This is a genomic window from Nocardia sp. BMG51109, from assembly GCF_000526215.1.
In the GTDB taxonomy this organism is placed as follows: domain Bacteria; phylum Actinomycetota; class Actinomycetes; order Mycobacteriales; family Mycobacteriaceae; genus Nocardia.
This window is the reverse complement of the sequence record NZ_JAFQ01000004.1, coordinates 4,591,867-4,706,422: the sequence shown is the minus strand read 5'-3', so window position 1 is coordinate 4,706,422 and position 114,556 is coordinate 4,591,867. Positions and strand designations below refer to the sequence as shown.

Annotated in this window: 119 protein-coding genes, 1 tRNA gene and 1 pseudogene (1 of these 121 cut by a window edge); 36 read left to right on the top strand and 85 right to left on the bottom strand. The window is 69.4% G+C overall.

The genetic code is table 11. The features are described from left to right. Both D892_RS0122600 and D892_RS0122595 read right to left on the bottom strand, forming a co-directional pair. Positions 1–499, bottom strand: the 5' portion of a protein-coding gene (locus D892_RS0122600; RefSeq protein ID WP_024803419.1) for a thioesterase II family protein. 251 nt of this gene lie to the left of the window's left edge; only the first 499 of its 750 coding nucleotides appear in the window; its start codon is at positions 497–499; its stop codon lies off the left edge, out of view. An 83-nt stretch (positions 500–582) separates the two neighbouring features. Further along, the gene (locus tag D892_RS0122595) at positions 583–1,221 is read right to left on the bottom strand and encodes a TetR/AcrR family transcriptional regulator (RefSeq protein WP_024803418.1); all 639 of its coding nucleotides are present in this window, start codon (positions 1,219–1,221) and stop codon (positions 583–585) included. A gap of 109 nt (positions 1,222–1,330) precedes the next feature. Here D892_RS0122595 and D892_RS0122590 point away from each other — a divergent pair, with 109 nt between their 5' ends. Continuing rightward, the gene (locus D892_RS0122590; protein WP_024803417.1) at positions 1,331–2,176 is read left to right on the top strand and encodes an SDR family NAD(P)-dependent oxidoreductase; all 846 of its coding nucleotides are present in this window, start codon (positions 1,331–1,333) and stop codon (positions 2,174–2,176) included. Between the two features lie 127 nt (positions 2,177–2,303). Here the strand turns inward: D892_RS0122590 and D892_RS0122585 are convergent, their stop codons facing one another. Next, a complete protein-coding gene (locus D892_RS0122585) occupies positions 2,304–2,852 on the bottom strand; it encodes a hypothetical protein (protein ID WP_024803416.1) in 549 nt (182 codons plus the stop codon). 261 nt (positions 2,853–3,113) lie between these two features. On the opposite strand from D892_RS0122585, the gene D892_RS0122575 reads away from it, so the two are divergent. Both D892_RS0122575 and D892_RS0122570 read left to right on the top strand, forming a co-directional pair. Then, entirely contained in the window at positions 3,114–3,518 is a 405-nt protein-coding gene (locus D892_RS0122575) for an FAD-dependent monooxygenase (RefSeq protein ID WP_156959635.1), read from the top strand. Positions 3,519–3,631: 113 nt separating this feature from the next. After that, a complete protein-coding gene (locus D892_RS0122570; protein WP_024803414.1) occupies positions 3,632–4,027 on the top strand; it encodes a hemophore-related protein in 396 nt (131 codons plus the stop codon). A 179-nt stretch (positions 4,028–4,206) separates the two neighbouring features. Here the strand turns inward: D892_RS0122570 and D892_RS0122565 are convergent, their stop codons facing one another. Together D892_RS0122565 and D892_RS0122560 are read right to left on the bottom strand one after the other, a co-directional pair. Beyond that, the gene (locus tag D892_RS0122565) at positions 4,207–5,409 is read right to left on the bottom strand and encodes a HAMP domain-containing sensor histidine kinase (protein WP_024803413.1); all 1,203 of its coding nucleotides are present in this window, start codon (positions 5,407–5,409) and stop codon (positions 4,207–4,209) included. A gap of 8 nt (positions 5,410–5,417) precedes the next feature. Next, positions 5,418–6,074 carry a response regulator transcription factor gene (locus D892_RS0122560; protein WP_024803412.1) on the bottom strand — a complete coding sequence of 219 codons (657 nt, stop codon included), beginning with the start codon at positions 6,072–6,074 and terminating at the stop codon, positions 5,418–5,420. A gap of 182 nt (positions 6,075–6,256) precedes the next feature. Between D892_RS0122560 and D892_RS0122555 the strand changes: the two genes are divergently transcribed. Further along, positions 6,257–6,329 (top strand) — tRNA-Asn (locus D892_RS0122555). Between the two features lie 261 nt (positions 6,330–6,590). Here D892_RS0122555 and D892_RS0122550 read toward each other — a convergent pair. Continuing rightward, entirely contained in the window at positions 6,591–6,827 is a 237-nt protein-coding gene (locus D892_RS0122550) for a hypothetical protein (RefSeq protein ID WP_024803411.1), read from the bottom strand. A gap of 67 nt (positions 6,828–6,894) precedes the next feature. Here D892_RS0122550 and iolC point away from each other — a divergent pair, with 67 nt between their 5' ends. The 3 genes from iolC to iolB are packed head-to-tail and all read left to right on the top strand — an operon-like array spanning position 6,895 to position 9,664. After that, positions 6,895–7,860 carry a 5-dehydro-2-deoxygluconokinase gene (iolC, locus tag D892_RS0122545; protein ID WP_369801767.1) on the top strand — a complete coding sequence of 322 codons (966 nt, stop codon included), beginning with the start codon at positions 6,895–6,897 and terminating at the stop codon, positions 7,858–7,860. After that, positions 7,857–8,780: a hypothetical protein gene (locus D892_RS0122540; protein ID WP_024803409.1), complete on the top strand. Its 924-nt coding sequence runs from the start codon at positions 7,857–7,859 to the stop codon at positions 8,778–8,780. The genes iolC and D892_RS0122540 overlap by 4 nt, the downstream gene beginning before the upstream one ends. A gap of 5 nt (positions 8,781–8,785) precedes the next feature. Further along, positions 8,786–9,664, top strand: a complete 879-nt coding sequence (iolB, locus tag D892_RS0122535) for a 5-deoxy-glucuronate isomerase (RefSeq protein WP_024803408.1) — start codon at positions 8,786–8,788, stop codon at positions 9,662–9,664. Positions 9,665–9,922: 258 nt separating this feature from the next. Here iolB and D892_RS0122530 read toward each other — a convergent pair whose 3' ends face one another. Next, a complete protein-coding gene (locus tag D892_RS0122530; RefSeq protein ID WP_036567394.1) occupies positions 9,923–10,516 on the bottom strand; it encodes a TetR/AcrR family transcriptional regulator C-terminal domain-containing protein in 594 nt (197 codons plus the stop codon). Positions 10,517–10,568: 52 nt separating this feature from the next. Here D892_RS0122530 and D892_RS41935 point away from each other — a divergent pair, with 52 nt between their 5' ends. Both D892_RS41935 and D892_RS47865 read left to right on the top strand, forming a co-directional pair. Further along, a complete protein-coding gene (locus tag D892_RS41935) occupies positions 10,569–11,819 on the top strand; it encodes an FAD-dependent monooxygenase (protein WP_036567393.1) in 1,251 nt (416 codons plus the stop codon). Positions 11,820–12,144: 325 nt separating this feature from the next. Further along, positions 12,145–12,327, top strand: coding sequence for a hypothetical protein (locus D892_RS47865; RefSeq protein ID WP_036567391.1), 183 nt, complete (start codon positions 12,145–12,147; stop codon positions 12,325–12,327). A 102-nt stretch (positions 12,328–12,429) separates the two neighbouring features. Here the strand turns inward: D892_RS47865 and D892_RS43935 are convergent, their stop codons facing one another. The 4 genes from D892_RS43935 to D892_RS45525 all read right to left on the bottom strand — a co-directional run bounded on the left by D892_RS43935 (position 12,430) and on the right by D892_RS45525 (position 15,496). After that, positions 12,430–12,882, bottom strand: a complete 453-nt coding sequence (locus D892_RS43935; protein ID WP_024803406.1) for a hypothetical protein — start codon at positions 12,880–12,882, stop codon at positions 12,430–12,432. Then, the gene (locus tag D892_RS0122515) at positions 12,879–14,093 is read right to left on the bottom strand and encodes a hypothetical protein (protein ID WP_156959633.1); all 1,215 of its coding nucleotides are present in this window, start codon (positions 14,091–14,093) and stop codon (positions 12,879–12,881) included. The genes D892_RS43935 and D892_RS0122515 overlap by 4 nt, the downstream gene beginning before the upstream one ends. 24 nt (positions 14,094–14,117) lie before the next feature. Continuing rightward, entirely contained in the window at positions 14,118–14,876 is a 759-nt protein-coding gene (locus tag D892_RS46935) for a hypothetical protein (protein ID WP_156959632.1), read from the bottom strand. Positions 14,877–14,953: 77 nt separating this feature from the next. Then, the gene (locus D892_RS45525; protein WP_198036968.1) at positions 14,954–15,496 is read right to left on the bottom strand and encodes a DUF3558 family protein; all 543 of its coding nucleotides are present in this window, start codon (positions 15,494–15,496) and stop codon (positions 14,954–14,956) included. Between the two features lie 385 nt (positions 15,497–15,881). Here D892_RS45525 and D892_RS46930 point away from each other — a divergent pair, with 385 nt between their 5' ends. Next, the gene (locus D892_RS46930; protein ID WP_156959631.1) at positions 15,882–16,025 is read left to right on the top strand and encodes a hypothetical protein; all 144 of its coding nucleotides are present in this window, start codon (positions 15,882–15,884) and stop codon (positions 16,023–16,025) included. 107 nt (positions 16,026–16,132) lie between these two features. Here the strand turns inward: D892_RS46930 and D892_RS41920 are convergent, their stop codons facing one another. The 4 genes from D892_RS41920 to D892_RS0122485 form a co-directional block, all read right to left on the bottom strand. Beyond that, complete coding sequence (locus tag D892_RS41920; RefSeq protein WP_156959630.1) at positions 16,133–16,657, bottom strand: hypothetical protein; 525 nt, start codon at positions 16,655–16,657, stop codon at positions 16,133–16,135. A gap of 540 nt (positions 16,658–17,197) precedes the next feature. Next, positions 17,198–17,890 (bottom strand): endonuclease V, encoded by a 693-nt coding sequence (locus D892_RS0122495; protein WP_024803402.1) that lies wholly within the window; start codon positions 17,888–17,890, stop codon positions 17,198–17,200. A 22-nt stretch (positions 17,891–17,912) separates the two neighbouring features. Next, complete coding sequence (locus D892_RS0122490) at positions 17,913–18,410, bottom strand: hypothetical protein (RefSeq protein WP_024803401.1); 498 nt, start codon at positions 18,408–18,410, stop codon at positions 17,913–17,915. 146 nt (positions 18,411–18,556) lie between these two features. Then, positions 18,557–20,101 (bottom strand): acyl-CoA carboxylase subunit beta, encoded by a 1,545-nt coding sequence (locus D892_RS0122485; protein ID WP_024803400.1) that lies wholly within the window; start codon positions 20,099–20,101, stop codon positions 18,557–18,559. A 98-nt stretch (positions 20,102–20,199) separates the two neighbouring features. On the opposite strand from D892_RS0122485, the gene D892_RS0122480 reads away from it, so the two are divergent. Beyond that, positions 20,200–21,867: a hypothetical protein gene (locus D892_RS0122480; RefSeq protein ID WP_156959629.1), complete on the top strand. Its 1,668-nt coding sequence runs from the start codon at positions 20,200–20,202 to the stop codon at positions 21,865–21,867. Positions 21,868–21,878: 11 nt separating this feature from the next. Here D892_RS0122480 and D892_RS0122475 read toward each other — a convergent pair whose 3' ends face one another. Then, on the bottom strand, positions 21,879–22,460 hold the full coding sequence (locus D892_RS0122475; protein WP_024803398.1) for a TetR/AcrR family transcriptional regulator: 582 nt from the start codon (positions 22,458–22,460) through the stop codon (positions 21,879–21,881). An 89-nt stretch (positions 22,461–22,549) separates the two neighbouring features. Between D892_RS0122475 and D892_RS0122470 the strand changes: the two genes are divergently transcribed. Continuing rightward, positions 22,550–23,587 carry a beta-ketoacyl-ACP synthase III gene (locus tag D892_RS0122470; protein ID WP_024803397.1) on the top strand — a complete coding sequence of 346 codons (1,038 nt, stop codon included), beginning with the start codon at positions 22,550–22,552 and terminating at the stop codon, positions 23,585–23,587. A 21-nt stretch (positions 23,588–23,608) separates the two neighbouring features. Here the strand turns inward: D892_RS0122470 and D892_RS0122465 are convergent, their stop codons facing one another. Together D892_RS0122465 and D892_RS0122460 are read right to left on the bottom strand one after the other, a co-directional pair. Next, complete coding sequence (locus tag D892_RS0122465) at positions 23,609–24,304, bottom strand: L,D-transpeptidase (protein ID WP_036567387.1); 696 nt, start codon at positions 24,302–24,304, stop codon at positions 23,609–23,611. Further along, positions 24,301–25,068, bottom strand: a complete 768-nt coding sequence (locus tag D892_RS0122460; RefSeq protein WP_024803395.1) for a class I SAM-dependent methyltransferase — start codon at positions 25,066–25,068, stop codon at positions 24,301–24,303. Before D892_RS0122460 ends, D892_RS0122465 begins: the two co-directional genes overlap by 4 nt. Positions 25,069–25,255: 187 nt before the next feature. Between D892_RS0122460 and D892_RS0122455 the strand changes: the two genes are divergently transcribed. Beyond that, a complete protein-coding gene (locus tag D892_RS0122455) occupies positions 25,256–25,501 on the top strand; it encodes a hypothetical protein (RefSeq protein ID WP_024803394.1) in 246 nt (81 codons plus the stop codon). Positions 25,502–25,613: 112 nt separating this feature from the next. Here D892_RS0122455 and dnaG read toward each other — a convergent pair whose 3' ends face one another. The 6 genes from dnaG to D892_RS0122425 all read right to left on the bottom strand — a co-directional run bounded on the left by dnaG (position 25,614) and on the right by D892_RS0122425 (position 32,969). Beyond that, complete coding sequence (gene dnaG / locus D892_RS0122450; RefSeq protein WP_024803393.1) at positions 25,614–27,524, bottom strand: DNA primase; 1,911 nt, start codon at positions 27,522–27,524, stop codon at positions 25,614–25,616. A 71-nt stretch (positions 27,525–27,595) separates the two neighbouring features. Next, a complete protein-coding gene (locus D892_RS0122445; RefSeq protein WP_024803392.1) occupies positions 27,596–28,855 on the bottom strand; it encodes a deoxyguanosinetriphosphate triphosphohydrolase in 1,260 nt (419 codons plus the stop codon). 37 nt (positions 28,856–28,892) lie between these two features. Continuing rightward, positions 28,893–29,585 carry a YdcF family protein gene (locus D892_RS0122440; RefSeq protein WP_024803391.1) on the bottom strand — a complete coding sequence of 231 codons (693 nt, stop codon included), beginning with the start codon at positions 29,583–29,585 and terminating at the stop codon, positions 28,893–28,895. Positions 29,586–29,653: 68 nt separating this feature from the next. Further along, on the bottom strand, positions 29,654–30,331 hold the full coding sequence (locus D892_RS0122435) for an MBL fold metallo-hydrolase (RefSeq protein ID WP_024803390.1): 678 nt from the start codon (positions 30,329–30,331) through the stop codon (positions 29,654–29,656). 234 nt (positions 30,332–30,565) lie between these two features. Next, entirely contained in the window at positions 30,566–31,486 is a 921-nt protein-coding gene (locus D892_RS0122430) for an NADP-dependent oxidoreductase (RefSeq protein ID WP_024803389.1), read from the bottom strand. A gap of 91 nt (positions 31,487–31,577) precedes the next feature. Next, complete coding sequence (locus D892_RS0122425; RefSeq protein ID WP_024803388.1) at positions 31,578–32,969, bottom strand: glycine--tRNA ligase; 1,392 nt, start codon at positions 32,967–32,969, stop codon at positions 31,578–31,580. Between the two features lie 178 nt (positions 32,970–33,147). Between D892_RS0122425 and D892_RS0122420 the strand changes: the two genes are divergently transcribed. Together D892_RS0122420 and D892_RS0122415 are read left to right on the top strand one after the other, a co-directional pair. After that, a complete protein-coding gene (locus D892_RS0122420; protein WP_024803387.1) occupies positions 33,148–33,543 on the top strand; it encodes a helix-turn-helix transcriptional regulator in 396 nt (131 codons plus the stop codon). A 3-nt stretch (positions 33,544–33,546) separates the two neighbouring features. After that, positions 33,547–33,990 (top strand): Fur family transcriptional regulator, encoded by a 444-nt coding sequence (locus tag D892_RS0122415; protein WP_024803386.1) that lies wholly within the window; start codon positions 33,547–33,549, stop codon positions 33,988–33,990. 87 nt (positions 33,991–34,077) lie between these two features. Here the strand turns inward: D892_RS0122415 and D892_RS41915 are convergent, their stop codons facing one another. Continuing rightward, on the bottom strand, positions 34,078–35,037 hold the full coding sequence (locus D892_RS41915; RefSeq protein WP_036567383.1) for a hypothetical protein: 960 nt from the start codon (positions 35,035–35,037) through the stop codon (positions 34,078–34,080). A gap of 103 nt (positions 35,038–35,140) precedes the next feature. Between D892_RS41915 and D892_RS0122405 the strand changes: the two genes are divergently transcribed. Next, positions 35,141–35,758: a TetR/AcrR family transcriptional regulator gene (locus D892_RS0122405; protein ID WP_024803385.1), complete on the top strand. Its 618-nt coding sequence runs from the start codon at positions 35,141–35,143 to the stop codon at positions 35,756–35,758. A 14-nt stretch (positions 35,759–35,772) separates the two neighbouring features. On the opposite strand, the gene D892_RS0122400 is transcribed toward D892_RS0122405, so the two are convergent. The 3 genes from D892_RS0122400 to D892_RS0122390 all read right to left on the bottom strand — a co-directional run bounded on the left by D892_RS0122400 (position 35,773) and on the right by D892_RS0122390 (position 37,702). Continuing rightward, on the bottom strand, positions 35,773–36,177 hold the full coding sequence (locus D892_RS0122400) for a hypothetical protein (protein WP_024803384.1): 405 nt from the start codon (positions 36,175–36,177) through the stop codon (positions 35,773–35,775). Beyond that, positions 36,174–36,974, bottom strand: a complete 801-nt coding sequence (locus D892_RS0122395; protein ID WP_084161640.1) for an isoprenyl transferase — start codon at positions 36,972–36,974, stop codon at positions 36,174–36,176. Before D892_RS0122395 ends, D892_RS0122400 begins: the two co-directional genes overlap by 4 nt. 77 nt (positions 36,975–37,051) lie before the next feature. Next, entirely contained in the window at positions 37,052–37,702 is a 651-nt protein-coding gene (locus D892_RS0122390) for a hypothetical protein (RefSeq protein ID WP_024803382.1), read from the bottom strand. 99 nt (positions 37,703–37,801) lie between these two features. On the opposite strand from D892_RS0122390, the gene D892_RS0122385 reads away from it, so the two are divergent. Further along, the gene (locus D892_RS0122385; RefSeq protein WP_024803381.1) at positions 37,802–38,458 is read left to right on the top strand and encodes a TetR/AcrR family transcriptional regulator; all 657 of its coding nucleotides are present in this window, start codon (positions 37,802–37,804) and stop codon (positions 38,456–38,458) included. Positions 38,459–38,541: 83 nt separating this feature from the next. Next, positions 38,542–39,294 carry an NYN domain-containing protein gene (locus tag D892_RS0122380; protein WP_024803380.1) on the top strand — a complete coding sequence of 251 codons (753 nt, stop codon included), beginning with the start codon at positions 38,542–38,544 and terminating at the stop codon, positions 39,292–39,294. A 115-nt stretch (positions 39,295–39,409) separates the two neighbouring features. On the opposite strand, the gene recO is transcribed toward D892_RS0122380, so the two are convergent. Further along, positions 39,410–40,177, bottom strand: a complete 768-nt coding sequence (recO, locus tag D892_RS0122375) for a DNA repair protein RecO (protein ID WP_024803379.1) — start codon at positions 40,175–40,177, stop codon at positions 39,410–39,412. Between the two features lie 56 nt (positions 40,178–40,233). Continuing rightward, a complete protein-coding gene (locus D892_RS0122370) occupies positions 40,234–40,647 on the bottom strand; it encodes a hypothetical protein (RefSeq protein ID WP_156959626.1) in 414 nt (137 codons plus the stop codon). A 151-nt stretch (positions 40,648–40,798) separates the two neighbouring features. Here D892_RS0122370 and D892_RS0122365 point away from each other — a divergent pair, with 151 nt between their 5' ends. Beyond that, on the top strand, positions 40,799–42,214 hold the full coding sequence (locus D892_RS0122365; protein ID WP_036567378.1) for an amidase: 1,416 nt from the start codon (positions 40,799–40,801) through the stop codon (positions 42,212–42,214). A gap of 190 nt (positions 42,215–42,404) precedes the next feature. Here D892_RS0122365 and era read toward each other — a convergent pair whose 3' ends face one another. The 15 genes and pseudogenes from era to D892_RS0122285 all read right to left on the bottom strand — a co-directional run bounded on the left by era (position 42,405) and on the right by D892_RS0122285 (position 55,309). Continuing rightward, positions 42,405–43,322 carry a GTPase Era gene (era, locus tag D892_RS0122360; RefSeq protein ID WP_036567375.1) on the bottom strand — a complete coding sequence of 306 codons (918 nt, stop codon included), beginning with the start codon at positions 43,320–43,322 and terminating at the stop codon, positions 42,405–42,407. A gap of 152 nt (positions 43,323–43,474) precedes the next feature. Beyond that, positions 43,475–43,801 (bottom strand): annotated as a pseudogene (locus D892_RS41910) (cytidine deaminase); the annotation flags it as partial. Beyond that, complete coding sequence (locus D892_RS0122350) at positions 43,794–45,128, bottom strand: hemolysin family protein (RefSeq protein WP_024803374.1); 1,335 nt, start codon at positions 45,126–45,128, stop codon at positions 43,794–43,796. The pseudogene D892_RS41910 and the gene D892_RS0122350, both read right to left, overlap by 8 nt. 143 nt (positions 45,129–45,271) lie before the next feature. Beyond that, positions 45,272–45,826, bottom strand: coding sequence for an rRNA maturation RNase YbeY (gene ybeY / locus D892_RS0122345; RefSeq protein WP_024803373.1), 555 nt, complete (start codon positions 45,824–45,826; stop codon positions 45,272–45,274). Between the two features lie 43 nt (positions 45,827–45,869). Continuing rightward, the gene (locus D892_RS0122340) at positions 45,870–46,928 is read right to left on the bottom strand and encodes a PhoH family protein (protein ID WP_036569522.1); all 1,059 of its coding nucleotides are present in this window, start codon (positions 46,926–46,928) and stop codon (positions 45,870–45,872) included. Between the two features lie 187 nt (positions 46,929–47,115). Then, the gene (locus tag D892_RS0122335) at positions 47,116–47,553 is read right to left on the bottom strand and encodes a type II toxin-antitoxin system VapC family toxin (RefSeq protein WP_024803371.1); all 438 of its coding nucleotides are present in this window, start codon (positions 47,551–47,553) and stop codon (positions 47,116–47,118) included. Continuing rightward, on the bottom strand, positions 47,550–47,774 hold the full coding sequence (locus D892_RS0122330) for a ribbon-helix-helix protein, CopG family (protein ID WP_024803370.1): 225 nt from the start codon (positions 47,772–47,774) through the stop codon (positions 47,550–47,552). Before D892_RS0122330 ends, D892_RS0122335 begins: the two co-directional genes overlap by 4 nt. A gap of 72 nt (positions 47,775–47,846) precedes the next feature. Next, positions 47,847–48,587, bottom strand: a complete 741-nt coding sequence (locus tag D892_RS0122325) for a 16S rRNA (uracil(1498)-N(3))-methyltransferase (RefSeq protein WP_024803369.1) — start codon at positions 48,585–48,587, stop codon at positions 47,847–47,849. Between the two features lie 9 nt (positions 48,588–48,596). Next, a complete protein-coding gene (gene dnaJ, locus D892_RS0122320) occupies positions 48,597–49,745 on the bottom strand; it encodes a molecular chaperone DnaJ (protein ID WP_024803368.1) in 1,149 nt (382 codons plus the stop codon). A gap of 115 nt (positions 49,746–49,860) precedes the next feature. Then, positions 49,861–50,892, bottom strand: coding sequence for a heat-inducible transcriptional repressor HrcA (gene hrcA / locus D892_RS0122310; protein ID WP_024803367.1), 1,032 nt, complete (start codon positions 50,890–50,892; stop codon positions 49,861–49,863). Positions 50,893–51,210: 318 nt separating this feature from the next. Beyond that, positions 51,211–51,417, bottom strand: coding sequence for a hypothetical protein (locus D892_RS0122305; protein WP_024803366.1), 207 nt, complete (start codon positions 51,415–51,417; stop codon positions 51,211–51,213). A gap of 246 nt (positions 51,418–51,663) precedes the next feature. After that, on the bottom strand, positions 51,664–52,875 hold the full coding sequence (gene hemW, locus D892_RS0122300) for a radical SAM family heme chaperone HemW (RefSeq protein WP_036567369.1): 1,212 nt from the start codon (positions 52,873–52,875) through the stop codon (positions 51,664–51,666). Between the two features lie 280 nt (positions 52,876–53,155). After that, on the bottom strand, positions 53,156–53,971 hold the full coding sequence (locus D892_RS0122295; protein WP_024803364.1) for a hypothetical protein: 816 nt from the start codon (positions 53,969–53,971) through the stop codon (positions 53,156–53,158). Positions 53,972–54,017: 46 nt separating this feature from the next. Next, entirely contained in the window at positions 54,018–54,779 is a 762-nt protein-coding gene (locus D892_RS0122290; protein ID WP_024803363.1) for a DUF4239 domain-containing protein, read from the bottom strand. Positions 54,780–54,916: 137 nt separating this feature from the next. Further along, a complete protein-coding gene (locus D892_RS0122285) occupies positions 54,917–55,309 on the bottom strand; it encodes an antibiotic biosynthesis monooxygenase (protein ID WP_198036967.1) in 393 nt (130 codons plus the stop codon). A gap of 213 nt (positions 55,310–55,522) precedes the next feature. Between D892_RS0122285 and D892_RS0122280 the strand changes: the two genes are divergently transcribed. From D892_RS0122280 to D892_RS41905, 7 genes are all read left to right on the top strand, one after another. Beyond that, entirely contained in the window at positions 55,523–55,768 is a 246-nt protein-coding gene (locus D892_RS0122280; protein ID WP_024803361.1) for a hypothetical protein, read from the top strand. 225 nt (positions 55,769–55,993) lie between these two features. Beyond that, the gene (locus D892_RS49680; RefSeq protein ID WP_369801766.1) at positions 55,994–56,086 is read left to right on the top strand and encodes an Ms4527A family Cys-rich leader peptide; all 93 of its coding nucleotides are present in this window, start codon (positions 55,994–55,996) and stop codon (positions 56,084–56,086) included. Positions 56,087–56,213: 127 nt separating this feature from the next. Beyond that, positions 56,214–58,019, top strand: coding sequence for a nitrite/sulfite reductase (locus D892_RS0122275; RefSeq protein WP_024803360.1), 1,806 nt, complete (start codon positions 56,214–56,216; stop codon positions 58,017–58,019). Positions 58,020–58,034: 15 nt separating this feature from the next. Then, positions 58,035–58,826 carry a phosphoadenylyl-sulfate reductase gene (locus tag D892_RS0122270; protein WP_024803359.1) on the top strand — a complete coding sequence of 264 codons (792 nt, stop codon included), beginning with the start codon at positions 58,035–58,037 and terminating at the stop codon, positions 58,824–58,826. Then, complete coding sequence (gene cysD, locus D892_RS0122265; protein ID WP_036567366.1) at positions 58,823–59,764, top strand: sulfate adenylyltransferase subunit CysD; 942 nt, start codon at positions 58,823–58,825, stop codon at positions 59,762–59,764. Before D892_RS0122270 ends, cysD begins: the two co-directional genes overlap by 4 nt. Before the next feature lie 231 nt (positions 59,765–59,995). Continuing rightward, positions 59,996–61,297 carry a sulfate adenylyltransferase subunit 1 gene (locus D892_RS0122260; RefSeq protein ID WP_024803357.1) on the top strand — a complete coding sequence of 434 codons (1,302 nt, stop codon included), beginning with the start codon at positions 59,996–59,998 and terminating at the stop codon, positions 61,295–61,297. A 202-nt stretch (positions 61,298–61,499) separates the two neighbouring features. Further along, positions 61,500–62,219 (top strand): sirohydrochlorin chelatase, encoded by a 720-nt coding sequence (locus D892_RS41905; RefSeq protein WP_036569515.1) that lies wholly within the window; start codon positions 61,500–61,502, stop codon positions 62,217–62,219. A gap of 295 nt (positions 62,220–62,514) precedes the next feature. Here the strand turns inward: D892_RS41905 and D892_RS0122250 are convergent, their stop codons facing one another. The 17 genes from D892_RS0122250 to D892_RS0122170 all read right to left on the bottom strand — a co-directional run bounded on the left by D892_RS0122250 (position 62,515) and on the right by D892_RS0122170 (position 78,429). After that, positions 62,515–62,793 (bottom strand): hypothetical protein, encoded by a 279-nt coding sequence (locus D892_RS0122250; protein WP_024803355.1) that lies wholly within the window; start codon positions 62,791–62,793, stop codon positions 62,515–62,517. 109 nt (positions 62,794–62,902) lie between these two features. Further along, positions 62,903–63,793: a helix-turn-helix transcriptional regulator gene (locus D892_RS0122245; RefSeq protein WP_024803354.1), complete on the bottom strand. Its 891-nt coding sequence runs from the start codon at positions 63,791–63,793 to the stop codon at positions 62,903–62,905. A 122-nt stretch (positions 63,794–63,915) separates the two neighbouring features. Further along, positions 63,916–64,713 carry an HAD family hydrolase gene (locus D892_RS0122240; RefSeq protein WP_024803353.1) on the bottom strand — a complete coding sequence of 266 codons (798 nt, stop codon included), beginning with the start codon at positions 64,711–64,713 and terminating at the stop codon, positions 63,916–63,918. A 43-nt stretch (positions 64,714–64,756) separates the two neighbouring features. Continuing rightward, positions 64,757–65,476, bottom strand: coding sequence for a TIGR00266 family protein (locus D892_RS0122235; protein ID WP_024803352.1), 720 nt, complete (start codon positions 65,474–65,476; stop codon positions 64,757–64,759). A gap of 228 nt (positions 65,477–65,704) precedes the next feature. Then, positions 65,705–67,729 carry an Hsp70 family protein gene (locus D892_RS43930; protein ID WP_051499142.1) on the bottom strand — a complete coding sequence of 675 codons (2,025 nt, stop codon included), beginning with the start codon at positions 67,727–67,729 and terminating at the stop codon, positions 65,705–65,707. 503 nt (positions 67,730–68,232) lie between these two features. After that, positions 68,233–69,819: an FAD-dependent oxidoreductase gene (locus D892_RS0122220; RefSeq protein WP_024803351.1), complete on the bottom strand. Its 1,587-nt coding sequence runs from the start codon at positions 69,817–69,819 to the stop codon at positions 68,233–68,235. A 12-nt stretch (positions 69,820–69,831) separates the two neighbouring features. Next, a complete protein-coding gene (locus tag D892_RS0122215) occupies positions 69,832–70,836 on the bottom strand; it encodes a diiron oxygenase (RefSeq protein ID WP_036569507.1) in 1,005 nt (334 codons plus the stop codon). Positions 70,837–71,378: 542 nt separating this feature from the next. Further along, complete coding sequence (locus D892_RS0122210) at positions 71,379–72,536, bottom strand: Hsp70 family protein (protein ID WP_156959624.1); 1,158 nt, start codon at positions 72,534–72,536, stop codon at positions 71,379–71,381. A gap of 239 nt (positions 72,537–72,775) precedes the next feature. After that, positions 72,776–73,375 carry a class I SAM-dependent methyltransferase gene (locus tag D892_RS0122205; RefSeq protein ID WP_024803348.1) on the bottom strand — a complete coding sequence of 200 codons (600 nt, stop codon included), beginning with the start codon at positions 73,373–73,375 and terminating at the stop codon, positions 72,776–72,778. 95 nt (positions 73,376–73,470) lie between these two features. Then, the gene (locus D892_RS0122200) at positions 73,471–74,466 is read right to left on the bottom strand and encodes a sulfate/molybdate ABC transporter ATP-binding protein (RefSeq protein WP_024803347.1); all 996 of its coding nucleotides are present in this window, start codon (positions 74,464–74,466) and stop codon (positions 73,471–73,473) included. A 22-nt stretch (positions 74,467–74,488) separates the two neighbouring features. Continuing rightward, positions 74,489–75,298, bottom strand: coding sequence for a sulfate ABC transporter permease subunit CysW (gene cysW / locus D892_RS0122195; RefSeq protein WP_024803346.1), 810 nt, complete (start codon positions 75,296–75,298; stop codon positions 74,489–74,491). After that, a complete protein-coding gene (cysT, locus tag D892_RS0122190; protein ID WP_024803345.1) occupies positions 75,295–76,155 on the bottom strand; it encodes a sulfate ABC transporter permease subunit CysT in 861 nt (286 codons plus the stop codon). The genes cysW and cysT overlap by 4 nt, the downstream gene beginning before the upstream one ends. Beyond that, complete coding sequence (locus D892_RS0122185; RefSeq protein ID WP_024803344.1) at positions 76,152–77,192, bottom strand: sulfate ABC transporter substrate-binding protein; 1,041 nt, start codon at positions 77,190–77,192, stop codon at positions 76,152–76,154. Before D892_RS0122185 ends, cysT begins: the two co-directional genes overlap by 4 nt. Positions 77,193–77,391: 199 nt before the next feature. Further along, positions 77,392–77,481 carry an Ms4533A family Cys-rich leader peptide gene (locus tag D892_RS49675; RefSeq protein ID WP_369801765.1) on the bottom strand — a complete coding sequence of 30 codons (90 nt, stop codon included), beginning with the start codon at positions 77,479–77,481 and terminating at the stop codon, positions 77,392–77,394. A gap of 298 nt (positions 77,482–77,779) precedes the next feature. Beyond that, entirely contained in the window at positions 77,780–78,043 is a 264-nt protein-coding gene (locus D892_RS0122180; protein ID WP_156959623.1) for a hypothetical protein, read from the bottom strand. 15 nt (positions 78,044–78,058) lie between these two features. Continuing rightward, positions 78,059–78,199, bottom strand: coding sequence for a hypothetical protein (locus D892_RS46925; RefSeq protein WP_156959622.1), 141 nt, complete (start codon positions 78,197–78,199; stop codon positions 78,059–78,061). Beyond that, the gene (locus D892_RS0122170) at positions 78,196–78,429 is read right to left on the bottom strand and encodes a hypothetical protein (RefSeq protein WP_024803342.1); all 234 of its coding nucleotides are present in this window, start codon (positions 78,427–78,429) and stop codon (positions 78,196–78,198) included. Before D892_RS0122170 ends, D892_RS46925 begins: the two co-directional genes overlap by 4 nt. 90 nt (positions 78,430–78,519) lie before the next feature. Between D892_RS0122170 and D892_RS0122165 the strand changes: the two genes are divergently transcribed. Continuing rightward, entirely contained in the window at positions 78,520–80,559 is a 2,040-nt protein-coding gene (locus D892_RS0122165) for a glycoside hydrolase family 15 protein (RefSeq protein ID WP_024803341.1), read from the top strand. Between the two features lie 200 nt (positions 80,560–80,759). On the opposite strand, the gene D892_RS0122160 is transcribed toward D892_RS0122165, so the two are convergent. The 4 genes from D892_RS0122160 to lepA all read right to left on the bottom strand — a co-directional run bounded on the left by D892_RS0122160 (position 80,760) and on the right by lepA (position 87,640). Continuing rightward, positions 80,760–81,029: a hypothetical protein gene (locus D892_RS0122160; protein WP_024803340.1), complete on the bottom strand. Its 270-nt coding sequence runs from the start codon at positions 81,027–81,029 to the stop codon at positions 80,760–80,762. Between the two features lie 104 nt (positions 81,030–81,133). Continuing rightward, on the bottom strand, positions 81,134–82,927 hold the full coding sequence (locus D892_RS0122155) for a hypothetical protein (protein WP_024803339.1): 1,794 nt from the start codon (positions 82,925–82,927) through the stop codon (positions 81,134–81,136). After that, the gene (locus tag D892_RS43925; protein ID WP_051499141.1) at positions 82,924–85,506 is read right to left on the bottom strand and encodes a hypothetical protein; all 2,583 of its coding nucleotides are present in this window, start codon (positions 85,504–85,506) and stop codon (positions 82,924–82,926) included. Before D892_RS43925 ends, D892_RS0122155 begins: the two co-directional genes overlap by 4 nt. A gap of 277 nt (positions 85,507–85,783) precedes the next feature. Continuing rightward, complete coding sequence (gene lepA, locus D892_RS0122145; RefSeq protein WP_024803337.1) at positions 85,784–87,640, bottom strand: translation elongation factor 4; 1,857 nt, start codon at positions 87,638–87,640, stop codon at positions 85,784–85,786. Between the two features lie 392 nt (positions 87,641–88,032). On the opposite strand from lepA, the gene D892_RS0122140 reads away from it, so the two are divergent. From D892_RS0122140 to D892_RS0122125, 4 genes are all read left to right on the top strand, one after another. Next, positions 88,033–89,010, top strand: coding sequence for an Rpn family recombination-promoting nuclease/putative transposase (locus D892_RS0122140; protein WP_024803336.1), 978 nt, complete (start codon positions 88,033–88,035; stop codon positions 89,008–89,010). 24 nt (positions 89,011–89,034) lie between these two features. Continuing rightward, positions 89,035–89,292 carry a hypothetical protein gene (locus D892_RS0122135; protein ID WP_198036966.1) on the top strand — a complete coding sequence of 86 codons (258 nt, stop codon included), beginning with the start codon at positions 89,035–89,037 and terminating at the stop codon, positions 89,290–89,292. Positions 89,293–89,406: 114 nt separating this feature from the next. Continuing rightward, on the top strand, positions 89,407–89,724 hold the full coding sequence (locus D892_RS47860) for a hypothetical protein (RefSeq protein WP_024803334.1): 318 nt from the start codon (positions 89,407–89,409) through the stop codon (positions 89,722–89,724). A 32-nt stretch (positions 89,725–89,756) separates the two neighbouring features. Further along, complete coding sequence (locus tag D892_RS0122125) at positions 89,757–90,323, top strand: type II toxin-antitoxin system PemK/MazF family toxin (RefSeq protein WP_024803333.1); 567 nt, start codon at positions 89,757–89,759, stop codon at positions 90,321–90,323. Between the two features lie 38 nt (positions 90,324–90,361). On the opposite strand, the gene D892_RS0122120 is transcribed toward D892_RS0122125, so the two are convergent. Beyond that, positions 90,362–91,153, bottom strand: coding sequence for an aquaporin (locus D892_RS0122120; RefSeq protein WP_024803332.1), 792 nt, complete (start codon positions 91,151–91,153; stop codon positions 90,362–90,364). A 340-nt stretch (positions 91,154–91,493) separates the two neighbouring features. Here D892_RS0122120 and D892_RS46920 point away from each other — a divergent pair, with 340 nt between their 5' ends. The 3 genes from D892_RS46920 (at position 91,494) to D892_RS41860 (ending at position 93,287) form a co-directional block, all read left to right on the top strand. Further along, a complete protein-coding gene (locus tag D892_RS46920; RefSeq protein ID WP_156959621.1) occupies positions 91,494–91,658 on the top strand; it encodes a hypothetical protein in 165 nt (54 codons plus the stop codon). Positions 91,659–91,794: 136 nt separating this feature from the next. Beyond that, on the top strand, positions 91,795–92,058 hold the full coding sequence (gene rpsT, locus D892_RS0122110; RefSeq protein ID WP_024803331.1) for a 30S ribosomal protein S20: 264 nt from the start codon (positions 91,795–91,797) through the stop codon (positions 92,056–92,058). 191 nt (positions 92,059–92,249) lie between these two features. Further along, the gene (locus D892_RS41860; RefSeq protein WP_084161174.1) at positions 92,250–93,287 is read left to right on the top strand and encodes a phosphatidylinositol-specific phospholipase C; all 1,038 of its coding nucleotides are present in this window, start codon (positions 92,250–92,252) and stop codon (positions 93,285–93,287) included. Between the two features lie 10 nt (positions 93,288–93,297). On the opposite strand, the gene holA is transcribed toward D892_RS41860, so the two are convergent. The 16 genes from holA to D892_RS0122025 form a co-directional block, all read right to left on the bottom strand. After that, positions 93,298–94,266, bottom strand: a complete 969-nt coding sequence (holA, locus tag D892_RS0122100) for a DNA polymerase III subunit delta (RefSeq protein ID WP_024806613.1) — start codon at positions 94,264–94,266, stop codon at positions 93,298–93,300. Positions 94,267–94,361: 95 nt separating this feature from the next. Then, positions 94,362–95,975 (bottom strand): ComEC/Rec2 family competence protein, encoded by a 1,614-nt coding sequence (locus D892_RS41855; RefSeq protein WP_232236139.1) that lies wholly within the window; start codon positions 95,973–95,975, stop codon positions 94,362–94,364. 305 nt (positions 95,976–96,280) lie between these two features. Then, complete coding sequence (locus D892_RS41850; RefSeq protein ID WP_024803329.1) at positions 96,281–97,264, bottom strand: helix-hairpin-helix domain-containing protein; 984 nt, start codon at positions 97,262–97,264, stop codon at positions 96,281–96,283. Between the two features lie 384 nt (positions 97,265–97,648). Next, the gene (locus tag D892_RS0122085) at positions 97,649–98,491 is read right to left on the bottom strand and encodes a class I SAM-dependent methyltransferase (protein WP_024803328.1); all 843 of its coding nucleotides are present in this window, start codon (positions 98,489–98,491) and stop codon (positions 97,649–97,651) included. A gap of 204 nt (positions 98,492–98,695) precedes the next feature. Next, complete coding sequence (locus D892_RS0122080) at positions 98,696–99,538, bottom strand: DegV family protein (protein ID WP_024803327.1); 843 nt, start codon at positions 99,536–99,538, stop codon at positions 98,696–98,698. Between the two features lie 59 nt (positions 99,539–99,597). After that, complete coding sequence (gene octT / locus D892_RS41845; RefSeq protein ID WP_036569500.1) at positions 99,598–100,311, bottom strand: diglucosylglycerate octanoyltransferase; 714 nt, start codon at positions 100,309–100,311, stop codon at positions 99,598–99,600. 272 nt (positions 100,312–100,583) lie between these two features. Continuing rightward, entirely contained in the window at positions 100,584–102,017 is a 1,434-nt protein-coding gene (locus tag D892_RS47855) for a hypothetical protein (RefSeq protein ID WP_024803325.1), read from the bottom strand. Then, positions 102,007–102,696 carry a histidine phosphatase family protein gene (locus tag D892_RS0122065; RefSeq protein WP_051499844.1) on the bottom strand — a complete coding sequence of 230 codons (690 nt, stop codon included), beginning with the start codon at positions 102,694–102,696 and terminating at the stop codon, positions 102,007–102,009. The genes D892_RS47855 and D892_RS0122065 overlap by 11 nt, the downstream gene beginning before the upstream one ends. Positions 102,697–102,710: 14 nt before the next feature. Beyond that, entirely contained in the window at positions 102,711–103,106 is a 396-nt protein-coding gene (gene rsfS / locus D892_RS0122060) for a ribosome silencing factor (RefSeq protein WP_024803323.1), read from the bottom strand. A 297-nt stretch (positions 103,107–103,403) separates the two neighbouring features. Further along, positions 103,404–104,048 carry a nicotinate-nucleotide adenylyltransferase gene (nadD, locus tag D892_RS0122055; RefSeq protein ID WP_084161173.1) on the bottom strand — a complete coding sequence of 215 codons (645 nt, stop codon included), beginning with the start codon at positions 104,046–104,048 and terminating at the stop codon, positions 103,404–103,406. A gap of 151 nt (positions 104,049–104,199) precedes the next feature. Next, positions 104,200–104,979: a DJ-1/PfpI family protein gene (locus tag D892_RS0122050; protein ID WP_051499140.1), complete on the bottom strand. Its 780-nt coding sequence runs from the start codon at positions 104,977–104,979 to the stop codon at positions 104,200–104,202. Next, positions 104,976–105,974 (bottom strand): GlxA family transcriptional regulator, encoded by a 999-nt coding sequence (locus tag D892_RS0122045; protein ID WP_232236138.1) that lies wholly within the window; start codon positions 105,972–105,974, stop codon positions 104,976–104,978. The genes D892_RS0122050 and D892_RS0122045 overlap by 4 nt, the downstream gene beginning before the upstream one ends. Positions 105,975–106,095: 121 nt before the next feature. After that, on the bottom strand, positions 106,096–106,830 hold the full coding sequence (locus D892_RS0122040; RefSeq protein WP_024803319.1) for a hypothetical protein: 735 nt from the start codon (positions 106,828–106,830) through the stop codon (positions 106,096–106,098). A 109-nt stretch (positions 106,831–106,939) separates the two neighbouring features. After that, positions 106,940–108,415, bottom strand: a complete 1,476-nt coding sequence (locus D892_RS0122035) for a VWA domain-containing protein (protein ID WP_024803318.1) — start codon at positions 108,413–108,415, stop codon at positions 106,940–106,942. Between the two features lie 2 nt (positions 108,416–108,417). After that, a complete protein-coding gene (locus D892_RS0122030; RefSeq protein WP_024803317.1) occupies positions 108,418–109,293 on the bottom strand; it encodes a MoxR family ATPase in 876 nt (291 codons plus the stop codon). Positions 109,294–109,443: 150 nt separating this feature from the next. Then, a complete protein-coding gene (locus D892_RS0122025; protein WP_024803316.1) occupies positions 109,444–110,712 on the bottom strand; it encodes a glutamate-5-semialdehyde dehydrogenase in 1,269 nt (422 codons plus the stop codon). A 367-nt stretch (positions 110,713–111,079) separates the two neighbouring features. Here D892_RS0122025 and D892_RS0122015 point away from each other — a divergent pair, with 367 nt between their 5' ends. Next, positions 111,080–111,949 (top strand): ribokinase, encoded by an 870-nt coding sequence (locus D892_RS0122015; protein WP_036569495.1) that lies wholly within the window; start codon positions 111,080–111,082, stop codon positions 111,947–111,949. Between the two features lie 45 nt (positions 111,950–111,994). Here D892_RS0122015 and D892_RS0122010 read toward each other — a convergent pair whose 3' ends face one another. Beyond that, a complete protein-coding gene (locus D892_RS0122010) occupies positions 111,995–112,798 on the bottom strand; it encodes an NAD(P)H-binding protein (protein WP_024803314.1) in 804 nt (267 codons plus the stop codon). A 10-nt stretch (positions 112,799–112,808) separates the two neighbouring features. Beyond that, complete coding sequence (locus tag D892_RS0122005; protein WP_024803313.1) at positions 112,809–113,759, bottom strand: AraC family transcriptional regulator; 951 nt, start codon at positions 113,757–113,759, stop codon at positions 112,809–112,811. A 74-nt stretch (positions 113,760–113,833) separates the two neighbouring features. Here D892_RS0122005 and D892_RS0122000 point away from each other — a divergent pair, with 74 nt between their 5' ends. Continuing rightward, on the top strand, positions 113,834–114,511 hold the full coding sequence (locus tag D892_RS0122000) for a class I SAM-dependent methyltransferase (RefSeq protein ID WP_024803312.1): 678 nt from the start codon (positions 113,834–113,836) through the stop codon (positions 114,509–114,511). Positions 114,512–114,556 lie beyond the last annotated feature (45 nt).

Genomic DNA, 114,556 nt, shown 5'->3' with positions numbered 1-114,556 from the left:
TGACGCGCAGCATCTCGTCGTCGTCGAGGATCCGCGAGTCGGATCCGTTGAGCCGCCGCATCTCCGCGAGCACGCCGTCGTCGTCGAGCTGGTGCACGGTCTCGGTGCGCACCTGCGACGGTGCCCGGCGGCCGGAGACGAACAGCCCGGCCGGCCCGGCGCCCCGCGCCTCCAGCCGGCACGCCACCTCGAACGCCACCGAGGCACCCAGGCTGTGCCCGAACAGGTACAGCGGCCGATCCAGCCACGGAACGAGTTCGGCCGCAATGATGTCCGCCAGCTCCGGCACACTCTCGACGCAGGGCTCGTGGCGGCGGTCCTGCCGCCCCGGATACTGGACGGCCAGCACCTCACGCGCGGGCGCGACCATGCGGGACACCGGATGGAAGTAGCTCGCCGACCCGCCCGCGTGCGCCAGGCACACCAGCCGCGCCTGCGGATCGGTGCGCGGATGGAAGCGCCGCACCCAGGTGCTGCTCGTCTGTTCCGTACTGCTCATGGACATGCCCCTCCCGTTGGCGTTCTCCCGACATTGTTCCGGCGATTACGAGTTTCGGCCACCGCTGGACGGTACGCGGCAGTTCAGCGGCCGTATGCCGCGAGGAACGTGGTCACCGCCGCATCGCTGACGGTACGCAGGTCGGCCTCCGGCACCGCGCGGGTTCCCAGCCGGGAGCGCGCCTCCACCGGACCGGTGAGCAGGGCGGCGAACTGCGCGGCCGCCATATCCGGATCGTCGATGCGCAGGGCGCCGGCCAGCGCCAGCCGGGCGAGCCGGTCGGCCAGCATCCGCACGACCCGGGACGAGACCTCGTCGACGAGATCCAGCAGGTCGGGGAACTGCACGGACTCGGCGCAGATCAGGCGCCGCAGGACCCGGGAGTCCTCGGCGCAGTAGCAGGCCGTCAGGTGCGCTCCGACGTCGCGCAGTGTCCCGGCGACATCTTCCCCGTCGGACAACCGTTCCACCGCAGCGAGATTGGCCGCAAGCGCGCGGTCGGCCAGCGACCGCACGGCCTCGCGGAACAAGGTCTCCTTGTCGCCGAAGTGGTTGTAGACGGTGGCCTTGGCAACCCCGGCGTCGGCCGCGATCTCGTCCACCCGGGCCTGCGCGTATCCGACCCGGGCGAACACGGTGAACGCGGACGCCAGCACCGCCTGCTGCTTATCGATGCGGCCGCGGGCCGGCCGTGCGCGAGAGGTGTCGGTTGCCGCGTTCATGCACCGATCATAGCCAACTTGGACCACCGGGTCTGGTCAGCTGGTCTTGCCGGTTTAGACTCATGAGTCTACTATTTTGTTCCATCAGACCAATAGCAGGGAGAACACTGTGAAGACCGTGGTCATCAGCGGCGGAACCGACGGCATGGGAAGGGCTTTGGCGCTGACCTACCTGCGGCGCGGCGATCGGGTGGTCGCCGTGGGCACCGACGCCGGCAAGGGACGGTCGCTGCGCGAGACGGCCCGCGAACTCGGCGCCGAATCGCGCATCGAATTCATCCGGGCGGATCTGAGCCTGATCGCCGAGAACCGGCGGGTGCTCGACCGGATCATCGAGAGTTATCCGGTGGTGGATGTGCTCGTCCTGGCCGCGCGGTACTACCGCGCCCGGCGATACGTGACGGCCGAGGGCTTGGAGGCCACCTTCGCGCTGTTCTATCTGAGCCGGTACCTGCTCGGGCACGGCCTCGCCGATCTGCTCGACCGCGCCGAGTCACCCGTGCTGCTCGACCTGGCCGGGCCCGGCGGCGAGTTGTCCCGGATTCGCTGGGACGATCTGCAGTTCGCGCGGGCCTACCACCCCGACGAGGTGATGGCGCAGTGCGGGAAGCTCAGCGATCTGCTCGGGGCCGGCTTCGCGCGGCACCATCCCGGCAGCCGAGTGCGCTACGTACTGCTCCATCCGGGCCTGACCGCGACGGGCTTCACCGGCGAATACGACGCCGCCAGTGCGGAAGTCGTGGCCGGCATGCGCGCACGGGCGCAGCCGATCGACGCCGCCCTCCCGCGGCTGCTGCGCCACCTCGACCATCCGCCCGCGGCACCGCTGTCTGCCTTCATGCAGGACACGCCCGTCGACGTGCACGGCGAACCGTTCGATCCCGAGGCGGCCGATCGGCTCTCGGCGATCACCGCCGAACTGTTGCGACAAGCTGACGGGCACAAGACATCCTGACCTCGCCACCCTGGCGACGAGGCCGAATTCGCTACCTACTACGCCGGACTCGCGGCCGTGATCACCGAAGACACGATCCCCCAGGGCGATCGGGCCGCCGGCGCACGGCCGCTGCCGGGCATCGTCGCTACGGCGTGGAGTAGCCGATCAGCGCGCCGATTCCGGCGCCGACCGGCACGGTGATCAACGCGCCGACGCCGCCGAGGAAGAAGCCGATCACGGCGCCGATTCCGCCGCCGATCAGCGCGCCGACCACGGCGTTCTGCTGCTTGCGGGCAATGGTGTCTTCCGCCTCGCCGATGTTCTGCGCCACCTGCGTGCCGTCGGACTGCGGCGTCAGCGTCAGGGCACGGCCGTCGGCACCGATCTGCGGCGTGAGGGCGACCGTCGCGCCCGCGGCCTGCACCGCCAGCGGCACCGTCACGACCTCGCGGCCGGCGACATCGGTGAGGGTGACCGCCTGCCCGTCGTGCGTGAGCGCGAAGCTGCCGGCTGCCACGGTCGTGGTCACGCCCGTGTGGTCCGCGGTCGGGGCGGCGATGTATTCGATGCCGTGATCGACCCCGCTGATGCCGGCCTCGGCGGCCGGTGCGGGCGCCGCCTGGACGACACCCGCCGTCAGTCCGGTGGCACCGACCGCCAACAGCGCGGTAGCGGCGAAACGCTTGGCTCTCATGATCTTTCCCCACATTCCCTCGGCCGGTGACAGCCGATAATCCCCTCGTGGCCGGATCTCGGCCGCCCCCATTGTCCCCCGAAAAACCGTGCGCAGCGGTTCGTTTCCCAGATCTTTGTGATCAACACAGGATCACCCGGTCGGTTTTCGGGTGCGGACCACGAACCCCGTCCGATCTACACCGCGAGCCCGACTCGTCGGACCCCTGCTGTATACAGAGGGTGCCGCGGGATCGGTGACCGGGATCGGTGAGATCGTCGAATCGAGCGGCAGTTCCAGCGATCGTCCGTCGAACGTCAGAACGTCAGGAGCCGCAGCACCGCCGCGTCCTGGGCCGGCGCGATCCGGCAGGCCGCCCCGGCGATCACGGACCTCGCCGACACCATGCTGTCGAACACCGAGACCGTGCGGGTGATCAACGCCCGCAACGTCCCCCTCACCACCGCGCGCCCGCCGAGCCTGCCGGTCCTGCTCTGCGGCGATGCCGACCACGCCCTCACCCCGGCCGCCGGCGTCGGTGCCCGCGACGCGATCGAGGATGCCGCCGCCCTCGTCACCGCCATTACCACCGGCACGGACCCGGCCGTCGCGATGGCCGACCGCCGCCGGCAGATCACCGAGGAACGCGACCGCATCGCCCAGCTGTACCAGCGGTCGCGGAAATAGCCCGAAAGACGCAGGCCCGCAACGACCTAACGCCCGGCAAACGGGGCCGCTGGTGGACTGATCGCCGTGGCCACCGATCGGAGTGGCCGAACAGCCCAGCGAAAGGGAGCAAGATGGCGGTAACGAGATTCGTGCGCGGGTCCGTGGTTGTGGCGGCCGTGCTGGCCGGTGTGGCGGCCGCGGCGGGCGTGGCCTCCGCGCAGCCGGGTGAGCGGCAGCATCCGCTGGCGGATTCGACGTGTTCGGCCGAGCAGGTGGAGTCTGCGATGCGGGATCACGCACCGGAGTTCGCCACCTACCTGGACGAGCATCCCGACCACCGGGCGAAGTTCGACACGATGTTCTCCGTACCGCCGGAGCAGCGCAAGATGATCATCCGCGAACGTCATGACAACGGGCCGCAGCCGCCGCACGACGGACGGGACCGGATCATCCTGCGCGACGACCCGCGTTTCGCCGAACTGCCGCAGAAGATGCGGATCGTCGCCGACACCTGCCACGGCTACTGACCGGATCGATCGGAGCATCGTGCCCGGCCTTCGGGTGGGCACGATGCCCGGGCGTTCTATCGCGAACCGCCGGAACGATTTTCGTGCGGTACTCGCGGCGGCCGCCTTCGTCGTCCCGGTGCGATCGGACCCTGTCCACGGCGACCATATACACGGCGACCATGCCACGGCGACCTTTCTCACCGCCGCTGTGCCGAGGCGCCAACGGCGTCCCGGGACCCGGCAGCGGGAAGCACGACGGTGACCCGCAGGCCGCCGGACGATCGCGCTGCCGCGGTGACCGAACCGCCGTGAGCCTGGACGACCGAGCGCACGATCGACAGTCCCAGGCCCGCACCGCGCGTCGATGTCGGCTCGGCCCGGCGGGTGGTTCCGGTCAGCCGCCGGAACGGTTCGAACAGCCCGTCGATGTCGTAGTCGGGCACCTCCGGACCGGTGTTGTCGACGACGATCCGGGACTGCCGGCCGGCCTTCTCGGTGCGCACGTCGACCCAGCCACCGGAGTGGTTGTAGCGGATCGCGTTGTCGATCAGGTTGTGCACCAACCGTTCCAGCAGCACCGGGTCCCCGGCGACGGGGGCCGAGCCCAGTACGGTGCGCACCTCGACATCGGCCTCCTGCGCCTGCCGCTCCGCGAGACCGGCGACGTGCCGGGCGATCTCGGCGAGGTCGGCGTACCGCCGCTCGATCAGCCGCTGTTCGCTGCCGGCCAGCACCAGCAACCCGTCGATGAGCCGCTCGTGCCGGCCGTTCACCGCCAGCAGGGTGGTGCCGAGCTGCCGCAGCGACTCCGGGGCGCCGGGCTGGTCCAGAGCGACCTCGATCAGGGTGCGATTGATCGCCAGCGGCGTGCGCAGTTCGTGCGAGGCGTTGGCGACGAAGCGCCGCTGGCTGTCGAAGGACCGGTCGAGCCGCTCCAGCATGGCGTCGAAAGTGTCGGCGAGATCGGTGATCTCGTCGCGCGGGCCGCCGAGGGCGATGCGCTCGTGCAGGCTGTGGTCGGCCACCCGCCGGACGGTCGCGGTGATCTGCTGCAACGGCGCCAGGACCCGCCCGGCCAGCAGCCACCCGAACCCCGTCGCCGCGACGCCGACCGCGCCCAAGGCGGCCAGCGACCACCCGAGCATCGCGTGCAGGGTGGCCTGCCGCTCGGCCTCGGCCTGCGCGCCGACGGCGGAGGCCAGCCGGTCGACGGCGTTCATCCGGCCCCGCAGCTGCGGCTCGGCCAGATACTCCCGCACGATCACCTGCGCACCGCCGTGCGGACGCCGCCCCAGCCAGTGCTCCAGCGAGAAGTACATGACCGCGATCAGCACGGCACCGGCGAGGAAGAACGCCGCCGCGTACAGCAGCGTCAGCCGCAGCCGGATGGTCGGCCGCATCGTGCGGATCACCGAACGCGATAGCCCACGCCCGGTTCGGTGAGGATCAGCTCGGGGCGGTCCAGCTTCCGCCGCAGCATCATGATCGTGTACCGGACCACTCCGGTGAACGGATCGATGTTCTCGTCCCATGCCTTCTCCAGCAACTGCTCCGCCGACACCACACCCCCATCCGCCCGCAGCAACTCGGCCAGGACGGCAAATTCCTTGCGCGACAGGGACACCGGTTCGCCGTCGCGGGTAACGGTGCGCTGGTACACGTCCACCCGGAGACCCGACCGCTGCAATACCGGCGGCGTCGCCGGCCGGGCCCGGCGCCCGAGCGCCTGAATGCGCGCCACCAGTTCGGCGAACGCGAACGGCTTCGTCAGATAGTCGTCGGCACCCAGCCCGAGCCCCGCCACCCGGTCCGGCACCGTCGTCGCGGCCGTCAGCATCAGAATCCGCGCCTCGCCCCCGGTATCGACCACCCGCGTGCACACCGCGTCGCCGTCCATCACGGGCAGATCCCGATCCAGCACCACGACGTCGTAGTCGTTCACCCCCACCCGCTCCAGCGCGGCGCCCCCGTCATAGACGACATCGACGGCCATCGCATACCGCCGCAGCCCCGTGGCGATCGCATCCGCCAGCAACCGCTCGTCCTCGACCACCAGCACCCGCACCCACCCATCCTGCCCGCCCGACCTGTTGGGTGGCTGTGAGGAAACCACGAATCCCCGCCCCGCACCACCTCCGCCCACCCGGACAAATCACCCCTGCCAGCAGCAACGACCCCGATTTGGGAGCCCGACCTCGAATACGCTAAAGTTTCTCCTCGGTTCGCCCCACAGGCGAGCCGAGGCAGTCCCCAATAGCTCAATTGGCAGAGCAGCCGACTGTTAATCGGCAGGTTACTGGTTCGAGTCCAGTTTGGGGAGCTTTTTCGGCCCCTGACCGGTGAGAATGGATTGCTGAGCAGGGACCAGAGCCGTACCGGGCTCCCCGGATTCGTAGATACATCGCCACAAAGTCGCCACGTGTCGATCCGTCTCGATCTCGACCGGCTCTACTTCCGAACTCATCCGCTACCGCGCTGGTGATCACGGCAGCCGTCTCGTGGTGCACCTTGCCGCGCCGCATGTGGCTGCCGAACAACTGGCAGTGGGCAACATTTCGGCCAAATAGGTTGGCACCGTTACCTATGCACCACCGACCGCCAGGCCGAGCAGGAATCGGAAGCCGACCATCACAGGCATGCTGGGTACCACCACGCAGCCGAAAGTGGCGGCTGCGAAAATCAGGGAGCCGGCGACCAGCGACTCGGCCGCTTGCCGCCTCTGGAACACGGCGGTCGACGGGCGTTCGCCGCGCAAGCCCGGATCGGGCAGGTGGTCCGCGCCCGGGTGTGGTGAACTTCGGTCGGACGTGCTGGTCATGCCGGACCAACCGGCTGCACGGGCGGTAGCGCCGCCGCTGTCCTACACCTCTCGTCTGGAGTGAATCGTGACAGAGCAGTTCGAAGTGGTGACGACCGGCCGGATCGGCGTCGACATCTATCCCCTCCAATCCGGCGTCGGCCTGGAGGACGTCGAGACCTTCGGCAAATTTCTGGGTGGCAGCGCCACCAACGTCGCGGTCGCGGCCTCCCGGCTGGGCCGGCGTACCGCGTTGTGGTCGGGGGTCGGCGACGATCCGTTCGGGCGTTTCGCCCGGCGCGAACTGGTCCGGTTGGGTGTCTCGGACGAATTGCTGATGACTACGGACCGGTACCCGACACCCGTGACGTTCTGCGAGATCTTCCCGCCGGACGATTTCCCGCTGTATTTCTACCGCTTGCCGAGCGCACCCGACTTGCAGGTCACCCCCGGGAAGGTGGACCCGAACCTCATCCGCGACGCGGGAGTGTGGTGGGCGACGGTGACCGGATTGTCCCAGGAACCCTCGCGCGCAGCGCATTTCGCGGCCTGGGAGATTCGGGCGCGCAGGCCGCTGACCATCCTCGACCTCGACTACCGGCCGATGTTCTGGGCCGACGAGCGCACCGCCCGCGACCAGGTGCGGCGGGCGCTGACCCAGGTCACCGTCGCGGTCGGCAACCGGGAGGAATGCCGCATCGCGGTCGGCGAGACCGACCCGCACCGCGCCGCCGACGCGCTGCTCGATCTCGGTGTCGAGCTGGCCATCGTCAAACAGGGACCCGCCGGGGTGCTGGGCAGGACCCGGTCCGAATCGGTCGTGGTGCCGGCGGTTCCGGTCGACGTGCACAACGGCCTCGGCGCGGGCGATGCTTTCGGGGGCAGCCTCTGCGATGGACTGCTCGCCGGACTGGATCTCGAGACGGTCCTGAAGCGCGCCAACGTCGCCGGCGCCCTGGTCGCCGCCCGGCTCGAGTGCTCCACCGCCATGCCCACCCGCGACGAGATCGATGCGACGCTCGTGTCGTCGCCGACCGGAAAGGTCCGACCATGACCGAAGCCATCGCGAGCACCCGGCCACCGGCGGCATCGGCCGCCGGCACCTACGCCGAGCTGACCGAATTGCGCGCCGGCGATCCCGCCGCCATCGCCCGGGCCTTCGCCGCCCGGACCCGCCGCGGACTCGTGCGGGGCGACGGACGGCTGATGATCATCGCCGCGGACCACCCTGCGCGGGGGGCACTGTCCGCCTCCGGCGACCCCCATGCGATGAACAGCCGAAAAGGCCTGCTGGACCGGTTGGTTACCGCGCTGGCCAGGCCGGGCGTCGATGGCGTGCTCGGCACCGCCGACATCATCGAGGATCTACTGCTGCTGGGTGCGCTCGAGGACAAGGTGGTCTTCAGCTCGCTCAACCGCGGCGGCCTCGCGGGCGCGGACTTCGAGATCGACGATCGGATGACGGGCTGCACGCCGCGCGCCACCGCGGCGGCGGGCCTCAACGGTGCGAAGATGCTCAACCGGTTCGATCTCACAGATCCGGGCACGTTATCGATGATGACCGCGAGCGCCGCCGCCATCGATGAGCTGGCCGGGCACGGTCTGGTCGCGATGCTCGAACCGTTCATGTCGCATCGGCCGGAGAGGCCGGGAGTCGAGGTCGTCAACGACCTGTCGCCCGACGCGGTGATCAAGAGCGTGCATCTGGCCCAGGGACTGGGGTCCACCTCGGCCTACACCTGGCTGAAACTGCCGGTGGTCGAGGAGATGGAGCGCGTCATGGAGGCGACCACGCTGCCCACCCTGTTGCTCGGCGGGGATCCGCAGACCGGGCCCGACGAAACGTACACGCAGTGGGCGAAAGCGCTTGCGCTGCCGGGGGTTCGGGGACTGATCGTGGGCCGGGCCCTGCTCTATCCGCGCGACGGTGACGTCGCGGGGGCCGTGGATACCGCCGTCTCGCTGGTCCGGTGAGCGCGATGCACAGCAAGCACTTCATCCCGGCACGCAGTTCCCGGCCGCCCTACGTCGTCGCGCTGACCCAGGAATCGGCGGGCTGGGACCACTGCAGTCTGCATGTCGTGGAACTGGCTGCGGGACAGACATATCGGAGTAACAGCGGCCTCGACGAACTCGTGATCGTGCCGCTGTCGGGCTCGGCCACCGTAGCCGGCGGCGCCGAGTCGTGCGAACTGTCCGGCCGGCACAGTGTTTTCGACGGACCCACCGATTTCGCCTACGTCGGCCGCGACAGCTCGCTCGCCATAACATCCACCGCCGGTGGACGTTTCGCGGTGGGCGGCGCGCGCGCCGAACGGAAGCTGCCCTTCCGCCGTGTACCCGCCGCGAACGTCGCGGTGGAGCTGCGCGGGGCCGGGGCCTGCAGTCGTCAGGTACACAACTTCGCCACCGCCGACACCTTCGAGGCCGACTCGATCATCGCGTGCGAGGTGATCACCCCGGGCGGCAACTGGTCGTCGTATCCGGCGCACAAACACGACGAATACACCGAGACCGAGGCTCCGCTCGAGGAGATCTACTACTTCGAGTTCGACCGCGGCCCCGATGGCTCGGACGGGTTCGGTTACCAGCGGGTATACGGGACCCCCGGACGCCCGATCGATGTGCTCGAGGAGGTGCGTGACGGCGATGTGGTGCTGGTGCCGCACGGATACCACGGACCGTCGATCGCCGCGCCGGGCTATCACATGTACTACCTGAACATCATGGCCGGCCCCGGACCGGAGCGGGCCTGGCGGATCAGCGACGACCCGTCGCACGCGTGGCTGCGCGACACCTGGGCCGATATGGCGGTCGATCCGCGACTCCCCTTGGGCGCGAAGGAGATACGGCGGTGAGTCCGGTCACCACGACGGGCGGCCGCATAGATCGTCGCCTGAGATCCGCCCGCGGTACTCCCGATTCCACAACCGGCGCCGGACCGGACCTGCGCAGGAGGAGCCGGTGTCACCCGTTCGACATCCCGGCTGTTTCACCGGTATCGGTGGGGCGATCCGGTCACGGGCCGACCGTGTCGACAACCCGTTCCGCGCGACGAGCTGCCGACTGGCCCGGCAACCCACGGAACATGGTGGGCGGCACTGTGAAAGCGCCGGTCAGCGCGGTCGGCCTTCCTGACGATGGGCCAGGAGCTTGCCCACGCCGAACTCGAATCGGGCGTCGAAGGACTCCTCCACCAGGGTGGGGAGTACGCGCTGCAACGCAGGGCGCCGGCCTACCGGGAGGCCGTGGAGGGAGCGGGCCGGGAGGGCTTGTTCCTCCTGGGTCAGGCCGAGGATGAAATAGACGAGAGACCAAGCCGTCCAAGCGGCTTCGCGGTCGGACAGGCCACCGTCGAGTAGTGCCGCGACGAGTGCCTCGGCGACGTCCAGGGTGGCCGGTTCGGCGGCGTAGGTGCCGGCGACGACCGCGGCGCCGTCGCGGTGGGACAGCAGGGCGCGACGGTAGCGGTGAGCGATTTCGGTCGCACGGTCGTGCCAATCGCGTGGGAGGTCGTCGAGCGAGACGCCGGCGACGATCGCGTCGGCCATCAGCTCCTCCAGCCGGCCCTTGCTCTTGGCGTGCCAGAGGACGGTATTCATGCGCACGCCGAGCCGCTGCGCGATGGCGCGCAGGGAGACGGCGGCGGCGCCGTGCTCGTCGAGGATGTCCAGGGCGGTCCGCACCACATCCGCCTGACTCTTGGTCACTGACCTAGTGTACTGAACCAGCAGTATTGGTCAGTGACCAAGGGAGGTTTCCATGGACGACGTCGTGGTAGTGGGAGCCGGGCCCACCGGCCTGTGGCTCGCCGGAGAGCTGCGGCTGGGCGGCGCATCGGTCACGGTGGTGGAGACCAGGCCGGAGCGGGACCCCCATTCCAAGGCGCTCACGATCCATCCCCGCACGATCGAGATCTTCGACTGCCGCGGTGTCGTGGAACCGTTTCTGGCCGAGGGGATTCGCATCCCGAACGGGCACTTCGGCGGACTGCCCGACCGGATGGACTTCTCGGTGCTGGACACGCCCTACCCGTTCACCCTCGCGCTGCTCCATGCCCGCACGGAGGAACTGCTCGAGGACCGTGCCCGCCGGATGGGCGCGACCATTCGCCGGGGTTGCCGGGTCGTCGGCCTGACCCGCGACGGTGTCGAGTTGCCCGATGAGGAGGTCATCGCCGCTCGCTACGTGGTGGGCTGCGACGGGACCCGCAGCACCGTCCGGGCAGCCGCCGGTATCGACTTCCCCGGCACCGAGGCCACGACCTGGGGCTGGCTGGGCGACGTCGTGCTCGACGCCCCGCCGGAACGCGGATCCGCCACTATCGCCGGCGCCGACGGCGGGCTGATGATCGTGCCGCTGCCGGGCGGAATTCACCGCCTCGTCGGCGCGGACCCGCACACCAACCGCCCGGACCGGCCCGGCGAACTCACCCTCGACGAGCTGCGCACGACCGTCCGGCGGATCGCCGGCAGCGACTTCGGCATGCGAGATCCGGTGTGGCTCTCGCGATTCGGCAACGCGACCCACCAAGCGGCGACATACCGCAAGGACACCGTGCTACTGGCCGGGGACGCCGCCCACATGCACTTCCCGACCGGCGGCGTCGGCATGAACGTCGGCATCCAGGACGCGCACAACCTCGGCTGGAAGCTCGCCGCCGTCGCCACCGGCCGCGCCGACGAAACACTGCTCGACACCTACCATCACGAGCGGCACCCCGTAGGCACGAACCTGCTCGAGCACACCCGGGCCCAGACCGCGCTGATGACGACCTACTCCCCCGAAGGCCAGGCGCTACGCGCCGTGCTCAGCGGCCTCATCGCGACCGCACCCGACATGTCCCGGCGCCTCGCCGAACGTCTCGCCGGACTCGACGTCACCTACGCCACCGGCAGACGCGTCCCGAACCTTCTTCTGCCCGAGGGCAATACGCTCTTCGAGCGGCTGCGCTCAGGACGGCACGTCAACACCGAGGTAGGGCTGGTACGGCCGGACGGGTACCTCGCGTAGCTCCCCAACCCGTCCAGGGCGGCTTCGCCCCGTTGTTACGGGCCCGGACTTCATCGCTGACGACGGTCAGAGAAGCTGACGAAGGATCTGCTCCTAGAGTGGGTTCCGCACGGTCCGTAAAAAGGCCATGGAGCCCGCCCGCCTGCGTGACGATCAACTGTTCCCGATCCTGGATCGTGGCGAGTATGTCGGCCAGGTTGGACATCGGGCCCGTACCGATCCACAGGACGGGGTCCGACGTACTTCGGAGCACGGCCGTAACGGTAGCGACAACGTCGGTGGGCGCCGACGGCAAATCATCAGGAAATAGTTCGCCGGCAGCCCGATGGTCGTGCCGACCGAGTTCACGACCGGCAACCACAGGAACATCTGCGCGGCCCAGCAAATCCAGCAGATGACGCGCGAATTTAGCTCGGCGGCCGCGCGTCTCATCACTCGTCACGACCAGGGACAGGTCGGACAGCCCGGCGGCCACCGCCAGCGCGAGGATTATCGGCATCGCCGGTAACCGAACCTTCCCGAGGTTATACAATCATCAGCGGCACGGTCGACGTTATCGCAGCCGCCTCACCAGCTGCACCGGTGCGGCGACGGTCGAGATCGCCACGGGTCATTGCAGCCAAGACTGAGGTGCATTGTCGTCGGTCCAATCGCTCGGGCCGACGATTTCGCCGGGGCGGAAGGTTGAGCCGTAGGAAAAGGTCCTCACGAGGCCCTCGACCGGTGCGGTCGGCTTGGGGTTTGCCCGGTATTGCCACTCGTATCGCTGAGATGCCTTCAGCTCTCCGACTTCCGGTGGCACCGGTACTGCCCACAGTTCGATATCGTTCCAGCGGGCCTCGCCCGACGCCACTCGTTGGGCATACAACCGGAGCGCCATGGACGCGGTCGGGGAGGCTGCCAGCTGCGTCATGAGCTCATCGGTGACCGGAACCACACACAGCTCGTCGACAGTGGTGTTCTGGCTGTGGATGCGCTTTGTGGCCAAACTGTCCAATGCCCCCATCAAGCGCTGGAATGCACTGTGATAGTGGACATCTACATCGGCTTCCGAATTATTCATGCGTTATCCCATGGCTGATGTCCAGCGCCTACGTCGTAGGCATTCTGGGGTTTGTTCTTGACCGTGTCGACGTTGCCGGCCGCAGCTATGTCGTCGGCCATCTCCTTCTTCTTCTGGGCGTCCTCGATCTTGTCGGTGATCGGCTTCAGCTTGGCTTCCAGTCCTTCTTTGAGGCCACCCACCGGATCCTTGACAAATTCGATGAACTCCTTCACGGAGTCAACAGTAGTCTTGATAGCTTCCACCAAATCCAGAACATGATTCAGTACATTCTTTACCTGCCAGGCGATATCTCCGAGCTGGTACGCCCATCCGGCGACCGGAACCTTCTTCAGGGCGAACTTCAAGGCGGACTTGACACCTTTGACCTCGACCTGACTCTCGAGTAGCTCGATGATCTTGTTGATGGCTTCCTGAACAGTCTTCTCGATCTCGTCGGCAACACGCTCGAGGGCCGTGCAGATGAGCCTGCCTATCGGACCTTCCCATTCCATTCCGGCTGCGAGCCGACCCGCGAAATCCTGGAAACTGACCGCCGCTCGCCCGTCCCAGTGCGCATCAACTGTGGTGCGCCCCCATTCCAGGTTCTTGCCGCCCTTTTCAAAGTTTTCACCGACCTCCTTATAGGCTTCGCCGACACGCCTGAGGTCGTTCCAGTTCCCGGCAACCTTGTCCACAATGTCATTAATCGGGTTGTATCCGATTTCGGTCATATACTCGAGGATTGGCTTCAGCCAATCGCGACCCTTTGAGATGAGCTCGTCCAGGTTCGGCGGTACCGACACTTTGCACGCGGGAACTTCGAGCGTCTCCGGCCCTCGGTAAGACACTGCTCCCTGGAAGGCATCGGTAGTTCCCTGAATCTCCGTGTTGGGATCGCTGGACCCGTTGCCGTTGAGTCCACGAGTGTGAGCATTCAGAGCAGCATAGTTCTGCGCTTCCTGATCGATGTAGACCCAGGCGGTCTTATTCAGCTCCTCGCCGGTTTTCTGCAGGACCGTGGTCATGCTCCGCTGACGTTGGGCAGTCGTGTCGCGAAGCGAGTTCAGCGGCGTTACGAGTAACTGCATAACGCCGGAATATTGCCCGTTCGCTGGACCGGCCATTGCTCCGGTAGTTCGGCTGAGATAGTCAGCATTAGCACCGATCTCATCGACGAGCTTTCCCAGACCCGCTATCTCGGTGGGCCTGGCACTAAAAGCCTCGCTCACTTATCCTCATCCCCCCTCGAGGGCCTAGCTCTTACGTAACGATCCAATAATACTGTTTATTGTCGCTTCTGGGACCTGGTTCGGCGGATTGATGTTGCGCTGAGCCACGAATACCGCCACCTCGGCATTAGAGTAGCCTGGCGTCGCAATAAGGTTGAAATGTATGGCGGTCGGCTGGCAGCCCTTGGCGCTGGCGATATCGGTGAACATCGCGGTAAAGCGAACCGCCTGCCGCCCGGAGATCTCGAAAGCCGTGGGCCCCTGCAGAGAAACGACCGGTTTACGCCCACCATCACTTGCCACTCGCTCAGCCTGTCCAAGGACATCTTTTGCCGCGCTCTCGATATCGACGCCGTTTCTTCCCGTTACGCCGAAGGATGCCTGCGAGGAAGCCTCGCTGTCCGGACAGTACCGGCGGCCGACATCACTCACTGAGCCGAGACCGAAGCGCTGCCCGTTTGCCGACCAACCGGTTACGGCGTCAGGAGCGCCGTCCCAGCCCGGGGGTGCCGTGTACGAAAGTCCGAACTTGGTGCCGATCGGCTGGGGTTGCCCGGGCGGGACCGGGATCTTCGACGGGGCATACTCCATCGATGGAAACCCTGGTGGCGGCAATGCGGCGGAGGTCGACGGCCGCTCCAGTGTCGGCGCGTTCCATGCGGTAGTCGGCACATCGGGGCGAGTCGGTAGCAGCGAGGCGGAGGTACGCGCCGACGATGCGGTGGTGTGGTCCTCGGAGCTGCCGGAACCGCATCCCGATGCCAGCGCGATGATCGGTGCCATCAGGACCACAACCGTAGCCGGAGTGGCAATCCGCACACCGCGGAGTCGCACGTCCGTTCTCTTCACAAGATGCATCGCTATTGCCAGGGAATCTTGGCGAACAGCTCTTTGATCACGGGCTTCGACCGTTCACAGACGCTATCGTCCGAGGATTCGGATCGCCCCCGATCGGGCGGGCTGATCGTCAGTTCGACCATGCGGTCGTTGCTGAACCAGGCGCTGGCGTGGCACGCGCCCGAAATCACGCGAGCCTGGGCCGGATGTCCGATCTCGTCGGACCATGTCTTGTCTTGCTTGGCCGACGGTGTCATGGCCGGTCTGGTGAAGGAGACACCCACTCCCACATCATTCGGAGGATTCCACACGCAGCCGGCCATCTCACCAAGCTGGGCTGTGGCAGCTTCTCGCCTCGGAGGGCCGACGCTCGACAGGCCTGCTGCCTTCTCGGCCTCATCGACCGTCAACAGAGAGCAGGGATCCAAGCCTTCGAATGTGGCTGGAATCGCAGAGACAGGAACACCTTCGACAGAAGCAGTCGAGGTCGATTCGTTATTCACAGACTCGTGGTCGGTGGACTTGTCAGAGCCGCATCCGGCGGCGAGCCCTGCAAACAATGCCACCGTAGCCAGCGTACGTACAGCGGCCGGTGCAGTACGGACCACTACTGGTTCCCCCCTCCGAAAGACCGGGCCATGTAAGCAGTCCGGCAATTACAACACCTGTTGGCCGACCCAGCAAACCACAGGGCCACGACGTTCGATATTCGCAGGCCCCATTGCGGCCGCACAAGCCGTCGGCGGGGTCTCGGCCGCTGCGGACCAGCCGAGTGCAACCTAGTTCGAGCAAATCGGACCGAAAGACCCGTCCGGGCCGGACACCGTCGCCGGCGGCCTGTGCCGATCCGCCGACCAGGCTCGCTGCGGTGCATCGGTCTGCGGGGCGGTTTCGATCCGGACCGAGCGGACATTCGCGAGATACGAGCCCACGATGAGGAGGGTGAGAACAGTGGCTTTTCAGGACATCATCGCCCAGCTCCGTCAGGACATCACCACTGCCGAGGACGCGGGGGACGAGCAGGCGGCGGCTCGGCTGCGCACCGAGCTCGACAAGGCGTTGCGGGAAGGGGGCAGAGCGGCCGGCGAGGAATGATTCCGGCGCGATGGGCTGACGACCGCACTGTCGTCAGCCGAGGGCCGCTGCCGTCGGACAACGGCTGCCGTAGGACAACGGCTGCCGTCGGACGACGGCGTGGCGGGTCAGCTACCCGGCATGAGCATCGGGCGCGGCTCGTGCACGGTGACGAGGACGATCACGTCGCCGTACGGCGCCGCACCCCGCGCCAGCCGATGAGCGAAGCGCGCCAACGGAATTTGCCACTTGTACTTGGCATCGATCTCCGACTGTACGAACGGCAGCAGGGTGCCGCCCGTCACCACCTGGGCCTGGCCCTGGTACTGGTGGGTGCCGAGCGCGGGGCTGCCGCGCCAATCTCCGGGCTGCACGAGCACCCGGCCGTCGCGCACCAGCTGGTCGGCCTCGGGAGCATGCGAGGAGATGCGGAACGCGAGCTGGTTACGCCCGATCGGGATCACCAACCGCGGCACCGTCACCAGCTGTTTCGGACCGGCGACGCGCGTCACCACCACCGTTTTCGCCTGCTGCCAGATGCTCGCCGATTCCGGCCGTCCGGGATTGCTCGCCGCCGCCCGCCGACCCGCATCGGGGTCCGGCCGAGCCACGTGCAGCTGGGCAATCGGAACGTCAACCACGGTTCCTGTCATCACATTCACTCCCTTCCCGGTGACACAGACCACCCCGGCTCGATGTCGCCACGACAGCCCGGGCAATCCGCCGGCCTCCTTCCGGCGCCCTTTGATCGTTTGCCGGGCCGGCGTTATTACAGACCGTCCGGTCGGCCGTTCGGCGAATGCGCGGGGTCTACGGTTTCGTTACGGATGCCGTCGCAGACGTGCGCGTCGAGGGGCCGCACCGAACACCGCTCGAGCGTCGTCGATCGACCACCCTCGATACTCCGCTCATTCCGGCGATCCGGCAACGACGCTGGTCGGAGCGGGTGGCTCAGATAGGCCACTGGCGCTATGGGACACCCTGGGCCGCAACGGATCTCAGCTCGGCGGGCCCGGCGTGGGCCGGACGCCCGCACCCTCCCGGCGGCGCCCGGTGCGCAAGATCACACGCCCGAGCCCGACCGACCCCCGCCGCCGCGGCGACGCATCCGCCCTCGGCTCGCGCCTTCGACCGCACGAGCCCCTTCCCCAGACCCACCAACCGCACCGACACCGCCGGTCCGGCCAGACGGATCAGCCGAGGTTCTCGCGCGAGATGATGTCGCGCAGCACGGTCCGGCAGAGATGGTCGGCCCGCCGGGTGGTCTCCGGCTGGCGGTACGCCCGGGTCAGCGCGAGCACCTGCGCGCAGGCCGTGTCCAGGCCGATGCGGTGGCCGACGGATACGTACACCGGCTTGGTACCGCTCCGGGTTCGCACCGCCCGGCCCACCACCTCGCCGTCGAGGGTGATGTCGCTGGTCGAACCGCGCTCGACGCCGGGCTCCTCGCACGTGCCCCACAGGTTCTTGGCGACCCCCAGTGTCGGCAGCCCGGTGATCAGTCCCACCTGACAGGCCAGTCCGCACCGGCGCGGGTGTGCCATCCCCTGCCCGTCGCAGACCAGCAGATCCGGTGTACTGCCGAGCTTTTCCAGCGCCGCCAGCGTGGTGGGCAGCTCCCGGAAGGCCAGCAGGCCCGGCACATAGGGAAACGTGACTTTCCCGCTCGCCGTGGCGGATTCGATCGGCTCCAGCGTTTCCTTATCCAAGATCACCACGGCCGCAACGACATTTCCCTCGCCGTCGTAGGCCGAGTCGAGACCGGCGACGGTACGGAAATCCGGAGGTGCCGGATCGGTCGGGTCGACCTGCACCCGCAGCCGATTCTGGAGCGCGATCGCCGCCGCCGGATCGGCGGGAAACTCAGCCCTGGACGACAATCGCATCAGCACCACTCGCCGGCCGCGGCTATTCCTCGTCGGACCGCAAGCCCAGCTCCTTCTCGGCGTGCAGCAGCGCCAGGACATCGAAGCCGGAGTGCAGGATCTCATCCACGCCCACGTCGTCCGCGCGGGCGCGCAGGTAGCTCAGCGCCGCCAGCGCCGTCTCGCTCCCGGCGACGCGCAGCGCGTCCTCGCGAGCGACCGGGCCGTCCTCGCAATTCTGGTGAATCACGAAGGCGTACAGGGTGTGCCGGACGTCCTGCTGGATCTCGGTCGCCTTCAGGTAGGTGTTGATCTCGGCGGCCGCGGCGGCGTGCGCGCCGTCGGACTCGACCACGGTCGCGGTGTGGATGTAGTCGATCTCGGAGCGGGTCCAGCGCGCGCCGGCCAGATGCGCGGTCTCGAAACCGACCTCGGACAGCCGCTCGGCGACGTGTAGCGGATCCTCGGCCAGCAGATAGCCTGGCGCGGGCTCGGCGAGCCCGGCGCGCTGAGGATAGGCCTCGTAGACGACCTTGATCACGCGGCAACCTTAGCCGACATCACCGTCCCGTAACCCCGGCCAGCGCACATCGTCCCGAATGTCCGCCCGCCGCGCGTGTCGGCGATCGGCCGCCGCCCGCGCGGCCGATTCGGCTACCGCAACGAAAAATACTGTGCCGCTCGGCTTTACAGCGGCATCAGGTGGTGCTTGCGAGGGTCGTGCGGATCGGACTTGTTGCGGAGCAGGCGCAACGCCTTGCGAATCTCCAGCCGGGTGTGCGCCGGTTGGATGACCGCGTCGATATATCCGCGTTCGGCGGCGATCCACGGCGTGGCCACGGTCGCGTTGTAGAAGTCGACCATCTGCCGGCGCACCGCCGGGCGCTCCTCGTCGGGCACCGCCGCGAGCTGCCGGCGCTGGGTGAGGCTGATGGCGGCCTCGGCGCCCATGACGGCGATGCGGGCCGTGGGCCAGGCCAGGTTGACGTCGCCACCGAGCTGCTTGCAGCCCATGACCGCGTAACCGCCGCCGTAGGCCTTGCGCACGACGACGGTGACGATCGGCACGGTGGCCTCGACGACCGCGTAGAAGAACCGGCCGCCGCGCTTGATGACGCCGATCTTCTCCTCCTCGACACCGGGCAGCACGCCCGGCGTGTCGACCACGAAGACCAGCGGAATCTCGAAGGCATCGCAGAGCCGGATGAAATGCGCGGCCTTGTCCGAGCCGTGGGCGTCGATCGCACCGCTGGAGACCAGGGGCTGATTGGCGACGACGCCGACGCTGCGGCCGTCCACCCGCGCGAATCCGGTGATCAGGTTGTGCGCCGCGGCATCGCCGACCTCGTGGAACTCGCCGTCGTCGAAGATCCTCGACAGGATCTCGTACATGTCGTACCCGGCCCGGTCGGAGTCGGGAATGACGGCGTCGAGCTCCCGGTCGCTGTCGGTGAGTTCGGGTTCCAGGCCCGGATTCACGATCGGCGGCTGCTCGAAGCAGTTCGACGGCATGAAGCTCAGATACGAACGCGCCCAGTCGAATGCGGCCCGCTCGTCCTTGGCGACGTGATGGATGTTGCCGTACTGGGCCTGGTTGAACGCGCCGCCGAGCTCCTCGAGGGTGACCTCTTCACCGGTGGTCTCGCGGATGACGTCCGGACCGGTCACGAACATGTAGGCCGATTCGGTGGCGATCAGCACGTCGGTGTTGATCGGCGAGTACACGGCGCCCGCGGCGCATTTGCCCAGCATCAGCGAGATCTGCGGGACCATGCCGGACAGCCGCCGCTGCCGCCTGCTCATGGCGGCGTACCAGGCCAGCGAGGTCACCGCGTCCTGCACGCGGGCCCCGCCGGAGTCGTTGATCGCCACGAACGGGCAGCCGATATCGGCGGCGAAGTCCATGGCCGCGGCGACCTTGCGCCCGAACATCTCCCCGACCGAACCACCGAACACGGTCTGATCGTGCGCGATCACCACGACCGGGCGGCCGTCGACGGTGCCGTGGCCGGTGACCACGCCATCACCGTAGAGCGCGTCGGCGACGCCGGGCTGCTTGACCAACGCTCCGATCTCGACGAAACTGCCCGCGTCGAGCAGCATGTCGATCCGCTCGCGGGGGCCCGGAATCCCCTTGGCGGCCCGCTTCGCCGCGCCCCGCTCTCCGGCCGGCTCCCGGGCCGACGCCAGATTCTGTCGCAGCAGCTTCAGCTTCGCGGCCGTGGTCTCCACAGATGCGCCTTCCTTGTTAGCCCCAGATTCGCCGTCCTGGAGACCCTAGCTCGAATAGACGAGTGCACAACTATGTGCACTGCAATAGACTCTCGGCCGTGTCGTCCACAGCAATGCACCGCGACCCGGAATCGACCTATCAGCGGCGGGCGGGGCGGGCGCTGGAGGAACGCACCAGGGCGATGATCGTCACGGCGGCGGAGCAGGTGATGACCGCGCACCCGGACGAGTCGATCGCGCACCTGACCACCGCCGACGTCTGCGCGGCGGCGCGCGGCTACATGCGGCGCGACGGGACGGAGGGACCGATCCCGAAGGCGACCATGTGGAAGCACTTCAAGACGATCTCGGCGCTCGCGGCCGCCGTCGTCGACAAGATGACCGCCGAGAACCGGCCGGTCCCGGACCGGATCGTCGCGCTGGCCGCGGGCCGGGGCGATCCCCGGCCGCGGCCCGACTCGGTCGACACCGAGCGCCTGGAGGCCCGGTTCTCCAGCCGGCACTACGAGATCGCGCAGCTGGCGGACCAGTTCGACAAGGCGTCGGTCCGCGACGACCGGTCCGACATGCTGTACTGGTCCGCCGAGCTGGCCGAACGTCATCTGCAACAGCGCCGCCGCGGCGACCGCGACCGGGTCGTCACCGCCCGCGACTGGGCGATGCGCGGTCTCCGCCTGGTCGACCGCGCATCGCGGCTGGACTGCATGATGGGCATCCGGTGCGCCCGTGCGGCCGCCGCGGCCGAGGCGATGTTGTCACGCAGGCTCGACTACGAACCCACGGCGCTGAGCCGGATCCGGTCGATCAAGGAATCCGAGCAGCGGTTCGCCGAGGTCCTCGGCTGGGATCTGCATCGCGAGCTCGCGCGGTTCCACATCGAGCACGCCCGCGCGCTCGTGGAAGAGGACCCGGAACGCGAAATGCTCGCGATGCGGACGATCGCCACCACGCTGATCGCGATGTGCGGGCCCGGCTCGGCGCAGCACAGGGAACCGCAGGACGGCCTGCGTGCCGACGAACTCGCCGACGTCATCGTCGGGCTGTGCCGCATGGAAATGGCCTACGCCGCCGACCCCGAGCACGCGGAACTGTTCGCGACCGTATTCGGCGACGGCGTGGCCGAGCCGGTCCGGGCGCTGCTGGCGTGCTTCCCCGCCAGCAACGGCGGGCGGCGCCGCCACGAGGGCAACGTCCGGGCGCTCCTGCGTCTCGCCGATCTGATCCGGCGCCTCGATCTCCTCGGCCCGACCGGCGATCCGGATGCGGTGACGGCCGTCATCGAGGATTACGAACAGGCCTCCGTCGACCTGCTCCGGACAGCCGAATTCGGTACCGTCCGTGACATTCTCGTCGCGCGGTACCTCACCGCCAAGGCGCACGCACTGGCCGTTCCGGAGGATCGGCGCAGCGACCCGCCGGGGTGCCCGGCCGATAACGCGCTCGTCCATCCGCGGCCGGCCGGGCTGCTGCGGGCCGCGATCCGGTTCTACGAGCACGCCGCCAGGGTGACCAGCCCGCGGGGGTCGGCCGGGCTGCTCCGGGAGTGGGCCGGGCGGGCCGCCGCGGAGCTCGAGTGCGCGGGCGGCCCGCACGCCGACGATCCGGAGCCGGTGGGCGACGGCGAATTCGACAACATCGTCCGGGCGATCAACGATCTCCTGCTGATCACCATGAGCCGTCGGAATCGGTTCACCGACAGCGAGATTCAACAGCTGCTGGATATGGTCGACCCGCTGTACTACTACATCACCTCCGGCCGGAACTGACCGCACCCGGACTACCCGGCATCCAGATAGTGGTGCAGGAGCACGGCCAGCTGGGCGCGGGCATTGTCGAAGGGGTCCGTCGACCCGAGGGCGCGGCTCTGCACGATGGCGCCCTCGATCACCGACAACAGCAAGCTCGCCACGGAATTCGATGACTCCTTGTCGAGGCCGGCCGCGACCAGCCCGTCGGCGAGCCGGGCGGTCCATTCGGTGAACGCCTGACCGGCGGCCGACTGCACCTCGGGATTCAGCGCGTCGAGGGCGGCGGCCATCATGAACGAGCCCTCGCGGTAGTCGCTGGAATCCAGCGGGTCGCGCCAGAAGGCCAGCAGCTCGTCCAGCCACCGCTCCAGCGACGACGCGCCCGCCAGGCCGTCGGCCATCGTGGATACGTGCGAGTACACCACTCGCGAGACGATTCGCGCCGCGGTCTCCACCAATTCGCCCTTCCCCGAAGGGAAATGCTGGTACAGCGAGTTGCGCGAGGCACTGCTGCGCTCGAGCAGCTCACGTAGTCCGGCCGCGTGCACACCGTGTTCCTGCACCGTCGCGATGGTGCCGGCGATCAGTCGGGCGCGTGGTCCGGCCGTCACGGCAAATCCTCCAAACCTTGTGTGAACCGTTCGGTTCATGTTAAACCTTGGGCACGTGTGAACCAATTGGTTCACACAGGAAGGATGCCGTGCCCGCCCATATCGCCACCGCCGCCCCCGTCACGCACACCGCGCTGCTCGGTCTGGGGGTGTATCGCCCGCGCCGGATCGTCCCGAACGCCGAGATAGTGGACCGGATCGACTCGTCGGACGAGTGGATCCGCACCAGATCCGGCATTGCCGCACGGCGCTGGGCCGAACCGGACGAGACCATCGTCGCGATGAGTACCGAGGCCGCCCGCGCCGCACTGGCCGCCGCCGGCCTCACCGCGGACCGGATCGGCGCCGTGGTGCTGGCCACCTCCTCACAGATGGTGCTGGGGCCGTCGGCGGCCGCGGTGGTGGCCAGCGAACTCGGCATGTACGACACCGCCGCCTTCGACGTCTCCGCCGGCTGTGCCGGGTTCTGCTACGCGCTGGCCAACGCGGCCGATCTGGTGCGCTCCGGCCACGCCGGGCACGTGCTGGTGATCGGCGTGGAGCGGCTGTCGGATCTGCTGGATCCCGACGATCGCAGCTGCGCGTTCATCTTCGCCGACGGCGCCGGCGCGGCCGTCGTGGGTCCCTCCGATTCGGAGGGGATCGGCCCGGTCGCCTGGGGCTCGGACGGCAACCAAACCGCGGCGATCAAGCAGGACAAGGACTTTCAGCAGTATTTCGAGGAGGTGGCCACCGCCGAGGCCACCGGCGGAAGTTCGGTGCGCCCGTACATCCGGATGAACGGCCAGGCCGTATTCCGGTGGGCGGTCACCTTTCTGGAGAAGGCCTGCCGCGACGCGCTGGCGCGCGCCGGCGTGGAGGCGGCGGACCTCGATGCCTTCGTGCCGCATCAGGCCAACAGCCGCATCACCGATGCCCTGGCCAAGGCGCTCGGTCTCCCCGAGACGGTCACCATCGCCCGCGATATCGCCGACACCGGCAATACCAGCGCCGCTTCCATCCCGATGGCGATGGAACAGCTGATCCGTTCCGGCGCGGCACGACCCGGCGATACCGCCCTGCTCCTCGGCTTCGGCGCCGGTCTCGCCTACGCCGGTCAGGTCGTCCGCCTCCCGGCCATCGCCTGAGGCTTCTCAGGCGGTGTTGTCTCATCGGGCGGTGTACATGCCGATCACGGGTTGCCGCGATGGTTGCAGCGTGGACAGGAGGGTACGGACGACGTCCGGGGCGACCGCGACGCAGCCCGCCGTGGGCCCGCCCGTGTCGACGTGCAGGAAGAATGCCGAACCCGCCCCTGCCGCAACGGGTTCGCGGTTGTAGTCGATGACCAGAGCCCGGTCGTATTCCGGGACCGTCCGGCCGAGATTCTCACCGCGCGCGGTGTCGAACGGGCAGTCGGCCTCGGCGCAACGGACCTTCCGGTTGTACTGCGGGCTCGCCGGATCCGATACCCACCACCAGGTATCGGACGGATCGACCCACAGATAGGGCAATGTCGCATCCGGGCCGGGGAGCCTGCCGAAGCCCTCGGTGATCGTGAAGGTGCCCTGCGGAGTGTAGTCCGACCCCTCCCTGGCCCGATCCGAGATTCCTTGCGCGCCAAGCCATGCCGGGGATGTCAGGGTGCGCGCCCAGCGCCGGGAGGCGTCGCGCTGCCACAGTTCCAGCGTTCCGTGATCGGCACCCGGCGGGGCGGTCACCCAGACGACCTGAGTGCCCGGAACGGTTTCCGGATCGAACGGCGGCCCGTCACCGGCGATCCGGGGCACCAGAACGACGGCCCCGACGACCCCGGCCACCGCGAGCGCCGCACCCACCGCAGACCACAGGGCGACCCTTCTCATCCGGCCCGCCGATACGGCACGCATTCCAGCAGCAGGAACAGCGGCCGCACGAAGTTCTCGTCCCACCACGGGTTCTCCCGGCGCTGCGCCTCGGTCGGATGTGGTTCACACACTCGGGTTATCGCGAACCCGGCCGCGCCGATCATGCCGGTGTACGCCTCCAGCGAGTGGAACGTCTGCACCGAGGCCGCCGGCGACTCCCGGCCCGCCACGGCGAACCGCTGCTCCACGGTGCGCCCGCCGAAATACGCGTCGAGGGTGAATCCCGTTCCCCCGGAGGCGCGTTCGGCCCGGGTGACGTAGAAGCACGGATGCATGCCGAGCAGCAGCATCCGGCCCGACGGCCGCAGCACCCGCGCGAACTCCCGGAATCGCCGCTCCGGCCCGGCAATACCGTTCGGCAGGCGGTTCGCGACGACGACATCGATGCTGTCGTCGGCCAGCGGCAAGGCCGCGACGTCGGCGTGGTGGTAGGTCGCCGCCGCGGGCCGGTGGTCGGGATGCGTCCGGGCGGCGTCGACGAACTCCGCACAGGTGTCGACGCCGTCCACGTGCGCAGCGCCGCGGCGGACCAGTTCGCGCGCCAGATAGCCCTCCCCGCAGCCGGCGTCGAGGATCCGTAGCCCCCGGCAGTCGCCGAGCAGAGCCAGCAGCGCCGGGTCGGTGAGTTCGGTCTGGAACGGATCGAGCCGATCGCGGACGATCCCGATCCAGAATTCCGCATTCTCCGCATAAGCACTGGTCACCAGCTCGTCACCCAGCACCGCCGCTCCTCGCTTCCGCCGCCCGGACCGCATCGATACCCAGCCGCGGCTATCGTAACCGCCGCGGCGCTGCGACTTGTCGGTCCCTTCTGGCATGGTTTGTGCGGACGCGACGGCCGGATCGACAGCGCAACCGGGCGTCGGGCAGGATGTACGGCGCGGACAGTGACTGGGAGGAGCCCAACGAATGCTGCGGTTGATCATCGGCCTCGCAGCCGGATACGTACTCGGGACGAAGGCCGGGCGAGCCCGCTACGAGCAGATCAGCAAGACCACCCGCGCCATCACCGCCAGCCCGGTCACCCGCAAGCTCGTCTCGGTCGGCCGCCAGAAGCTGTCCGACAAGCTGAGCACCCAGCCGAAGCTGGAGCCGATGGCCCCGCTGGACGAGCGCACCACCGTCCTGATCCCGCACGACCAGCTGCGCCGCTGACCAAAGCCTTCCCGAACGTGCGCTGAGGTAGCGATCTCACACCGCGCGTCGCCGCCTGGGTTACGTCGCCGCCTGGGTTACACAGTCGCCGCGGACTTGTTCGATGGCAGGGTCAGCCGAAGGCGAAGTTGCTGTCGTTGCCCATGGCTTGGGCCAGCAGGCTTTTCCGGTACTGCTCCAGCGCGACCAGATCGCCGAACAGGGCCATGTAGGCGTCCGGCTCCTCGGAGGAGGAGACCCGCTGCAGCTTCGACTTCAGCTCCGCGATCTGGCGCCCGACCCAGGCCTCCTGGGTGCGGGCCAGCACGCCGGAGATGAAGCGCTGGATGCCGTCGACCGATTTCACCGGTAGCGGCTCGGCGGCCAGCTCGGACACCAGGGCGCGCAGCGTCAGATCGTCGGTGTGGTCGGCGACCCGGGCCACCCACTCCGCGCCGCCGAGGCCCGACGCGGTGCCGCCCGCCTCGGCGACGGCGGCCCGCACGGCGATATACGCGGGGTGGGTGAACGCCTCCGGTTCCAGCGAATCGAAGATCGGCCCGGCCATCGCCGGATACTGCAACGCGGCCGCCAGCGCCTGCCGCTGCGGCACCAGCACGGGATCGTTCGCCGCCGGCAGGGCCGGGACCTGCTCGGAGGCCGGTGCGGCGGGCTGGGATTCGCGGGCCGGCGCACCCGAGCCACGCGGGCCGCGCCGCGCCGCATCACCCACGCGGCGCACCACCAGCTGGATGTCGTCCCAGCCGACCCAGCCGGCCAGCTTCGTCGCGTACGCCTTGCGCAGCGCGTTGTCCTTGATCTGCGCCACCACCGGCACCGCCCGCCGCAACGCCTCCACCTGACCCTCCGGGGTGTCCAGGTTGTGGTCGGCCAACAGGCCGCGAATCACGAACTCGTACAACGGAACCCGGCGCGCCACCAGATCGCGGACGGCGCCGTCGCCGGAGCGCTGACGCAGGTCGCACGGGTCCTGGCCGTCGGGGGCGACCGCGATATAGGTCTGCCCGGCCAGCTTCTGATCGCCGGAGAACGCCTTGAGCGCGGCGGCCTGCCCGGCCTCGTCGCCGTCGAAGGTGTAGATGATCTCGCCGCGCCAGAAGTTGTCGTCCATCAGCAGCCGGCGCAGCACCGACAGGTGCTCGTCGCCGAAGGCGGTGCCGCAGGAGGCCACGGCGGTCTTCACGCCCGCCAGGTGCATGGCCATCACGTCGGTGTACCCCTCGACCACGACGGCCTGATGGCTCTTGGCGATCTCGCGCTTGGCCAGGTCCAGGCCGAACAGCACCTGAGACTTCTTGTACAGAATGGTCTCCGGCGTGTTGATGTACTTCGCGGTCATCGGGTCGTCGTCGAACAACCGCCGCGCGCCGAAGCCGATGACATCGCCGCCGAGGTTGCGGATCGGCCACAGCAGCCGCCGGTGGAAGCGGTCGATGGGCCCGTGACGGCCCGGCTTCGACAGCCCGGCCGCCTCCAGCTCCTTGATCTCGAATCCCTTGCGCAGCAGGTGCTTCGTCAGCGAGTCCCAGCCGGCCGGGGCGTAACCGCAACCGAACCGGCGGGCGGCGTCGCGGTCGAAATCGCGGTCGGTGAGGTACTTCCAGGCCGTCGCGGCCTCGCGCTCGTTCAGCTGCCCGATATAGAACTCGTGCGCGGCGGCATTGGCGGCGACCAGGCGCGAGCGGGTGCCGCGGTCGCGCTGCACGGAAGTGCCGCCGCCCTCGTAGTTGATCCGGTAGCCGAGCCGGTCGGCCATCTGCTCGACGGCCTCGACGAATCCGACGTGCTCGATCTTCTGCAGGAACGCGAAGACGTCGCCGCTCTCCCCGCAGCCGAAGCAGTGGAAATGACTGTGGTTGGGACGCACGTGGAACGACGGTGTCTTCTCGTCGTGGAACGGGCACAGCCCCTTCAGCGAATCCGCCCCGGCCCGCTTGAGCGAGACGTACTCCCCGACGACATCCTCGATGCGCACGCGTTCACGAATTGCCGCGATATCGCGATCAGGGAGTCGTCCAGCCACGGTGACCGAGTCTAGCCCCGCCGTCGGCGTGTCTCCGATCCGGAGGCGGCGGTACCCGCCGCGGACCTCGCTCAGCGGACGGTTGCCGCGACCCGCTCCAGGCGGCTCTCCGTGTACGAGGCGATCTGGTCGACGATCACGCGGATGCGGGTGGTGTCGTCGGGGGCCTCGTCCCACCACGGCAGCAGCAGGGGATCCAGGCTGCGCGGAGCGGACGCCAGCAGATGCTCGGCGACCAGGAGCAGGCGTTCGCGCTGGGCGGCTTGGCGCTTGTGGTGTTCCGGATCGGACATCACATAGCGCAGCGCGACCGTCTTGAGCATGGCGACCTCGGCGGCGACGATCCGCGGCACCTCGAGATCGGCGGCGTAGCGGGTCAGCCGGCGCCCGCCCCACGCCTCCCGGGTGGCCTCCACCGCCGCGGTCGCGAACCGGCCGACCAGATCGCTGGTCAGCCGCTTCAGCGCCACGGACGCGCGCAGGGTGCCGTCGTATTCGGCCGCCGCCGCGATCACCGGAAGCTCCGACAGGCGCCCGCCCGCGGCGATCAGCTCGTCCCGGGTCAGCGTGCGATGCTGGACCTGCCCGAGTTCGGCGAGCGCGGCCTGCTCGGCCGGATCGGCCAGGGCGCGCAGATCGATACGGCCCGCGATCACGCCGTCCTCGACGTCGTGCACCGAGTAGGCGACATCGTCGGACCAGTCCATCACCTGCGATTCCAGGCACTGGCGGCGCGCCGGGGCGCCCCGGCGCACCCAGTCCAGGCGCGGCAGGTCGACCTCGTACGCACCGAATTTCGTGCCCGAAGCCGTTCTGCCCCAGGGATATTTGACCGTGGCGTCCAGCGCGGCGCGGGTGAGGTTGAGCCCGAAACTCTCACCGCCGGCGCCGAACACCTTCGGCTCCAGCCGGGTGAGTATGCGCAGGTTCTGCGCGTTGCCCTCGAATCCGCCGTGCGCGTCGGCGAACTGGTCCAGCGCGCGCTCCCCGTTGTGGCCGTAGGGCGGATGGCCGATGTCGTGCGCCAGGCCGGCCAGGTCGACCAGGTCCGGGTCGCAGCCCAGCCCCTCGGCGATGCTGCGGCCGATCTGGGCGACCTCCAGCGAGTGGGTGAGCCGGGTGCGCGGAGTGTCGCCGTCGCGGGGGCCCATCACCTGGGTCTTGTCGGCGAGCCGGCGCAGCGCCGCCGAATGCAGGACGCGGGCGCGGTCGCGGGCGAAGTCGGAGCGCCGCGCGGGGGCCGGCGACCAGTTCAGTCCGGCGGTGGCGGTGGTCTCGGCCACCATCCGCTCGCGATCCGGCTCGGCGTAGGCATCCACCGCACCGCTCATCGGCCCGCTCCCGTGACGATCACTGCTCTACCGGAAATCACTGCCCCGCAGTGTATTTGAAGTCCGCGGAGTAATGGGTCAGGTGATACCAGAGCAGCGCGGCCGTCTCCCGGCCGATGCCGTGCACCTGTGATTCGCGGGTGTACACGGCCGGGCCGGTGCGCGCCGGCGCCGTCCACGCCTCCAGTCTCTGGTCGCGGGTCATCGTCCGGGTGCGCAGCGAATGCCACGGATCGCTGACCAGCACCGCCGACGACAGGTCGCGGGCGTGCATCGCGACGGCCACGGCCTCGATGCTCTGCAGCGTGTCCGAACCGGTCGGCACCGCGAGGATCCGGTCGCCCGGAATGCCCTGCTCTTCCAGGTACCGCTTACCGGCGTCGGCCTCGGTGTAGGTGTCGCCGTCGCGTTTTCCGCCGACGGTGACCACCAGGGGCGCCACCCCGCGGGCGAACAGGTTGTGCGCCTGCTCGAGCCGGGCCGCGAACACCGAGGACGGCGTGCCGTCGTACTGCGCCGCACCCAGGACGACGATCGCGTCGGCGGGCGAGTAGTCGTCGATGCGCGCCACCTGCCACACCCGCAGGCCGGTACCGCCGACGACCACCAGCGCCATCAAGACCGTTCCGGCCACCAACCGGCCCGCCCAGCGCAGCACCCCGGCCCCGCCCTTGGCGGGCGCGGGCGCGGGTGAACGAGCGGGGGCGGGACGAGTCGGGGCCGCAGGCATGTCACGAGTCTGCCAGCGCTCGGTTACGCCGAGGTCGCGATGTGACGGGTACTGCTTCCAGCGGGTTGTCACCAACCGCGCTGTCGCCACTCGGCCAGCTGCGGGCGTTCGGCACCGAGGGTGGTGTCGTCGCCGTGGCCCGGATAGACCGCCGTGTCGTCGCCGTAACGGTCGAACAGCTTGCCGGTGACGTCGCTGTAGAGGGAATCGAAATCCGCCGGCGAGGTGGTGCGGCCGACGCCGCCCGGGAACAGCGAGTCACCGGTGAACAGGTGCGTGCGCCCGGCGCCGTCGGTGAGCGCCAGCGCCACCGAGCCCGGGGTGTGCCCGCGCAGGTGGATCACCTCCAGCGCGAGCTCGCCGACGCGCACCGTCTCGCCCTCCGCCAGCAGCCGATCGGGCCGCACCGGCAGCGGGCCGGCGTCGAGTTCGTGGGCGGCGGTGGCGATTCCGGTCTCGGCGGCGACCTTGTCCAGCGCCTGCCAGTGGTCGGGGTGCTGGTGGGTGGTGACGATCAGCTCCAGCCGCTCGGCCGCCTCCTGCCCGAGCAGCTCGAGGATCCGGCCGGCCTCGTTGGCCGCATCGATGAACAGCGCCGCGCCCGTGGCGGCATCCTGCACCAGATAGCAGTTGTTGTCCATCGGGCCGACGGACATCTTCACGATGCGCGCGCCCGGAACGTCGCGCTGCTGCGGATTCGAGCCCGGCGCCACATGCCCGGTGTACGGGGTATCGATCGCGATCACTCTCCCGATCGTAGTGGTTGGGTGTGACAGCCGACCGACACGTTCGGCAGTGCGCACCGCCTCGGCCACCACCGGATCCGGCTCCAGCCCGGGCAGCGCCGCCATCGCACCCGGAATCAGCACCTTATATCGCACAATCCACCTACGCCGGAACGGAATTCGATTCCGGGAGGCATGCCCGTGCCGTCATCGGTGAGGGCTGGGTGCGCGATTCGCGCGCAGCAGCCCGGCAGCTCAGGGATGCAGGACGATCTTGCCGCGGGTGTGGCCGCGCTCGATCTCGCGGTAGGCCTCGCGCACCTGGGCGAGCGGGTAGGTGGCGGCGATCGGGATGTCCAGGGTGCCCGCGGCCGCCAGCTCGGCCAGTTCGGCGACCACGTCGATGGTGTCGGCGGCGCCGTTGCCCTCGGCCTTGACTCCGTACTGCTGGACGGCGGCGACATCGACGACGGTATCGACGCGCTCGGGGCGCACGCCGAGCGCGAGGGCGAGGTCGACGTATCCGGAGCCGTGGAAGTCGAGGAAGGCGTCGACGCCGCCGGGCGCCGCCGCCCGGATGCGGTCGGCGAGCCCGTCGCCGTGCTCGACCGGGACGACACCCCGCGCGCGCAGCCAGTCCTGGTTGCCCGCGCCGGCGATCCCGATCACCGTCGCGCCGCGGGCCCGAAGCAGTTGCACCGCAATGGATCCCACCCCCCCGGCGGCGGCCGAGACGGCGACCGTGTCGCCCTCCTTCGCCGCCACCGCCCGGACCGCCGCGAACGCCGTCGTGCCCGCCACGAACAGCGACCCCGCGACGTCCCAGGAGAGCCCGGCCGGCTTGGGCGTCACCTGATCCGCCCCGACCACGACCCGCGTCGCATGCGAGGCCCGCTCGTTGGTGAACCCGACGACCTCGTCGCCGGCCGCGAGCCCGCTCACGCCCGCCCCGACGACGGCGATCCGCCCCGCGAAATCGCTGCCCTCCCCGGACGGGAACGCCGCAGGAAAGACCTCGTGCAGCGCACCGCTGCGAATCTTGGCCTCGCCCGGATTGATTCCGGCCGCGACCACGTCGACCGCGACCTGCCCGGACCCGGGCACCGGATCCGGCACCTCGACGACGTTCAGCACATCGACATCGCCGTACCGATCGAACCTGACCGCCTGCGCCATATCCGCACCTTCCTGTCCGAGTCGTCTCGTCTCGTCGAGCCGAACAGCGCACCGGTCGCCGATATGTCCCGCCGGACGACGGCCGCCCGGATCAGGCCCCGATCAACCGCTGCGCCAGATAACCCTCCACCTGGTCCAGCGCAATCCGCTCCTGCCCCATGGAATCCCGCTCGCGCACGGTCACCGCATGATCCTCGAGCGTATCGAAGTCGACCGTGATGCAGAACGGGGTGCCGATCTCGTCCTGGCGGCGGTACCGCTTACCGATCGCCTGAGCGTCGTCGAACTGCACGTTCCAGTTCTTGCGCAACCGCGCGGCCAGATCGCGCGCCTTGGGCGACAGATCGGCGTTGCGCGACAACGGAAGTACGGCCGCCTTCACCGGCGCCAGCCGCCGATCCAGCCGCAGCACCGTGCGCTTCTCCAGGACGCCCTTGGCATTCGGGGCCTCGTCCTCGGTGTAGGCGTCGATCAGGAACGCCATCAGCGAGCGGGTCAGGCCCGCCGCCGGCTCGATCACGTACGGGATGTACCGCTCGCCGGTGGCCTGATCGAAATAGTTCAGCTCCTGGCCCGAATGCTCCGAATGAGTCTTCAGGTCGAAGTCGGTGCGGTTGGCGACGCCCTCCAGCTCGCCCCACTCGCTGCCCTGGAATACGAAGCGGTACTCGATATCGACCGTGCGGGTCGAATAGTGCGACAGCTTCTCCTTCGGATGCTCGTACAGCCGCAGGTTCTCCGGGTTGATGCCCAGGTCGGTGTACCAGGCCAGCCGGGTGTCGATCCAGTACTGGTGCCACTGCTCGTCCTCGCCCGGCGCGACGAAGAACTCCATCTCCATCTGCTCGAACTCGCGGGTGCGGAAGATGAAGTTGCCGGGCGTGATCTCGTTGCGGAAGCTCTTGCCGATCTGGGCGATGCCGAACGGCGGCTTCTTGCGCGCGGTGGTCATCACGTTGGCGAAGTTCACGAAGATGCCCTGCGCGGTCTCCGGCCGCAGATAGTGCAGACCGTCCTCGGACTCGACCGGGCCGAGGTAGGTCTTGAGCATCATGTTGAAGTCGCGCGGCTCGGTCCACTTACCGACCGTGCCGCAGTCCGGGCAGGCGACCGCGGTCATCGGCACCGTGTCCGGGTCGTCGATGCCGTTCTTCTCCGCGTAGGCCTCCTGCAGGTGGTCCTGCCGGTGCCGCTTATGGCAGTTGAGGCATTCGACCAGCGGATCGTTGAACACCGAGACGTGGCCGGAGGCGACCCACACCGGACGGGGCAGGATGATCGACGAGTCCAGGCCGACCACATCGTCGCGGCCGATCACCATCGAGCGCCACCACTGCCGCTTGATGTTCTCCTTCAGCTCCACACCCAGGGGCCCGTAGTCCCATGCCGACCTGGTGCCTCCGTAGATCTCGCCGCTGGGGAAGACGAGACCCCGGCGCTTGGCGAGGTTGGCGACGGTGTCGACCTTCGACTTGGGTGCCACGGCTGAAGCTCTCCCTCTGGGAATGATTGATGGGGTGATTCGGTCCAGCGTATCGGCCGCACCCCTAACCGGTCGAAGCAGTATCCGCACATCACGAGCGCCGGATCGCGTGTCGAAATTGACATGCGCACCTGTGCATACCAATAATGGCATCGGTTTCCAATAAGGAGTTGGTTCGATGACCGCCGACAGTGGTGTCCCCGGACGGCGAAGCCGCGTCGCCGTGGAGGCACCCACCCCCATTCCGCACGACCCGTATCCGTATCGGGCCCCGTCCGCTCCGGCGGTGCCGCCCCGCGGCATCCTGGACAACGCGGGCGAGTTGCTACGCGCGCTGGCGGCGCCGGTGCGCATCGCGATCGTGCTGCAGCTGCGCGAGTCACCGCGCTGCGTCCACGAGCTGGTCGATACGCTGGGCGTGACGCAGCCTCTGGTGAGCCAGCATCTGCGTATCTTGAAGTCGGCGGGCGTGGTGCGCGGGGAGCGCACCGGGCGCGAGGTGATCTACGAACTCGTCGATGACCACCTGGCGCGCATCGTCGTCGATGCCGTAGCACATGCCGAGGAAGGGTGATTCGTGCCGGACAACACGGGCACAACCGAGAAGACTGTCGGTATCCGCAGTACCCGGCAGCGCAGCGCGATCGCCGCGCTGCTCGGTGATATCGAAGAGTTCCGCTCCGCCCAGGAGTTGCACGACGAACTACGCCGCCGTGGCGAAGGAATCGGCCTGACCACCGTCTACCGGACGCTGCAGTCGCTGGCCGAGGCGGGCAAGGTGGACGTGCTGCGCACCGACACCGGTGAATCGGTCTACCGCCAGTGCTCCAACGGCCATCACCACCACCTGGTGTGCCGCCACTGCGGCCGCACGGTGGAGGTCGAGGGCCCGACCGTGGAGGCCTGGGCCGAATCCGTCGCCAACCAGCACGGCTTCACCGAGATCAGCCACACGATGGAGATATTCGGTACCTGCCGCCGGTGCGCCGCCGTCCGCGACGGCCGCCCGGCCCACGCCTGACCCGGGCGGGGGCGACACGCACGTACGGCACCATGCCGACGCGCGGTCGCGCCCCGTCCGTACTCGGGCAGGGCGCGACCGTACGGGTTACGCGGCGACGGGCTCGGCGGCCGGGGCCTGCCGGCGGGGCCGTAGGGCGCCGAGACCGAGCAGCAGCAGGGCGAAGGCCGACCAGCACAGCAGCGTGATCAGCGGTGCCGCGGCGCCGTTCCCGTCGAAGAAGGCCACCGATCGGAACAGGGTGGCGGCCGCGCCGGGGGGCAGCAGCTGACCGATCGCGCCCCATGGTTTCGGCAGCAGCTCCGGCGCGGAGGTGGCGGCCGAGAACGGGTTGCCGATCAGCAGCATGACCAGCGCCCCGATACCGATGCCGGGCGGGCCGATCAGGGTGGCCAGTCCGGCGACGGCCCCCGCCACCGCGAACGACACCAGGCCCGCGATCGATGCCAGCGTGAGGAACGAACCGGGCAGCAACTGCAACCACCCCTGCACCACCGCCATGCTCAGCAGCCCGGCCGCGATACCGAAGCTGACCAGCCCCACCAGGCGCCCGCCGACCGTGGTCACCAGCAGGCTCAACAAGACACCGCCCGCGAGCCCGGCCATGACGAGCGGCAGCACCATCGTGCCGAAGCCGGTGCCGCGAGGATCGTCCGGATCGGCCGGCACCACGTCCTGCACGGGCGCGGCCGGGGCGCCGGACAACTGTTGCGCTATCGCCGTCAGTTGTTGCGCCACAACGGGACTCGCGGCCGAGGCGACCAGCACCCGGGGCTGCCCGGAGTCGGTCACGATCGCGCCGTAGGCATCCCGGTGCTCGATCGCGGTGCGGGCGGCCGCCTCATCGGCCACGGTGGTGACCTCGAAGGCCTCCCGATCGTGCTCGGCCAGCTTGCCCGCGACCGTGCCCGCCGCGGGACCGGAGACCGCGACCGGTAGATCGCGCGGCCCGATATTGGTGGCCGGCCAGGCGAAGGCGATGAGCATCACGGCCTGCACCAGGGCTGCCAGGAGACCCACCGCGACAGCGCGGGACATGGCATTCATGACGTACTCCCAAAGAAATCGGAGGGTCGTTCTTTTTGTGCCCCCACGGTCGCATCGGGGGCCTTTCCTTGTCAAGAACGGACATTCGTTTTACTTTGGATCCATGCCCCGAGTCAGCGAGGAACACCTCGAACGCCGCCGTCAGCAGATTCTCGACGCAGCGGAGGTGTGCTTCGCGCACAAGGGCTTCCACGCCACGTCGATGCAGGACGTCTTCGCCGAGTCCGGGCTGTCGGCGGGGGCCGTGTACCGCTATTTCAAGAGCAAGGACGAGCTCGTCATGGCTCTGGCGACCGATGCCATGCACCTGCTGGGCGGAGTGCTCGACGAGGCCATCCATCGCGACCCGCTGCCGACCCCGGCCGAGCTGGTCGCCACCCTGACCACCGAGATCGCCCGGCTCAGCGAGCGCACCGGGCGCGTCCGCCTGGCCCCCCAGGCCTGGGCTCTCGGCGTCACCAACGACAACGTCAAGCCCTTCGTCAGCACGGCGATCGGCACGATCCGCGCGCGCTGGGCCGAATATGCCGAACGGATGCGCGCGGCGGGCTGGCTACCGCCCGACGCGGATACCGAGGCCGTCGCCAAGGCCCTGATCGGGATCCTGCCCGGCTTCATGTTGCAACACCTGCTGCTCGGCGACACCACTCCCGACGATCTGGCGCGGGGCCTGAATGTGATCTTGCCGGACTACCGGCGCATCGCGGAGTCGCACGAATAAGGGCAGCGGCGCGCTCAGGGCACCAGGCCCTTGCGCGCCTCCCCGGCCCCGGACAGCACGAGCAGCAGCATCGTCGACAGCGCCTGATCGTCCAGACCGGCGGCCGGGAAGGTGTAGCGCAGAATCACGTCGGCGAGCTTCTCCCGGACCTTGACCGCCAGCGACCCGAACTGCAACGCGCCGTTGCGATCGGCGACCCGCTTGTGCAGCTGGGGTTTCAGCGGGCGGTCCCAGGCCAGCAGGCAGGTCAGGGTGAGTACGTCCAGGCCGGGTGCCAGGTTCACGCCGCGCAGCGAGCACAGCGCCCCGTCGTATTCGAAGCCGAGCCCGCCGTCCTCGACCCGGACATCGATGTCGTAGCCGGCCAGGCACGCGGCCGCGCGCACCTGTAGATCCTGCGCCGCGGAGGTCTCGCTCACTTCACGCCACCGAACCGGCGGTCGCGCTTGGCGTACTCGACGCATGCCTCCCACAGGTTGCGGCGATCGAAGTCCGGGAACAGCGTGTTCTGGTAGACGAATTCGGCGTAGGCCGACTGCCAGATCAGGAAGTTGGAGCTGCGCAACTCGCCGGACGGCCGCAGGAACAGGTCCACGTCGGGCATGTCCGGCTCGTCGAGGTACCGGGCGAAGGTGTCCTGGTCGATCGACTCCGGATCCAGTTCGCCCGCCGCCACCCGGCGCCCGATTTCCCGTGCGGCGTCGGCGATTTCGGCGCGACCGCCGTAATTGACGCACATGGTGAGGTTCATCACCGTATTGTCCCTGGTGAGTTCCTCGGCGATCTCCAGTTCCTTGATCACGCTGCGCCACAACCGCGGTCGCCGGCCCGCCCAGCGCACCCGCACACCCATCTCGTGCATCTCGTCGCGGCGGCGGCGGATCACGTCGCGGTTGAAGCCCATCAGGAAGCGCACCTCATCGGGGCTGCGGCGCCAGTTCTCGGTCGAAAAGGCATAGGCCGACAGCCATTTCACGCCGATCTCGATACAGCCCTCGACGGTGTCCATCAGCACCGCCTCGCCCTTCTCGTGCCCGGCGGTGCGCGGCAGGCCGCGGTCCTGCGCCCAGCGCCCGTTGCCGTCCATCACAAGCGCCACGTGCCGGGGGACGAACTCCCTCGGCAGGGCAGGCGGGGTCGCGCCCGACGGGTGCGGAGACGGCGGGCGAATCGTGCGGGCGGGCCGAGCGGCGGACTGGGTGCGATTACCGATCACGCCTCCATCCTGCAACATGCACCCGCCCCGTTGTCCACGACCACGGCCTCGGCATCGTTTCCCGTGCTCGGACGAGGTCATGCCCGGAGCAGGGCGATGCTGTACACGACGATCCAGGCGGCCCAGCCGAGCCATCCGACCAGACCGGCCAGTGCGATCCGATTGGTGCCCTCGACGTTGTGGGGACTCGCCGACGAGGAGACGAAAAGCAGTGCGGCACTGACATATCCGAGCCAGGCGTGCCATCCCGGGATGAACCCGGCGCCCGCCCCGGCGGCCGAGAATCCCAGCAGCGCCACCGCCAGGAACAGCTGGTTGAATCCGAACAACACGTTACTCAGCCCCCACAGGGCGACCGTGGAGCCGCGATCGTGCCGCGCGGCCGCGGCCATGGCGAACCGCAGCGCCTCGACACACGCGAATGTCACGTTCTGCATGAGCACCCCCGCGAAGCCCACCAGCGCCCACGCCTCGGTCCCCGCGCCGCCGTGCCACAGCCGGCCCAGCAGCCCGGCGGCGAAGACCGTGGTGCACAGCCACAGGGTCGGCGCGATCACCGACGGCCGCTTCAGCGCATTTCCCACCGCGGCAAAGGAGTCCACGACCGCGTCGAGATTCTGTCCCGACATCGGCATCGGCAACCGCCCCCGGATGTACAACCCGTTGATCACCACCGCGGACAGCACGAATCCGAGACCACCCAGACCGGCCAGATCGAGGAAACTCATGGCGATATCCCTTCCGCGAGGTGCGCGGATATTAGGTTTACGTGGACTATATTGAATATAGGTATGGGAATATAGAAGGGCAAGGGAGACCGCGACACGATGACCGAGGCAGAACCGACGGAGACACGGCCGACGGAAACACGGCCGGAACGCCGGCGCTACGACTCGCTGCGCAGACAGGCGCAGGCGCGGCACACCCGCGCCGAGATCGCCGAGGCCGCCCGCCGGCTGTTCGTCACGCAGGGCTGGGCGGCCACGACCGTGCGCGACGTGGCGCGCGCGGCCGGTGTGTCCGTGCCGACCGTCTACGCCGCGTACACCAACAAGCCGGGCCTGGTCTGGGCGCTGGTGGAGGCGGCCGACCTGTCCGCCGACATGCCACGGATGCTGGCCGGTCTGGAGGGCTCGGCCGACCCCGGCCGGCAGCTCGCCGCGATGGCGGGCTACGACCGCAGGCTGTTCGAGCGGGCCGGTGACCTCATCGGGCTGATCCGCGAGGCGGGCCGCACCGAACCCGAGCTGGCGGACGTCTACCGGCGCGGACGCAGGCTCGCCGACGAGACGCGCGTCGAGGTCTTCTCCTCCTGGCCCGAGGAGACGCTGCGCACCGACCTCGACATCCCGGCCGCCGTCGACATTTTCGCGGCCCTGTGCAACATCGACGTCTATACGACCCTGACCATCGAACGAGGCTGGTCTCCGGACCGGGTCGAGCGCTGGTGGACCGAGACCCTGTCCCGCGAACTGCTCCGCTGACGCGGCCCGGACCGCATCCGGCCATCGCCGCGGGAACCGCGATACGGTGGTTCCGACGTGCCCGATCGACGAAGGGACTTGCCGTGACCGGCGAGAACGCGACCAGGCTTGCGGTGCTGATCGATGCGGACAATGCACAGCCGGGGATCGCGGACGGGCTGCTCGCGGAGGTCGCCAAGTACGGCACCGCGCATGTCAAGCGGGCCTACGGCGACTGGACGAGCCCGAACCTCAAGGGCTGGAAGGACCAGCTGCTCGAGCAGTCCATTCAGCCCATCCAGCAGTTCGGGTACACGACGGGCAAGAACGCCACCGATTCGGCGATGATCATCGACGCGATGGATCTGCTCTACACCGGCAACCTGGACGGCTTCGTGATCGTGTCCAGCGACAGCGATTTCACCCGGCTGGCCAGCCGCATCCGCGAATCCGGGCTGACCGTCTACGGTTTCGGCCAGCGCAAGACACCGTCCCCCTTCGTCGCCGCGTGCGACAAGTTCATCTACACCGAAAACCTCACCGACACAGCCGAAGAGGCCCCCGCCAAGACGCGCAAGACGGCAGCCAATCAGTTGAAGGGCGACGCCCGGCTGATGAATCTGCTGCGCAACGCCGTCGACGCGGCCTCCGACGACTCGGGCTGGGCAGCGCTGTCCGGCGTCGGCTCCATCATCAACAAGCAGCGCCCCGACTTCGATCCGCGCACCTACGGCTACGGCAAGCTCGGCGAGTTGTTCGCGGCGACAACGCTGTTCGATCTGACCGGCCGGAGTCCGGGGGAAGGTAAACCCGAGGTCACGTACGTGCGCGACATCCGGCATCGATCGGACAGGTAAGACGGCACCGCACCCCGCGGCTGCGATGTCCGGACCGAATGTCGTGCGGCCGCGGCGACTATCCGGGCATCGGCGCCGTGTACGGCCGTGCGGCACGGCGGAGACTCCGGCGGCCTCAGCCGACGCGGCTCTCCTCCAGCACACCGTGCGGCCGGGAGCGCTCGATGAGCGGCAGGGTGCGCAGCTGGCGCTCCAGATGCCACTGCAGGTGGGCGGCCGTCAGGCCGCTGGCCTGGCGGCGGACCGATTCGGGCACCGCCTCGACACCCGCCCATTCGCCGCGATAGAGAGCGCCCATCAGATCCAGCACGCCCAGCGCCGGGGTCGCCGACCCCGGCGGGCGGCAGTGCACGCACACCGCTCCCCCGGCCGCGACGTGGAAGGCCCGGTGCGGGCCGGGGGTGGCGCAGCGGGCGCACTCGTCCAGCGCCGGGGACCAGCCCGCGAAACCCATGGCCCGCAACAGGAATGCGTCCAGGATCAGCTCGTGCGGGCGCTGCCCGGCGGCGATCGCGCGCAGGGCGCCCGCGGTCAGGGTGTGCAGCCGCGGCGCCGGGGCGCGCTCCTCACCGGCCAGCCGCTCGGCGGTCTCCAGCACCGCGCACGCCGTGGTGTAGCGGCCGTAGTCGGCGACGATATCGGCCGCGAACGTCTCCACCGTGTGCACCTGGGTGACGGTGTCGAGATTGCGCCCCGGGTACAGCTGGATGTCGACGTAGGCGAACGGCTCCAGCCGGGCCCCGAACTTCGACCGGGTGCGGCGCACCCCCTTGGCCACCGCCCGCACCAATCCGTGCTCGCGCGTGAGCAGCGTGACGATGCGATCCGCCTCCCCCAGCTTGTGCTGGCGCAGCACCACCGCATGGTCCCGATACAAACGCACGGCCCTATCCTCCCACGACCCGGCGACGACTCGGGACGCCACGCGCACCGCGAGGTTCACGGCTGGACACCGACGCCCTCCCGGTACACCTGGACGATCCGGGGAGCGTGCAGGGTGCGCAGCAGCAGCGTGGTCCAGCCGGTGCGGGAACGATCGATGGCGAAGTCGTCGGCCTCCAGCAGCATCCGCTCGGAACTCTGCAACTCCATCGTCACCCCCGGGTGGCCGAGCGGAACGTCGACCAGGGCCGTGCGGTTGCCCCAGACGATCAGTCGGCGACGGCTCATCGCGACGCTGCCCACGGCGATGTTCTCCCAGCTCGAGGACGCATAGTGCAGCGCTGTCCGATAACTGCGGTGCGCGACCGATCCACTGATCGGACCGAACACCACGATGCCCTCCGATTCCATATCCGAACGCAGTTGCAGCGGTAGCTCTTTCGAGCCGAACGCCCGGGACATCCACTTCACGCTGCGCATGGTAGGCGGGTTTCCCGGTCGGCGTGCAAGCACCTTGACAAGTGACCAGCGAAAACGTCCGGGGACCGAGATCACAATTTGAGAACAAGTGTCCCGGACAGCTGATATGGACCCTCGACCAGAAGCGCGCTACCTTCGTCTGATGACGACGGCCTCGGCGCGTGACCTCGGACTCGCCGAGCTGGCGGCCGCGCTCGGCCGGGGCGCGACCAGTTCGGTGGCGGTGACCGCCGACACCCTCGACCGGATCGAGGCCAGCGGTCCGACGCTCAACGCCTTCCGCGTGGTGCGCCGCGAGGGCGCCCTCGCCGAGGCCGCCGAGGCGGACCGCCGGCTCGCCGCCGGTGACCGCCTGCCGCTGCTCGGCGTGCCGATCGCGATCAAGGACGACACCGATATCGCCGGGGAGCCAACGGCTTTCGGCTGCGGTGGACAGTTCCCGGCGAAGACCGAGGACGGCGAACCGGTGCGCAGGCTGCGCGCGGCGGGCGCGGTGATCGTCGGCAAGACCAACACCTGCGAGATCGGCCAGTGGCCGTTCACCGACGCGGCGGCCTTCGGCTACACCCGCAATCCCTGGCACGCCGAGCACACACCGGGCGGATCCTCGGGCGGTTCGGCGGCGGCGGTCGCGGCCGGATTGGTGCCCGCCGCACTGGGTTCCGACGGCGGCGGCTCGGTGCGCATCCCGGCGTCCTGGACGAATCTGGTCGGGATCAAGCCGCAGCGCGGCCGCATCTCCACCTGGCCACTGGCCGAATCGTTCAACGGACTCACCGTGAACGGCACGCTGACCCGCACGGTCGCCGACGGGGCGCTGCTGCTCGACGTCGCGGCCGGACCGCACGACGGCGATAGGCACACCCCGCCGGCGGTGACAGTGTCCGAGGCGGTCGGGCGCGACCCGGGACGGCTGAGAATCGCTCTCTCGCTGCGCATTCCGTTCACCGCCACCAGGACCACCCTCGATCCCGGCGTAGCCGCCCGGGTGCACACGACCGCGGCAGCCCTGCGCAAGCTCGGGCACGAGGTGACGGTCGCCGACCTGCACTACGGCATCCTGGTGGGCGCCGGCTTCCTCTCCCGTTCGATGACCGGAATCCGGGCAAGGCTGGCCGGTATGCCCGAGGCCGAGGTGGATCGGCGCACGCGATTCAACTCCGCACTGGGCCTACTGCTCGGGCCGACACTGTTTGCCACACGCGCCACGGAACCGTTGCTGCACAGGCGAATCGGGCGCTTCTTCGACGACTACGACCTCGTCCTGGCGCCCACCACGGCCACCCCACCTCCCTCGGTGCACGCGATGGACGGCCTCGGCGTCTCAGCCACCGACGCCCTGGTCACCGCCTCCTGCCCCTACACCTGGCCGTGGAATGTGCTGGGCTGGCCCAGTATCGACGTCCCCGCCGGATTCACCGACACGGGCCTGCCGGTCGGCGCCCAGCTGATGGGCCCGGCGAACTCCGAACCCCTGCTGGTTTCCGTTGCCGCGCAACTGGAATCGGAACTACACTGGGAGCGCCACCGCCCCGAGCCCTGGTGGGAGCAAACATGAGCGACCGGAGCCCACAGGCGATGCGCACGTTCGCATCTCGCACCGTCACGGTGCGGGCCGACCCGGTCCCCAATTCTCGGCAAACCCGATTCCCGGCAAACCCGGATCGCCGCGGCCGGAGGTAACCTCGCCGCAACCGTTATGCCGCAACGGGACCGACGACCGCCCGGATCGACCTCGTGTCCCGGTGCTAGAACCCCAGCTTGCCCAGCTGTTTCGGATCGCGCTGCCAGTCCTTGGCGACCTTGACGTGCAGATGAAGGTAGATGCGGGTGCCGAGGATGTGCTCGATCTGCTTGCGCGCCGCGGTGCCGACCTCCTTGAGCCGCGCACCGCCCTTCCCGATCACGATGGCCTTCTGACTGGGACGCTCCACGTACAGCAGAGCGTGCACGTCCAGCATGTCCGGATTCTCTTCGCGCGGAAGGATCTCCTCGATGACGACGGCCAGCGAATGCGGCAGCTCGTCGCGTACGCCCTCCAGCGCGGCCTCGCGGATCAGCTCGGCCATGAGCGTTTCCTCGGGCTCGTCGGTCAGCTCGCCGTCGGGATAGAACGCCGGGCCCTCCGGCATGGTCGAGGCGAGCACGTCGACGAGCACCTCCACCTGCTCGCCCTCGACCGCCGATACCGGCACCACCTCGGCCTCGGGCCCCAGCAGCTGCGAGACGGCCATCAGCTGCTGCGCCACCTGGTCCCGGCTCACCTTGTCGATCTTGGTGACCACGCCGAGCAGCGTCGTCTTCGGCGCCATCTGCTTGACCTGCTGCACGATCCAGCGGTCGCCGGGGCCGATCTTCTCGTCCGCCGGAATGCACACCGCGACGACGTCGACCTCGGAGTACGTATCGCGCACCAGATCGTTGAGCCGCTGTCCCAGCAGCGTGCGCGGCCGATGCAGACCGGGAGTGTCGACGAGGATGAGCTGGCAATGGTCGCGGTGCACGATGCCGCGGATGGTGTGCCTGGTGGTCTGCGGGCGCGAGGAGGTGATGGCGATCTTCCGGCCCACCATGGCGTTGGTGAGCGTCGACTTGCCGGTATTGGGCCGACCGACGAAACAGACGAAGCCGGAGCGGAATTCATCCCGCAACGGCTTGCCGCTCATTCGAACACCCCGGATTCGGTATCGATATCGAAGCCCTCCGGCAGATGCCGCCGCCGCACCGCGTCCCCGCCACCGCCGATCGGATTCTCCACACCGTACGGATTACCCGCCGCCGCAACGCCTTCCGGCCGGTCCGCGCCGCCCTCGAGCGTTTCGATCACCTCGCCCTTGCGGTCCGCGACGATGATCCGCGCCGCGGAGGAGACCTCGTGCACCGCGGCGACTCCCGCATCGCTACCGTCGCCGCCCAGCACGACGGCCGCCTCGAAGCCCTCGGCACCGCTGGAGACCGCGGCCGCCACGGCGGCCTGCAGCGCGGTCAGCGACAGCGCGGCCAGTTCCACCGCGCCCGCGGCGTAGGTGCGACCGTCGGTGTCGCGGACCGCCGCACCGCTGCCGCCGGCGGTGCGGCCCATCGCGCCGCGCGCCAGCACCAGCAGCTTGCCGTCCTCGGCATCCGGTCCCGCAGTGTCACTCATCGCCTTCTCCATCCTTGTGTCCGGCAAAACCGTTGTGCGACTTGTTGTTCGCTTCCACCTTCTCGGCGGTCTTCTCGGGCGCGCGCTTGACCACCACGGTATGCACCCGCACCCGGCCGCGGGCGTCGGCGCCGCCCTCGCCGCGCAGCTGCAATCCGTGCACCACGATCTTCGATCCGGGCAGCGGCACCCGGCCGAGTGCGTGCGCCAGCAGCCCGCCCACGGTGTCGACGTCCTCTTCCTCGATGTCCAGGCCGAACAGCTCCCCGAGATCCTCCACCGGCAGGCGTGCCGACACCCGGTACTTCTCGCTGCCGAGATCCTCGACCGGGGCGATCTCGTCGGTGTCGTACTCGTCGGCGATCTCCCCCACGATCTCCTCGAGCACATCCTCGATCGTCACCAGCCCGGCGATGCCGCCGTACTCGTCGACCAGCAGCGCCATGTGGATGCGGCGGCGCTGCATCTCGTCCAGCAGCGCGTCCAGGGGTTTGGAGTCGGGCACGAACACCGGCGGCCGCATCACCTCGCCGACCCGCACCTTCTTGCCCCGATCCGCGTAGGGCACCAAGTCTTTCAGGTAGACCACGCCCACGATGTCGTCGACGTTCTCGCCGATCACCGGGATCCGCGAATGTCCCGACCGCACCGCCAGCGACATCGCCTGGGCGGCGGTCTTCTCCGATTCGATCCACACCATCTCGGTGCGCGGCACCATCACCGCGCGCGCCGCGGTCTCGCCGAGTTCGAAGACCGACTGGATCATCCGGCGCTCCTCGGAGTCCACCACGCCGCTCTGCTGGGCCATATCCACGACCTCGCGCAGCTCCACCTCGGAGGCGAAGGGGCCGTTGCGGAAACCCTTGCCCGGGGTGATCGCGTTACCGATCAGGATCAGCAGCCGGCTCACCGGTCCCAGCAGCGATCCGATCGCCTGCAGCGGCAGGGCGGCGCCGAGCGAGATCGAATACGCGTGCTGACGGCCCAGCGTGCGCGGGCCGACACCGATCACCACGTAGTCGACCAGCACCATCACCACCGCGGTGAGCAGCAGCGCCCGGCCGGTGCTCAGCCAGTCGGTCAGCGCCGCCGCCAGCAGCACCGTGGCACTGATCTCGCACACCAGCCGCAGCAGCACCATCAGATTCACATAGCGCGGGCGATCCACCACGATGCGGGCCAGCCGCCGGGCGCCGCCCCGATCGGCGCGCACCAGATCCTCGACGCGCGCGGGCGAAATGGTGGCCAGCGCCGCATCGATAGCCGCGAACACGCCACCGACCGGCACCAGCAGTATCGCCACCAGCAGAAGGACCAGTGAATTCACGCTGTGCCCTCTGCGGCATGAGCGGAGGCCTCCGTGGTCACACTCCGCTGCCGCTGCATCCGATGGCGGCGTTCGCGGGTCCCGGCGTGGTTACGCACGCTGCCTCCTCCGGGCCCATCGCTCACGCCGCAGCCCGTGACCGCTCATGCCGGTCCCAGAGGATCGCCCGGCGCGATGAACCCGGTCTTGTCCAGCAGGCGACGATCGCGTTCGGCGAGTTCGGCACGACGGCGCGCCTCGCGCAGGCTCTCGTACCATTCGGCGAGCAGCCGGTTCTGCAGGCCGAACATCTCCTTCTCCTCCTCGGGCTCGGCGTGGTCGTAGCCGAGCAGATGCAGGACGCCGTGCACGGTCAGCAGGGCCAGCTCGTGATCGACCGCATGCCCGGCCTTGTCCGCCTGCGCGGCCGCGAACTCGGGGCACAGCACGATATCGCCGAGCATGGACGGACCCGGCTCGCTGCCGTCGGGACGCCCGCCCGGCTCGAGCTCGTCCATCGGGAACGACATGACATCGGTCGGACCCGGCAGGTCCATCCAGCGCATGTGCAGATCGGCCATCGTGTCGAGATCGACCAGCACCATCGACAGCTCGGCGGCCGGATGCACGTCCATCCGCCCGATCACGAATCGCGCGACGCTGACCAGTTCCTCCTCGGATACGTCCATACCCGACTCGTTGGCGATCTCGATGCTCACAGCCTCAGCCTAGCCGTGCCCGACCGCACCGCCATTCTCCAGGTCAGCGCCGTCCGGCCCGGCCCGCGGCGCGGCGCTGGGCGCGGTTGCCCGGATAGTGCGGCAGCGGCGGGCGGTCCTGCGACTCGTAGCGGTCGTAGGCGTCGACGATCTCCGACACCAGGCGGTGGCGCACCACGTCGCTCGAGTTCAGCTCCGCGAAATGGATGTCGTCGACATCGCCCAGGATCTCGCTGACCACCCGCAGGCCCGACCGGGTGCCACCGGGCAGGTCGACCTGGGTGATATCGCCGGTGACGACGATCTTGGAGCCGAATCCGAGCCTGGTCAGGAACATCTTCATCTGCTCGGGCGTGGTGTTCTGCGCCTCGTCCAGGATGATGAACGAATCGTTGAGCGACCGGCCGCGCATGTAGGCCAGCGGCGCCACCTCGATGACACCCGACTGCATCAGCTTCGGGATCGCCTCCGGATCCATCATGTCGTGCAGCGCGTCGTAGAGCGGGCGCAGATACGGATCGATCTTCTCGTTCAGCGTGCCCGGCAGGAAGCCGAGGCGCTCGCCGGCCTCCACCGCGGGGCGGGTCAGGATGATCCGGTTGACCTGCTTGCTCTGCAGCGCCTGCACGGCCTTCGCCACCGCGAGGTAGGTCTTGCCGGTACCGGCCGGACCGATGCCGAACACGATGGTGTGCTCGTCGATCGCGTCGACGTAGCGCTTCTGGTTCAGCGTCTTCGGCCGGATCGTCTTGCCGCGGCGGGACAGGATGTCCAGGCTCAGCACCTCGGCCGGGGAATCCGAGGAACCCTCGGTGAGCATGGAATACGTATGCCGGACCGCCTCCGGCGTCACCACCCGGTTGCGACCGGTGAGCGCCACGAGCTGCTCGACCACGCGCTCGGCCAGCGCCACATCACCAGCCTGACCGGTCAGTGTCACCGCATTGCCGCGGACATGGATGTCGGCGTCGAGCAGCCGCTCGAGTTCCCGGAGGTTCTCGTCGGCCGAGCCGAGGAAGCCGAAGACGGATTCAGGAGCAAGCTCGATGCTGGAACGCACGGTCCGCGCGGCAGGGCCCGAACCATTGTCGCCGGCTCCGATGCCGGGTTGAGGAGTTGTCGGGTCGCCGTTGTCGCCTGAGGTTCGCAATAGGTGCTATGGCCTGCTTTCCGTCTCGAACGTGTCGTCTCGTCTGAGGAAAGTTTAACGCGGACCACCGACAGAGCCCAGTGAATAAGCGGCAACCAGCAGGTCACGGGCATGTTCCGGCAGGTCGGCGTCAGGCGTTTCAGCCCATGTCGTCCGGGAGCACCCGAAACGCGGCGTAGCGGGTCAACGGGCGAAGGACACGAAAGTCACGCCGGTCCAACGTCAGGATCGCATCGGTGTCGTACTCGGTTGCCAGTGCAACGCAGACGGCGTCGACCAGGTCCAGATCGAGACCACCGTAGTGACTGCGGATCCCGACCGCCGTCCGGATCTGCGCCGCGTCGGTATTGGCAACCTCGATGCGGGTGGTCGCAATGCGGTCGGCCAGCATGAGCAACAGCCTGTCGGCGACTCTGCGGCCGCCACGCGCGGTCGCCACATGGTGAACCTCCGTCAGCGACAACGCGCTCACCACCAACGTGCTGGCCGCGTTCGCCGCGCGGCGGACCGCCAAATGTTCCGGATCGCCGCGGTTCAACAGCGCAAGGACCCCGGAGGTATCCGCTACGACGATCACGCGGATCGGTGCATGATGTTCCGGATGTCTTCCTTGGTGATCGGTCCCCCCAAATCGACGCTCTCCTCATCCGTGAACAGCGGCGTTTCCCAGGTGCGGTTCCGCAGCAGGTAGAGCCGGAGGGCGTCGCGCGTGATGTCGTGCTTCGACCGGCCCTCGGCCTTGGCTTGCTCGTCGAGGGAGGTCTCTTCATCGTCGGGAAGTCGCATGGTCCACGCCATACCGGTAATGATACCAAGCGAGATACCAGATCGGGCACCGATAGGTCCGCTGCCGGACGGCCACAGGGGGTCTCACCAGCGTGCCGTCAACGCACCCAGCGCGCCCAGGGCGACGGCGGCAGCAGTCGAGGTCCGTAGCACGGTGGGACCGAGCAGGACCGGGGCGGCGCCCGCCTCGGTGAGGGCGGCGAGTTCCGCGTCGTCGAGACCGCCCTCGGGGCCGACGATCAACGCGATCCGCGATGCCTCGGCGACGGGCAGGTCGACGAAGCGGGAGCTGCCCGACTCGTGCAGGGCGGCGACGATGCCGTTGTCCGCCTTGATGTTCCGGATCAGGTCCAGCACGTCCGGGGTGCGGCGCAGGTCGGTGACCTCCGGGATGTAGGCCCGTCGGGACTGGCGGGCGGCCGAGCGGGCCGCCGCGCGCCATTTGTCGACGCCCTTGCGAGCCTTGCCTTCCCAGTTGGCGACGCAGCGTACGGCCTGCCAGGGGACGATGACGTCGGCGCCCGCCTCGGTCATCAGCTCGACCGCCAGTTCGGACCGGTCCGATTTGGGCAGCGCCTGCACCACCGTCACCGGCGGCGCGACCCGCTCGGCGACGATCCGGTCCAGGATCCTCAGTTCGAGCCGGTCCTTCTGCGCCGCAACGACTTCCGATTCCGCCAGCACGCCGGCCCCGTCCGACAGGGTGACCGGCTCGCCGGCCCGGATGCGGCGCACGGTCGCGGCATGGCGGCCTTCGGGACCGTCGAGAACCGCGACGGACCCCGGCTCGGGAATCTCGTCGAGGTAGAAGACCGTGGCGGCCACCGCGGCCCGTCAGCGCCCGCTGAACGAGGCCCGCAGCCGCGCGAACAGCCCGCTGTTGTGCTCGGACTGGGCCGACAGCACCTCGGTGCGCTCACCGTTGCGCGTCGCCTTGTACTTGCGCAGCAGCTCGGACTGCTTGTTGTCCAGCTTCGTCGGCACCACGATGTCCAGGTGCGCCACCAGATCGCCGCGCGCGCTGGAACGCAGCTTGGGCATCCCGTGCCCGCGCAGCACCGACACCTCGCCGGGCTGGGTGCCCGCCGGAATGGTCAGCTCGGTCGGGCCGTCCAGGATCGTGTCGATCACGACCGTGCTCCCCAGCGCGGCCTCGACCATCGGCACCCGAATCGTGCAGTGCAGGTCGTCGCCGTCGCGGACGAACGTGTCGTGCGGCTGCTCGACGATCTCGACGTACAGGTCGCCGGCCGGGCCACCGCCGGGGCCGATCTCGCCCTGCGCCGCCAGCCGCACCCGCATGCCGTTGGCCACGCCCGCGGGGATCGGCGCGGCGATCTCGCGGCGCGACCGCACCCGGCCGTCGCCGCCGCACTTGCGGCACGGATCCGGAATGGTCTCGCCGGTGCCGCGGCAGGTCGGGCACGGCCGCGACGTCATCACCTGGCCCAGGAACGACCGCTGCACCGTCTGCACCTCGCCCGCGCCGCCGCAGGTCTCGCAGCGCACCGGCTTGGAGTTGTCGTTGGTGCCGGCGCCCTGGCACACGTCGCACAGCACCGCGGTGTCGACGGTCAGGTGCTTGGTCACCCCGACCGCGCATTCGGCCAGCGACAGCCGGGTGCGCAGCAGCGAATCCGCGCCGGGCTGCACCCGGCCGCGTGGACGCCGCGGGCCGGCATTGCTCATCCCGCCGAAGAACGCCTCGAACACATCGCCCAGCCCGCCGAACCCGGCGCCGGAGAACCCACCGCCGCCGCCCGCGGACTCCATCGGGTCGCCACCCATATCGACGATGCGGCGCTTCTCCGGGTCGCTGAGGACCTCGTAGGCGGCCGACGCGTCGCGGAACTTTTCCTGCGCGTCCGCGTCGGGGTTGACGTCGGGGTGCAGTTCCCGCGCCAGCTTCCGATAGGCGCGCTTGATCTCCTGGTCGGTCGCGTTGCGTCCGACGCCGAGAATTCCGTAGTAGTCCCGTGCCACTTGCGTCTCTAGTCCTGTTCCGATTCTGTTCCGCTCACCGCCGTCTCCGGCTCATCGACCACCGCCGACTCCGGCTCATCGACCACAGCCGTCTCCGACCACAGCCGTGTCCGGCTCATCGTTCGGCGAGCACCTCGCCGATGTACCTGGCGACCGCGGCGACCGAAGCGATGGTTCCTGGATAGTCCATCCGGGTCGGGCCGAGCACTCCCATCCCCCCGAGCACCGTACCTGGCATACCGTACCCCGTTGATACCACGGAGGTTCCACGCATCTGCTCGACCTGGGTCTCCTCACCGATCTGCACCGTCACCATGCCCGGTCGCTGTGCGGCCGCCAGCAGTTTCAACACGACCACCTGTTCCTCCAGCGCCTCCAGCACCGAGCGCAAGGAACCGGGGAAACCGAAGTCGCCGGCGTTGCGGGTGAGATTGGCCGTACCGCCGAGCACCAGCCGCTCCTCCGGATGTTCGACCAGCGTCTCGACCAGCACCGTCGACACTCGGACCAGCACGTCGCGTAATCGCGGCGGCGCATGCTCGGGCAGTTCGGCGGCCGCGGCGGAGGCGGCCGACAGGAGCTTGCCGTCCATGGCGTTGCCGAGCATGCCGCGCAGCGCCGCCAGATCCTCGTCGTCGACGACCGCGCCGAGATCGACCAGGCGCTGATCGACGCGGCCGGAGTCGGTGATCACCACCAGCAGCAGCCGGGCCGGATTGAGCGCCACGACCTCCAGGTGCCGGACCGTCGACGCCGACACCGTCGGATACTGGACCATCGCGACCTGCCTGGTCAGCTGGGCCAGCAGGCGCACGCCGCGGCGCAGCACGTCATCGAGGTCGACGCCGTTCTCCAGGAATTCCACGATGGCCCGCCGCTCGGCCGGCGACAGCGGTTTCACCTCGGCGATGTGGTCGACGAACTGGCGGTAGCCCTTGTCGGTGGGGATGCGACCGGAGCTGGTGTGCGGCTGGGCGATGTAGCCCTCGGCCTCCAGGACGGCCATATCGTTGCGCACGGTCGCGCTGGAGACACCCAGATTGTGCCGCTCGACCAGTGTCTTCGAGCCGATCGGCTCCTTGGTCGCGATGTAGTCCGCGACGATCGCACGCAGGACCTCGATCCGCCGTTGCTCCGTGCTCGGCATCGGCCCCACCTCCTCGCTCGCCCTCGGTCCCACCGGTCCGACCACCGTGTCACGGCATGCCACGATCACCCGGATCCCGGTTCATCCGAATTCCAGTTTAATTGCCCGGGGCCCGATCGCCTGTGCGCGCGTCCTGACCTGCGTGGCCGCCGCTTCGGAAGGGGGAGGGAAGGGGCAGCACGGCTCGCCGAGCCGACATCGGCGGCTTCCGTAGCCAACCGAATACGCGGCAGCCGACTGTCTACGAGGCAGCCAACCGAATACGCGGCTACGGTCCGGCGAATGGTCGACGCCGACACCTCAGTCGATGCCGACACCTCAGTCGGGGCCGGCGGCCCTTCCCGCGGCAGCGTCCAGACCCAGCATGGCCAGCAGCACCACGCAGTCGTCGGCATCGAGGGAGTAGCTGGCGACGGCCCGGGCGGCCAGCGCGCTGCGCCGCGCGCTCTCGGCCTTCTCCGCGGCCCGCGACTCGGCGAACTCGCTCTGTTCAGGGACAAGGGTGGTGTGACGTGCCTGCGGCATAGGACTCCTCCAGTCGCACCGAACGCTACACCCCCTACCGCCCGCCCTCAGTCCAACCGCGAAATCGATCACCGCCACCTGCGCATGTCCGGAATCCCCGCACCGACCCGCCGTACTGTCCCGGGTATTGCGATGTGCCGCCGGCCGAGTGCCGTTCGGTAGTCGTTCACGACCATCGGCTTCCGCCGCGGTCGCCGAGCGCCGGACAGGCCGGCACGTGACCGGATTCCGCGGCGCCTCGACGATTCAGGTCAGCAATGCACGGACGACGGCATCGGCGAGTAGGCGGCCACGGTCGGTCAGGTTCAGGCGATCGCCGGACCGGTACGCCAGGCCGTCGGAGACGATCCGCTGGGCCGCGGTTCGCCCGGAGTCGTCCAGGTCGTCCAGTGGCAGGCCGGTGCGGAGGCGGACGGCGAGCATGACGCGCTCGGTGTAGCGCTCGTCATCGGTCAGCGCCTCCCAGCCTGCGACCGGTAGCGCGGCGTCGGCCACCCGCTGCGCGTAGCGGGCCGGATGCTTCACGTTCCACCAGCGCACACCGCCCAGATGGCTGTGCGCGCCCGGGCCGGCGCCCAGCCAGTCGCCGCCGTCCCAGTAGCAGAGGTTGTGCCGACACCGGGCGGAATCGGTTGCGGCCCAGTTGGATACCTCGTACCAGGTGAGGCCCGCGGCGGACAGGCGGGCGTCGATACGCTCGTAGCGGACCGCGAGGATGTCGTCGTCCGGGGCCGGAAGTTCACCGCGGCGCACCCTGCGGGCCAGGGCCGTGCCGTCCTCGACGATCAGCGAGTACGCCGACACGTGGTCGACACCGGCGGCGAGGACGGCGTCCAGGCTGGCGTCCAGGTCGGCATCGGTCTCGCCCGGCGTCCCGTAGATGAGATCGAGATTCACGTGCTCGAATCCCGCGGCCCGGGCCTCGCGTGCGGCGGCGACCGCCCGGCCGGGGGTGTGGGTGCGGTCGAGGATGCGCAGTACGTGCTCGGCGGCGGACTGCATGCCCAGCGAGACCCGGGTGAATCCGGCGTCCCGGATGCGCTCGAAGAACCGGGGCGAGGTGGACTCCGGATTCGATTCGGTGGTCACCTCGGCATCGGCGGCCAGCGTGAAGTTCGCGCGGACGGCATCCAGCACCGCGGCCAGCCCGTCGCCACCGAGCAGTGAGGGCGTGCCCCCGCCGACGAATACCGTGGACACCTCGGGCTGCGGGCTCGGCAACTCCCCGAACCGCTCGGCCGCCATGGCGAATTCGCCCCGCAGCGCCTCCATCCAGGACTCCGGCGACGCCGAGGTGCCCAGCTCGCCCGCCGTGTAGGTGTTGAAGTCGCAGTACCCGCACCTGGTCGCGCAGAACGGCACGTGCACGTAGATGCCGAAGGGCCCACCGCCGAAGTCGCTCAGCGCGGGCTCCGGGGAAGCCCGGTCGGCGGCGGATCGGTCGGTGGTCGCATGCACCGTTCCAGTCTGCCGATGGGCTCGGTGTGACGTGCGACGGGGCTGCCCCGGGCACGGTGATCCCGCGGCACCGGATCGCCCCGGCCGCCCGCCGGGCTATGCGCCGAGCGCCCGTCACGACCCCGCACAGAAAGCCCGGATGCCGCTGTAGGCCGGCCACCGGCGAGAACGTCGGCTGCGGCCCAAGGCCCGCGGCGCGGCGATTATGCCCCCGGAGCACCGGCGGTGCGGGCCGCGATCGGCTCGACGGGCGGCAGGACCGCCTCGCCCTGCCGACGAACTAGCGCGAACGGCGCACCACCGATCTCCCCCGTGCGGACGCCAGCACCGTGACGATCATTACCGCCATCAGCATGACCACATTCCAGGCTCGGTGATGTTCGGAGCGCGACGCGGCGAGAGGAGGCTCGTGAGGTGGCGGCGCTGCGACCGGACGTTGAACGGCGACCGGGGGTGGACTGCTGGGAGCGGCAGAGGCGGCAGGGGCGGCGACGGGGGCCGACAGGCCCACTGGACCCGGTGGCGGAGGCAGCTGAAGGGGTAATTCCCACGGCGGTGGGCCCGGCACCGCCAACAGGCATGTCAGCAGCGCGCTGCCACCGGCCGCACTACCCACCGCGGCACTCCCGACTGCCGAACCACCCGAACCGGAGACCAGCAATCCGGGCACGAGGCTGCTGCCCGAACTGCCCGACAGCACGGCGAGCAGCAGTGCCACGCCGCTGCCGACCGCACTGCCGGCGCACGCCGTCAGGGCGCTGCCGGAATCCTGCGCGGGAACGTCGACCGGCTCGCCGACATCGACCGCCTCCTCGGCTACCTCGGCATCCGAATCCACCTCGGCATCCGAATCCTCAGGGCCGGAACTACTTCCGGTGCCGAGCGCACCGGCAACCGGCGGCTCGGCCGAACCGAGTCCCAGCGGAATTTCCGCGGCGGCGCTCCCTGTGTCGTCGGGTGACGCACTACCCGTCACGATGTCTCCGAGGGGTGGTGGCACACCGGGATCGAACGGATCCGCGGAGGCGATCGGGCACAGGAAACCCGTCGACAGCACGACCGTGGCCACGGCGAATTCCCTTGCGAGCGTGTGCATTACCGGCTGAGTACGACCGCATCGCGGCCGCCCCGGCCGGGCATCGTCAACTGATCTGCCCATAGCGCACCAGCGCCTGCTCGAACGCGTCCTTCGGGACGAGGGTGGAGCCCGAGAACGGGCGATCGAGGTTGCGGATCTCCCACAGCGTCAGCCCGATCACGACACCGAGCAACGCGATCATCAGGATGCTGCTCGTCGTCACCCTGATACCGGAGAACACGGGACTGAGAACCAGAAGTATGGTCCCGAAGATCAGGGCGATGGTGATGAATCCCGGAATGCCTCGACGCACGTCCATCTCCCTCTCGTGCCGCGAATCGGCGACGTCCTCGAGTTTTTCCAAGGCCTCGGTGCGGTTGTCGGCGGCGCTCTCGTCGGCGGGTTGTACCGATTGCACGGCGTCGCGGAGAGCGTCGAGACTCTGCTGCGCCGACCGGCTGAGCCGGCCCTCGTGATCCATCACCGTCCACTCCTCTCCGGCGACTCGCTCGGTGTACTCACGCACCAGCCCCTGAATCCGCTGATGCTCCGGTTCCGGCATCGTGTGTGCGAGCCAATAGGTTTCGGTCAGCGCCTTGGCCTCGTCGATCGTGTGCGTCTGCGCGTTGTCGTACTGCTGCCAGCACAGCACCACGACGAAGGCGACCACCGCGATGAAGAGGTTGCGGACCACATCGAGTACCAGCTCGCCCGCCGTATCGTCCTCGGACAGGTGCCACGACTTGGGCCGCAATCGAATCCCCGCGACGAACACCGTCACCGCCAGCGCGGCGGACACCACGCAGACGATCAGTTCCTGAACCATGTCCGGCCCCCTTCCGAGTGCGGTCCAACGAGAAGTGCATGACCGAGCCGCCGGACGCGTGCGCCCGGCGTGGCGAAAGAAACTGCGGTCGAACGGTATTCGTTGCGGAAGGCGGCGGAGACGATTCCGGGCGAGTATTACGGCGAGTCGGCGGCGGGTCCGCGTGTCCGTCCCGGCGGTCGGGTCCATTCGTATTCGCGCTCGACGCGGCAGATCCGGGCCCGATACCCCAGGTAGAATCGTTCTCGCCCGAGGCGTTGCGCCGCGAGGTGATCGATGTCGTCGCGCCAGCGCCGCAGCGCCTCGAGATCACGCCAGTAGGACACCGTGATGCCGCACGCCGGATCGCGCGCGAACTCCATCCCGAGGTACCCGTCGATCCGTTCGGCGAGTTCGGCCATTTCCGCGGCCGCGTCCGCATAACCCGTCAGGTCCCCGGGATCCGGGGAGAGCGCCGTGGTCAGGATCGCGGCGTAGTAGGTCGGGGACGTACCGCGGACGAACGGGAGATCTGCACGCCTCGACATCATGGGACCCATTCTCGCCGGACCGGCCGGGCCGGTGCTGTCGAGCCCGGACCGGGCAGGGCGGGCGCCGATCTCGCCGAACAGCTCGATGCCCGAGGGTCGCTCTGCCGGTCAGCCCGGAGCGAGGGTCAGGCAGTCTCGGCCTACGCCGCCCTGCGACCGGGAGGAACGCTCGTCAGCGTCGGCCAGTCGGCGCATGCCGCGATCGACTTCGGCGTGGAGGGCATCCGCATCGCCCGGTTCGGCCCGGGTTACGACAGGACGATCACCCGCTTCTTCCTCCTTGCCGACGGTGCCACACACGACCTCGCCCCGGACCTGACCTGGCTGTCGGAGCAAATCGCGACCGGCCGGCCGGACCCCCAGGTCGCCTGGCGAGGCGAGTGGACCGGACTCGGCGAGGCGGCCGAGGTGCGGCTCGGCAGGCGGCTGCACGGCAAGGCGGTACTCGACGTCACCTGATCACTCGACGTCACCCGATCGCACAACCGGTCGGACTTCCACCCACTCATCGGCGCGAAATCTCGGGTTCCGAGAGGGGTTCCACGATCAACCAACCAGCTTCCGGAAGTCGATCTATGAGCGATCTCACAAATTTGATCGAGCGTCCAGGGAATTTCCCTCGAATTTGCGGAAAATATGGGTACGCGGTCGGAACGACCCCGCTGACATGGCACAATAGGTTCCATGACTGGGCTCGGAGTTCGACTGGTGGCGCGTCGTCACGTCGACTTCAAGCGTGTCTGCAGTGCCAGCTGTCTGCCGGAGTGCCTCCGGTAGCTCGGCCCTTTCCGGCTCCGGCGTCGCCATTCGACGCCCCCTCTCCCCGGCCGCCCGAATACCGAAGGCGTGAGCCAGCCCCTCCCGCCTGCCGTAAAGGCCTGATCGACCCGCAGGAGCGACCCTCATGACGTCGAGCACCGACGCCGGTCCCACATCCGAATCCGAACGCAGCGCGCGTCAGCAGGAGGTCGCGCGCGAGCGCGAACAGGCCGCCCGCGAGCGTCGGGTGCGTTCGCGCGCACAAACGCCCAGCGGCCCGCGCGAACGCACGGGTAAGCCGGTCCGCCGCAAGTCCGAGGGACAGTGGGCGCTCGGCTACCGGGAACCGCTGAACCCCAACGAGCAGAGCAAGAAGGACGACAACCCGCTCAACGTCCGCGCCCGCATCGAGAACATCTACGCCAAGGGCGGTTTCGACTCGATCGACAAGGGCGATCTGCGCGGCCGGTTCCGCTGGTGGGGCCTCTACACCCAGCGCGAGCAGGGCTACGACGGCACCTGGACCGGCGACGAGAACATCGATCTGCTCGAGGCGCGCTACTTCATGATGCGGGTGCGCTGCGACGGCGGCGCCCTGAATGTCGAGCAGCTGCGCACCCTCGGCGGGATCTCCACGGAGTTCGCCCGCGACACCGCCGACCTGTCCGACCGCGAGAACCTGCAGTACCACTGGATCGAGATCGAGAACGTCCCCGAGATCTGGCGGCGGCTGGAGTCGGTCGGGCTGCAGACCACCGAGGCCTGCGGCGACTGCCCCCGCGTGGTGCTGGGATCGCCGCTGGCCGGCGAATCGCTGGACGAGGTCCTCGACGCCACGCCGGCGGTCGAGGAGATCGTGCGCCGCTACATCGGCAAGAAGGAGTACTCGAACCTCCCGCGCAAGTTCAAGACCGCGATCTCGGGCCAGCAGGACGTGGTGCACGAGATCAACGACGTGGCCTTCGTCGGAGTGGAACATCCCGAGCACGGCCCCGGCCTGGACCTGTGGGTCGGCGGCGGCCTGTCCACCAACCCGATGCTGGCCCAGCGGGTCGGCGCGTGGGTGCCGCTGGACGAGGTGCCGGAGGTCTGGGAGGCGGTCGTCTCGCTGTTCCGCGACTACGGCTACCGCCGGCTGCGCACCAAGGCCCGGCTGAAGTTCCTGATCAAGGACTGGGGCATCGAAAAATTCCGCGAAGTTCTCGAAACGGAGTACCTGAAGCGCAAGCTCATCGACGGCCCCGCCCCGGAGGCGCCGACCCGCCCGATCGACCACGTCGGTGTGCAGAAGCTGCGCAACGGTCTCAACGCGGTCGGGTTCTCCCCCATCGCCGGTCGTGTCAAGGGCAGCATCCTCACCCAGGTCGCCGATGCGGTGGAGCGCGTCGGCGCCGACCGCATCCGCTTCACCCCCTACCAGAAGCTGATCGTGCTCGACGTGCCCGACGACAAGATCGACGAGCTGATCGGCGAACTGGAACCGCTGGGCCTGCACGCCCGCCCCTCGCTGTGGCGGCGAAACCTGGTGGCGTGCAGCGGTATCGAGTTCTGCAAGCTGTCGTTCGTGGAGACCCGCAAGCGGTCGCAGACACTGGCCCCGGAGCTCGATCAGCGGCTGGCCGATATCAACGCCCAGCTCGATGTGCCGATCACGATCAATATCAACGGCTGCCCCAATTCGTGCGGCCGCTCCCAGATCGCCGACATCGGGTTCAAGGGCCAGCTGGTCGACGACGGCAACGGGAATCAGGTCGAGGGCTATCAGGTTCATCTGGGTGGCAGTCTCGGTTTCGACGCCGCCTTCGGCCGAAAACTGCGTCAGCACAAGGTGACCAGCGCCGAGATCGGCGACTACATCGAACGTGTGGTGCGCAATTTCGCCAAGAACCGCAACGAGGGCGAGCGGTTCTCGCAGTGGGCCGTCCGCGCCGACGACGCCGACCTTCGGTAACGGGAGATCTCAACTATGGCAACCACTTCGGACAAACTCTCCGAGGACGAACTGCGCAGAATCGCGGAAGACGGTGCGGCGCAACTGGGTCCGGAAGCCTCGGCGGCCGAGCTGCTGCGGTGGACCGAGGACACGTTCGGGCGCGGCCCGCTCGGTCAGGGGCCGGAGGCGGAAGCCGAGCGTAACCACGGAGGCCCCCCGAGCGGGCCCAATGGATGCGGCTACATCGTCGCGTCGAATATGCAGGACGCGGTGCTCGTACACCTGGCGGCGCAGGTCCGCGCGGGTGTCGACATCCTGTTCCTGGACACCGGCTACCACTTCGCCGAGACCATCGGCACCCGCGACGCCGTCGAGACCGTCTACGGCGTGAATATCGTCAACGTCGAGCCGGAAAACACCGTGGCCGAACAGGATCGGCTGCTCGGCAAGGATTTGTTCGCGCGCGATCCGGGCGAATGCTGCCGGTTGCGCAAGGTGGTGCCGCTGAAGCGGTCGCTGTCCGGCTACAACGCCTGGGTCACCGGCATCCGCCGGGTGGAGTCCCCTACCCGCGCCAACGCGCCCCTGATCTCCTTCGACGAGGGTTTCGGCCTGGTGAAGATCAACCCGATCGCCGCCTGGACCGACGACGAGATGGCCGCGTACATCGAAGAGCACGGCATTCTCGTCAATCCCCTGGTCGACGAGGGGTATCCGTCCATCGGTTGCGCTCCGTGCACGCGGAAGCCGGAACCGGGATCCGATCCGCGAAGCGGCCGCTGGGCCGGCCTCGCCAAGACCGAATGCGGGTTGCACGCGTCATGAGTACACCAGTTACCGAAACCGAGTCCGCCATTCTCGCCTCGCTCGAGGACTTCGACACCCTGGCCGCACTCGAGAGCGAAGCGATCCATATCTTCCGCGAGGTCGCGGGCGAGTTCGAGCGGCCGGTGATCCTGTTCTCCGGCGGCAAGGACTCCACGGTGCTGCTGCACCTGGCGCTCAAGGCGTTCTGGCCGGCGCCGCTGCCGTTCGCGGTGCTGCACGTGGACACCGGGCACAACCTGCCGGAGGTGCTCGAGTTCCGCGATCGCGTCGTCGAGAAGTACGGGCTGCGCCTGCACGTCGCCGCGGTCGAGCAGTATCTCGCCGACGGCCGGCTGACCGAGCGCGCCGACGGCATCCGCAACCCGCTGCAGACGGTGCCCCTTCTGGACGCCATCGCCGACAACCGCTTCGACGCGGTATTCGGCGGCGGCCGCCGCGACGAGGAACGCTCCCGCGCCAAGGAACGCATCTTCTCGCTGCGCGACGCGTTCGGGCGCTGGGATCCCAAGCGGCAGCGCCCCGAACTGTGGAACCTGTACAACGGCCGGCACGCGCCGGGCGAGCACGTGCGGGTGTTCCCGCTGAGCAACTGGACCGAACTCGACATCTGGCGCTACATCGCCCGCGAGAACATCGACCTCGCGACGATCTACTACGCCCACGAGCGCCCCGTCTACCAGCGCGACGGCATGTGGATGACGCCCGGCTCGTGGGGCGGCCCGCGCGACGACGAGGAACTGGTCGTGAAATCGGTGCGCTACCGCACCGTCGGCGACGGATCCACCACGGGCGCAATACTGTCGACCGCCGCGACCAACGAGGACATCCTCGCCGAGGTCGCCGCGTCGAGGCTGACCGAACGCGGGGCCACCCGAGGCGACGACCGCGTCTCGGAAGCGGCAATGGAAGACCGCAAGCGAGAGGGCTACTTCTGATGCACACCGCACCAGCCACCAGACCGAACGCGGCGCGCAGTGCCCACTCCCCAAGAGACGACGACCGCGTCTCGGAAGCGGCAATGGAAGACCGCAAGCGAGAGGGCTACTTCTGATGCACACCGCACCAGCCACCAGACCGAACGCGGCGCGCAGTGCCCACTCCTCGAGAGACGACGACCGCGTCTCGGAGGCCGCGATGGAGGACCGCAAGCGAGAGGGTTATTTCTGATGTCCGACCTGTTACGACTGGCCACCGCCGGCAGCGTCGACGACGGCAAGTCCACACTGGTCGGACGTCTTCTCTTCGATACGAAATCCGTTCTGGCCGACCAGATCGACGCCGTCACCCGCGCATCGGTCGACCGGGGCCTGTCCACCCCCGACCTGTCGCTGCTCGTCGACGGCCTGCGCGCCGAGCGCGAGCAGGGCATCACCATCGATGTGGCGTACCGCTACTTCGCCACGCCCCGGCGGACCTTCGTGCTGGCCGACACCCCGGGTCATGTGCAGTACACCCGCAACACGGTGTCGGGGGCATCGACGGCCCAGCTGGTCATTCTGCTCGTCGACGCCCGCAAGGGTGTGATCGAGCAGACCCGCCGGCACGCCGCGGTGATGGCGCTGCTGGGGGTGCCGAGGCTCGTCCTGGCCGTGAACAAGATCGACCTGGTCGACGACGCGGCCGGGGTGTTCGCCGAGATCGCGGCCGAATTCACCGAACTCACCACGCGACTCGGCTGGGCGCCCGAGGACGTGGTGGAGATCCCGGTGTCCGCGCTGCACGGCGACAATGTCGCGTCGCGCTCCGAGAACACGCCGTTCTACGACGGGCCGTCGCTCATCGAGTACCTGGAGTCGGTGCCGGTCGACGCCGACAGCTCCGGCCCGCATCAGGTCGGGCTGCGGTTCCCGGTGCAGTATGTGATCCGCCCGCGCACCGCCGAGCACCCGGACTACCGCGGCTACGCGGGACAGGTTGCCGCGGGCGCGGTGTCGAAGGGTGACGAGGTCGTGGTGCTGCCGTCGGGCATCCGCAGCACGATCGAACGGATCGACACCCCGGACGGCGAACTGGCCACCGCGCAGCCGGGCCGCAGCGTCACGCTGATCCTGACCGACGACGTCGACATCTCCCGCGGCGACATCATCGCCTCGGCCATCGATGCTCCGGAACCGCTGGACTCGTTCGACGCCACGGTCTGCTGGCTGGGCGACAAACCGCTGCGCCCGGGTGCGCGGCTGCTGCTCAAGCACGGCACCCGCACCACCCAGGCCATCGTCGGCGCGCTGCTGGAGCGTTTCGACGAACAGAACCTGGCCGCCGATCCCGACCCGGAATCGTTGGCGCTCAACGATATCGGCCGCGTCTCGGTGCGCGTCGCCGATCCGGTCGTCGCCGACGACTACCGCGTCAACCGGCACACCGGCAGCTTCCTGCTCATCGACCCGTCGGGCGGCAACACGCTCGCAGCCGGGCTGGTGGGCGACGTCCTGACCGCCGTCGAGGTGGGCACGGAAGCCGGCAGCTGAGATGAGTTCGCTGCCCGCGTCCCGGCACGGCCCGTCATCCCGGCATGCCCGTGGCCGGGATCCACAGCGTACGGCGGGATTCCGGCCACAAGCATACCGGGATGACGGGGAGAGCCTCCGGAACGATCGAGAGGGCGTCCGGAACGAGAGGGAAAGCTTCCGGAGTAACGGCGGCGAGAATGCCCGGCGGGGCAGGCCGGCGCTGATCGCCGTGGCGCACGGCAGCCGCGATCCCCGTTCGGCCGCGACGATATCCGCCGTGGTCGCCGATATCGCCGTGCGGCGTCCCGACCTGGACGTCCGGCCGGCGTTTCTCGATCTGAACACCCCCTCGGTGGAGCAGGTCGTGGATGCCGTTGCCGCCCAGGGACATACCGACGCCGTGGTGGTTCCGCTCCTGTTGGGCAGCGCATTTCACGCCCGTGTCGATCTGCCGGGCCTGCTGGCCACCGCCGGCGTTCGGCACCCGCGCCTGCGCCTGACCCAGGCCGATGTCCTCGGCACCGATCCGCGCCTGGTCACCGCGCTGCGCGACCGCATCGTCGCCGCCGGTGCCGACCCGCGCGACGAACGCACCGGAATCGCGGTCGCCGCCGTCGGATCGTCCTCGGCCGCGGCCAACCGCCGCACGACACGGATCGGCGACCTGCTCGCCGCCGGCACCGCCTGGCGGACCACCGTCTGCTTCGCCACCACGGAACCCGGCCCGGCCGAGGCGGTTTCGAGCCTGCGCGACCGCGGCTGCGATCGTGTGCTGGTGGCCCCGTGGTTCCTCGCCCCCGGCCTGCTCACCGATCGCCTGCGCACCGCGGCCGCCGATCTCCGGCACGCGGAAACCATCGGCGCACACCCGCTTCTCGCCGAGGTGGCGCTGGACAGATATGCGGCTGCCATAACGCCTACCCTGGATCTGTCCGCCTGAGCCGGGGCGCGCTCGACCGCCCGGGACCGCGGCAGATTCGAGCGTCTCCTTGTGATCCGACCGCGTCGAACCGCCATTCCGGCACACCGCCGGGATCCACGGTGCGGCCACTACATGGAGACAGTGGATTCGGCCACCCAAGGCGGCAATGAATTCCGGCCACCCGCGACAACAGCGGACTCCGGCCACCCACAGCGGCAATGAATTCCGGCCATCAGCACGCCGGAATGACGATGCGGTGGTGCGCGACTACCCCACGGATCGCCCGAGGCTGCGACTCCGCACAACGGCGGGCTCAGCCATCCTCGTATAGCTCGGCGTCGTAGTCGCGGAAATCCGCGGCCTCGCGCTGGGCCCGCTGGAACTCCAGGTCGTCGAGCATGCCCACAGTCCGCACCGTCTGGTCGGGGACGCCCAGGTTCAACGCCTCGGCGGCGGCCACCCTTTTCCGGACGGCGAGTTCGTCGTAGCCTCGGTCGTCCTCCGGCAGCCTACCCAGCATCGTGCGCAACTCGGACAGTTCCGCGAGCGCTCTCGTCCGCTGCTGCGCCAACTGGCGATCCGGCCCTATCACGTTGTCCCTGCCCCTTCCGGTAGATGCCCCTTCCGGCAGATCCAGGAATCGAGCAGCATGGAACCGTCGGATCCGCGAAGGGCACTCTCGCGGGTCGGCGCCCGGGGCGTTACTCCCCGAGCTCGGTGGCCCTCTTCAGCAGGATCTGGCGCGACTGCTCCGGCGTCGCCGCCTGCATGCTGAGGGTGTCCATGACCTGCCGGTACATCTCCAGGTCACGCGGGCGATCCAGGTACAGCGCGCTGGTCAGATGCTCGAGATAAACCAGATCGGGCAATTCCGGCTCGGCGAAGCGCAGCATCGTGAACGAACTGCCCGCCGCACCGTGCCCGCCGACCTCGAAGGGCAACACCTGAATGGTCAGGTTCTTCCTGTTCGACAGCTCGGCCAGATGCTCGAGCTGCCCCCGCAGCACGGCCCGGCCGCCGATCGCCCGATGCAGGACCGCCTCATCGATCACCGCCCACAGCCCGGGCCCGCCGGACCGCTCCAGCACCTCCTGCCGACGCCGACGCAGCTCCACCCGGCGCGGCGCGTCCTTGCCGTGGCCGAGCGAGACGACCGCACGGGTGTAGTCCTCGGTCTGCAGGAGGCCCGGAATCAGTTGGGCCTCAAAGGTTCTGATCGACTCCGCGGCATGCTCCAGACCGATGTAGGTCTCGAACCACTGTGGTAGTAGATCGCCGAACCGCTGCCACCACCCCGGCTCGTTGGCCTTGCGGACCAGATCCAGGAACGGCTCACGCTCCTCCGGATCGACGATGCCGTACAGCGTCAGAAGGTCGCGGATGTCGCGTTCCTTGAAACCCGTCCGGCCCAGCTCCAGCCGGCTGATCTTGGCATGCGAACCACGGATGTGCTCGCCCGCGTCCTCCCGGGAGATGCCCCGGGACTCGCGTAGCTTGCGCAACTGTCCGCCGACCGCGATACGCAATGCCGTCGGGCCACGCTCGACGACGGTCTGCTCGACTTGGCCGAACCGTGTGGGTTCTGCAGCCATGAGGTCGTCTCCCGATACTCGTGATGGTGTGGCGGTACGGTAGCCGGTGTACGCCCCGATGTAACCACACTCGGCCGCCTATCCTACCTCCGAACGGGCCGCATCGGCGACGACCCGACCGGTCAGTTATGAAACCAGCGCTCGAGCACGACTGCCACGCCGTCCTCCCCGACGTCGGCGGTGATCTCGTCGGCCAGTTCCAGCACCGGGTCCACCGCATTGCCCATGGCCACGGAATGTCCGGCCCAGGCGAGCATTTCGCGATCATTGTAGCCATCGCCCATCGCGAGGGTGACCTCGGGCGGGATACCGAGTTCGCGACGCAGTTGCTCGAGCGCCCAGCCCTTGGTCACGCCCAGTTTGGAGGCCACCAGCCAGGGCTCGTGCTCGCCGTGCACCCAGCCCGCGCCGGGCAGGTTCTGCTCGGCCATCACCTCCACCATGTCGGTCAGCGTGCCGCCCGGCCACCAGCCGTTCAACCGCGTGGTCGGTTCCAGGCTCAGCTGATGGTCGTCGACGAACCGGAACTCGCCCAGCCGGAAGCTGCCGGGGTAGTACCCCGTCGTCCAGGTGCCGATGCCGACCTTCTCCACCGACAGCACCATGTCGGGGAACAGCGTGCGCAGCACCGCCACCGCGGGCTCCGGGTCGAAGGTGTGCACCGACAGCGGCTCCCAGTTCGAAATATCCACGTGCACAGCCCCGTTCGAGCACAGCGCCCGGCCCGCGCCGAGACCCAGCTCCTCGACCACCATCCGGGTGGCCAGCAGCGTGCGGCCGGTCGTGATCACCACGTGCGCCCCGGCCGCGACCGCCGCCCGGACCGCGTCCCGTACCCGGGCACTGATCTGTTCCCCGGTCGCCATGAGGGTGCCGTCCACATCGAGCGCTATCAACTGCGGGGGTTCTGCTGTCTCCACCCGCCCCATTGTTACCGATGATGCAGATGCACTTGCATCTTCGTCACTGTCCGTGCTCGCGCTGCCGATCGCCGGCCTCCGGCAGCGGAAGGTACGGCGTGACCGCGTGTGCCAGGCTGCTCATCGTCAGCGATTGCAGCCACACCCGGCCCGGCCCGGTGAGCGCCGCCAGGAACAGGCCGTCGCCGCCGAACAGGATGTTGCGGATGCCGCGCAGCACGGTGATGTCGAAATCGACACCGGCCTCGAACATTCCGACATGTCCCGGGTGCACGCGCAGCGTCTGCCCCGGCGCCAGGTCGTAGGTCACGACCTCGCCGGACAACTCCACCCAGGCGTTTCCCGCACCGCCGATCCGCTGCAGCGTGAATCCGGTCCCGCCGAAGATCCCCGCGCCCAGGCGGCGCTGAAAACTCAGCGCCACCCGCACATCGCCGGTGGCACACAGGAATCCGTGCCGATGCACCAGATACTCCGCGTCCGGCCGCACGGCGACCGGCACGATCTGGCCGGGCAGCTTCGCGGCGAAGGCCACCGTCCCCGGCAGGCGAGCGGCGGAGTATTCGGTCATGAACCATCCCGCGCCGGCGAAGGCGCGCCGCACGGCGCCGAACATGCCGCCTGCCATGACCCGTGACGAGGTGCGCAGCCGGATGGACTCACTCATCCACGACAGCTGCCCCGCCTCCGCGATCACCCGGTCGTCCGGCTGCAGGGTGACCTCGAGCACCGGCATCACGGTGCCGATGATTCTGGTATCCACCCGTTCCAGTGTCCGCCCGGAAAACCGCCCCCGGCAACGCATGACACATCAACACGACGTTCGGCTTCCGCCGGATCGGCTGCCGGTCGGTGGGCCTACTGGATCGCGTCAACGAAATCGCAAGAAAGACAGGGAAAGGGGAGTCGATGAGTGCGCGGTTCGAAACCGAGGTGGTGCTGATCAGCGGCGCCAGTTCGGGTGTGGGCGCGGCGACCGCGCGCCGGGTGGTCAGCGGCGCGAACCGCCCCCTCCTCCACCGCCACCCGAACCGCCGTGGGATCCCCCCGACGAACCACCCGACTTGGAGCCACCACCCGAGGGCCCACCGGAATCCTTGCCGCCCGAGGAACCACCGTGTCGCGAGGAACCACCGTCTCCCGAGGAACCGCCGGAGTTCGAGGTGCCGCCGGACAAGCCGCCGGACGCCTTGCCGACGTCCGAAGCCGAACCGCCGCCGGATCCGCCGGACGCCGATCCGCCGCCGGAGACTCCACCGTTCCCGAGGCCACCGCCGGACGATCCCGCCGGTCCCGATCCGCCGCCCGCGGATCCGCCGGACGGAGCGCTCCCCGAGGAGTCACCGCCGGAGCTCGCCGATCCGGCCGACGAGCCGCCCGTACCGGTCGATCCCCCGCCGAACCCCGCACTGCCGCTCTGCCCGGCACCGCCGGCCGAGACCCCACCGGCCCCTCCCCCCGCGGAACCCGTTCCCGCGGGTGACCCCGCGATCGGAGCAGAACCCGGGCCATCGGAAGCCTTTGCGCCGGGACCGGTTCCGCCCGCCCATCCGGTGCCGGCGTGGGAGCCCGCCGCCCCCTCGGACGGATTGGACAGCGAGCCACCGGGAGGCCGCGGAGCGGGAAAGGCACCGCTCCCGGGCAGGCTGACCGAGGGGATGCGGCCACCGGACAGCCCGGCCGGCGTGGGGCCGCTCGGAGTCCTGTCGAACGGGAGCGGATTGGTGAAGCGCGCCGGATCGGCATAGGGCGAGGCGCCGCGGCGGGAGATCGGCGAGGTGTGCGGCGGGGCACCACGCGTGGCGACCGGGCGCTCCGCGACGGCCGTGGCACCCGTCGACACCGACTGCGCCACTGCACCGTACGAGCGCGCGACGGGCTTCGTCACCGACCAGACCCCCTCCGCTTCACCCCCGAGCGGCGGGGCGTCGTCGAGGCCCTCGAGCGGCGGCAGGCGGCCGAAATCTTGGCGGGCGTCGCGCGCGGGGCCGGCCAGCGCCGGCGCGAATTCCAGTGCCGGGCCGTCGGTTCCGATCGGCCCGCTGCCCAGCATGGACGCGGCCGACACGGCCACCGCGGAAGCGACCGCGGCACTGGACACCACGGCCGCGCCCCGCGCGTACCGGCCCGAAGTCGTTCCCGCGCCCGCCCTCCGGGCCGCGGCCGTCGCCGCACCGATGGCCACGGTGTGCGCCGGATCCGGAGACATCAGCACGGGCCGGCCGAGTTCGGCCAGCACCTGCGCGACCTCGGGCGGCCGAGCGGCGCCCCCGACGAGCAGAACCCGGTCGATGTCCCGCATCGTCAGGCCCGCGCCCTGCACGCATTTCCGCACCAGCGGAAGGGAATTGCGGACGGTCCACGCGCGTAATCGGGCGGTGTCGTCGAGGGAGACCACCTTCGACACCGGCGCCGACCCGCCCGGCTCCAGGGTGCGGGCATAGCGCGCCAGCACGGTCCCCAGCGGACGGCCGCCGTACCGGCGCGAGCGCACCGCCCTGCCCAGCACACCCCGCTCGTCACGATCCCCCTCAGTGCGCACGACCGCGACGTCGAGGCTGCTCCCACCCAGGTCGTAGACCAGCGTGAGCCCGGACTCCGACACACCGTGTTCCGCGTCGAGCCATTCCACCGCCGCCACCGGCTCCGGCATCAGCACGGTGTCGGCGGCGCCCGAACGGTCCAGGGCGTGCCGCAGCGGTGACAGCTGGCGCGTGCCGTAGCAGGCGGGAAAGGTGGCGACCGGTCCCGCCGTCGGCTCGGCGGCCCCGACGAGGCAGCCGACCACCGCGGCCACCAGATCGGCCGGCGTCCAGATCCGGCCGCCCAGCGTCACCGGCTCCGACCGCCGCGTGAGATCCGCGAAATCCGTTGCCACCGGGGCGAATCGCGGCATGCCGCCCACGCATGCGGCGCCGGTGCTGTCGAAGGTGACGGCCGTGCGGCGCAGCCGCACGGCCGGCCGATCGCGATCACCGGCCACCGCCGAGACGGAGTTCACTGTGCCGATGCTCATGCCGAAGCCAACTGTCATTGCCATCCCGTCAACGCACCGAGACCACGGCCCCACGAAGACGATCCATGTGGTCGCGGTCGTTTTCCAAACAGCGACCACAGGTTAGCTGGCAATTGTCGGTGGTCAATACCGAACGGGCGGAAAAACTTTCATACCCGCTGGTCTACATCATGAAATGCCTGATAGGCGGACATGCAAGCCTTCGAATGGATTTGAAATCGTACCCAAACGGCAAATTTGCGCCGAAACCAGCTACTTCCCAGTAATTACCGATACATACCGACCGGTGCGCTGTTGTGAATCCAAAACGATCACATGCCACACAGAACAAGACCGGAAAATCTGAATGACTGAAAGGTTGCTATCGATGCGAGAAGGAGTCGATCCGGCATTTCCCCCATTCCAAACGGACCGATCGGTTCTGGTGTGAGACACGCACTCTCGCCCCGGACAACACGAAGCCCGGGCGTGGAAACACGCCCGGGCCGGTTCGGTGCGGAGGATCAGGCGCGAGCCAGGAGCTTGCGCTTCCACCACGGCCGGTCCGCGGCACCGCCGCCGCGGATCGCGCCCGGACGGCGCCCGGCGATCAGACGGTCGAGATCGGCCGCGCTCGCGGCCGGTGCGGGCAGGCGCCCGGCATTGAAGTCGTCGACCAGATGCCGGACCGTCTGCTGGGCACAGGATTTGTTGGTGCCGATGAAGCCCGTCGGGCCGCGCTTGATCCAGCCGGTCACGTAGGTGGCCGGGACGACGGCGCCCCCGGACGAGTCGAGCACCCGGCCCTCGTCGTTGGGGATCACGCTCGCCCGCTCGTCGAAGGGCAGGCCGGGCAGCGCCACGCCGCGATATCCGACCGACGTCAACACCAGTCCGGCATCGAGGGATTCGGCCTCGCCGGTCCCGACCGCCCGCACCGTGCCGTCCTCGTCGGTGCGAAGCTCGGTGCGCTCCAGCCGGATTCCGCTCACCTCGTCGGTCCCCAGCAGCGCGGTCGGCGACGACAGGTAGCGGAACACGATCCGCTTGCGCGCACCCACCGGCCGATGGGACACCCCGCGCAGCAGGCGCAGCTTCTGCTCCACCTTCTGCGGCATCCCCGGAACCGCCTCGGGCACTTCACCTTCCACGACGATATCGACGTCGGAGCCGAGCAGGCCCACGAATTCCGGCACCGTGAAGGCGGATTCGGCCGGACCGCGACGGCCGACGATCACGACTTCTTCGATCTTGCTGTGCCGCAACGCCGCCAGCGCCACCGGCGAGACCTCCGTGCCGGACAGCGTCTCGGGGTCGGCGGTGAGAATGCGAGCAACGTCGAGCGCCACATTGCCGTTGCCGACGATCACCGCGCGCCGCCGGGACAGGTCGAACTCCCGCCCGGCGTGATCGGGATGCCCGTTGTACCAGGCCACGAACTCCGTGGCGGAGACGTTGCCGGGCAAACCCTCGCCGGGAACGCCGAGCTTGCGATCGGCCGAGGCGCCCACCGCGTAGATCACCGCGTGAAAGTGCTCGCGCAGCTCGGCGTGCGAAATATGCTCACCCACCTCGACATTCAGGTACGACCCGAAGCCTGGCTGCGCGGAGATCACATCGAACAGCCGGCTCACCTGACGGGTGCGGGTGTGGTCGGGCGCCACGCCGTGCCGGGCCAGCCCGTACGGCACCGGCAGCCGGTCGAGGACCGTCACCGACACTCCCGGCTGGGTCAGCAGCTCATCGGCGGCATACATGGCCGACGGGCCCGAACCGACGACCGCGACCCGCAGCGGACCCTGTCCGGTCCGGACGGCCGCCGCCGGAATGGGCTTGGCCAGCACCGGCCGCGGCCGCACCTGCCGGTAGAAGTCGGCATTGATCTCGATGAACGGCTGCTGTTCGTCGGTCAGCTTCTTCGTCGAGGTGATGGCGTCCACCGGACAGGCCGAGGCGCAGGCGCCGCAGTCCACGCACGACGCCGGATCGACGTAGAGCATCTCCGCGGACAGGAAGTCCGGCTCGTCCGGCGTGGGGTGGATGCAGTTGACCGGGCAGGCGTACACGCACGAGGCGTCGCTACAGCACGACTGCGTGACCACGTAGGGCATCGCGACCGTCGCTCAGCCGGCTCGCGCCGCGCGCACGGGCTCCGAGCGGTACCGGGTGGTGTGGCCGTCGATCCGCAGCAGCTTCCACATGCCCTTGGCGATCGGGTTCATCAGGCCGATCTCCTTGGCGAGCGTGCGCACGTCACCGAAGAAGTCGCTGAAGTCCTGCTTCGCCTCCTTGGAGCCGTAGAACAGCTCCTTGCGGACGTGGTCGGGAATGTCGAACTCTCGCCAGAACGACCGCGGCGGAGTGTAGATCGACCGTCCCAGGATCCACATGACGAGCGGCATCAGCAGCGACAGCGCGAACTTGTTGGCCTTACCCGTCTCGGGCACGTGCTGCTTGAGGAACTCGTGCGCGAAGGAGATGTGCCGGGCCTCCTCGGCCACGTGAATGGACATCACGCCGCGCATGATCGGGTGCACCTCGTCGCCCGAGCGCAGGATCGCCTTCTGGATGTGATCGATCGGCTCCTCGCCGGCCAGCACCGCCATGAAGAACAGGTTCGGGAACTTCGCGGCGACCGGCGCCCCGATGTACTTGAACTTGCTGACCAGCGGGCCCATCCCGGGTACGTCGATACCGATCCGGTTGACCATCTCCTGGAACATCAGGGTGTGGTTGTGCTCCTCGATCATCTCGTGGGAGCAGTACCGGAACTCGGGGGATCCGTTGGGCAGTCCGAAGTTGTGCGTCACCATGCCGCTGATCAGGATCGACTCGAACTGCAGGCCGACCTTGGCGACATTGGCCTGGCGATACTTGCCGATGGCAATCTTGCGCTCCAGCGGCTGCGCCTGATACCAGGGGTGGCGGCCGAGCGCGTCACCGGAGACGGGCAGCACCCAGCGCTCCTCGCCGGCGTCGGCGGCGAAATCGGGGTTGTCCCAGTCGATGTCCTCGAACGGATCGAAGTGCTTGTTGACCGAGCCCTCCGAGAGCAGCATCAGCTTCTGGGCGTACTCCTGAGCCTGGGCGACCACCGGGTCGACGTCGGGCGTCGCGGCAACAGACATCGTCGTCACAGCCTCTCCATCTCGGACTATTAACTGTGTCCCATGGTTACACCAACAAGGGGACCGGTCAATAGTGACACAGCGACGATTCGAACTCGAGTGCACACCTGTACACCGAATAATCGATAGTGTGTATTTATCGCGCTGGTCAAGAGGGTGTTATCCGGCGGCTTCCCGGGGCAGAGTGTTCCGGATCACGTTCACCAGATAGGGGTATGGCCGTGCTCGATGAGCGATTCCGCCGGAGCGCCGACCCGCGATGCGAGCCGAATACGTGACACGGGCCGGGTGCGAGGCATGACCCGGATGCGAGGCACAGGCCGGCTACGAGGACGAGCCCGACAAGGCACAAGTCGGGGACGAAGACGAGCCGGCTACGAAACACAAACCGGGTACGAGGCCGCAGCCCGGATGCGCGGCGCGGCCCCGTACACGAGGCACAGCCCAGATACGCAGCGCGGCCGGCATGAGGCGCGGCCGGCTACGAGACGGGTTCGGAATACGAGGCGCGGCCCGGATTCAGAGCGGGACGGGTGCGCAGGTCAACGGCACGGGTGCGCTACACACGCGTCGGCGGCGGGGATCGTGGCATCGCCAGCGACCGCCGTGGTTGCGCACAGGGCCGCGGTGGCGGCGATCGCCGCGGTGGCCGTCACCCGGACGGCGCGCCGGCCGAACAGCCGACCGGCCCCCACCCGGCCGAGGCGGGCCGGTCCACCGCGCCACCAGCCGCGGCGGTGACCGGTCGTGCCCGTCTCCCCCTCGACGGACCGGCGGGCCAGGATCGCGGCGCCCTCGGCGACGGTGTGCTCCGGGTCGGGCGCCACGATGATCGGCCGGGCCAGGGCGGCGGCGAGGACATCGACCACCTCCGGCGGCCGGGCCGCGCCGCCGATCACCAGGACGCAGTCGACGTCGGCCATCGTGACATCGGCGACGCGCAGGCACTTGTAGACCATGCCGAGCGATTTGCGCACGTGTTTGGTGCGCAGTTCGGTGATGACCGCATCGGAGGCGGCGTTCGACCCGTCCCCGGAGCGCCAGCCGGACCGCCGGGCCATCTGTGCGCCGAACGCGCGGCCGCCGAAATCGCTGGAGCGCAACGATTCTCCGACCACCGGATCGGTCGGGCAGCCCGCGCCGACCCGGACCAGGGTGACCCGGAGCCCGGAGCCGCCCAGGTCGTACACCAGCGCCAGGCCGGGCATCATCGGGCCGCAGGCGTCCTCCAGCCAGGCGGCGGCTGCGACCGGCTCGGCCGCCAGCACGGCCTGTTCCAGCCCGGCCGCGTCGAGGGCCTCGCGCAGATCGTCCACGCGCTGCGGCGGATAGCCGGCCGGGTGGGTGACGGTGACGCCGGACTCCGGCTCGCGCACGTCGGTCAGCTCGCGCACGTCGGTCAGCACGGTCGCGGCGACCGTCGCCACCAGGTCGGCGGCCGACAGCGCGCGATGCCCGACCCGGGCGGTCGGCGCCGAACGCTGGGTGAGGTCGGCGAAATCGGTGATGGCCCGGCCGTGCTTGGGGATCCGGCCGACGCGCGCGGTGCCGGTACTGTCGAACGTCAGGGTGGTGCGCCAGGTCTCCGGCGGGCAATGCCCCCGACGCCCCCGATGCCCCGGCCCGTGCTTACCGCCTCCGTACGCCACCGCACGCACCGTGTTGACCGTGCCGATGCTGACTCCGAGCCCAACCATCATCACGTCCACCCTCGATCGACGAGCCGTTTACCGAACCGTGATCCGAACCTGATCCAGGACACCACTGTGCTGAAAGATTGCCAAGCACCGGACATGTGGTTGTCCGCCCGAGCGCCGGTGATGCGCCCCGCTATCGACTCGACCGGACGACGGACCCAACCTGCGTAATCACTTGCCGCAACGACCGCCACACCGGGCAAGGTCGCGGTCGGACATCGCCCGGTACCGGTTTGCCGAAGTCAGGACTTGGTGGCAGCCCCGACGAAGAGCAGTCCGCCGAGGTGGTGTTCGATCTCGGCCTGTCCGTGCAGGCCGTGCCGCCTCAACTCGGTGACGAATTCCGTCGCCTCGAACCGGTTCTCGCGCGGATGCACCGTGAACGTCCGCATCGCCCAGGTGTCCAGCAGGTGCCGGGGAACCTCCTCGAACAGCACCGTGCCGCCGGGCCGCAGCACCCGGACGACCTCCGCGAGCGCCTGCCGCCAGTCGGGGACATGGTGGATGATCCCGAAATCCATCACCACGTCCATGCTCGCGTCCGGTTGCCGGATCTCGCACACATCCCCTTGCGAGAGTGCGACATTCGCACGACCGTGCAGCCTGCGTTCGGCGACGTCGACCATGGCCGGATCGAAGTCGAACGCGGTCACGTGCGCCGCACCGAGACGATCCTGGAGTACCTCGACGCCGACTCCGCGGCCGCAACCGACCTCGAGCACGCGCCGACCGGACAGGTCACCTCCGGCAAGGCGACGGAACCACGCCGCCTCCCGGTGGTGCTGGTGCGCGGCGCGGACCGGATTGTTCATCGCCAGGCGCTCGATGGTGTTGAGCTTCACGGTGACTCCCCTTCCACTCATGAGTTAGGTAACCCTAACTCCGAATTCGCGGCGGGGCAACGTCCCGGTGTGAGCGATGGAGGAAACTCCCCCGATCAGCCGACCGGCAGCTCCGGGATTCGGGTCGCGCGGGCGTAGACGGTCTCGCCGTCGGCCAGGCGGAGGGCCTCGGCGTCGCCGCGGGTGACCTGGGCGGTGAACAGGTCGCCGGTGGCGGCGTTGCGCAGTTCCAGGCGGACCTCGAAACCCAGGCGGACGATGCGCTCGACGGTGGCACGGGTGACGCCGGCCGATTCCGCGGTGCCCTCGTGTTCGGCCTTCGCCACATCCGCGTCGCGACCGATGCGGATATCGTGCGGGCGGACCAGGTGACCGTTCAATTTCGCCACATCGCCGAGAAACGACATGACGAAATCGTTGGCGGGACGGTCGTAGACCTCCTCCGGGCTGCCGATCTGTTCGATGCGGCCGGAGTTCATCACCGCGATCCGGTCGGCCACGTCCAGGGCCTCCTCCTGATCGTGGGTGACCAGCACGGTGGTCACGTGCACCTCCTCGTGCAGCCGGCGCAACCATTTGCGCAGGTCCTGACGGACCTTGGCGTCCAGTGCGCCGAACGGCTCGTCCAGCAGCAGCACCTGCGGATCCACGGCCAGCGCCCGGGCCAGCGCCATGCGCTGCCGCTGACCGCCGGACAACTGGGCCGGATAGCGGTGCTGGAAGCCGTCCAGCCCGACGATGCCGAGCAATTCGTCGACGCGCGTGCGGATTTCGTTCTTGGGCCGCTTGCGGATCTTCAGCCCGAACGCCACGTTGTCGCGCACGGTCATGTGCTTGAACGCCGCGTAATGCTGGAAGACGAAACCGATACCGCGCTTCTGCGGCGCGACCCGGGTCACATCGGTTCCGGCGATGCTGACCACCCCGGAATCCAGCGATTCCAATCCGGCGATCGAACGCAGCAGCGTCGACTTGCCGGACCCGGACGGGCCCAGCAGCGCGGTCAGCTCGCCCGACGGGATATCGATGCTGACATTGTCGAGCGCCGCGAAGGTGCCGTAGGACTTCCTCGCGTCGGTTACAGTGATCATTTTCCTGCCTCCGGCAAGGTGCTCATTTCGCGGTCCCCCGCTTACGTTCCAGAACGGTCATGAGAAGAAGAGTGACCAGCGCCATCCCCATCAGCAGCGTGGCCGCGCAGTAGGCGCCGAAGATGTTGCGGTCGTTCATATATCGCGAGTTGACCAGCAAGGTCAGCGTCTGCCCGCCACCGGGCAGACCGGTCGACACCATGATCACCGCGCCGAACTCACCCAGCGCCCGGGCCACCGTCAGCACGACGCCGTAGGTCAGGCCCCAGCGGATGGCCGGCAGCGTGATCCGCCAGAAGGTCTGCCAGCGCGAGGCGCCCAGCGTCGCCGCGGCCTGCTCCTGATCGTCGCCGATCTCGCGCAGCACCGGCTCCACCTCGCGCACCACGTACGGCAGCGTGACGAAGACCGTCGCGATCACCATGCCGGGCAGCCCGAATATCACCCGGAAGCCGAGATTCTCGACGCCGCCGAACCAGCCGGCCGTACCCCACAGCATGATCAGCGCGACGCCGACCACCACCGGCGACACCGAGAACGGCAGATCCACCACGCCCTGGATGAGCGAGCGGCCCGGAAAGTGCCCGCGCACCAATGCGGTCGCGGTGACGATCCCGAAGATGACGTTCAAGGGCACGGTGATCAGCACGATGACGACCGAGATATTGAACGCCGAAATGGCCGCGGGCGTGGAGATCCAGTCGATGAACTGGCCGATGCCGTTCTCGAAGCTGCGCCACAGGATGATCACCAGCGGCGCCACCAGCAGTACGAATAAATACAGCAGCGCAACCGTGCGCAGCGAAAGCCGGGACAGCACAGACAGATTCATCGCGTTGCCTGCTCCTTGCGCGCGCTGCGATCGGCGAACAGCCGAAGCACCAGCAGTGTCACGAACGAAATAGCCAGCAGCGCAACAGAAACCGCGGCCGCGTTCACCGGGCGGTCGACCTCGATCTGCTGCTGAATGTACTGCGAGGCCACCTGGGTCTTGCCCGGAATGTTGCCGCCGATCAGGACCACCGAGCCGAATTCGCCGATGGCCCTGGCGAAAGCGAGCCCGCCGCCGGAGATGATCGCCGGCACCAGGGTGGGCAGCACGATGCGCCGGAAGGTGGTCCAGTTGTCGGCGCCCAGCGAGATCGCGGCCTGCTCCACCTCCGCGTCGGCCTCGATCAGCACCGGCTGCACCGAGCGCACCACGAACGGCAGCGTGACGAATCCGAGCGCCGCCACCAGGCCGGGCTGGGTGGCGTTGAGGTGTACGTCGATCGGGCTCTGCGGGCCGTACAGCGACAACATGACGATGCTGGCCACGATCGTCGGCAGCGCGAACGGCAGGTCGATCAGCGCGTTCACGATGCTCTTGCCGGGGAAGTCGTCCCGCACCAGCACCCACGCGACGAGCGTGCCCATCACGACGTTGAGCAGCGCCACCACCACCGAGACGAGGACGGTGACGCGCAACGCGTCCAGCGCGGCGGGCGCGGTCACCGCGTCCCAGAACCCGGACCAGCCGTCGTCGAAGGAATGGAAGACGAGCGCGGCCAGCGGTAGCAGCACGATCACGCTCAGCCACAGCACCGCGGTGGCGATGCCCAGCGGGCCGACCGACCCGGTCACCCGGAGCCAGGACCGGACACCGCCGCCGCTTTTCGCCGGGGCGGGTCCGGCGTCGATACTGGTCATTTGGTTGCCTTCTCGTAGATGGCCGCGACGCTGCCGGAGCCGGGGGTGAACAGCTCCTTGTCGACCTGCTTCCAGCCGCCCAGATCCGCGATCGTCCACAACCTGCGCGGCTCGGGGAAGTCCTTGTTGAACTCCTCCGCCACCTCCGGATCGACCGGCCGGAAACCGGCCTGCGCCCAGGCCCGCTGGCCCGCCGGGGTGTACTGGAAGTCCTTGAACGCCACCGCCTTGTCGAGATTCCGGCTGGTCTTCAGGACCGCGATCGGATTCTCGATCTTGAAGGTCTCCTCGGGAACCGTGTAGTCGATCGCGTCGCCCTGGCGCTGCGAGAAGATGGCCTCGTTCTCGTAGCTGAGCAACACATCGCCGGTGCCCTGCAGGAACGTCTCGGTGGCCTCGCGGCCCGACTTCGGCTGGACCTTCACGTGCTCGGGGGTGACCAGCTTGCCCAGGTAGTCGAGACCGGCCTGCGGGTTCTTGCCGCCGTCGCTCTTCGCGGCGTACGGGGCCAGCAGGTTCCACTTGGCGGAACCCGAGCTGAACGGGTTCGGGGTGACCACCTCGACGCCCGGTTTCAGCAGGTCGTCCCAGTCCTTGATGCCCTTCGGGTTGTCCTTGCGCACCACGATCGCGACCACCGATCCGAACGGGATGCCCCGGTGCGCGTCGCTGTTCCAGTTCTGATCGACCAGCCCGGCGTCGACCAGGCGGGTGATGTCGGGTTCGACGGAGAAGTTGACGACGTCGGCCTGCGCGCCGTCCTTCACCTTGCGGGACTGGTCGCCGGAGGCGCCGTAGGACTGCTGCACCTGCACGTCCGATCCGGCCGAGGTCTTGGCGAAGGCGGGGATGACCTTGTCGAATCCCGGCTTGGGGGTGGCGTACGCATACAGCGTCAGCGTGCTGCTCGCACCGCCGCCCTTGGTGCCGGGGATATCGCTGGCTCCGCCGCTGCAGGCGCCGAGTAGCAGCGCCGCCAGCGTGAGCAGCGCGACGCTCGTCGTCGTCCTGGCCCGGAACCGAGGGCTGCGAGACATTCGGATGTGAACCCTTCCTGTGCCCACCGGACCCGGCGCCGGCGGTGAAACTGCGATTTCGCCGCCTCTCCTTGCCGCACAACGGAATTCGGCAACGGCGGGCGACTGGCCCGGAGGGCCGCGCACGACGGAAACGCTCGTGGAAGATGCGTCGGCCAGTCTAGGCGAGCCGACCCGGCGCGAGCGTGACCGCGCGCGCTCAGCGACAGTAGATGTCCGCGAGGACGAGACAGCCGACTGCGATCAACGCCAATTCATGGCGGACCTGCGGTACGACGCTCAGTGACACCGGCAAACTGTAGCAGAACAGGACAAAGTTCCGCGAACGTTGCGAAAAAAGACCGGGAGAACCGAATGGCCGGTCCGAACCGCATCCACGTCCTGGGATGCCGGGGGACGGCTCGGGATGATCGCCCGATCCACACGGTGCGCAACCTCGGCCGCGACGCCGGGCCGCAGTGGCACCGTGGGACAGGGCAGTAGATGAAACGGTATTTCGAAGCCGGTATTTCGAAGCTCAGTGCCGCGTAGAGACGCTCAGCAACAGCGTTGAGCTGGGGAAACGAGTAATCGCCGACACCGGCCGGTTACTCGTCCTCGACCTCCGGGGGGCTCTCGAGCAGGTCGATGATCCACTCCTCCGTGGCCGACTCCTCGCCGTCCTCGTTGGTGCCCTCGACGCGTAGCTGATTCTGCAGCCGTACCCCCAGGCCGAGGACCTGAGCGGCCTTCACCATCTCTACGGCCTCCTCCGGCGACGCGTAGTGGGTGGCAAGCAAACGCGGTCCCTCATCGAGCTCGTCGGAGTCCAGCAACTGCGCGATCTCCGCGAATTCCTCATCGGTTGGCATGCCGAGCACAGTACCTCAGCGCGTGAGCAACCAGGCGACGATCACCAGCACCAGCAGCGCGACCAGGGCAAGCTGCACGCGGGACCGGGGCATCCAGCCGCCGTCCCGGCCGGTGCGGCCGACGTCCCTGCCGGAGTCCGGCTCGGTGCCGCTCACGCGGCCTCCTTGTGCGCCGTACGGGCGGGCTCGGGCCGCTCCGAATCGTCTTCCACGGCCCGGTCGCGGCCCAGCAGTCGCAGCACCACCCGCAGCACGCGGTCGAGCACGAAGGCGATGGCGAAGCTGACCGGGAGCGCCCCGGCCAGCACCACGACGAACTGCGGAACGAACGGCAGGCCGGCGACCCACAGTTCGAAGCCGTCCCACCAGCCAGCAATGCGATGCACGGACCCCAGCCTAACCGTCGCGGCGGACGTCGATCCGGGCGCACCGCCCGCGTTGTGGACGGGGCGGCCGCGGGCACCGATGATGGCTGTATGTCGTCGTACGATGAGCCGATCACCAACACCCCCGGCGGAATCCTGTCCGACGGACTGCCGGTTCCGCGCGACGCGCTGGACGACGTTCCCGACGCCTCGCTGGCCGCCGGATTCATCCCGGTCGCGCCCGGGGCGACGCACCGGTCGGTGTATCCGCCGATCGACGACTACGCCTTCCTGTCCGACTGCGAGACCAGCTGCCTGATCGCGCGCAACGGCTCGGTGGAGTGGATGTGCCTGCCGCGGCCCGACTCCCCCAGCGTGTTCGGCGCCATGCTCGACCGCGGTGCCGGGCACTTCCGGCTCGGCCCGTACGGGGTGAACGTGCCCGCGGCCCGCCGCTACCTGCCCGGCGGCATCATCGTGGAGACGACCTGGCAGACCGAGACCGGCTGGCTGATCGTGCGCGACGCCCTGGTCCTGGGTCCGTGGCACAACAACGACAAGCGCAGCCGCACCTACCGCCGCACGCCGCGGGACTGGGATGCCGAACATATTCTGCTGCGCACGGTGAAATGCGTGAACGGCGTCGTCGAACTGGAGATGACCTGCGAGCCGGCCTTCGACTACTACCGCGGCGTCGCCGACTGGGAATACTCCGGTGACGTCTACGAGCAGGCGCGAGCGACGTGCGAGAACATGCCTGATTGCCCGACGCTGACTCTCACCACCGATATGCGGCTGGGCCTGGAGGGCCGCTCCGCGCAGGCCCGCACCCGCATGAAGGAAGGCGACGAGGTCTTCGTCGCCCTGTCCTGGTCCCCGCTCCCGCCACCACGCACCTTCGCCGAGGCCGCCGAGAAGATGTGGGCCACCACCGAATACTGGCGGCAATGGATCACCCTCGGCAAGTTCCCCGACCACGAATGGCGCGGCTACCTGCAACGCAGCGCACTCACCCTGAAAGGCCTCACCTACGCCCCCACCGGCGCCCTGCTCGCCGCCGCCACCACCTCCCTCCCGGAAACCCCCGGCGGCGAACGCAACTGGGACTACCGCTACAGCTGGGTCCGCGACTCCACCTTCGCCCTGTGGGGCCTCTACACCCTCGGGCTCAACCGCGAGGCCGACGACTTCTTCTCGTTCCTCTACGACGTCACCAAGTGCGACGACGGTGAGGCGATGCCGCTGCAGGTGCTCTACGGCATCGGCGGGGAGCGCGAGATCACCGAATACGAGCTGGGCCATCTGCACGGCTACGACGGCGCCCGGCCGGTCCGCGTCGGCAACGACGCATACCAGCAGGAACAGCACGACATCTGGGGCACCATCCTCGATTCGGTCTACCTGCACGTGAAATCGCGCCAGCAGGTGCCCGAATCGCTGTGGCCGATACTGGAGCGGCAGGTGCAGGCCGCGATCGAGCACTGGCGCGACCCCGACCGCGGCCTGTGGGAGGTGCGCGGCGAACCACAGCACTTCACCTCGTCGAAGGTGATGTGCTGGGTCGCGCTGGACCGCGGCGCGAAACTGGCCGAGATGCACGGCGAATACGACTACGCCAGGAAATGGCGCGACATCGCCCACGAGATCCACGCCGACATCCTGGACCACGGCGTGAACTCCGACGGGGTGTTCACCCAGACCTACGGCGGGCAGTCCCTGGATGCCTCACTGCTGCTGGTGCCGCTGCTGCGGTTCCTGCCGCCCGACGATTCCCGGGTCCGCGACACGGTGCTGGCCATCGCCGACGATCTCACCGATCAGGGCCTGGTGCTGCGGTATCGCACCGAATCCACCGACGACGGGCTGACCGGCACCGAGGGCACCTTCACCATCTGCTCGTTCTGGCTGGTGTCGGCGCTGGTGGAGATCGGCGAGGTGCGCCGGGCGCGGCACCTGCTGGAGCGGCTGCTCGGCTACTCCAGCCCGCTCAAGCTCTATGCGGAGGAGATCGACCCGCGCACGGGCCGGCACCTGGGCAATTTCCCGCAGGCGTTCACCCACCTGGCCCTGATCAACGCCGTGATGCACGTGATCCGCGCGGAGGAATCGGTCGGCGCGGGCGAATTCCACCCCGCACACCGGACGACCTGACCCGCGCGAACCCCGTCGTCACGGGCCGACCACCGGCACGGGCCGACCACGCGCACCATCGTTACTGCGCGCTTGTGGCTGGGATCCACCACGCCGCAGAGGCTCGGCCGAGAGCACGCCGGAATGACCTACGCCCGAACGCTCGAGCAACCCGGAACTCGGTGCGCGGATCCTGGATCTCCGCGCTCGGGTCGGCCCCCTCAACGCTCCGGCTGAACGTTATCTCCCGTCGGCGTGCACTGGATCGTGTCGAACTTGGCTTGGCCGCGCCATTCCGGACGGGCCCGCAGCCGCGCCTGGGTCGTGCCCTGCCGCGCCTCCACGACCACCGGATCCAACTGCGAACCGTCGTAGGCCTGCGCGGTGCAGGAATAGGTCGGCACGGCCGCGGCCTCGGGGGCGGCGAGAACGGCGGCCGCCGAACTCAGTAAGAAGGCAACCGGCAGACCGGCGACGAGTTTGGTGCGCACAACGACTCCATCCCGCAACACAACAGCACGTATCGCCCGTCAACCTACAACATGCGCGGTCGAGCTACACGCCGGATCGGTGGTACCCGCGCGGCCACGGACGGTCAGACCGCGTCGGCGCGTTCGCGGATGTCGCGGAGCTGGACCAGGGTCTTCTCGATCTCGGTGAGGCGGCGGTCGCGGCTCTCCGGGGAGTGCACCGCGGCGGCCTCCTCGGCGGCGCGCAGCGATTCGTCGACCGAGCGCAGCGTCTGGTTGGCGATCTCGGTGAAGTGGTCGCGCAGGGTGCGCTGCACGTTGCGCAGGCGGAACCGGGATTCCTTGCTCACCTGGAAGATCACGTCGTCCATCAGCCGACCCACCGCGACCTTCGCCTCGGACTGGCGGCGTTCGCGGCGCATCTTGCGGTCCTCCCACAGCGCGTTGACGCCCAGCAGGACCGCGGCCGACCCCGAATACCAGTTCAGCAGCGGCATATTCAGCAGGGTGGTGAGCACGCCGACCATCAGCAGGCCGCCGTAGGAGCCCCGGGTGGCGTTCAGAACCGATTGCGTCACACTGACTTTCGCGCTACCGAGCGGTTCCAGGGAGGCCACCGGCTCGAGCACCTCGCCCGGGTTCTCCAGCCGCATATCCGGCAGCGGCACGTCCCAATCGGTGTGCGGGAACTTCTCCGACACCTGCTCGGCCAGCTCGATCGAGCGGTAGTGCGCGATGACGAAGTTCTCCTCCACCGCCTCGCAGATGCGCGCGTCCAGGTCGGCGCCGAACTCGCGCCAGCGGCGGGCCGGATCGCGCTTGCCGATCTCGGACTCGGCCTCCCGGATCAGCGTGCGCAGCCGGTGGCGCAGATCGTGCTCGATGTCGGCCATCAGCTCCGAACAGCCGTCGGCCAGCGTGACCTGCCAGTTCGCCGACCGCTGGCGCAGCTCGTCGGCGTCGGCGCGGGCGCTGCGCAGCTGCTCGGTGAACTCGCTGCGGCGGCGTGGATCGCGCAGCGTCTCGGCCTCGGTGCGCAGCGCCATCGCCAGATGGTCGGTGATGGTGCGGATATCGCGCACCGCTGCCTCGCGGGCGAGAGTGTCCGCGCGGGCCAGCACGTACTCGCGCAGGTGCTCGACCAGCTGGGGCACCCCGGACTCGAGATCGCGGCGCCGATCACCGCCGGCGCGCAGATGCAGTTCGGCCGAGACCGGCGCGACGGCGAAGCCGAGACCGGCCGCGTCGAGCAGATCCCGGTTGCGCTGCTGCACCCGCGCCCACTGCGGATGCCGATCGATCTTGTTGAGGACGCACACCACCATCGGGCACACCTGCTGGATGCGCTGTAGCAGGGCGATCTGCTCGGGGGCGTACTCGGCACCGGCGTCGGCGACGTACAGCACGGCGTCGGCGGCCGCGATCAGCGACCAGGTGGTCGGGGTGTCGGCGGGTGCGCCGGGCGCGTCCATCACCACGAAACCCTCGGCCAGCAGCGGGCTGGGTTCGGTGAACTCCGCCCGGATCACGCCCTCGGCGGCCAGGGCCGGCGCGGGATCGAGCGGGTCGACCGGCTGGCGCTCGGTGCGTCCGCCGCCGACGGCCCGGACGAGGGTGGCCGTCGGCTGCGGGCCGTACTCGGCGATCGCGGGCACGCTGATCGGACTGTCGACGGGGCTGACCACCGTGCCGACCAGCCCGTTGACCAGCGTGCTCATCCCGTTCTTCGGTGCGCCGATCACCACCAGGCGCACCCGCGGATCGGCCACCCGGGCCCGGGACATGCCGAGGCGCGCGGACAGGTCGGCGCGCCCCGCGTCCCGGGTCTGCCCCAGCAGCTTGTCGAGAAGTCCCAGCAGCGGAGCCATCGCGTCCGGATGCTTGGCCGAGGAGGATTCCACTGCGGCGGTTCCGGTCACAGCAGGAAGTGCGGGTCGGCGACCAGGTGCAGCACCGGCTGGTGCGGGTCACCATGGGCCGGATCGGGGAGCAGGTTGCCCGACAGTGCGCCACCGTCGGCGCGGCCCGACAGTGCGTCACCGTCGGCGGTGATCAGCCCGTGATGCATCCCGGCGGACAGCCCCGTATGCGCGTCGTCGTACGAATCCGGCTGGTACGCAACCGGTCTCACCGGATGCGAGCTGTCGGGGAGCTGGTCGGCGGTGGTCGGCGGGTTCACTGTGGTGTGCGGCTGGGTCGGCTGGGTGTGCGTCGCGGGGCCGTTGCCGGTGCCATTGCCGGTGTCCGTGCCGTCGCGATCGGGCTGCACCGGCCTGCTGATGCTGGGGACCGTCGGAGCATGACTGGGGATGCTAGTCGGCTCGGCCCCGGTGGATTCCTGGGAGGGCGCATCCCGGGTCGGCACCCTGCTCGGCCCGTCGTGGCTCGGCCCACCGTCGCTCGGCCGGCTGTCCTGATCGGAGGTCGTGGGCCGGTGCGCGCCACCGGCCGGGTTGTCGGAGTCCGACTCGCGCGGCGGGGTCACCGTGGGCGTGACCGTCGCGTCGTCGGGGTCACGGGTCTCGGTGGAGGTCCCCGGCCGGGTGGTCTCGGGACGAGACGTATCCGGCCGGGTGGTTCCCGAATCGTGGCTGGGCGTGACCGTAGTGGACGAACCCGGGCCGAACGGGAGCACGCCCGGCCGATCCGGATCGGTGGTGTGCGACGGCTTGGTGGTGCCGCCCGTCGTGGTACCGGCGCCGCCGTGCGGGGTCGAAGAGGGCGTGGAGCTGCCGGTCGGCGAGTGCGTCACCGACGTCGAGGACTCGCCGTCCTGCGAGGGGCCGGCGCCGCCGGTCTCCGGACCGTACGAGGGGCCGCGTTCGAACAGTGCCGGCACCGCGGCGGCGGGCGCCGTCAGCGGCGACGGGCCGGGATGGGCGACCAGCACATTGGCGATCGGATGCGAGGCCGCCTCCGGCTGGATGGTCGTCTGCCAGGGCGTCACGGCCACCGGCTGCGCGATCATCGGGGCCGGAGCCGGTGGGGGCGGCGGGGGCGGGGCCGCGGCGATCGGCGCCGGGGCGGCCGAGAACGGTTGTGCGACGGATATATTCGGCACCGGCGCGGGCGGCGCGAACGGAGCGGGGGCCGGAGCCATCGGCGCGGGCGCCATCGCAGCGGGCGCGGCCATCGGAGCGGGGGTGGCGGCCGCCATCGGCGCGGGTGAGGCTCCGGCCGGCGCGGCTCCCGGTGTGGGCGCGGCTCCGGGTGCGGCACCCGCGACAGGTACGGGTCCGGCGGTCGGGGCGCCCTGGCCGACCACCGCGGAACCGGTCGTCGCGGCGGGCGCCGACTGCGCTCCCGCCGGACCGCCGGCCTCGGCGGGCTGCGCACCCGGGACGGCGGCGTGCGGCGCCTGCCCACCCAGGCCCGAGAGCATCGGATGATCGCCGCCGGGCGCGGCCGGATCGGCCGCGGCACTGCCGGTGCCTCCGCCCAGCAGATCGCCGTACCGGTCGAGTTGCTGGCCGAGATCCCCGACCGCGACATCCCCGACCACGACGTCGACCTCGGTCGAGGTCGTCGCCCAGATGCCGTCGAGGCCGACGTGCACGTCGAGCGTCGATTCCGTATGGAAGTACACGCCCATCATGCCGCCGTCGCCGATGCCGTCGAACGCGTCGCCGGTGTCGGGCGCTCCGAACCCGCTCGTGCCGAGACCGTCCGCGCCGGGCGGGTGCGACCCGGCGGAGGGCCCGACACCATATCCCTCGGAAGGCCCGAAACCCTGGTCCGAGGGGGTCGCCGAGTCGGCGCCGGGCATCCCGAACATCCGCGCGCTCGGGTCGGCGTCGTCGAATGGCGAGGCTCCGAAAGATGAGAACCCGGAACCCGGCGACATGCTGTCGGCGACCGGCGCCTGCGTCGGGTGCATGAGATATCCAGGCAGGTCGAAGCCCTGATCGCTGCCGGGCAGCCCGAATTCGGAGCCGTCCGTGCCGGGTAGCCCGAACGGCGACGTGCCGGAATAGCCGTGCGCCGGCACCTGCGTCGACTCCAGCCCGTGCGTGCCGGTGCTGGGCGCGGGCGCCGGAATGAACGACTCGGATCCGCCGGGCAGATACTCGTCGAAATCGGCGGTGGGCGCCGGCGAATCCGTACCCGTCCACACTCCCGGACTGCCGCCCAGCGTGCCGAACTGCGGAGCCGGCACCCCGCCGTCCTGCGGCGGGGTCCAGTACTTGGGCGCGACCGGTTCGGGCGTGGCCGTGGCCGGCACCGGCGGCGGCGCGGAATCCGGGCCGGGATCGGGATAGGTGATCACCGGGTTGGGCGCGTCCGGCTGCGGATCGTTGCTGACCCATCCGGTGATGTGGCTGGTGTGCGACTCGTTGGTGGGGGCCGGCGAGCCGTTCGAGGCGATCAGCGCCCCGCCGGTGACATACGCGCCCGCCCTGGCGACCCGCGCGACACCGGTGGCGGCGCGATACGCGAGATCATCCGCGTGATCGCCCGCGCCCGGATCGTCGTCCTCCATGGGCAGGTCACGCGTCATACAAGCTCCACTCTCGGATGTCCGGTAGTCCGAACCGAACGGGTGTTGCCAAAATGAGATCCTTGTACACCTTATTTCCGGAAATCCGGGCTGTCACATCCATTGCACCAGCCGACCTGGCCGTTCCACTCTCCCCGCGGACGGGATGCACCGGACGACCGTGAGCGCTACCAGCCTTGCAGGGCTCCAATCAGTATGAAAGCCCCAAGATCACCGGGCAAACCAACCGGTCAAGCGCTCAGACCAGCGGTGATGCGCGGCGGCCATCCCTCGGGAGCTATTTCCCCTTCGGCTTGTCCGACGGCGCCTCCGCGGACAAGGCGGCGACGAATGCCTCCTGCGGAACGTCGACCCGCCCGATGGTCTTCATCCGCTTCTTGCCCTCCTTCTGCTTCTCCAGCAGCTTGCGCTTGCGGCTGATGTCGCCGCCGTAGCACTTGGACAGCACGTCCTTACGGATGGCACGAATATTCTCACGGGCGATGACCTTCGACCCGATCGCCGCCTGGATCGGCACCTCGAACTGCTGGCGCGGGATCAGCTCCTTGAGCTTCTCGGTCATCTTGCGGCCGTAGGCCTGGGCCGCGTCACGGTGCACGATGGCCGAGAACGCGTCGACGGCCTCGCCCTGCAACAGAATGTCCACCTTCACCAGGTCGGCCTGCTGCTCGCCGGCCTCCTCGTAGTCGAGGCTGGCGTAGCCGCGGGTGCGCGACTTCAGCGAATCGAAGAAGTCGAAGATGATCTCGGCCATCGGCAGCGTGTAGCGCATCTCCACGCGCTCTTCCGACAGGTAGTCCATGCCGCCCAGTTCGCCGCGGCGGGACTGGCACAACTCCATGATCGAACCGATGAATTCGCTCGGCGAGATTATGGTGACCTTGACGATCGGCTCGAAGACCTGGCGCGACTTGCCCTCCGGCCAGTACGAGGGGTTGGTGACGGTGTGCTCGACGCCGTCCTCCATGACCACCCGGTAGATCACGTTCGGCGCGGTGGAGATCAGGTCCAGGTCGAACTCGCGCTGCAGCCGCTCGCGGGTGATCTCCATATGCAGCAGGCCCAGGAAGCCGCAGCGGAAACCGAAGCCCAGCGCCACGGACGTCTCCGGCTGGTAGGTCAGCGCGGCGTCGTTGAGCTGCAACTTGTCCAGGGCGTCGCGGAGGTCGGGATAGTCCGAGCCGTCCACCGGGTACAGGCCGGAGAAGACCATCGGGTGCGGCTCGCGATAGCCGGTAAGCGGTTCTGCCGCACCGCCTTTCGCGCTGGTGACGGTATCGCCGACCTTCGACTGACGGACGTCCTTCACGCCGGTGATCAGGTAGCCGACCTCACCGACGCCGAGCCCCCGAGTAGGTTTCGGCTCCGGCGAGACGATGCCGATCTCCAGCAGCTCGTGCGTGGCGCCGGTGGACATCATCCGGATCTTCTCGCGCGGGGTGAGCTTGCCGTCCACCACGCGCACATAGGTGACGACGCCGCGGTAGGTGTCGTAGACCGAGTCGAAGATCATCGCCCGCGCGGGCGCGTCGGCCTCCCCCACCGGCGGCGGGACCTGCCGGACCACTTCGTTCAACAGTTCGGGCACGCCGGCGCCGGTCTTGCCCGAGACCCGCAGCACCTCCTCCGGCTCGCAGCCCACGATGTGGGCCAGCTCGGCGGCATAGCGGTCCGGGTCGGCGGCCGGTAGGTCGATCTTGTTCAGGACCGGGATGACCACCAGGTCCTTGTCCATCGCCAGGTAGAGGTTGGCCAGCGTCTGCGCCTCGATGCCCTGCGCCGCGTCGACCAGCAGGATCGCGCCCTCGCACGCCTCCAGCGCCCGGGAGACCTCGTAGGTGAAGTCCACGTGGCCGGGGGTGTCGATCAGGTGCATCACATGCTCTTCGGATCGACCGTCGGTGTCGATCGTCCAGGGCAGCCGCACGTTCTGCGCCTTGATCGTGATGCCGCGCTCCCGCTCGATATCCATCCGGTCCAGATACTGCGCGCGCATCTGCCGCTCCTCGACCACACCGGTCAGCTGCAGCATCCGATCGGCCAGGGTCGACTTCCCGTGGTCGATATGCGCGATGATGCAGAAGTTCCGGATCCGGGCCGGATCGGTGAACGTCGTCTCGACGAAGCTTGGCACTCCACTCCCCACTCGGTGATCGGCGAACTCGGCACCATCGTCCCATGTACAGCCAACCCGCCCGAGCACCGGTCGCCGCTTGGAGCAAACTCCGACCCACCCGCCGACCAGGTCGGCACCGCCCCGGTGTGCCGGGAAACGCGTCGGAGCCCGAGCGCCGACCGGTGGAGGTCCGCGGGGAGCACCACCCGAATTCGGGCCGCACGACAACACGGCCGACACGGCGTGCTCATCTGCTCGACGACCCGCCGTCCACCACTCCGACGGACACAACCACGACCGGTGCCGAAATCTCCTCGCGCACAACGCCGACCGCCGGGCAGAGTCGCCGTTTCGGGCAGAGTCACCGTTTACCGTATCGCCGCATCGACGTGCGGGTAGGTTACCCGAATATGGCTGAGCCGCCGAAGAATCCGCACGACGCCTACTTCCGGCAGGTGTTGTCGCACTCCGACGCCGCCGCTGGGGAGTTGCGCGCGGTGCTACCCGAGGCGGTGTCGGCGCAGATCGACTGGAAATACCTGCAACTGCAGTCGTGCAGTTTCGTCCCCGCCGAACTGCGGTCCCGCTACACCGATGTGCTGTTCCGTACTCGGTGGGCCGGCCGCGATGCGTTCGTCTATCTGCTGGTGGAGCATCAGAGCAAGACCGATCGTCTGATGGCGTTCCGGATGCTGGAATATGTCGTCGCAATCTGGAGCCGGTACCTGAGCGAGAACTCGACAGCACGACAGCTACCCGCAGTGATACCGGTGGTGGTGCACGCCGACCCGACCGGTGCGCGGTGGACCGCACCGACCGAAGTGGCGGATCTGATCGACGTGGACCCCGGCATGCGGGCGGCGCTCGCCGGTTACCTTCCCCGGATGGGGTTCGTGCTCGACGACCTCGCCACCCTCGACGTGGCGGCCCTGTGCTCTCGCGAGCCCGCACGAGTGCGGGTGATGCTGACAATGTTGAAGACGGCTCCCGGTAACCGGCACCTCGACCGGGTGTTGTCGCTGCTGATGGGGGACCTGAAAGCGTTGGCCGCAGAGGCAGGTGGGCGGACGGAATTGATACGCTTGATGGAGTACATCTGTACCGTCGGCGAGACCGGTGTGGATGACTTGTTGCCGGTCGTCGATCGGCTCGGGCCGGAAACCAAGGAGGCAATGGTGACGACGGCAGAGCAACTTCGCACCGAGGGACGAGCCGAAGGACGAGCCGAGGGACAGGCCGAGATGCTGCTCGATCAGTTGTCGCTGAAGTTCGGGCCGTTGCCGGAACAGGTCGTGCAGTCCGTTCGAACAGCGGATCCGGCGCGGTTGCGAACCATGAGCCACCGAGTGCTGACGGCAACCGTCGTGGACGAGGTGCTGGCACAGTAAACGCCTCGAGCCACCGATCCCGGTGTGCGTGACTTGACTCCGGTCGTCGACCGGCTCGGGCCGGAAACCAAGGAGGCAATGGTGACGACGGCAGAGCAACTTCGCACCGAGGGACGAGCCGAAGGACAGGCCGAGATGCTGCTCGATCAGTTGTCGCTGAAGTTCGGGCCGTTGCCGGAACAGGTCGTGCAGTTCATTCGGACAGCGGATCCGGCGCGGTTGCGAACCATGAGCCACCGAGTGCTGACGGCAACCGTCGTGGACGAGGTGCTGGCACAGTAAACGCCTCGAGCCACCGGTGGCGAATCAGGGATTTTCGGGCGCGAATGATCGACTCCGGCGGCGGCCGGCGTCGGGAAGGGGACGCTGTTCCGCGCCTTCGACGATCGAGCCGGGTTGCTCCTCGCGCTCTACCGGAAAAGGCTCGAACCGGTCAGGCATGCCGTCGAAGCCGGTCCGCCGCCCCTGGGGCCCGCCACCGAACCGCGTCAGCGCATCAGCGCCCTGCTCGACGCCGTGCTGTGCTTCACACTCGGCAACCGCCGCCTCACGCTGGCCCTGGAGGAGGGCGGGAACGACAGCCCGTACCAGGCCGGGCGCCAGGGGGCGTTCCGCGCGCGGGTGATGCGGCTCACCGCGGGGAACCACACCACCGCGGCTACCTCGGACGATCCGGCAAATACCCAGCCCGCACAAGGGAGTTGGGCGGGGTGAGATTGCGTCCATGCGCCGTTATAGTCCGATTCATGGCCGGTACGTGGAGCTTACTCGGCAAGCAGCTGGGAACCATCGCCTTGCAGCAGGGCCCCGATATCGTCCGGGAACAGGCGCCGAAGCTGGTGAACCGGATGCAGCGCACCCCCGTATGGGGTCGCGCGCTGGGGCGGCGGGCGCCGCGGGTCGCCGTGCGGCCGGCCGCGTCGACCCCGGTGCCGACCCGGGAACGGGCGCGGCAGGTCGTGTATCGCCCGCATCTGGACGGCCGCGCCGATCCCGGCGAGATCGTATGGACCTGGGTGCCCTTCGAGGAGGATCCGGACAACGGTAAGGACCGGCCGGTGCTGGTGGTCGGCCGCGAGCGCGCCACCCTGCTGGGGCTGATGCTCTCGTCGAATCCGGAACGCGCCCGCGACCGCAACTGGGTCGACATCGGTTCCGGCCCTTGGGATCACCAGGACCGCCCGAGCTGGGTCCGGCTGGACCGGGTCCTCGACGTCCCCGAGGCAGGCATCCGCCGCGAGGGCGCCATCCTGCCCCGCAGAACCTTCGACCGCGTCGCCCACCGCCTCTGCGCCGAATACCACTGGTACTGACACTGACCGAGCGCACCACCGCGCACCACCGTCTGTGGTCACGAGGTCATAGTGCGGGAGCGGCCGAACAGGAGGCCGTAGAGGAGGGCGCCGAGGGCGCCGCCGACGAGCGGGAAGACGAGGAATACCCAGAGCTGGGCCAGGGCACCGTCCTGGTAGGGGGCGACGGCCAGGCTGCGGGCCGGGTTGACCGAGGTGTTGTCGATCGGGATCGAGACCAGGTGGGCGACGGTGAGCGTGATGCCGATGGACAGCCCGGCCAGCGGCGCGTCCGAGAGCTGGTCGGTGGAGGCCAGGACCACGAACACCAGCAGGCCGGTCAGGAGGATCTCGACGGTGATCGCGGCGGCCAGGCCGTAGCCGTTCTGCGTGATCACCCCGAACGGGCCCGCGATCTCGGTCTTCGACGGGCTGTGCGCGCCCCAGCCGTTGGCGCCGAGGCCGTCGCGCACACGGTGGTACGAGGGCAGGTTCTTCGCCAGCGAGTACACCACGGCGCCCGCCACGAGCCCGCCGATCAGCTGTGCCACAACGTAATAGAGCGCATTCACCACGCTGATCCGGCCGAGCAGCAGCTGCCCCAGTGTCACCGCCGGGTTCACGTGGCAACCGGAGATCGGGCCGATCGCGTACACCAGGAACAGCAGCGTGAACCCGAACGCCAGAGCGACCCCCAGCGCACTGACCCGCTCCCCCGCGATCACGGCCGTACCGACGCCGCCGAGCACCAGCACGAACGTGCCGATCCCCTCGGCGAGCAGCTTGCGGGCCAGCGGCACCGGCCGACCCACCACGTCCTCTTCGACGACTTCCTGAGCGCTGGGAGACATCTGCCACCTTCCCCTTTCGAGCAGAGCATCGAGATCAGGTACTACGCGGAGACTCCGGGAACAAACGACCTGGTACGGCCGCCCGATCCGGACGCTACGCTCCCCAGGGCCGCCGCACAACGACCGTCCGGCCCGGCTTCGGCCTCGCGCGACCCACTGACCGGGCCGGGGAGCATGGGCGTTCACCACAGGACAGCGGCGTCGGCCCCGGCTGTCGTCTCCACGGCCGGTGCGTTTCCGGCCCCGGCGAACCTCCGCTCCGGCGGCGCGACGGGATCGATGCCGGGTCGCGATTGCCGGGAGACGGGTGGCGTGACGGAGTTCCCCGGCCGTCGTTCCCTTGACCGTCGTTCCTCTGGCCGTCGAGGTCGTCCTCGGCGAATGGCGACGGCTCGCACCGGAGTCCCGGCTGGTGGAGACCGGGCAGTCGGCTCGGACACGGGGCGCCGATCTGCTGTTCAGCGGAGCGGACGTCGTCGTCGGCTGCGGTGGTACGGGCGGATGAGCGGGGCGATTTCGCTCCGGAACGGGGCGGCTGGTAACCTCGACCGTCGGTGCTGCGCTACCCGTCCGGCGTGGTGCGCCCACAGACACTTTCCGAGCAGGACATCAACTGACGACAGGAATCAGAGGATACAGGCGTGGCCAACATCAAGTCCCAGATGAAGCGGATCCGTACCAACGAGGCGGCGCGGCAGCGCAACCAGTCGGTCAAGTCCGCGCTGCGCACCTCGATCCGCAAGTTCCGCGAGGCCGCCGCGGCCGGCGAGAAGGACAAGGCGCTCGACCTGATGCGCACCGCGAGCCGCGACCTGGACAAGGCCGCCTCCAAGGGTGTCATCCACGCCAACCAGGCCGCCAACAAGAAGTCGGCGCTGTCGCTGGCCTACAACAAGCTCGGCTGAATCCCTTCGCGGTAGCCACCGCACAATATCCCTTCGCGGTAGCCACCGCACAATATCCCTTCGCGGTAGCCACCGCACAATGTCGTAACGCCGCCGTGGCAGCGGGTCTGTGAAGCAGACGACCACGGCGGCTTTTGTCGTGTCCGGCAACCTGATTCGCGCGGCGGGGCGGGGTCGGTTACCGTAATCGGATGCTGGGCGGGGCGTTGTGCAGAATAGCGGTGGCGATCGCGGTGGGGGCGGTTCTAGCCGGATGTGGCGAATCCTCCACCCCCGCAACCACTCCGGAGCCCGAACCGACGCCCGTCGCGATGGGGCTGCCCGGCTTCAAATCCTCCGGCGCACAGAATGGTCTCGATGCCGCCAACCATCCCGACTGGATGGCTGCGCTGCCCGATGATCGCCCGCTGAGCCGGGTTTCGATTCCGGGCACCCACGACACCATGTCCGTGCACGGCGGCAAGGCCGGGCCGGCGGTCGTCACGCAGGAAGGGTTCGACTCCGGCTGCCTCGACGACACCTGCACCTCGCGGCGGAGCCTGGCTCGGCAGCTGGCGGCCGGGATCCGCGCCCTGGACATCCGGGTGCGGCGCGATGAGGCCGACGCGCTCGCCATCCAGCACGGCTCGTTCTACCAGCGAGCGAGCTTCGAGGATGTGCTCGCCGTGGCCGACGACTTCCTCTCGCAGCACCCGCGCGAGACCGTCCTGATGCGGGTGAAGGCCGAATGCACCAATGACGGGGCGCCCTTCAGCTGCGCGGACGCCGGCGGCCTCGGGCCGGATCCGGCACTGGTCGACCGGTATCTCGCCGCCCACCCTCGGGTCTGGCGGCCCTCGGCCACCGGGCGTGCGGGAGTTCCGGCGCTGCGGGACGTGCGCGGCGCGATCGTGATCACCGAATTCAGCGGCATCGCGGACGGCCAGCGCGGGATGGGCGTGGACGCGCAGGATCTCTGGGACGGCCCCGATATGGAAGCGAAGTGGGCCGCCGTCGCCGCCCACCTGGACCGGACCGCTGCGGCACCGCCCGACACCCTCTACGTGAACTACCTGTCCGCCAACGGCGCCCCGGACCCCACCAAGTTCCCCGGCCGCTACGCCTCCTACCAGAACCAGCACACCCTGGACCAGCTACGCGCCCGGCCCGGTAGCGCGACGGGAATCTTGATGATGGACTTCCCCGGCCCGGAACTGGTCGGCGAGATCATCCGGCACAACGGGTCGTAGGACAGGCCGGTCAGGCCGCGTACAAGTCCAGGATCTTCGACAAGGCGTGCTCGAGGGCGAAGTCGGCGTCGGCGGCCTGGCCCTTGACGTTGGCATTCAAGGTAGCGACTACCTGGAGGGCGGTGCCGATGGTCTCGGCCGTCCAGCCGCGGGCCTGGGATTGGGCCTTCTTGACCTTCCACGGCGGCATGCCCAGGGTGGAGGCGAGTTTGAACGGGTCGCCCCGCCCGGCGGAGCCCACCCGGGCGATGGTGTGCACCGAGTCGGCCAGGGCGTCGGCGAGCAGGACCGCCGGAACCCCGCGGTCGGTGGCCCAGCGCAGCGCCTCCATCGCGCCGGGGCGATCACCCGAGACGGCACGCTCAGCGACATCGAAACCGGTGACCTCGGCCCGGCCGGAGTAGTAACGGCGCACGGCCGCGACATCGACCCGGCCGCCCGTATCGGCCGCCAGCTGCGAGCACGCGGCGGCCAGCTCGCGCAGGTCGGAGCCGACCGCCTCCAGGACCGTCTGCACCACCTCTCCCGAGGCGCGGACGCCGGCGGCGCGGAATTCGTTGCGCACGAACTCGACTCGCTCGGCGGCCTTGGCGATCTTGGCGCAGTTGTGCACCTCGGCGCCCGTCTTCTGCAGGGCCGGGGCCAGCGCCTTCGCCCGGCCGCCGCCGGTGTGCAGGACGACCAGCACCACCCCCTCGGGCGGTGCCGAGACCGCGTCGGTGATCACCGCCACCGCGTCCTTACCGGCCTCGGCCGCGGATTCCAGGATGATCACCCTGTCCTCCGCGAACAGCGACGGGCTGAGCAACTCGGCCAGCTCGGACGTGCTCGCATCGCCGGCGCGCAGCCGATCCACGGGTAGCGCCTCCGGATCCGGTGCGCCCGCGCGCACCCGCGTGACGATCGCGGCGACCGCACGCTCGATCAGCAGTTCTTCCTCACCGAGCACGAGATGGACGGGTGCGGGGCGTTCGGTCACGGGCACGATCCTACGGGTGAGGTCCGACAGGATCGGCATCCCCCGAACCGAGGACGGCCCGCCGGGCCACGAGCGGTCGCTGCCCGCGGCGCGCATCATGGCGCGGCCCGGCCGGATCGGTGCGGCTCGCGCTCGGCACCGCCGGGATCGGCACAGGTCCGGGTGAGTCGGCACAGCAGTACGACCGTCGGTGCCACGACGGCCACGACGATGACGGTGCCGCGCACGCCGTTCGGCACCGCCACCGACAGGTCCAGCGCCGCACCGTGTTCGGCGACGGAGAGCAACCACCACAGCGGTGGACCGGTCAGCCATAGCACCGGAACCGCGACCGGCTGCCACACGCACGCCAGCACCGCGCCGATCGTCCCGAGGATGGTGATCGGTGCTACGACCGGTTCGACCAGTACGTTCGCCAGGATGGCCAGCAAGCCGACGTGCCCGGTCAATGCGGCGATGATCGGGGTCGTGACGAGGAACGCCGCCGCCGAGACGGCGAATGCCTCGGCGGGCCAGTGCCGCCAGCCGCGCTCGCGCAACCATCGCGCCCAGTTCGGCGCCAGCAGGATCAGGCCCGCCGTGGCGAAAACCGACAGTGCGAATCCGGCGTCCATCGCCAAGGCGGGTGCATAGGCGAGCAAGCCGAGGACCGCCGCGCACAGCGCGGACAGGACGTGTTTCCGGCGTCCGGTCGCCATCGCCAGTACGGCTATGCCACCCATCACCGCGGCCCGCAGGACCGACGGCGACGGCCGCGCGAGAATCACGAACACCACCAGCACCAGCGCCGCAAGTGCAATGCCCAGCCGGGCGTCGAGGGTGAGGACCCGCACCGACACGAGGACGGCGGCGAAGAGAATCGACACGTTCATCCCCGAGGCGGCCGTCAGATGCGTCAGGTCCGTTTGCTCGAAATTCTCGCGGACGTGGTCGGGCAGCCGGGACACATCGCCGACGACCAGGCCCGGCAACAGCCCGGCCGCATCCTCGGACAGTGCCGCACCCGCCGCGGCGGCGAACCTCGACCGGGCCGCGCCCGCGACGCCCTGCCACCACGGCGCCTGCGACACCATCTTCGGCGGGCCCTGTGCCCGCAGGACCGACACCGTCAGATCCCGCCGCCAGGGCAGGTCGGTTCGCGCGCGGAATTCCACCGACTGCCCCGGCAGCACCGTCGCCCAGCCGGGTTCCGATGCCACGACGAATACGGCTCCGCCCGCCCGGACGGGAACCTCGCCGTGGCGGTATTCCCGCAGGCTCGCCCGCAGCATCCACTGGCGTCCCCCGAAGGCTTTGGCGGGCAAAGGTTTCGGATCGTCGGTCGGCGTGATCACGACCGTCAGGTAGGTCCCCGGGGCCGCGGCCCGCAGCGGATGCTCCGCCACCCGGTACTCGTGCCAGGCGGCGGCCACCGCGAACCCGCTCCCCGCCAGCGCCGCGGCCACCGTGGCAGACGCGATCACCCGCCGAATCCCGCCCGGCGTCACCCGAACCGACCACGCACCCAGCATGATTCCCACGGTCGCCGATGCGACGGCCAGCGCCAGCCCCACCCGCCAACCGAGGACGACGGCCACAACCGTTGCACCCCAGCACATCACGACCGACGGCACCAACCGCACGTCGAGGAGATCCGGCTCGGCAACGGGCTCCCGCTCCCGCCGGCTCCTCCGCACGGTATCCCGCACCATGTCTCCCCCGTTCATCATCGATCCCGCCGCCGGTCGACCTCACCGCCGGCCCAGCCGTCACCGGCCGCGCCCTCGGCCCAGGTTCCATTACCGATTTCGCCGTCGGCTCGAATACGCCTCCGGCTTCACTTGTCACACCGCTGATCACCGATTTCGTTGCCGGCGTGCGTTCGTCACCGATCTCGGTGCGACGCTTCGACCCCGAACCGCCTGGACGCTGGGCACGCCATCCGCCGCTCGCGGTGCCCATACCGCGCGGACGGCGTCGATGAGTACGCGCATCTGCGGGGAGCGGCACGTCGTCGGCGCAGCGCCCCCGGAGTTCATACCGTCACCGAATCGCGGAGGCGGGCCAATCGGGCCGGGCCGATTCCGGTGATCTCGGCGAGTTGGTCGACGCTGGTGAAGCGGCCGTGTTCGGTGCGCCAGGCGACGATCGCGCGCGCTGTGGTCGGGCCGACGCCGGGCAGTGCGTCGAGTTCGGACTCGGCGGCGGCGTTCAGATCGATCTTCGCGGGCGGGCCGGTGGGCTGTCCGGGAGTCCCTCCGCCGGAAGAGGTCCGGCCGCCCGGAACGACCACGCTTCCCATCTGCGGCGGGCCCGGCTGAGGCCCGAGGGCGCCGACGGCGATCTGGTCGCCGTCGGCGAGGCGCTGGGCGAGGTTCAGGCTCGCGAGGTCGGCGCCGTCCTTGGCGACGGCGATCGAAAGGGCGTCTGCCACACGGGAACCGGGTGGCAGACGCAGCAGTCCGGGATGCTCGACGAGTCCGACCACACTCACCACCAGCTCGGCGGCCCGGTCGCTGGCCGGTGCGGCCGGAGCGCTGCCGGACGATGCGGCGGCGGTCGGCGCGGACGCCGGTTCCGCCGCCCCGGCCGGACTCGGCACCGCGCTGGTACGCACGGCCGGCAGCGGCGGAACGGGTTGCGCCACAGGTCTTTCCCGCTGTGCCGCGGCGGCCGCGAGCAGTACGGCCACCAGCCCCACCGCGGCCAGCACCAGCACGCCCCGTCGTCCGGGGTCGAGCCTGGTCCCCCGGAAACGCTCGGGGACCAACCGCTCGTGCCACAGCGAGAGAGCACCGGAGGGTTCGCTCAGCCACTGCGGAGTGCGCGGGCCCTCGACCGTCTCGTCCCACCGGTCCGGGCGGCCGTCGTCATGACCCGGCTCGCCGGAGTCGAGCTCGCCCGGTTCCGCCTCGTCGCGATCCCACCGCCCGCCGGGCACGGCCCGTGTCCCGCCGGGCCCCGCGGCGAGCGCCCCTAGCCGCTCCCGCACCCGCCTCCGCTCCTCGTTTCGCCCCATGCGGACCAACGTAGGCAGACCAACCGCCTGAACGACCCGGCCGACAAGGGCTTTCGGCAACCCTGGGGACAGGGAACTCCCTGTGCACAACACACCCGGGATCACCCATCACCTGTCACACCGATCTGGTATCGGCCGGCCCTTCCGTGCGGCCGACAGCAGAACGACCCCGACGCGGTCATCCGGACCGTCCGCCACCCGCGACATCGGTCGTAGCGCGAGCCGCCACGGACATCGGGACGGCAACCTGGGCGTCGACAGCACAGCACCCTTCTCGAATCGCTCTCCAGCGGCTCGGGCAGCTCAGGTCGTCGGCAGCTGACGTGGCCTCGATGCTCTCGTCGCGGGAGTGGAATCCACTGGCAGCTCGCTAATCGCCTGCGATCAGCCCGCTGGGCGGTGGGCGTAATGGACGGTCCGGGCGGTCAGCAGAAAGAGGTCCGGGCGGCGATCGATGCTCTGCGGATCATCGGGGTTCAGTAGGCGGTCCAGCGCCGCGCGGTCGTCGGGGTCCAGATGGTCGGCCTGCATGCCGCGAAGGCGTTCGAACCACTGGCGCACCGAGCGGCGCGGGCCCTCCTCCAGCGGCGCGGGACGGTCGACCAGGAAGCTGCGGCTGTGCGCCTCGACCAGGCCGGCCGCGCGCAGCATGGCGGGCCAATCCTCGGTCACCGGCGCGGAATCGGGTAGTTCGGCGCGCATGCGGTCGAACCGTTCCGCCATCGCCACCTCCAGCCGCAGTTGCAGGCCGGGGCGGCCGAATCCGATGTCACGGGGCAGCCACCGCGTCGGCAGGCCGCCCTCGGCGATGGCCAGCGTCCCGCCCGGACGCAGCAGCGCGGCCATCCGGGTCAGCGCGCCCTGCTGATCACCGACATGATGGACGACATTCGCCGACCACACCAGGTCGGCCTCGGGAAGTTCGCCCAGACCGGCCGGAAACTCCGCCACCTGCGTCTGCAGCCGGACCCCGAGCCGCCCGGCCCGCTCCTCGGCACGCGCCAGCAACTCCGGTGTCCCGTCCACCGCGATCACCTCGGCGCCCGGAAACCGCTCGGCCAGCAGACACGCCGCCACACCGGGTCCGGACCCGATATCCAGAATCCGCTTCGGCTCCGGATCCGCGAGCCGATCGAACGCGGCAACCAGATACGGGCTGTACGCCTCCCCCTCGTCCACCAGCATGTCCGCCATGGCGGCCCAATCGAAGTCATGATCGTGGTCCATGCCTCGACCATGCGCCCGCCCAGCCAGTTCGGTCAAACATTGTTGCCGGGTTGGCAAATCCACATGCACAATGTCATCCGGAATGGTGCCGAAGAGGCCGTTTTCCCTACACCGAGTCGATGCGCCGTGACTTCCGTTTCGCCATGAGTCGGGACAGTTCGACGGGGAGAGCGACGGCCCGGTGGATCAGGGGTTCGGTGGCCCTCAACTACAGCCGCCGGGAACGACCAGGACCCCCACCGCGCCCGGGCCGAGGTGGACGGCCAGGGTGGGGCCGAATTCGGCGGTGATCAGTTCGTCGATTCCGGGGATGAGGTCGGTCAGCTGGGTTGTGATGGTGGCGGCGGCCTCGGGGGCGCCGAGGTGCTGGACGGCCACCGCGGCGCCGTCGTCGCCGGCCGCATCCACTGCCGCGGCAACGAGTTTCGCGTAGGACTTGGAGCGGGTGCGGGCCTTCTCGCGGAGTTCCAGGCGGCCGTCGACTATGTGCAGGATGGGTTTGGTGACCAGTTCGGTGCCGAAGAAGGCGGCGGCCGAGCTCAGGCGGCCGCCGCGGCGCAGCTGTTCGGTCCGGTTGACCACGATGAACGCCCGGCCGCGGGTCGCGGCGGAGGTGGCGGCGTCGTATACCGCCCGGAGGTCGGCCCCCGCCCGCGCCCGGCGGGCGGCCGCCAGCACCGGCAGTCCCGTGCCGAGCCCGGCGCTCAGCGAATCCACCAGCCGCACCCGATCGGCGGCATCCACATCGCGGACCGCCTGCCGGGCGGCCTCCCAGGTGGACGACAGCCGGCGTGAAATATGCACGGCCACAACACCGTCGCCGCCACTGCGGGCCAGGGCTCGCTCGTAGGCGGCGCCCAGCTCACCCGGTGCGGCCGCCGAGGTCGTCACCGTCGAGGAGGTGTAGTCGATCGGCTCGTCGTCGACGCCCTCGCGAATCGCGCGGCCGTCCACCAGGACGTGCAGCGGCACGACGACGATGCCCAGGTCCGCGACGAGATCGGCGGGCAGGCTGGCGGAGGAGTCGGTCACCACGACGACGGCCATCCGCTACCCGGCCTCCCGGTGACCGGCGGTGCGGGGCTGGCGATCCGGAAGGGTGCGGCTCATGCACCGCCCTCGGGCTCACCGACCTCCGACAGCACCTTCACCATCGCGCGGGCCACCGCGTCGTGCCCCTCCCAGCCCCAGTGAATGCCGTCCGGATTGGATTCCCCGCCGAAGATGTTGTCGCGCACAGCTTCCGCCAGATCCACCAGCGGCACGGCGGTGGTCGCCGACCACGCGCGCATCGCCCGGACGGCGGGCTCGCGGCCGGAATGCACCCGGCCGTACGCCTCGCAGTCGTGCACCGATGGCAGCACCGCGACCATCGGAAGGTCGGGACGCAACTGCGCCAACGCCTTTCGCGACTGCTCCAGATAGTCGACGCTCACTCGCGGCGGCAGCGCGACCGGGCGGCCCAGCTTGGCCAGCCGGGGTTGCGCCCACTGGTATCCGGTGCGCACCACCCGCCGCAGCGACGGCGGACGGAGGTACCGGATGAGTTCGCGCAGCGCGGTCGGCAGCGGCGACGGCAGGGAATCCATACCGCCCGTGGCGAAGACGACCGCCCCCGCCCGCGGCACCGCCGCCCACACCCGCGGGTCGCCGATGAGTGCCCAGTAGGCGTCGCGGCAGGTCCAGCCGATTCGCCCCACCAGCTCGACGTCCCAGTCCAATTCGGCCGCAACCAGATTCGGCCAGATCCGGGGATCGTTGGCGGCCAGGCCACCCTGCGGTCCGAAATAGGCCAGCGAGTCGGCGATCACCAGCAGCACCGGCCGCCGACCGGTCGGCGACGACTCGGTGCCGGCCCCCGCAACGTCCTGGCCGGCCGGATCGGCGCCGACGGTTGTGGCCGCGTCGCGGGATGGTTCGATACCGGCCACCGACGACGTCCCCGAACCCGTGGCTGCCTGTCCATCGCCGGCCGCGGCGGGCTCGATCGCGCTGCCCGAAACCGCTTGCGCGCTATCGGATACGTCCGCGCCGACGGGTTCGGGGCCAGTGGGCCGACCATTCGGATCGGGGTCGACGGGGCCGGAACGCGTCACGTAGATCGCCCTCCGAACAGCCGCTTCACGGCCCGCAGCAGCTTCCCGCCGCCGGCGGCATCCCCTGTGGCGTCGGCACCTGCGGCCGGAGCGAGGCGCTCGGGTTGTCCCGCCTCGTCAGCGCGGGTTTCCTGCCCGGTGCCGACCGTTGCCCCACCGGGCGTCGGCGCGGCCGGAGGCGCCGTCGTGCCCGGGCCGTCGCCGGCCTCCGCGACGGGCGAACCCTCGGTCGGCCCGTCCGAGGAGGACGTGGAGTCATCCCGGCCGTCCCGGCCATCGGCTGCCGCGCCGTCGGCCTTCTCCTGCGGCACAGCCGATTCCGCCGACACGCCCGACTCGTCGGGCACCGAATCCTGCGGAACGACACCGCCACCAGCGTTCCCCGCAGCGCCGTCACCGGACTCGATGTCGCCACTCTCCTGCGGGACCACCGACGGCTCCTCAGCCGCCCCCGCAGCATCAGCCGCCCGCTCGACAGCATCGGTCCGCTCCTGCGGCACAACCGATTCCGCCGACGCAGCCGACGCATCGGACACCGAACTGCCTGGAACGGCCTCCTTCTCCGCCGCACCATCAGCCGGTTCGGCAGCGGTGCTCTCCCGCGCTGCGACCGACTCCGCCGACGCATCAGGCGCCGTAGCTTCCGGAACGGCCTCGGGGCCGGCGGCGTCCGCTGCACCATCAGCCGTCGCCGCGGTACCGTCGGCAGGTTCCACAGCGGCACTTTCCGCCGAGACAGCCGATTCCGCCGGGGCCGACGATTCACCGGACGCGGAAACCTGCGGGCTCTCGCCGGGCTCTTGCTGCCGCACAGCCGATTCGGTCACAGCGGAATCCTCGACCGTCCCCGCCACATGCCCGGCGGTCTCGGCATCGGACACCCCCGTATCGGACACCACAGCAGCACCCTCGACAGGAGCGTTCGCCGCATCGGCGGCATCGAGTCCGGCGCTCGCACTCACCACCGCTTCCGACGAGGTCACCGAGTCACCGGGCATCTCGCCCGGCTGGACCACCTCTGCGGCCTCGGCATCGGACGCCACGGCAGGAGCGTTCGCCGCGTCGGCGGCATCGGATCCGGCGCTCGCACTCACCACCGCTTCCGGCGAGGTCACCGAGTCGCCGGGCGCCTCATCCGGCTGGACCGCCTCGCCGCCCTGCGATTCGGGCGGCGCCACCGGCCCGCCGAACAGCAGGTCGGGCAGTTGCCGCACCGGCGTATCGGACTCCTTGCGAAACAGTTCGTCGGGCACGGCCCCGCCGCGCTCGAACTCCGGCTCGGCCGGCCGCGCGGGCTTTTCGGGTGGCGGGCCACCGAACAGGTCGTCCGGTAGGTGCCGCACGGGACCTTCGGACGCCTTGCGAAGCAATTCGTCGGATATCTGCCGGACCGGTTCGTCCCGGTCGTCGGAAGATCTATCAGAGGACATCAGGTGCTACCTTTGCCGCCGCGTTCCACACATCGAGCCGCCACCCGGGCTGCTCGATGCTCGGACCGTGGCTGCTGAGCTGCACCCAGCTGGTGTTGGCCAGCCCGCCCAACACCGGCCAGTTCTCATGGGGCAGCTCCAGCAGCGCGGCGGTCAGCGCTGCGATCAGCCCGCCGTGCGCGACGAGGATGATGGTACGGCCGGGCCAGTCGGTGCGCTCGGCGAACAGCTCTTCGACCACCGGCAGGGCGCGGGCACCGACCTCGAGCTTGCTCTCCCCGCCCGGCGGGGTGTAGTCGGCATTGAGCCGCCAGATCTGGCGCGCACCCGGATACCGATCGTCCACATCGATGTGCGTGAGCCCCTCCCACTCGCCGAGGCTGGTCTCGCGCAGCCGCCGATCGCGCACCACGTCCACGGCGGTGTGGTCGGCCAGGGCGACCGCGGTGTCGTAGGCGCGCCGCAGGTCCGATGACACGATGGCGATGGCGTCGTGGCTGACCAGCTCGCGGGCGGCGTCCTTGGCCTGGCGGCGGCCCAGCTCGCTCAGCTCGGTGTCGATCTGGCCCTGCATGCGATCGGCGGCGTTCCACTCGGTCTGGCCGTGCCGCAACAGGATCAGTCGTCGAACTCCGGCGTGTTTACCCTGCCGGGCGCTCGGTAGCGCGGAATCGTGCACGGCGGGTTCCAGATTCACTCGGCGGCCTCTGCATCGTCGTCGGGCCGACCCCCGATCCCGTCCACCGGAATCTGCGGACAGTCCTTCCACAGCCGTTCCAGGCCATAGAATTCGCGCTCGTCGCTGTGCTGGATGTGCACCACCAGCTCGACGTAGTCCAGCAGCACCCAGCGGCCCTCGCGGGTGCCCTCGCGCCGCACCGGCTTGTGCCCGGTCAGCCGCAGCTTCTCCTCGACGTTGTCGACGATCGCGTTGACCTGCCGCTCGTTCGGCGCGGACGCGATCACGAAACAGTCGGTGATGACCAGCTGTTCGGAGACGTCGAGCACCACCACGTCGGTCGCCAGCTTCTCGTCGGCCGCGCGCGCGGCCGTCTGCGCCATCTCGACCGCTTCCACGGTTGCCGTCATGCCGTATCACCTCCGGCCCGAGCGGGGCCCTCCATGGTTACACTCCGCTGCCGCCTCCGGGCCTGACCGCTCATGCGGTATCGCACTGCGGCACGAGCGGGGCCCTCCGTGGTTACACTCCGCTGCCGCCTCCGGGCCTGACCGCTCATGCGGTATCGCACTGCGGCATGAGCGGGGCCCTCCGTGGTCACACTCCGCTGCCGCCTCCGGGCCTGACCGCTCATGCCGTACCCCCTCCGGCGTGCGCGGGCCGCTGCCCCCGCTGTGGCCCGTTCCCCACGCCACGTGCCTGCTCGCTCACGCCTGTGTCACCTTCCCGTTTCCTCCCGGCACGTACAGGTGCCGCTTCGATATGTACTGCACGACACCGTCGGGAACGAGGTACCACACCGGCCGCCCCTCGGCGGCGCGGCGACGGCATTCGCTCGACGAGATCGCCAGGGCGGGGATCTCGATGACGGTGACCGCATCGGCCGGCATACCCCGCAGGTGCTCGGCGAGGTGGTCGACGTTCAACTCGTACCCCGGACGACTCACCCCGACGAACTTCGCCAGCTCGAACAGTTCCGCCCAATCCTGCCACGTGAGGATGCTGGCCAGCGCGTCCGCACCCGTGATGAAGTACAGGTCGGTGTCGGGATGCTGGGACCGCAGGTCACGCAGGGTGTCGACGGTGTAGGTGACCTTGCCGCGGTCGATGTCGGCCCGGCTGACCGAGAACCGCGGATTGGACGCGGTCGCTATCACGGTCATCAGATACCGGTCCTCGGCCGGGCTGACCTGCTTGGCGGACTTCTGCCACGGCTCGCCCGTCGGTACGAATACGACTTCATCGAGGTCGAAGCGGTGCGCGACCTCGCTGGCGGCAACCAGGTGCCCGTGGTGCACGGGATCGAACGTCCCGCCCATCACGCCCAGTTTCCGCCGACCTGTTTCCTGCACGAATGCCGAGCTTACTGGGCACGCTCCGGCCGATTCGGCAGCACCGTCGAGCACCCCCCGGCCATCCGGTCCCAGGGCGGCCCCGAGCCGGTGACCGCCACTCCCCTGCCGGCGCGACTCGGCCGTTGCGTATCCCCCCGGACCGACAACGCTAGCGCTGTGATCGGGCGATTATCGCTTGGGCACGGGCCCGCTGGTCCGCATCGGCCCGCGTCGCATTGCCCGCATCGAAGGGGGGCTGCGGATCGTATTCGATGCCGAGCTGGATGGCCCGTGCCGTGTCTTCGTCGGTGAGCTGCGCGGCCAGGTACAGCGCCATGTCGATGCCCGCGGAAACGCCTGCGGCCGTGATGAATTTGCCCGACCGGACGTAGCGCTGGGGTAGGTACCGCACGCCGAAGGTGGATTCCAGGTAGGGGCCGGCCGCCCAGTAGGTGGTCGCGGAATGCCCCGTCAGCAGCCCGGCTGCCGCGAGTATCAGCGCGCCGGTGCATACCGACGTCGTCCAACGAGAGGTCCCGTCGATGCGGCGGATCCAGTCCAGCAGCGCGTTGTTCTGTGTCACGGCGCGGAACCCGCGTTCGTCACCGCCGGGGATCAGCAGCACATCGACGTGGTCCACGTCGCCGAACGCGCGCTCCGCGACGAGTGCGGCGTCCCCGGTGTCGGTGCGGATCGGGCCGGGCCGTTCGCCGATCATGGTCACCCGCGCGTCCGGCACCCGGGACAGGATCTCCGCCGGACCGGTGGGATCGAGCAGGCTGAATCCGTCGTACAGCAGGATTCCGATACTCGGTCCGGTGGCATCGGGACGCGCCTCGGCACGGCGTGCGCCCGCGGCGGCGAATGCGGTGGCGAGCAGGACGGTGCTGCCGCGCAAGACATTTCGGCGGGCAGCGAGCCGGGAGCCCGGAGGCGGCGAAGGCGTCATGACACCGCAGTGTCGTCGGCGTCGCCACGGGTGGACAGCGGTATGTCCGTCTGCTTGCGCATCGTGTCCCCGCTCATGCCGTATCTGTCGAGCAGGGCCTGGCGCAAGGTCTGCGCCGAACCGAAACCGCAGCGCCGGGCGATCGCCGCCAGTGGCAGTCCGGTCCCGCGGATCAGGTGCGCCGCGGCCTCGGTGCGGGCCGCGCGGACGGCCTCGGCCGGTGTGGTCCCCAGATAGGCGCTGAACAGCCGGGTGAGGTGTCGTGTGCTCACGCCCGCGCGGCCGGCGAGCGCCGCGGGCGTCAGGTCCTCGCGGAGATGACCGGCGATGTAACCGGTCAGGTCGCGAACCAGGCGGTCGGCGGGCGGCGGCGCGGCCAGGAACATGCTGATCTGCGCCTGATCGGCCGGACGGTGCAGGTAGGTGACCAGCTCCCGGGCGACGGAGCGGGCCAGGGTGGGGCCGTGGTCGTCTTCGATCAGCGACAGCGTCAGGTCCAGGGCCGCGGTGGCCCCGCCGCTGGTGTAGATGTGGCCGTCGCGGATGTACAGCGCCGTGGTGTCCACCGCCACCGCCGGATAGTGGGCCGCGAGGTCGTCGCCGAATCCCCAGTGCGTGGTGACCCGGCGATCGTCCAGCAGTCCGGCCGCGGCCAGAATATATGCGCCCGTACATATTCCGACCGTCCGGCGACTTCTCCCGGCCAGTCGGCGAACCTGTTCGAGCAGGCCGGAGTCGGTGGCCGCGCGCCGGGTCCCGACGCCGCCGACGACCATGAGGGTGTCCAGGGTGCCGGTGACCGCCGCCAGGCGCCCGCTGCCCAGCACTATCCCGGCCGAGGTTCGCACCGTCCCGCCACCGGCGGCGGCCAGCTCCACCGCGTAGGGCGGAGCCGCACCCAACCTCGTGGCGGCGTCCAAAGCTCCACTGGGGCAGGCCACATCGAGAATCTGGACATCGTCGTAGGCGACGATCAGTACACGCCGGGCAGTCACCGTGCTCACGCTAATACTGCAACGTCCCTCGTCACCGCACATGGCGGCCGGAGGAGTGTGCGCCCCGGAGAGGAGGGTCCGGCGCGTCCGCTCCACCAGTGCACGTGTCGGGCGGGCGAGGTTACGAGGGGCTGCCGGGGTCGGTGGTGTGGTGGCTCGGGGCGCTTCGTCGGCGCTTGACGAGTTCGGTGGCGAGGCGGCGGAGGACCGCCGGCGGGCGGGTGGCGGCGTGGGCGGCGGCGGCCGAGGACAGGAGGTCGGCGTGTAGTTCGCGGCAGCCGGGTGTACCGGCGACCCATTGCGCGCCCCTGGTGAATTCTCTTGCCGCGGAGCGGTATCGGTGCAGCGCGTTCAGGCATTCGCCGAACTGTTCGTGGAGGACGGCGATCTGGGGGGCCGGGTAGGGGATGTCGGGGTGAGCCAGGGCGGTGCGGTAGAGCGGGACGGCGTCGCGGTAGCGCCTGGTTCGGTAATAGATGCGGGCGGCCAGCAGGGTGTGGTGTGCGGCGTCGGCGGGCGAGAGGCCGCGCCAGTGTTCGGCGGCCGTCAGCGCCGCGGCGGCGAGATCCGCGTCGCGGCCGGGCTGGCCGCAGATGGCCGTGACGATCAGCGAATACAGGCGGGCCAGCCGATCGGCGGGCAGGACGCCCTCGCCGGCGGCGGCCGCGCGGCGGAGCGTGGCTTCGGCGACGGCCGGGGTATCGGCCAGCCGGGCGGTGCCGAACTCGATCAGGGACGACAGCTCGTCCGGGGAACACGACGACAGCTCGTCCGGGGAACACCCGGGCTTGTCGGACGATAGGGCGCTCGACGCATCGGCGGGGTGATCGTCGGCATCCCAGGGTCGGCTCGGCACACGCGCATGATCGCCCGCACTGCTTGCGGGCGACTTAACGACTTCTAATATCCGGCACGCGGACCCGAACCCGCAGCGCATCCGGCCTTAGATCGCTTCGGACTTCGTTCTACACCGGCAGCAGGCGGCTGACGACCGTCGTGAGCTGGCGGGCCGAGCGGCACTCGTGCATCTCGATGATCTCGTCGTAGCGGTCGGCGGCGGAATCGCCCGTCCCCCACATCTTCTCCGCCTCCGGATTCAGCCAGTAGGCGTGTTTGGCCACCTCCACCAGCTGCCGCAGGGTGTCCAGCGCGGGGTCGCGGTAGTTGGTGCGGGCGTCCCCCAGGATCAGCAGCGACGTGCGGCTGGTCACCGCGTCGGACCAGTTCTCGGCGAAACCCTCCAGGGCCGCACCGTAATCGGAGTGCCCCTCGATGCCGACGACCTTCGCCTCGGCGAAGATCCGGCGCGTCACCTGATCCAAGGGAGTCACCTGGTCGAACAGATCGGTGACCTCGTCGACGCGATCGACGAACGCGAAGATCCGCACCCGGGAGAACTGCTCGCGCAGCGCGTTCACCAGAAACATGGTGAAACTGGAGAATCCGGCCACCGAACCCGAGATATCGCACAGCAGAACGAGATCCGGGCGGCCGGGGCGCGGCTTGCGGGCGGCCAGCTTGATCGGGACGCCGCCGGTCGACATGGACTTGCGCAGTGTCTTGCGCAGATCGATCTCCCCGCGCCGGGAACGGCGGCGGCGGGCCGCCAGCCGAGAGGCCAGCACCCGCGCCAGTCGCTGGCTGCTGCGCCGCAGCTCGGCCAGCTCGTTCTCCGAGATGCGCAGGAAGTCGGCGTCCTCGGCCTGACGGGGTACGCCGTAGGTGGCCACCCGGTCGCGGCCGATGCGCTCGGCCACCCGGCGGCGGGTCTCGGACTCGACGGTGCCGCGGAAGCTCTTGATCCGCTGCCGGGCCGCGCGCCGGGCGACCTCGGTGTCGAAATCCGAATTGTCCTGGCCCGCGGCAAGTCCCGCGAGGATCTTGCTCACCAGCAGTTCCGGCTGCACGTCCCGGAGCGTCTGGTACGCCGAGAACGACGGACCGTTCGCGGACCGGTACTGCCCCATCTGCTCGACCATCTGCGCGGCCAGATCCTGCAGCTGCCGGGCCCGTTCGCCCGACGGGTCGGCGACCAGCAACTCCGCCAGCATCTTTCGCAGCTCGATGATGTCGACCTCGCCGTCGGGCTTGCGCGGGATCTCGATCTCCCGCGCACCCGCGCGCTCGCCCAGCGCCGCCGGGAACCACAGGTCGAACAGCGCATCGAAGGTGGCGCGCTGCGCGGAACGCCGCACCAGCGCGCAGGACAGCCCCTCGCGCAGCATCTCGCGGTCCATCAGGTCCAGCACCGTGAGAACCTGTCCCGCGTCGACGGTTTCCGACGGACCCACCGGAACTCCCCGGGCGCGCAACGCCTCCACGAATCCGACCAGATGACCGGACAGCCCGTGCGGCGCAACGGATTCCGGCTCGGGCGGCCGGGCCGGCGCGTCCGGCCGCGCCGCCGAGACGAGTGAGCGGGCGCCTCGCCTGCCGGACACGATCAGGCCAGCTTCAACTCGGCCAGCGCGCGCTCGTGGTCGCTGCGGTGCTTGAGCACGACGCCGAGCGTGGCGCGCACGGTCTTGTCGTCGAGGTCCTTCAGGCCCAGCGCCAGCAGCGTGTGACCCCAGTCGATGGATTCCGCCACCGACGGCAGCTTCTTGAGCTGCATGCCACGCAGGACGTGCACGACCCGCACCAGCTGCGCCGCCACGGCCGGTTTCAGTTCCGGTACCCGGCTTGCCAGGATGCGGCGCTCCAGTTCCTCGTCGGGAAAGTCGATGTGCAGGTAGAGGCAGCGGCGCTTGAGCGCCTCGGACAGTTCGCGGGTGGCGTTGGAGGTGAGCACCGTGAACGGGCGGCGGACGGCGGCGATGGTGCCGAGTTCGGGGACGGTCACGGCGAAGTCGCTGAGCACCTCGAGCATCAGGCCCTCGATCTCGACGTCGGCCTTGTCGGCCTCGTCGATCAGCAGCACCGTGGGCTCGGTGCGCCGGATCGCGGTGAGCAGCGGGCGCGACAGCAGGAACTCATCGCTGAAGACGTCGGATTTCGTGTCCTCCCAGCCGTTTTCACTGGACGCCTGGATACGCAGGATCTGTTTGGCGTGGTTCCACTCGTACAGCGCCCGCGCCTCGTCGATGCCCTCGTAGCACTGCAACCGCACCAGTCCGGCATCCGTCGCCTGCGACACCGCGCGGGCCAGCTCGGTCTTGCCGACACCGGCCGGGCCCTCGATGAGCAACGGCTTACCGAGCCGGTCGGCCAGAAATACCGAGGTGGCGGTCCCCTTGTCGGCCAGGTAGCCGGTCTGCGCCAGCCGCTCGGTCACATCCTCGACCGATGCGAAGATCGGCTCGTGCACTGCGGTCTGCACTGTTGCGGTCCTCCTCCGGAGCGAACCAACCGCTCCCTACCGTTCTCCCGGCCCGGGGCCGTGGGCACATGAGGTATGCACCGTATAGAACACCCGTATCGACGGTACACAGTGAGCCCGGCCAGGAGACAGCTGCTCCCGGGAAACCGGTCAGGCGGGGCGGGTCTGGCCGTCGCCCCAGACGATCCACTTGGTGGACGTCAGCTCGGGCAGGCCCATCGGGCCGCGGGCGTGCAGTTTCTGGGTGGAGATGCCGATCTCGGCACCGAAGCCGAACTGCTCGCCGTCGGTGAAGGCGGTGGAGGCGTTGACCATGACGGCCGCCGCATCGACCCTGTTGCTGAACTCGCGGGCCGCGGCCAGATCGCCGGTGACGATGGCCTCGGTGTGCCCGGTGCCCCAGGTGTTGATGTGCTCGACGGCCGCGTCCAGGTCGTCGACCACCTCGAGCGCGATGTCCAGCGACAGGTACTCCTCGCCCCAGTCCGTGTCGTTCGCCGGGATCAGGCCGGGCAGATCGCCGTGCACGGTGACGCCGTGCCGCTCCAGCGCCTCGATCAGCCGCGGCACCGCGATCGTGGCGATGGCGTCGTCGATCAGCACGGTCTCGGCCGCGTTGCAGACGCTCGGGCGGCGGGTCTTGGCGTTGAGCAGGATCGACTCGGCCATATCCAGATCGGCGGCCGAGTGGACGTAGACGTGGCAGTTGCCGGTGCCCGTCTCGATGGTCGGCACCTGCGCGTCGCGGACCACGGCGTTGATCAGGCCGGCGCCGCCGCGCGGGATCACCACGTCCACCAGGCCGCGGGCCTGGATCAGGTGGGTGACGCTGGAGCGGTCCTCGCTCGGCAGCAGCTGCACCGAATCTTCGGGAAGTCCTTGTGCCGCAAGCGCTTCCCGAAGCACCTCGACCAGCGCGGCATTCGAGCGGGCCGCCGAGGACGAACCGCGCAGCAGGGCCGCGTTGCCTGATTTCAGCGCCAGCCCGAAGGCGTCGGCCGTGACATTCGGCCGCGCCTCGTACACCATGCCGACCACGCCCAGCGGAACGCGCACCTGGCGGATTTCCAGCCCGTTCGGCAGCGTCGAGCCCCGCACCACCACGCCGACCGGATCCGGCAGGCCCGCGACCTGGCGCAGCCCGGAGGCGATGCCGTCGATGCGCGCGGTGGTCAGGCGCAGGCGATCCAGCAGCGAATCCGCGGTGCCGCCGGCGCGGGCGGTCTCGATGTCGTCGAAATTGGCCTCGAGCACCCGGTCGGCGGCGGCCAGCAGCGCATCGGCGGCGGCGTGCAGCGCGGTGTTCTTCTGTTCGGTGGTCAGCTGGGCGAGCGTCCGCGACGCCACCCTGGCCCGGCGCGCCGCGTCGTGCACCACCGCGCGGACGGAGTCCTGGCCGGTGGCAGTGGGAGCAGTCATGGGTTACAGCGTACTGACCGGCACCGACACCCTGGCCTGCGGACCGTGCGGTGCTCGAGCGCCTGCTGCGACAGCACCGCCGGGGAGCATCCGGCACGTCCCGGGGAGGCAGACGAGTTCACCGGCCCTCTCACTTGCTGTCGGATCCGGTGCGGTTGCCGCTGCTGCCGGCGATCGCGTCGCGGGCCGGGTCCTTGCTCGCCACACTCGGCCTCCCCACTTCCCGACAAGGTTGCCGCTACCGAAGGTCCTCGCTCACGCCGACGGCCGCGTGCTCGGGCATCCCCGGTCCCCCGGGAGCGCGGCGGTGCGGCGGCTCGGTGCCGAATTCCGGGGATCCGCCGGCGGCGGGGGCTACCGTGCCGATATGGCGCGAATCGTGGTGGTGGGCAGCATCAATATGGATCTGGTGGCTACGGTCGGGCGGCGGCCGGAACCGGGGGAAACCGTGCTCGGGGAGGGGTTCCGGATGGTGCCCGGCGGGAAGGGGGCGAATCAGGCGATCGCGGCGCGGCGGGCCGGTGCCGAGGTGGAATTCGTGGGGGCGGTCGGGGACGATCTGTTCGCCGGGGAACTGCGGACGGTGCTCGCCGACGCGGGTGTGCGCACCCGGCGGTTGCGGTCGGCGGCCGGACCCAGCGGGGTCGCCTCGATCGTGGTGGATTCGACCGGTGAGAACAGCATCATCGTCGCGGGCGGGGCGAACACGACGGTGACCGCACTCGGCCCGGACGATCTCGCGGCGATCGCCGAGGCCGATATGGTGCTGTGCCAGTTGGAGATTCCCGTGCCGACCGTGCTGGCCGCCGCCCGCCACGCCCGCGCCTCGGGAACTCTCGTTCTGCTCAACCCCTCCCCTGTACAACAGCTTTCGCGCGAACTGTGGGATGTCGTCGATATCGCGGTGGTGAACGAGGGCGAGTACGAGCACCTGGGTCCGGCGCTCGCTCCGGTCGCCGATGTGGTGGTCACGCGCGGTGCACACGGCGCCGTGCATCGCGGCCCCGGCGGCGAGCACCACCACCCCGGCGTCGCGGTCCGAGCGGTCGACACCACCGGCGCCGGCGACGCATTCACCGGCGCCCTCGCCGCCCACTGGCAGGAGGGCCCTGCCACCGCCCTCGCCTGGGCATGCACCGCCGGAGCCCTGGCCACTACGAAACCCGGTGCCGGCGCGTCCATTCCGGATCGCGCCGCCATCGAGGCGGCGATGTCGCCACAGCCCTCGAGTCCGTAGTACCGCAACGGCAGCCGACCGGCACAGGGCCTGACGGCATGCCGCTCAGCGGAACTGGCCGGCGTGGGCCGCCGCCCATTCGGCGAAGGTGGTGCCGGGGCGGCCGGTGAGGTCGGCGACGGCGGTCGTCGCCTGTTGTGGGTGCTCGACCGTCATGGCCAGGCCGGAGACGTACCACTCGGCGAAATCGCCCATCGCCGGGCGCAACTGCTCGACGCCCTCGTCGTGGGTGACGGTCTCGAAGGTCAGATCGCGGCCGAGTGCCACGCCGAGCCGGCGGAGACGTTCCGCGCGGGTGAGGGTTTCGGGGCCGGTGAGGGTGTAGGCGATGCCGTCGTGGCCGTCCTGGGTCAGGATGGTGGCGGCGACGCGGGCGATATCGTCCATCGCGATGGCCGCGTTGGCCGAATCCGGATACGGCTCGCGCACCGTGCCGGTGGTCCGCACCTGGTCGGCCCACAGCGTGAAATTGTCCATGAATTCGCCCGCGTACAGGTGGGTCCAGGACATGCCCGACTTCTCGACGGCCTGCGCGACCGGCTGCCAGTCGGTGTTCTCGTCGCCGGACAGGTCGACGACGCGCTCGATACCCGCCTCCCGCGCCAGCCGCAGCACGTCCGTCAGGTTCTCCAGAACGGGCGCCAGGTACATCCGCTGCACGCCCTCGAAGGCCGCGGGCAGCGAGGACAGCCGGCGCAGATATCCGGGCACGACCTCGACGCCCTCGGGCAGCGCGGCGCGTTCCGGATGGTTGGACAGGGCGCGAATATCGTCCGCCCCCAGCGAAATCAGATGATCGACCACTTTCCGCCCGATATTCCCGGTGGCACCGGTGACCAGAATCTTCATGGAAGCCAGGCTAGATGGCCGACCCCTGCCCGAGCACATGAAAATTCGCACGCGCCGGACCGCCGGGATCGACCTCGCCGCAGTCACGCCAGCGGCGAGGTGGCTCGCCGTGGGTGCGGCGGAACAGCCGGGTGAAGTAGCCGGCGTCGGATATCCCGACCCGGCGGGCGATATCGGCCACCGGCAGCTCGGTTTCCGACAGCAGCCGGCGAGCCTCGGACATGCGCCGATCGATGATCCACTCCTGCACGGTGCGTCCGGTGCGGCGGCGGACCACGGTGGTCAGATGGCCCGGTGTCATGCCGACCGCACGGGCCACATCGCGCAGCGACAGCGGCTCGACGTAGCGCTTCTCGATCACGTCGAAGACCTCGGCCAGCAGCGGCTCACCGCTGCGGCGCAGATCGCCGACGACATCGGCGGCCGAGCGGGCGAGATCGATCAGCAGCAGCGTGAGATGCGCCGAGGCCGCCTGCCGGTACCCTTCCCGCCGCTCGGCGAGTTCGGTCTCGACGGCCGCGATCCCGGCATCCCACAGCGCCCGGCCGTCGGCGGGCACCGGCAGCCGCAGTATGCCGCTGGAGCGGCCGTGCAGGAACGGGAACAGCAGCGGGTGAGATCGCCATGCCGGCCACGGAATACGGCCGCCGTCGAGTGCGGCGGGGTCGAAGAACACTCCGACGCCGCTGGTGATCTCGTCGGCCGCGGTGACATCGACGACCTGGCCGGCGCCGATGACGAACACCAGGCCGGCGTCGGCGACGTACCACAGCGCCGGGAAGTCGTGGATGTGCGGGCGCACCACCGACGACAGGGCCGCATCGTGGGCGCCCGCCGGTGCGGTACCGATGCCGAACGCCTCGAAACGCATCAGCGATATCGGCGGCGTGACGAGATCGGACCGGTAGTCGTACACCGGCACGCCCCGGCGATGTCCCACCACTCGGGTCGACTCGGGCATAGAGCCGAATATAGTCCCATTTCTTCCGAGAATCACCCAACTACCGCGCGCCCGAGCTACTCACCATGGAGTACATGACCGAACATCGTCCACATTCCGCGACTACCGCCATGGGGAACCGGCACGACTACCTGCCCGCCGCGGGCCGCGACGCCCTGCTCCCCACCTATGACCTGCTCACCCGCACGCTCGGCGTACCCCGCGTACACCAGCGGCTCATCGATCAGGCAGATCTCCGCGACGACCACAAGATCCTGGAAGTCGGTTGCGGCACCGGCAATCTCACCATCATGGCCAGGCGGTCGCGCCCCGCCGCCGAGGTGACCGGGGCCGATCCCGATCCCCGGGCGCTGTCGCGTGCCGAACGAAAGGCGCACGGGCTACCGGGAATTCGCTTCGACCGGGCATACGGCCAGGAACTCCCTTACGGCGACGGCGAATTCGACCGAGCGTTGTCGTCGCTGATGCTGCACCACCTCGACGACGACGTGAAGGCACCGATGGCCGCCGAGATCCTGCGCGTGCTGCGCCCCGGCGGGCGGCTGCACCTGGTAGACGTCGGCGGCCCGATGACACCTGCCGACGGTCCGGCGGCACGGCTCACACTGCGCGGCCATCACGTCGCGGGAAACCTCGGCGACAACATCCCCCGCCTGTTGCGCGAGGCCGGATTCGACTGCACCGAGGTCGCCACTCAGCGGCACCGGGCCATGGGCCGGGTCACCTACTACCGAGCCACCCGCCCGGACTGACGCTTGCCGTCCTCGTGGCCTGCTCCGTCACCCCGGCCTGCCACC

Bases quoted from the DNA above. Each gene is read 5' to 3' on its own strand.
- D892_RS0122550 (WP_024803411.1), bottom strand. From the start codon at position 6,827: ATGACCAGCACGTCCGACCGAAGTTCACCACACCCGGGCGCGGACCAC.
- D892_RS47855 (WP_024803325.1), bottom strand. From the start codon at position 102,017: ATGTCCTCTGATAGATCTTCCGACGACCGGGACGAACCGGTCCGGCAG.
- D892_RS49680 (WP_369801766.1), top strand. From the start codon at position 55,994: ATGACTGGGCTCGGAGTTCGACTGGTGGCGCGTCGTCACGTCGACTTC.
- D892_RS0122295 (WP_024803364.1), bottom strand. From the start codon at position 53,971: ATGCACACGCTCGCAAGGGAATTCGCCGTGGCCACGGTCGTGCTGTCG.
- iolB (WP_024803408.1), top strand. From the start codon at position 8,786: ATGCACAGCAAGCACTTCATCCCGGCACGCAGTTCCCGGCCGCCCTAC.
- hrcA (WP_024803367.1), bottom strand. From the start codon at position 50,892: ATGCCGAGCACGGAGCAACGGCGGATCGAGGTCCTGCGTGCGATCGTC.
- D892_RS47865 (WP_036567391.1), top strand. From the start codon at position 12,145: ATGGTCGTGCCGACCGAGTTCACGACCGGCAACCACAGGAACATCTGC.
- D892_RS0122305 (WP_024803366.1), bottom strand. From the start codon at position 51,417: ATGCCGCAGGCACGTCACACCACCCTTGTCCCTGAACAGAGCGAGTTC.
- rsfS (WP_024803323.1), bottom strand. From the start codon at position 103,106: ATGACGGCAACCGTGGAAGCGGTCGAGATGGCGCAGACGGCCGCGCGC.
- D892_RS41920 (WP_156959630.1), bottom strand. From the start codon at position 16,657: ATGACAGGAACCGTGGTTGACGTTCCGATTGCCCAGCTGCACGTGGCT.
- D892_RS41935 (WP_036567393.1), top strand. From the start codon at position 10,569: ATGGACGACGTCGTGGTAGTGGGAGCCGGGCCCACCGGCCTGTGGCTC.
- D892_RS0122220 (WP_024803351.1), bottom strand. From the start codon at position 69,819: ATGCCCTACGTGGTCACGCAGTCGTGCTGTAGCGACGCCTCGTGCGTG.
- D892_RS43935 (WP_024803406.1), bottom strand. From the start codon at position 12,882: ATGAATAATTCGGAAGCCGATGTAGATGTCCACTATCACAGTGCATTC.
- D892_RS0122570 (WP_024803414.1), top strand. From the start codon at position 3,632: ATGGCGGTAACGAGATTCGTGCGCGGGTCCGTGGTTGTGGCGGCCGTG.
- D892_RS0122140 (WP_024803336.1), top strand. From the start codon at position 88,033: ATGGCTGAGCCGCCGAAGAATCCGCACGACGCCTACTTCCGGCAGGTG.
- D892_RS0122015 (WP_036569495.1), top strand. From the start codon at position 111,080: ATGGCGCGAATCGTGGTGGTGGGCAGCATCAATATGGATCTGGTGGCT.
- D892_RS41855 (WP_232236139.1), bottom strand. From the start codon at position 95,975: ATGATGAACGGGGGAGACATGGTGCGGGATACCGTGCGGAGGAGCCGG.
- cysT (WP_024803345.1), bottom strand. From the start codon at position 76,155: ATGACCAGTATCGACGCCGGACCCGCCCCGGCGAAAAGCGGCGGCGGT.
- D892_RS0122010 (WP_024803314.1), bottom strand. From the start codon at position 112,798: ATGAAGATTCTGGTCACCGGTGCCACCGGGAATATCGGGCGGAAAGTG.
- D892_RS0122385 (WP_024803381.1), top strand. From the start codon at position 37,802: ATGACCGAGGCAGAACCGACGGAGACACGGCCGACGGAAACACGGCCG.
- D892_RS0122455 (WP_024803394.1), top strand. From the start codon at position 25,256: ATGCTGCGGTTGATCATCGGCCTCGCAGCCGGATACGTACTCGGGACG.
- cysD (WP_036567366.1), top strand. From the start codon at position 58,823: ATGAGTACACCAGTTACCGAAACCGAGTCCGCCATTCTCGCCTCGCTC.
- D892_RS0122050 (WP_051499140.1), bottom strand. From the start codon at position 104,979: ATGACGCCTTCGCCGCCTCCGGGCTCCCGGCTCGCTGCCCGCCGAAAT.
- D892_RS0122245 (WP_024803354.1), bottom strand. From the start codon at position 63,793: ATGGCTGCAGAACCCACACGGTTCGGCCAAGTCGAGCAGACCGTCGTC.
- D892_RS0122000 (WP_024803312.1), top strand. From the start codon at position 113,834: ATGACCGAACATCGTCCACATTCCGCGACTACCGCCATGGGGAACCGG.
- D892_RS0122390 (WP_024803382.1), bottom strand. From the start codon at position 37,702: ATGAGTTTCCTCGATCTGGCCGGTCTGGGTGGTCTCGGATTCGTGCTG.
- D892_RS0122495 (WP_024803402.1), bottom strand. From the start codon at position 17,890: ATGCGATTGTCGTCCAGGGCTGAGTTTCCCGCCGATCCGGCGGCGGCG.
- D892_RS43925 (WP_051499141.1), bottom strand. From the start codon at position 85,506: ATGACGCGTGACCTGCCCATGGAGGACGACGATCCGGGCGCGGGCGAT.
- D892_RS0122585 (WP_024803416.1), bottom strand. From the start codon at position 2,852: ATGAGAGCCAAGCGTTTCGCCGCTACCGCGCTGTTGGCGGTCGGTGCC.
- D892_RS0122080 (WP_024803327.1), bottom strand. From the start codon at position 99,538: ATGGCCGTCGTCGTGGTGACCGACTCCTCCGCCAGCCTGCCCGCCGAT.
- D892_RS0122270 (WP_024803359.1), top strand. From the start codon at position 58,035: ATGGCAACCACTTCGGACAAACTCTCCGAGGACGAACTGCGCAGAATC.
- era (WP_036567375.1), bottom strand. From the start codon at position 43,322: ATGAGCGGCAAGCCGTTGCGGGATGAATTCCGCTCCGGCTTCGTCTGT.
- D892_RS0122290 (WP_024803363.1), bottom strand. From the start codon at position 54,779: ATGGTTCAGGAACTGATCGTCTGCGTGGTGTCCGCCGCGCTGGCGGTG.
- D892_RS0122200 (WP_024803347.1), bottom strand. From the start codon at position 74,466: ATGATCACTGTAACCGACGCGAGGAAGTCCTACGGCACCTTCGCGGCG.
- D892_RS0122540 (WP_024803409.1), top strand. From the start codon at position 7,857: ATGACCGAAGCCATCGCGAGCACCCGGCCACCGGCGGCATCGGCCGCC.
- D892_RS0122405 (WP_024803385.1), top strand. From the start codon at position 35,141: ATGCCCCGAGTCAGCGAGGAACACCTCGAACGCCGCCGTCAGCAGATT.
- D892_RS0122465 (WP_036567387.1), bottom strand. From the start codon at position 24,304: ATGAGAAGGGTCGCCCTGTGGTCTGCGGTGGGTGCGGCGCTCGCGGTG.
- D892_RS0122595 (WP_024803418.1), bottom strand. From the start codon at position 1,221: ATGAACGCGGCAACCGACACCTCTCGCGCACGGCCGGCCCGCGGCCGC.
- D892_RS0122185 (WP_024803344.1), bottom strand. From the start codon at position 77,192: ATGTCTCGCAGCCCTCGGTTCCGGGCCAGGACGACGACGAGCGTCGCG.
- D892_RS0122215 (WP_036569507.1), bottom strand. From the start codon at position 70,836: ATGTCTGTTGCCGCGACGCCCGACGTCGACCCGGTGGTCGCCCAGGCT.
- D892_RS0122085 (WP_024803328.1), bottom strand. From the start codon at position 98,491: ATGGACCACGATCATGACTTCGATTGGGCCGCCATGGCGGACATGCTG.
- D892_RS43930 (WP_051499142.1), bottom strand. From the start codon at position 67,729: ATGAGCATCGGCACAGTGAACTCCGTCTCGGCGGTGGCCGGTGATCGC.
- D892_RS0122420 (WP_024803387.1), top strand. From the start codon at position 33,148: ATGACCGCCGACAGTGGTGTCCCCGGACGGCGAAGCCGCGTCGCCGTG.
- D892_RS0122025 (WP_024803316.1), bottom strand. From the start codon at position 110,712: ATGACTGCTCCCACTGCCACCGGCCAGGACTCCGTCCGCGCGGTGGTG.
- D892_RS46935 (WP_156959632.1), bottom strand. From the start codon at position 14,876: ATGGCACCGATCATCGCGCTGGCATCGGGATGCGGTTCCGGCAGCTCC.
- D892_RS0122210 (WP_156959624.1), bottom strand. From the start codon at position 72,536: ATGATGGTTGGGCTCGGAGTCAGCATCGGCACGGTCAACACGGTGCGT.
- D892_RS0122180 (WP_156959623.1), bottom strand. From the start codon at position 78,043: ATGCCAACCGATGAGGAATTCGCGGAGATCGCGCAGTTGCTGGACTCC.
- D892_RS0122430 (WP_024803389.1), bottom strand. From the start codon at position 31,486: ATGGCGCAGGCGGTCAGGTTCGATCGGTACGGCGATGTCGATGTGCTG.
- D892_RS0122120 (WP_024803332.1), bottom strand. From the start codon at position 91,153: ATGTCTCCCAGCGCTCAGGAAGTCGTCGAAGAGGACGTGGTGGGTCGG.
- D892_RS0122275 (WP_024803360.1), top strand. From the start codon at position 56,214: ATGACGTCGAGCACCGACGCCGGTCCCACATCCGAATCCGAACGCAGC.
- cysW (WP_024803346.1), bottom strand. From the start codon at position 75,298: ATGAATCTGTCTGTGCTGTCCCGGCTTTCGCTGCGCACGGTTGCGCTG.
- D892_RS0122440 (WP_024803391.1), bottom strand. From the start codon at position 29,585: ATGCCTGCGGCCCCGACTCGTCCCGCCCCCGCTCGTTCACCCGCGCCC.
- D892_RS0122260 (WP_024803357.1), top strand. From the start codon at position 59,996: ATGTCCGACCTGTTACGACTGGCCACCGCCGGCAGCGTCGACGACGGC.
- D892_RS0122330 (WP_024803370.1), bottom strand. From the start codon at position 47,774: ATGGCGTGGACCATGCGACTTCCCGACGATGAAGAGACCTCCCTCGAC.
- D892_RS41860 (WP_084161174.1), top strand. From the start codon at position 92,250: ATGCTGGGCGGGGCGTTGTGCAGAATAGCGGTGGCGATCGCGGTGGGG.
- D892_RS41915 (WP_036567383.1), bottom strand. From the start codon at position 35,037: ATGAATGCCATGTCCCGCGCTGTCGCGGTGGGTCTCCTGGCAGCCCTG.
- D892_RS0122365 (WP_036567378.1), top strand. From the start codon at position 40,799: ATGACGACGGCCTCGGCGCGTGACCTCGGACTCGCCGAGCTGGCGGCC.
- D892_RS0122165 (WP_024803341.1), top strand. From the start codon at position 78,520: ATGTCGTCGTACGATGAGCCGATCACCAACACCCCCGGCGGAATCCTG.
- D892_RS0122125 (WP_024803333.1), top strand. From the start codon at position 89,757: ATGGCCGGTACGTGGAGCTTACTCGGCAAGCAGCTGGGAACCATCGCC.
- D892_RS41850 (WP_024803329.1), bottom strand. From the start codon at position 97,264: ATGGGGCGAAACGAGGAGCGGAGGCGGGTGCGGGAGCGGCTAGGGGCG.
- D892_RS0122005 (WP_024803313.1), bottom strand. From the start codon at position 113,759: ATGCCCGAGTCGACCCGAGTGGTGGGACATCGCCGGGGCGTGCCGGTG.
- D892_RS0122285 (WP_198036967.1), bottom strand. From the start codon at position 55,309: ATGATGTCGAGGCGTGCAGATCTCCCGTTCGTCCGCGGTACGTCCCCG.
- D892_RS0122565 (WP_024803413.1), bottom strand. From the start codon at position 5,409: ATGCGGCCGACCATCCGGCTGCGGCTGACGCTGCTGTACGCGGCGGCG.
- D892_RS0122445 (WP_024803392.1), bottom strand. From the start codon at position 28,855: ATGAGCGGTGCGGTGGATGCCTACGCCGAGCCGGATCGCGAGCGGATG.